The 115343-nt window shown below is 65.8% G+C and carries 101 protein-coding genes, 3 tRNA genes, 5 pseudogenes, 1 riboswitch and 1 other annotated feature (1 of these 111 running past the window's edge); of the genes and pseudogenes, 47 read left to right on the top strand and 62 right to left on the bottom strand.

What is annotated here, in order from left to right; translation table 11 throughout:
* On the top strand, nucleotides 1-1315 hold the 3' portion of the coding sequence (locus P8192_RS00545; RefSeq protein ID WP_278157747.1) for a protein kinase domain-containing protein. The gene continues 437 nt to the left of window position 1, outside the view; the window shows 1315 of its 1752 coding nt (coding positions 438-1752); its start codon lies beyond the left edge, outside the window; it ends in the stop codon at nucleotides 1313-1315.
* A 9-nt stretch (nucleotides 1316-1324) separates the two neighbouring features.
* Nucleotides 1325-3346 carry a Stk1 family PASTA domain-containing Ser/Thr kinase gene (pknB, locus tag P8192_RS00540; RefSeq protein WP_278157746.1) on the top strand — a complete coding sequence of 674 codons (2022 nt, stop codon included), beginning with the start codon at nucleotides 1325-1327 and terminating at the stop codon, nucleotides 3344-3346.
* 23 nt (nucleotides 3347-3369) lie between these two features.
* Here pknB and P8192_RS00535 read toward each other — a convergent pair whose 3' ends face one another.
* From P8192_RS00535 to P8192_RS00525, 3 genes are all read right to left on the bottom strand, one after another.
* On the bottom strand, nucleotides 3370-4077 hold the full coding sequence (locus P8192_RS00535) for an anthranilate synthase component II (protein ID WP_278157745.1): 708 nt from the start codon (nucleotides 4075-4077) through the stop codon (nucleotides 3370-3372).
* A 65-nt stretch (nucleotides 4078-4142) separates the two neighbouring features.
* Nucleotides 4143-4307: a hypothetical protein gene (locus tag P8192_RS00530; RefSeq protein WP_278159857.1), complete on the bottom strand. Its 165-nt coding sequence runs from the start codon at nucleotides 4305-4307 to the stop codon at nucleotides 4143-4145.
* Nucleotides 4304-5032 (bottom strand): class E sortase, encoded by a 729-nt coding sequence (locus P8192_RS00525; RefSeq protein ID WP_278157744.1) that lies wholly within the window; start codon nucleotides 5030-5032, stop codon nucleotides 4304-4306. The genes P8192_RS00530 and P8192_RS00525 overlap by 4 nt, the downstream gene beginning before the upstream one ends.
* Before the next feature lie 125 nt (nucleotides 5033-5157).
* Between P8192_RS00525 and P8192_RS00520 the strand changes: the two genes are divergently transcribed.
* Nucleotides 5158-5439 carry a cell division protein CrgA gene (locus tag P8192_RS00520; protein WP_270106787.1) on the top strand — a complete coding sequence of 94 codons (282 nt, stop codon included), beginning with the start codon at nucleotides 5158-5160 and terminating at the stop codon, nucleotides 5437-5439.
* Nucleotides 5440-5726: 287 nt separating this feature from the next.
* Here P8192_RS00520 and P8192_RS00515 read toward each other — a convergent pair whose 3' ends face one another.
* The gene (locus tag P8192_RS00515) at nucleotides 5727-6635 is read right to left on the bottom strand and encodes a rhomboid family intramembrane serine protease (protein WP_278157743.1); all 909 of its coding nucleotides are present in this window, start codon (nucleotides 6633-6635) and stop codon (nucleotides 5727-5729) included.
* 158 nt (nucleotides 6636-6793) lie between these two features.
* Entirely contained in the window at nucleotides 6794-7342 is a 549-nt protein-coding gene (locus tag P8192_RS00510; protein ID WP_270106789.1) for a peptidylprolyl isomerase, read from the bottom strand.
* 171 nt (nucleotides 7343-7513) lie between these two features.
* Between P8192_RS00510 and P8192_RS00505 the strand changes: the two genes are divergently transcribed.
* The 8 genes from P8192_RS00505 to selD all read left to right on the top strand — a co-directional run bounded on the left by P8192_RS00505 (nucleotide 7514) and on the right by selD (nucleotide 15937).
* Nucleotides 7514-8236: a hypothetical protein gene (locus P8192_RS00505; RefSeq protein WP_270106790.1), complete on the top strand. Its 723-nt coding sequence runs from the start codon at nucleotides 7514-7516 to the stop codon at nucleotides 8234-8236.
* A 147-nt stretch (nucleotides 8237-8383) separates the two neighbouring features.
* Nucleotides 8384-8493, top strand: a riboswitch (SAM riboswitch).
* Between the two features lie 12 nt (nucleotides 8494-8505).
* Nucleotides 8506-9990: an NtaA/DmoA family FMN-dependent monooxygenase gene (locus tag P8192_RS00500; RefSeq protein ID WP_278157742.1), complete on the top strand. Its 1485-nt coding sequence runs from the start codon at nucleotides 8506-8508 to the stop codon at nucleotides 9988-9990.
* A gap of 73 nt (nucleotides 9991-10063) precedes the next feature.
* Nucleotides 10064-10777: an SDR family NAD(P)-dependent oxidoreductase gene (locus P8192_RS00495; protein ID WP_278157741.1), complete on the top strand. Its 714-nt coding sequence runs from the start codon at nucleotides 10064-10066 to the stop codon at nucleotides 10775-10777.
* 390 nt (nucleotides 10778-11167) lie between these two features.
* Nucleotides 11168-11485: a hypothetical protein gene (locus P8192_RS00490; RefSeq protein ID WP_278157740.1), complete on the top strand. Its 318-nt coding sequence runs from the start codon at nucleotides 11168-11170 to the stop codon at nucleotides 11483-11485.
* 158 nt (nucleotides 11486-11643) lie between these two features.
* Nucleotides 11644-11739 (top strand) — tRNA-Sec (locus P8192_RS00485).
* A 30-nt stretch (nucleotides 11740-11769) separates the two neighbouring features.
* Nucleotides 11770-13101, top strand: a complete 1332-nt coding sequence (gene selA / locus P8192_RS00480; protein ID WP_278157739.1) for an L-seryl-tRNA(Sec) selenium transferase — start codon at nucleotides 11770-11772, stop codon at nucleotides 13099-13101.
* A 1-nt stretch (nucleotide 13102) separates the two neighbouring features.
* On the top strand, nucleotides 13103-14914 hold the full coding sequence (gene selB, locus P8192_RS00475; RefSeq protein WP_278157738.1) for a selenocysteine-specific translation elongation factor: 1812 nt from the start codon (nucleotides 13103-13105) through the stop codon (nucleotides 14912-14914).
* Between the two features lie 24 nt (nucleotides 14915-14938).
* Nucleotides 14939-15937 carry a selenide, water dikinase SelD gene (selD, locus tag P8192_RS00470; protein ID WP_278157737.1) on the top strand — a complete coding sequence of 333 codons (999 nt, stop codon included), beginning with the start codon at nucleotides 14939-14941 and terminating at the stop codon, nucleotides 15935-15937.
* On the opposite strand, the gene nrfD is transcribed toward selD, so the two are convergent.
* The 11 genes and pseudogenes from nrfD to P8192_RS00415 form a co-directional block, all read right to left on the bottom strand.
* Nucleotides 15938-17038 carry an NrfD/PsrC family molybdoenzyme membrane anchor subunit gene (gene nrfD / locus P8192_RS00465; RefSeq protein ID WP_278157736.1) on the bottom strand — a complete coding sequence of 367 codons (1101 nt, stop codon included), beginning with the start codon at nucleotides 17036-17038 and terminating at the stop codon, nucleotides 15938-15940.
* Nucleotides 17035-18039, bottom strand: a complete 1005-nt coding sequence (locus tag P8192_RS00460; RefSeq protein WP_278157735.1) for a 4Fe-4S dicluster domain-containing protein — start codon at nucleotides 18037-18039, stop codon at nucleotides 17035-17037. The genes nrfD and P8192_RS00460 overlap by 4 nt, the downstream gene beginning before the upstream one ends.
* A complete protein-coding gene (fdh, locus tag P8192_RS00455) occupies nucleotides 18036-21419 on the bottom strand; it encodes a formate dehydrogenase (RefSeq protein WP_278157734.1) in 3384 nt (1127 codons plus the stop codon). Before fdh ends, P8192_RS00460 begins: the two co-directional genes overlap by 4 nt.
* Nucleotides 21420-21460: 41 nt before the next feature.
* Nucleotides 21461-22366 (bottom strand): NAD(P)-binding domain-containing protein, encoded by a 906-nt coding sequence (locus tag P8192_RS00450; RefSeq protein WP_278157733.1) that lies wholly within the window; start codon nucleotides 22364-22366, stop codon nucleotides 21461-21463.
* Nucleotides 22357-22779: pseudogene (locus tag P8192_RS00445) on the bottom strand (NAD(P)-binding protein); the annotation flags it as partial. The gene P8192_RS00450 and the pseudogene P8192_RS00445, both read right to left, overlap by 10 nt.
* Nucleotides 22780-22955: 176 nt before the next feature.
* Nucleotides 22956-23600, bottom strand: coding sequence for an amino acid ABC transporter permease (locus P8192_RS00440; RefSeq protein WP_278157732.1), 645 nt, complete (start codon nucleotides 23598-23600; stop codon nucleotides 22956-22958).
* Nucleotides 23600-24241 (bottom strand): amino acid ABC transporter permease, encoded by a 642-nt coding sequence (locus P8192_RS00435; protein WP_278157731.1) that lies wholly within the window; start codon nucleotides 24239-24241, stop codon nucleotides 23600-23602. Before P8192_RS00435 ends, P8192_RS00440 begins: the two co-directional genes overlap by 1 nt.
* Nucleotide 24242: 1 nt before the next feature.
* Entirely contained in the window at nucleotides 24243-25028 is a 786-nt protein-coding gene (locus P8192_RS00430; RefSeq protein ID WP_278157730.1) for an amino acid ABC transporter ATP-binding protein, read from the bottom strand.
* 33 nt (nucleotides 25029-25061) lie between these two features.
* The gene (locus P8192_RS00425; RefSeq protein ID WP_278157729.1) at nucleotides 25062-25934 is read right to left on the bottom strand and encodes a substrate-binding periplasmic protein; all 873 of its coding nucleotides are present in this window, start codon (nucleotides 25932-25934) and stop codon (nucleotides 25062-25064) included.
* Nucleotides 25935-25977: 43 nt separating this feature from the next.
* Nucleotides 25978-26712, bottom strand: a complete 735-nt coding sequence (locus P8192_RS00420) for an SDR family NAD(P)-dependent oxidoreductase (RefSeq protein WP_278157728.1) — start codon at nucleotides 26710-26712, stop codon at nucleotides 25978-25980.
* Between the two features lie 39 nt (nucleotides 26713-26751).
* On the bottom strand, nucleotides 26752-27471 hold the full coding sequence (locus P8192_RS00415; protein WP_278157727.1) for an SDR family NAD(P)-dependent oxidoreductase: 720 nt from the start codon (nucleotides 27469-27471) through the stop codon (nucleotides 26752-26754).
* A gap of 264 nt (nucleotides 27472-27735) precedes the next feature.
* Here P8192_RS00415 and P8192_RS00410 point away from each other — a divergent pair, with 264 nt between their 5' ends.
* Nucleotides 27736-28674 (top strand): LysR family transcriptional regulator, encoded by a 939-nt coding sequence (locus P8192_RS00410; RefSeq protein ID WP_278157726.1) that lies wholly within the window; start codon nucleotides 27736-27738, stop codon nucleotides 28672-28674.
* 386 nt (nucleotides 28675-29060) lie between these two features.
* Here P8192_RS00410 and P8192_RS00405 read toward each other — a convergent pair whose 3' ends face one another.
* The 6 genes from P8192_RS00405 to P8192_RS00380 all read right to left on the bottom strand — a co-directional run bounded on the left by P8192_RS00405 (nucleotide 29061) and on the right by P8192_RS00380 (nucleotide 35294).
* Entirely contained in the window at nucleotides 29061-29189 is a 129-nt protein-coding gene (locus P8192_RS00405) for a hypothetical protein (RefSeq protein ID WP_278157725.1), read from the bottom strand.
* Between the two features lie 59 nt (nucleotides 29190-29248).
* A complete protein-coding gene (gene ligM, locus P8192_RS00400) occupies nucleotides 29249-30646 on the bottom strand; it encodes a vanillate/3-O-methylgallate O-demethylase (protein ID WP_278157724.1) in 1398 nt (465 codons plus the stop codon).
* 144 nt (nucleotides 30647-30790) lie between these two features.
* Nucleotides 30791-31471 (bottom strand): response regulator, encoded by a 681-nt coding sequence (locus P8192_RS00395; protein WP_270106796.1) that lies wholly within the window; start codon nucleotides 31469-31471, stop codon nucleotides 30791-30793.
* Nucleotides 31468-32730 (bottom strand): GAF domain-containing sensor histidine kinase, encoded by a 1263-nt coding sequence (locus tag P8192_RS00390; protein WP_270106797.1) that lies wholly within the window; start codon nucleotides 32728-32730, stop codon nucleotides 31468-31470. Before P8192_RS00390 ends, P8192_RS00395 begins: the two co-directional genes overlap by 4 nt.
* A 66-nt stretch (nucleotides 32731-32796) precedes the next feature.
* Nucleotides 32797-34173, bottom strand: coding sequence for an MFS transporter (locus P8192_RS00385; protein WP_270106798.1), 1377 nt, complete (start codon nucleotides 34171-34173; stop codon nucleotides 32797-32799).
* A gap of 128 nt (nucleotides 34174-34301) precedes the next feature.
* Entirely contained in the window at nucleotides 34302-35294 is a 993-nt protein-coding gene (locus P8192_RS00380; protein WP_270106799.1) for a CPBP family intramembrane glutamic endopeptidase, read from the bottom strand.
* A gap of 117 nt (nucleotides 35295-35411) precedes the next feature.
* Here P8192_RS00380 and P8192_RS00375 point away from each other — a divergent pair, with 117 nt between their 5' ends.
* Together P8192_RS00375 and P8192_RS00370 are read left to right on the top strand one after the other, a co-directional pair.
* Nucleotides 35412-36671 (top strand): sensor histidine kinase, encoded by a 1260-nt coding sequence (locus P8192_RS00375; protein ID WP_270106800.1) that lies wholly within the window; start codon nucleotides 35412-35414, stop codon nucleotides 36669-36671.
* A complete protein-coding gene (locus P8192_RS00370; protein ID WP_270106801.1) occupies nucleotides 36662-37357 on the top strand; it encodes a response regulator transcription factor in 696 nt (231 codons plus the stop codon). The genes P8192_RS00375 and P8192_RS00370 overlap by 10 nt, the downstream gene beginning before the upstream one ends.
* A gap of 461 nt (nucleotides 37358-37818) precedes the next feature.
* On the opposite strand, the gene P8192_RS00365 is transcribed toward P8192_RS00370, so the two are convergent.
* From P8192_RS00365 to P8192_RS00355, 3 genes are all read right to left on the bottom strand, one after another.
* Nucleotides 37819-38439: a CueP family metal-binding protein gene (locus P8192_RS00365; protein ID WP_270106802.1), complete on the bottom strand. Its 621-nt coding sequence runs from the start codon at nucleotides 38437-38439 to the stop codon at nucleotides 37819-37821.
* 77 nt (nucleotides 38440-38516) lie between these two features.
* Entirely contained in the window at nucleotides 38517-39104 is a 588-nt protein-coding gene (locus P8192_RS00360) for a DUF305 domain-containing protein (protein WP_270106803.1), read from the bottom strand.
* A 113-nt stretch (nucleotides 39105-39217) separates the two neighbouring features.
* The gene (locus P8192_RS00355) at nucleotides 39218-39694 is read right to left on the bottom strand and encodes a DUF6153 family protein (protein ID WP_270106804.1); all 477 of its coding nucleotides are present in this window, start codon (nucleotides 39692-39694) and stop codon (nucleotides 39218-39220) included.
* A 213-nt stretch (nucleotides 39695-39907) separates the two neighbouring features.
* Between P8192_RS00355 and P8192_RS00350 the strand changes: the two are divergent.
* From P8192_RS00350 to P8192_RS00335, 4 genes and pseudogenes are all read left to right on the top strand, one after another.
* Nucleotides 39908-40285 (top strand): annotated as a pseudogene (locus tag P8192_RS00350) (IS5 family transposase); the annotation flags it as partial.
* A 71-nt stretch (nucleotides 40286-40356) separates the two neighbouring features.
* Nucleotides 40357-41613 (top strand): IS21 family transposase, encoded by a 1257-nt coding sequence (istA, locus tag P8192_RS00345; protein ID WP_270106064.1) that lies wholly within the window; start codon nucleotides 40357-40359, stop codon nucleotides 41611-41613.
* Nucleotides 41610-42395: an IS21-like element helper ATPase IstB gene (gene istB, locus P8192_RS00340; RefSeq protein ID WP_278157723.1), complete on the top strand. Its 786-nt coding sequence runs from the start codon at nucleotides 41610-41612 to the stop codon at nucleotides 42393-42395. The genes istA and istB overlap by 4 nt, the downstream gene beginning before the upstream one ends.
* 66 nt (nucleotides 42396-42461) lie before the next feature.
* A pseudogene (locus P8192_RS00335) lies at nucleotides 42462-43001 on the top strand (IS5 family transposase); the annotation flags it as partial.
* A 111-nt stretch (nucleotides 43002-43112) separates the two neighbouring features.
* Here the strand turns inward: P8192_RS00335 and P8192_RS00330 are convergent.
* A complete protein-coding gene (locus tag P8192_RS00330) occupies nucleotides 43113-44255 on the bottom strand; it encodes a calcium/sodium antiporter (RefSeq protein WP_270106806.1) in 1143 nt (380 codons plus the stop codon).
* Nucleotides 44256-44318: 63 nt separating this feature from the next.
* Between P8192_RS00330 and P8192_RS00325 the strand changes: the two genes are divergently transcribed.
* The 3 genes from P8192_RS00325 to P8192_RS00315 all read left to right on the top strand — a co-directional run bounded on the left by P8192_RS00325 (nucleotide 44319) and on the right by P8192_RS00315 (nucleotide 46497).
* A protein-coding gene (locus P8192_RS00325) for an IS3 family transposase (protein WP_278157722.1) occupies nucleotides 44319-45553 on the top strand; the annotation gives its coding sequence in 2 pieces (ribosomal slippage) (nucleotides 44319-44601 and nucleotides 44601-45553; 1236 coding nt in all).
* Nucleotides 44600-44701, top strand: a sequence feature (AL1L pseudoknot). It overlaps the preceding gene by 102 nt.
* Nucleotides 45554-45608: 55 nt before the next feature.
* Nucleotides 45609-45818, top strand: a complete 210-nt coding sequence (locus tag P8192_RS00320) for a hypothetical protein (RefSeq protein ID WP_278157721.1) — start codon at nucleotides 45609-45611, stop codon at nucleotides 45816-45818.
* Between the two features lie 331 nt (nucleotides 45819-46149).
* Nucleotides 46150-46497: a hypothetical protein gene (locus P8192_RS00315; RefSeq protein WP_246846592.1), complete on the top strand. Its 348-nt coding sequence runs from the start codon at nucleotides 46150-46152 to the stop codon at nucleotides 46495-46497.
* 2 nt (nucleotides 46498-46499) lie between these two features.
* On the opposite strand, the gene P8192_RS00310 is transcribed toward P8192_RS00315, so the two are convergent.
* Entirely contained in the window at nucleotides 46500-46871 is a 372-nt protein-coding gene (locus P8192_RS00310) for a sulfate permease (protein ID WP_278157720.1), read from the bottom strand.
* A 196-nt stretch (nucleotides 46872-47067) separates the two neighbouring features.
* Between P8192_RS00310 and dprA the strand changes: the two genes are divergently transcribed.
* Complete coding sequence (gene dprA, locus P8192_RS00305) at nucleotides 47068-48066, top strand: DNA-processing protein DprA (protein ID WP_146319791.1); 999 nt, start codon at nucleotides 47068-47070, stop codon at nucleotides 48064-48066.
* Nucleotides 48067-48082: 16 nt separating this feature from the next.
* Here dprA and P8192_RS00300 read toward each other — a convergent pair whose 3' ends face one another.
* From P8192_RS00300 to P8192_RS00285, 4 genes and pseudogenes are all read right to left on the bottom strand, one after another.
* Nucleotides 48083-49219, bottom strand: coding sequence for a hypothetical protein (locus tag P8192_RS00300; protein ID WP_278157719.1), 1137 nt, complete (start codon nucleotides 49217-49219; stop codon nucleotides 48083-48085).
* A complete protein-coding gene (locus P8192_RS00295) occupies nucleotides 49219-51465 on the bottom strand; it encodes a sensor histidine kinase (protein WP_146319795.1) in 2247 nt (748 codons plus the stop codon). The genes P8192_RS00300 and P8192_RS00295 overlap by 1 nt, the downstream gene beginning before the upstream one ends.
* Nucleotides 51462-53294: a DNA cytosine methyltransferase gene (locus P8192_RS00290; RefSeq protein ID WP_278157718.1), complete on the bottom strand. Its 1833-nt coding sequence runs from the start codon at nucleotides 53292-53294 to the stop codon at nucleotides 51462-51464. The genes P8192_RS00295 and P8192_RS00290 overlap by 4 nt, the downstream gene beginning before the upstream one ends.
* Nucleotides 53295-53440: 146 nt before the next feature.
* Nucleotides 53441-54451: pseudogene (locus P8192_RS00285) on the bottom strand (C-terminal helicase domain-containing protein); the annotation flags it as partial.
* 47 nt (nucleotides 54452-54498) lie between these two features.
* On the opposite strand from P8192_RS00285, the gene P8192_RS00280 reads away from it, so the two are divergent.
* Nucleotides 54499-56082 (top strand): recombinase family protein, encoded by a 1584-nt coding sequence (locus P8192_RS00280; protein ID WP_278157717.1) that lies wholly within the window; start codon nucleotides 54499-54501, stop codon nucleotides 56080-56082.
* Nucleotides 56083-56130: 48 nt separating this feature from the next.
* Here P8192_RS00280 and P8192_RS00275 read toward each other — a convergent pair whose 3' ends face one another.
* The 8 genes from P8192_RS00275 to P8192_RS00240 form a co-directional block, all read right to left on the bottom strand.
* Nucleotides 56131-56355 carry a hypothetical protein gene (locus tag P8192_RS00275; RefSeq protein WP_278157716.1) on the bottom strand — a complete coding sequence of 75 codons (225 nt, stop codon included), beginning with the start codon at nucleotides 56353-56355 and terminating at the stop codon, nucleotides 56131-56133.
* Nucleotides 56356-56984: 629 nt separating this feature from the next.
* Nucleotides 56985-57740, bottom strand: a complete 756-nt coding sequence (locus tag P8192_RS00270) for a helix-turn-helix transcriptional regulator (RefSeq protein ID WP_278157715.1) — start codon at nucleotides 57738-57740, stop codon at nucleotides 56985-56987.
* A gap of 217 nt (nucleotides 57741-57957) precedes the next feature.
* Nucleotides 57958-58758 carry an ABC transporter permease subunit gene (locus P8192_RS00265; RefSeq protein ID WP_064319233.1) on the bottom strand — a complete coding sequence of 267 codons (801 nt, stop codon included), beginning with the start codon at nucleotides 58756-58758 and terminating at the stop codon, nucleotides 57958-57960.
* On the bottom strand, nucleotides 58755-59678 hold the full coding sequence (locus P8192_RS00260; RefSeq protein WP_278157714.1) for an ABC transporter ATP-binding protein: 924 nt from the start codon (nucleotides 59676-59678) through the stop codon (nucleotides 58755-58757). The genes P8192_RS00265 and P8192_RS00260 overlap by 4 nt, the downstream gene beginning before the upstream one ends.
* Before the next feature lie 2 nt (nucleotides 59679-59680).
* A complete protein-coding gene (locus tag P8192_RS00255; protein WP_278157713.1) occupies nucleotides 59681-60331 on the bottom strand; it encodes a TetR/AcrR family transcriptional regulator in 651 nt (216 codons plus the stop codon).
* A gap of 65 nt (nucleotides 60332-60396) precedes the next feature.
* Complete coding sequence (locus tag P8192_RS00250) at nucleotides 60397-61149, bottom strand: ABC transporter permease (RefSeq protein ID WP_278157712.1); 753 nt, start codon at nucleotides 61147-61149, stop codon at nucleotides 60397-60399.
* The gene (locus tag P8192_RS00245; RefSeq protein ID WP_278157711.1) at nucleotides 61146-61868 is read right to left on the bottom strand and encodes an ABC transporter ATP-binding protein; all 723 of its coding nucleotides are present in this window, start codon (nucleotides 61866-61868) and stop codon (nucleotides 61146-61148) included. The genes P8192_RS00250 and P8192_RS00245 overlap by 4 nt, the downstream gene beginning before the upstream one ends.
* Entirely contained in the window at nucleotides 61861-62433 is a 573-nt protein-coding gene (locus tag P8192_RS00240) for a TetR/AcrR family transcriptional regulator (protein WP_278157710.1), read from the bottom strand. The genes P8192_RS00245 and P8192_RS00240 overlap by 8 nt, the downstream gene beginning before the upstream one ends.
* A 157-nt stretch (nucleotides 62434-62590) precedes the next feature.
* Between P8192_RS00240 and mobF (P8192_RS00235) the strand changes: the two genes are divergently transcribed.
* The 3 genes from mobF (P8192_RS00235) to P8192_RS00225 are packed head-to-tail and all read left to right on the top strand — an operon-like array spanning nucleotide 62591 to nucleotide 67271.
* Nucleotides 62591-66061, top strand: a complete 3471-nt coding sequence (mobF, locus tag P8192_RS00235; protein WP_278157709.1) for a MobF family relaxase — start codon at nucleotides 62591-62593, stop codon at nucleotides 66059-66061.
* Between the two features lie 59 nt (nucleotides 66062-66120).
* Nucleotides 66121-66612, top strand: coding sequence for a hypothetical protein (locus P8192_RS00230; protein ID WP_278157708.1), 492 nt, complete (start codon nucleotides 66121-66123; stop codon nucleotides 66610-66612).
* Nucleotides 66609-67271: a DUF6036 family nucleotidyltransferase gene (locus tag P8192_RS00225; RefSeq protein WP_278157707.1), complete on the top strand. Its 663-nt coding sequence runs from the start codon at nucleotides 66609-66611 to the stop codon at nucleotides 67269-67271. Before P8192_RS00230 ends, P8192_RS00225 begins: the two co-directional genes overlap by 4 nt.
* An 82-nt stretch (nucleotides 67272-67353) precedes the next feature.
* Here P8192_RS00225 and mobF (P8192_RS00220) read toward each other — a convergent pair whose 3' ends face one another.
* Entirely contained in the window at nucleotides 67354-69966 is a 2613-nt protein-coding gene (gene mobF, locus P8192_RS00220) for a MobF family relaxase (RefSeq protein ID WP_278157706.1), read from the bottom strand.
* A 267-nt stretch (nucleotides 69967-70233) separates the two neighbouring features.
* On the opposite strand from mobF (P8192_RS00220), the gene P8192_RS00215 reads away from it, so the two are divergent.
* On the top strand, nucleotides 70234-71325 hold the full coding sequence (locus P8192_RS00215) for a DNA cytosine methyltransferase (RefSeq protein WP_278157705.1): 1092 nt from the start codon (nucleotides 70234-70236) through the stop codon (nucleotides 71323-71325).
* Nucleotides 71326-71332: 7 nt separating this feature from the next.
* On the opposite strand, the gene P8192_RS00210 is transcribed toward P8192_RS00215, so the two are convergent.
* The 9 genes from P8192_RS00210 to P8192_RS00170 all read right to left on the bottom strand — a co-directional run bounded on the left by P8192_RS00210 (nucleotide 71333) and on the right by P8192_RS00170 (nucleotide 81495).
* Entirely contained in the window at nucleotides 71333-73111 is a 1779-nt protein-coding gene (locus tag P8192_RS00210) for a DUF262 domain-containing protein (protein WP_278157704.1), read from the bottom strand.
* A 30-nt stretch (nucleotides 73112-73141) separates the two neighbouring features.
* Entirely contained in the window at nucleotides 73142-75712 is a 2571-nt protein-coding gene (locus P8192_RS00205) for a GIY-YIG nuclease family protein (protein WP_278157703.1), read from the bottom strand.
* Nucleotides 75705-77366, bottom strand: coding sequence for an Eco57I restriction-modification methylase domain-containing protein (locus tag P8192_RS00200; protein WP_278157702.1), 1662 nt, complete (start codon nucleotides 77364-77366; stop codon nucleotides 75705-75707). Before P8192_RS00200 ends, P8192_RS00205 begins: the two co-directional genes overlap by 8 nt.
* Nucleotides 77363-78007, bottom strand: a complete 645-nt coding sequence (locus P8192_RS00195; protein ID WP_278157701.1) for an N-6 DNA methylase — start codon at nucleotides 78005-78007, stop codon at nucleotides 77363-77365. Before P8192_RS00195 ends, P8192_RS00200 begins: the two co-directional genes overlap by 4 nt.
* Nucleotides 77994-78263, bottom strand: coding sequence for a helix-turn-helix domain-containing protein (locus tag P8192_RS00190; RefSeq protein ID WP_198303544.1), 270 nt, complete (start codon nucleotides 78261-78263; stop codon nucleotides 77994-77996). Before P8192_RS00190 ends, P8192_RS00195 begins: the two co-directional genes overlap by 14 nt.
* 135 nt (nucleotides 78264-78398) lie before the next feature.
* On the bottom strand, nucleotides 78399-79535 hold the full coding sequence (locus tag P8192_RS00185) for an alpha/beta hydrolase (RefSeq protein ID WP_278157700.1): 1137 nt from the start codon (nucleotides 79533-79535) through the stop codon (nucleotides 78399-78401).
* Nucleotides 79532-80542 carry an MAB_1171c family putative transporter gene (locus tag P8192_RS00180; RefSeq protein WP_278157699.1) on the bottom strand — a complete coding sequence of 337 codons (1011 nt, stop codon included), beginning with the start codon at nucleotides 80540-80542 and terminating at the stop codon, nucleotides 79532-79534. Before P8192_RS00180 ends, P8192_RS00185 begins: the two co-directional genes overlap by 4 nt.
* Nucleotides 80539-81003 carry a hypothetical protein gene (locus tag P8192_RS00175; RefSeq protein ID WP_278157698.1) on the bottom strand — a complete coding sequence of 155 codons (465 nt, stop codon included), beginning with the start codon at nucleotides 81001-81003 and terminating at the stop codon, nucleotides 80539-80541. The genes P8192_RS00180 and P8192_RS00175 overlap by 4 nt, the downstream gene beginning before the upstream one ends.
* A 60-nt stretch (nucleotides 81004-81063) precedes the next feature.
* Nucleotides 81064-81495 carry a hypothetical protein gene (locus tag P8192_RS00170; RefSeq protein WP_144930915.1) on the bottom strand — a complete coding sequence of 144 codons (432 nt, stop codon included), beginning with the start codon at nucleotides 81493-81495 and terminating at the stop codon, nucleotides 81064-81066.
* A 309-nt stretch (nucleotides 81496-81804) separates the two neighbouring features.
* Between P8192_RS00170 and P8192_RS00165 the strand changes: the two genes are divergently transcribed.
* The 9 genes from P8192_RS00165 to P8192_RS00125 all read left to right on the top strand — a co-directional run bounded on the left by P8192_RS00165 (nucleotide 81805) and on the right by P8192_RS00125 (nucleotide 89518).
* Entirely contained in the window at nucleotides 81805-82884 is a 1080-nt protein-coding gene (locus P8192_RS00165) for an ImmA/IrrE family metallo-endopeptidase (RefSeq protein WP_278157697.1), read from the top strand.
* Nucleotides 82884-83819, top strand: coding sequence for a bifunctional DNA primase/polymerase (locus P8192_RS00160; RefSeq protein ID WP_278157696.1), 936 nt, complete (start codon nucleotides 82884-82886; stop codon nucleotides 83817-83819). Before P8192_RS00165 ends, P8192_RS00160 begins: the two co-directional genes overlap by 1 nt.
* Entirely contained in the window at nucleotides 83819-84499 is a 681-nt protein-coding gene (locus P8192_RS00155; protein WP_278157695.1) for a DUF2637 domain-containing protein, read from the top strand. The genes P8192_RS00160 and P8192_RS00155 overlap by 1 nt, the downstream gene beginning before the upstream one ends.
* Complete coding sequence (locus tag P8192_RS00150; RefSeq protein ID WP_278157694.1) at nucleotides 84496-84900, top strand: hypothetical protein; 405 nt, start codon at nucleotides 84496-84498, stop codon at nucleotides 84898-84900. Before P8192_RS00155 ends, P8192_RS00150 begins: the two co-directional genes overlap by 4 nt.
* Nucleotides 84901-84993: 93 nt before the next feature.
* Nucleotides 84994-85893, top strand: coding sequence for a hypothetical protein (locus P8192_RS00145; protein WP_278157693.1), 900 nt, complete (start codon nucleotides 84994-84996; stop codon nucleotides 85891-85893).
* Nucleotides 85890-86891: a ParB N-terminal domain-containing protein gene (locus P8192_RS00140; RefSeq protein WP_278157692.1), complete on the top strand. Its 1002-nt coding sequence runs from the start codon at nucleotides 85890-85892 to the stop codon at nucleotides 86889-86891. The genes P8192_RS00145 and P8192_RS00140 overlap by 4 nt, the downstream gene beginning before the upstream one ends.
* 36 nt (nucleotides 86892-86927) lie before the next feature.
* The gene (locus P8192_RS00135; RefSeq protein WP_278157691.1) at nucleotides 86928-87620 is read left to right on the top strand and encodes a hypothetical protein; all 693 of its coding nucleotides are present in this window, start codon (nucleotides 86928-86930) and stop codon (nucleotides 87618-87620) included.
* A 14-nt stretch (nucleotides 87621-87634) separates the two neighbouring features.
* Complete coding sequence (locus P8192_RS00130) at nucleotides 87635-89245, top strand: M23 family metallopeptidase (RefSeq protein WP_278157690.1); 1611 nt, start codon at nucleotides 87635-87637, stop codon at nucleotides 89243-89245.
* Between the two features lie 6 nt (nucleotides 89246-89251).
* The gene (locus P8192_RS00125; RefSeq protein ID WP_013601305.1) at nucleotides 89252-89518 is read left to right on the top strand and encodes a DUF6112 family protein; all 267 of its coding nucleotides are present in this window, start codon (nucleotides 89252-89254) and stop codon (nucleotides 89516-89518) included.
* A gap of 110 nt (nucleotides 89519-89628) precedes the next feature.
* On the opposite strand, the gene P8192_RS00120 is transcribed toward P8192_RS00125, so the two are convergent.
* On the bottom strand, nucleotides 89629-90282 hold the full coding sequence (locus P8192_RS00120; RefSeq protein WP_278157689.1) for an alpha/beta fold hydrolase: 654 nt from the start codon (nucleotides 90280-90282) through the stop codon (nucleotides 89629-89631).
* A gap of 119 nt (nucleotides 90283-90401) precedes the next feature.
* Between P8192_RS00120 and P8192_RS00115 the strand changes: the two genes are divergently transcribed.
* The 3 genes from P8192_RS00115 to P8192_RS00105 are packed head-to-tail and all read left to right on the top strand — an operon-like array spanning nucleotide 90402 to nucleotide 93581.
* On the top strand, nucleotides 90402-90698 hold the full coding sequence (locus P8192_RS00115; RefSeq protein WP_431521186.1) for a DUF6112 family protein: 297 nt from the start codon (nucleotides 90402-90404) through the stop codon (nucleotides 90696-90698).
* Nucleotides 90699-90731: 33 nt separating this feature from the next.
* Nucleotides 90732-92108, top strand: a complete 1377-nt coding sequence (locus tag P8192_RS00110; RefSeq protein WP_278159856.1) for a conjugal transfer protein TrbL — start codon at nucleotides 90732-90734, stop codon at nucleotides 92106-92108.
* Between the two features lie 3 nt (nucleotides 92109-92111).
* The gene (locus tag P8192_RS00105; RefSeq protein ID WP_278157687.1) at nucleotides 92112-93581 is read left to right on the top strand and encodes a PrgI family protein; all 1470 of its coding nucleotides are present in this window, start codon (nucleotides 92112-92114) and stop codon (nucleotides 93579-93581) included.
* Nucleotides 93582-94469: 888 nt separating this feature from the next.
* Here the strand turns inward: P8192_RS00105 and P8192_RS00100 are convergent.
* Entirely contained in the window at nucleotides 94470-96173 is a 1704-nt protein-coding gene (locus P8192_RS00100) for a hypothetical protein (RefSeq protein WP_278157686.1), read from the bottom strand.
* 136 nt (nucleotides 96174-96309) lie between these two features.
* Between P8192_RS00100 and P8192_RS00095 the strand changes: the two genes are divergently transcribed.
* The 8 genes and pseudogenes from P8192_RS00095 to P8192_RS00060 form a co-directional block, all read left to right on the top strand.
* Nucleotides 96310-97140: a hypothetical protein gene (locus P8192_RS00095; protein WP_278157685.1), complete on the top strand. Its 831-nt coding sequence runs from the start codon at nucleotides 96310-96312 to the stop codon at nucleotides 97138-97140.
* On the top strand, nucleotides 97137-98621 hold the full coding sequence (locus tag P8192_RS00090; protein ID WP_278157684.1) for an ATP-binding protein: 1485 nt from the start codon (nucleotides 97137-97139) through the stop codon (nucleotides 98619-98621). Before P8192_RS00095 ends, P8192_RS00090 begins: the two co-directional genes overlap by 4 nt.
* Nucleotides 98618-99166, top strand: a complete 549-nt coding sequence (locus P8192_RS00085; protein WP_278157683.1) for a hypothetical protein — start codon at nucleotides 98618-98620, stop codon at nucleotides 99164-99166. The genes P8192_RS00090 and P8192_RS00085 overlap by 4 nt, the downstream gene beginning before the upstream one ends.
* A complete protein-coding gene (locus P8192_RS00080) occupies nucleotides 99163-100941 on the top strand; it encodes a type IV secretory system conjugative DNA transfer family protein (protein WP_278157682.1) in 1779 nt (592 codons plus the stop codon). Before P8192_RS00085 ends, P8192_RS00080 begins: the two co-directional genes overlap by 4 nt.
* Nucleotides 100942-101022: 81 nt before the next feature.
* Complete coding sequence (locus P8192_RS00075) at nucleotides 101023-101466, top strand: single-stranded DNA-binding protein (RefSeq protein ID WP_278157681.1); 444 nt, start codon at nucleotides 101023-101025, stop codon at nucleotides 101464-101466.
* 37 nt (nucleotides 101467-101503) lie between these two features.
* On the top strand, nucleotides 101504-102043 hold the full coding sequence (locus tag P8192_RS00070) for a hypothetical protein (RefSeq protein ID WP_278159855.1): 540 nt from the start codon (nucleotides 101504-101506) through the stop codon (nucleotides 102041-102043).
* The gene (locus tag P8192_RS00065) at nucleotides 102030-102275 is read left to right on the top strand and encodes a hypothetical protein (protein ID WP_242497681.1); all 246 of its coding nucleotides are present in this window, start codon (nucleotides 102030-102032) and stop codon (nucleotides 102273-102275) included. The genes P8192_RS00070 and P8192_RS00065 overlap by 14 nt, the downstream gene beginning before the upstream one ends.
* A gap of 181 nt (nucleotides 102276-102456) precedes the next feature.
* Nucleotides 102457-103497 (top strand): annotated as a pseudogene (locus tag P8192_RS00060) (recombinase family protein); the annotation flags it as partial.
* Nucleotides 103498-103740: 243 nt separating this feature from the next.
* Here the strand turns inward: P8192_RS00060 and P8192_RS00055 are convergent.
* The 11 genes from P8192_RS00055 to dnaA all read right to left on the bottom strand — a co-directional run bounded on the left by P8192_RS00055 (nucleotide 103741) and on the right by dnaA (nucleotide 115243).
* The gene (locus tag P8192_RS00055) at nucleotides 103741-103980 is read right to left on the bottom strand and encodes a hypothetical protein (protein ID WP_232514701.1); all 240 of its coding nucleotides are present in this window, start codon (nucleotides 103978-103980) and stop codon (nucleotides 103741-103743) included.
* A gap of 130 nt (nucleotides 103981-104110) precedes the next feature.
* Nucleotides 104111-104183: transfer RNA gene (locus P8192_RS00050), tRNA-Ala, on the bottom strand.
* 8 nt (nucleotides 104184-104191) lie between these two features.
* On the bottom strand, nucleotides 104192-104347 hold the full coding sequence (locus P8192_RS00045) for a hypothetical protein (RefSeq protein WP_270106810.1): 156 nt from the start codon (nucleotides 104345-104347) through the stop codon (nucleotides 104192-104194).
* Between the two features lie 29 nt (nucleotides 104348-104376).
* Nucleotides 104377-104450, bottom strand: a tRNA-Ile gene (locus P8192_RS00040).
* 75 nt (nucleotides 104451-104525) lie between these two features.
* Nucleotides 104526-105098: a DUF3566 domain-containing protein gene (locus P8192_RS00035; protein ID WP_270106811.1), complete on the bottom strand. Its 573-nt coding sequence runs from the start codon at nucleotides 105096-105098 to the stop codon at nucleotides 104526-104528.
* On the bottom strand, nucleotides 105095-107728 hold the full coding sequence (gene gyrA, locus P8192_RS00030) for a DNA gyrase subunit A (protein ID WP_431521185.1): 2634 nt from the start codon (nucleotides 107726-107728) through the stop codon (nucleotides 105095-105097). The genes P8192_RS00035 and gyrA overlap by 4 nt, the downstream gene beginning before the upstream one ends.
* A 134-nt stretch (nucleotides 107729-107862) precedes the next feature.
* Nucleotides 107863-109917, bottom strand: coding sequence for a DNA topoisomerase (ATP-hydrolyzing) subunit B (gyrB, locus tag P8192_RS00025; protein ID WP_278159854.1), 2055 nt, complete (start codon nucleotides 109915-109917; stop codon nucleotides 107863-107865).
* 289 nt (nucleotides 109918-110206) lie between these two features.
* Entirely contained in the window at nucleotides 110207-110791 is a 585-nt protein-coding gene (locus P8192_RS00020) for a DUF721 domain-containing protein (protein WP_270106813.1), read from the bottom strand.
* The gene (gene recF / locus P8192_RS00015) at nucleotides 110784-111947 is read right to left on the bottom strand and encodes a DNA replication/repair protein RecF (RefSeq protein ID WP_278157679.1); all 1164 of its coding nucleotides are present in this window, start codon (nucleotides 111945-111947) and stop codon (nucleotides 110784-110786) included. The genes P8192_RS00020 and recF overlap by 8 nt, the downstream gene beginning before the upstream one ends.
* Nucleotides 111948-111974: 27 nt before the next feature.
* Nucleotides 111975-113105 carry a DNA polymerase III subunit beta gene (gene dnaN, locus P8192_RS00010; protein ID WP_270106815.1) on the bottom strand — a complete coding sequence of 377 codons (1131 nt, stop codon included), beginning with the start codon at nucleotides 113103-113105 and terminating at the stop codon, nucleotides 111975-111977.
* A gap of 632 nt (nucleotides 113106-113737) precedes the next feature.
* Complete coding sequence (dnaA, locus tag P8192_RS00005; RefSeq protein ID WP_278157678.1) at nucleotides 113738-115243, bottom strand: chromosomal replication initiator protein DnaA; 1506 nt, start codon at nucleotides 115241-115243, stop codon at nucleotides 113738-113740.
* Between the last annotated feature and the right edge of the window lie 100 nt (nucleotides 115244-115343).

The following is a 115343-nucleotide window of genomic DNA, read 5'->3' as shown; positions in this document are numbered from 1 at the left end:
GTCCACCCGGGTCAAGGTCACCGACTTCGGCATCGCCCGTCTTGCCGACCAGGTGCCGCTCACCGCCACCGGTCAGGTCATGGGCACCGCCCAGTACCTCGCCCCCGAACAGGCCACAGGCCAGCAGGCTACGGGTTCCTCCGACATCTACTCGCTCGGTGTCATCGGCTACGAGTGCCTCGTCGGCCGCCGTCCGTTCACCGGGGAATCCCAGATCGCCATCGCCCTGGCTCAGGTCAACGACACCCCGCCACCACTGCCGGACTCCATCCCTGAGCCGGTGCGCGCGCTGATCATGTCCATGCTGGCCAAGGACCCCGCTGACCGGCCCGCCGACGCCAACCAGCTCGCCACCGCCGCGGAATCGTTGCGTCGTCAGGACACGGCCGCCGCGGTCAAGGCAGTGCCCGGGATGGCCGCGTTCCTCGCCGTCGCGCCGTCTGGAGATGCCCCAGACGACGACGCCACTCAGGCGATCGCCACGCAGGCCAACGACTACTCCGGGATGACCGACACCCACGCCACCCAGGTCATCAACGACGGCGCCTCAGGCACCGCTTCCGGCACCGCCGCCATGCCCGTGGCCCCGCTGCCGGGCGCTGGCGGAGCCGATGAGACAGCAGCCGAGCGCACTCGCGTGGCCGGCGCGGCTCCCCTACATCAGGGCGACACCGCCGCCGCAGCCGCCGAGGACGATGACCCGTTCCGGGTGGACCCCGACGATGAGCGCAGCACCAAGAAGCGCAGCCCCTGGACCTGGCCGCTGGTCGGCCTGCTGATTCTGGTGCTGTTCACCGTGTTCGGCATGTGGCTGAGCAACCGCAATTCTGAGCCGGAGCCGGAAACCACGCCGAGCCCCACCGTGTCCGAGACCACCGCCGTCGTCACCGTCAACGCCAACGACTACGTGGGCCGCGACGTCGAGGAAGTCCGAGCAGAACTCGAGGAACTGGGCTTCCAGGTCACCGCCACCGAGCGCGACGACGAGGCCGTGGCCGGCACCGTGCTCTCACTCAACCCCACCGGTCAGCTCGACGAAGGCTCCGCCATCGAGGTCATCTACTCCAACGCCGCCCTGGTGGAAGAGGAGACCCCGACGCCGACGCCCACACCCACGCCCACACCCACGCCCACACCCACGCCGACTCCCACCGCGGAACCCACCCAGGAGCCGACTCCGAGCCCGACTCCCACCCCAACTCCCACGCCGACGCCGACGACTACCCAGACTCCCACCCAGTCGTCGATCCAGGAACCCACCCCGACTCCCACCCTGGAGCCGACCCCGACCGACGTCGGAACGAACGAGGAATAAGGACCTTCCGTGGCTGACCAACGGATTCTCAACGGCCGATACGAACTCGGCGAGCTGATCGGACGCGGCGGCATGGCCGACGTCTACCAGGGGCGCGATCAGCGCCTCGGCCGCCGCGTGGCCGTGAAGATGATGCGACCTGACCTGGCGCGCGACCCGCAGTTCCAGTCCCGGTTCCGCCGGGAGGCCCAGTCCTCCGCCTCGCTCAACCACCCCAACATCGTCGCCGTTTTCGACACCGGCGAGGAGGAGCTGACCGACCAGCACCAGCACGAGGTGGCCTGCCCGTTCCTGGTGATGGAGTACGTCTCCGGTTCCACCCTGCGTGCCCTGCTGCGTGCCGGCGACGTCAGCATCGACCAATCCGTCACCTGGACCTCCGGGGTACTCTCCGCCGTCGCCTATTCGCACGATCACGGCATTGTGCACCGCGACATCAAGCCCGCTAACGTGATGGTCACCGACGCCGGCCAGGTCAAGGTGATGGACTTCGGCATCGCCCGCGCCCTCTCCGACTCCTCGGCCACCATGACCCAAACCCAGGCCGTGGTCGGCACCGCCCAGTACCTCTCCCCGGAGCAGGCCCGCGGCGAACAAGTCGACTCCCGCTCCGACCTCTACTCGGTGGGCTGCCTGCTCTTCGAGCTCCTCACCGGCCGCCCGCCCTTCGTCGGAGACTCCCCCGTCTCGGTGGCCTACCAGCACGTACGTGAAGATCCGCCCGTGGCCTCCGCCATCAACCCCGAGATCACCCCTGCCCTCGATTCGGTGCTCGCCAAGGCCCTCGCGAAGGACGTCGACGCCCGATTCCAGTCCGGTGAAGAATTCCGTACCGCCCTGGCCGCCGCTCACCAGCACGGCACCACGGTGGCCGCAGCGGGCGCAGGGAACACTTCGGAGAACGAAGACCACTCCGGCGAGGCCGCCACCACCGTGCTCGCTGCCGGTGCGGTCGAGTCCGGAGACTCCGACGCCACCCGCACCCAGGCGCTCACCGCGGTCCACAGCTCCTCGGGCTCCCCGCGCGCTGGCCGCGACGACACCCTACACGGCCACCAGCTGGCCGCCCACCGTGAGCCCGGCGCCGACCCAGACCACCACGACGATCACGACGACGCCGTTTCCTCCGTGATGACCTCGCAGAACGCCCGCGATATTGATCAGCGCGAACGCAAGTCCAACAAGCGCATCATCATCGCCATCGTGATGATCCTGCTCGCCCTGGGCGCCGTCGCCGGCGGCTGGTGGGTGATGAACGAGATCAACCAGCGCAACATCGAGGCCAACCAGGTCACCGTTCCGGACGTCGCCGACCTGTCCCAGAACGACGCCCAGAACGAGATCACACGGGCCGGGCTGCGCCCCATCGTGGCAGAAGTACACGACGACGAGATCGCGCGCGGCAACGCCGTCGGCACCGACCCCGAGGCCGGCGAGATCATGCAGCGCGACGAAGAGATCACCCTGAACATCTCGCTCGGCCCCGACCAGGTGGTTCTGCCCGAAGACCTGCAGGGTGCTTCGGAAGCCACCGTGCGCGACACTCTGGAAGAGCTCGGCGTCAGCATCTCCTCCGTGGACTACGTCAGCTCCGCCTCCATCGAGCGCGATCGTCTCGTCAGCACCAACCCGGCCCTGGGTTCCACCGTGGCCTACGGATCATCGGTGTCACTGCAGATGTCCTCCGGTCAGATCGAAGTGCCCTCGCTGATGGGCATGACCGCCTCCGAGGCCGAAGCCGCGCTCAACGAAGTAGGCCTAAGCATCGATATCACCGTAACCGAGGCAGAATCCGCGCCCAGCTCCGGGTTCGACACCGTCACCCACCAGTCACCCGACGCCGGCGCACCCGTCGATCAGGGCACCACCATCGGGGTGACCATCACCACCGAGGCGCCCGAACCGGATCCCACCGAGGAACCAACCCCCACCGAGGAACCAAGCCCCACCGAGTCCTCCGGCTCGCCCAGTCCCAGCGCATCCGAGGACGACGAGGAATCACCGAGCCCGGACGAGTCCGAGGACAACTAACCGCAGCTCGGACCGCCCCGGTTTCACGCCCCGGAGCGGTCCAGCAGCGGGGTTTTCTCCGCGGCGCGGGCACTCGCACCGGTCACACCCACGGTCTCTAGCCAGTTGCCTAGCATCTGGTAGCCACCTTGGGTCAGCACCGACTCGGGGTGGAACTGCACGCCCCACACCGGAGCGCTGCGATGCGCCACCGCCATCACCACACCCCCCGGGGTCTCCGCGGTAATCTCCAGCACCGACTCATCCAGAGTGTCGCGCACCACGGCAAGCGAGTGGTAGCGGGTCGCCGTGAACTCGGCAGGCACCCCATCAAACATCGGGTGACCGGTGTGCAGCAGCTGCGACGTCTTGCCGTGCATCAGCTCCTCGGCATGGGTCACCACCGAACCCTGCGCCTCCGCGATCGCCTGATGTCCCAGGCACACCCCGTACAGCGGCTTGTCCGCCTCGATCGCCCAATCCACCAGACCCATGCTCACCCCGGCCTCTGCCGGCGCTCCGGGCCCGGGAGACAGCAGCACCCCGGCCGACTCCGCAGCCAGTTCACGCACCTGATCCGGGGTCACCTCGTCATTGCGCACCACCACGGTATCCGCGCCCAGTTCGCGCAGGTAGCCCACCAGGGTGAACACGAAGCTGTCGTAGTTATCCACCACGAGAATCCGCACCGGCTCCCCGGTCCGCTCGTCCGCGCTCAGGGTGGTCGGCAGTAGCTGTCCTGGGGTGGTCATGCGGGGGTCCTCACTCATCATCGCTCGTCAGAGTTGTCTCAGTCGGTTGTCTCAGTTTTCGGGCGTCACTCGTCGATGGTCGAATCCGAGAACGGGCTATACGGTGCCAGCGCCGGGAACACGACCTCCATCAACAGCAGCACCACCAGGGCCAGAATCACCAGGGTGAAAATCCATTTCACCCAGGTCGGCCCAGGCAACAGGGAAAACAGGTAGGCGTACATTCTCATGTCCTCCCCGCGGCTTGCGGTTCCAATTCAGGGGTGCCGTTTTTCGCCACGGCATCGGCGATCGCTTCCGGGGGCCCCTGCGACGTCGGAATGAACGAGACGTACTCGGCGTGCGTCACCATCCGCTCCCGCGTGCTGAACAACGGGTGGCATGTGGTCAGGGTCAGCCAGCGCCCCGAAGCCGGACCACCCGGGTCCAGTGGGTTCGGGTCCAACACCTCGGTCTGGGTCGGGGCCACAATATGGTTCTGCACCGTGCGGTACACCCACCAGCCGTTCGCGGTCTGCACGTACATCACATCACCCTCGACCACCTGGTCCAGGTCCCACAGAATCGAACCGTGGGTCTGTCGGTGCCCGGCCAGCGAGAGGTTGCCCTCCTCGCCGGGTAGCGACGCCACGTCGTATCGGCCCATCAAGCCCCGGTCGATGACGTCAGATCCCACGCCGTCGGCCACCGGCACCGACCACTCCGCACCCAGTCGCGGCACGTAGAGGAAACCCCAGGCGCCGGATCCATTCACGACGGCGGGGTCCGCACCCTCACCCTCGTAGTCGGTATCGGGCTCCCATTGCTGGACCACCTCGTTGCGCACCGATTCCTGCTCACGTCCGGCGGCAATATCCGTCCACCACAGCTCCCAGGCCACGAACAGCAGCAAAAACACGCCGACGGTGATCAGCAGCTCGCCGAGCACACTCACCACGGTGGGCCGTTTTGACATCTTCTCTCCCAGAGGCTCCAGTAGACTGGGCGACAAGCCCTGCCTTGGCAGGATAACACCGCGGTGCCACCGGCGCCGTGACTCGTCCTACTTGTCCCTTGCAGTCCCCGTCGAACAGGAACACCGTGCCAGAGTCGAGATCCCGGAAATCCGCCAAGAATCGCTCCGACGCCGCCCGCGGCGAGCGTAGCGCCCAGCTCGGCTACGATGCCGAAGCGGAAGCCGAGCCGCTACCCACCTGGTACAAAGCCATCATGTTCGGGCTGATGATCGTCGGTCTGCTGTGGATCTGCCTGTACTACATCAGCCAGGGTGCGCTACCGGTGCAGCCTCTGGGTGGTTGGAACATCGTGGTCGGCTTCGGCATCGCCATCATCGGCTTCCTGATGACCACTCGCTGGCGCTAAGAAAAAGACCGCCTTCTCCTGATCGGCAGGGACATGAGCGCGCCCAGCGCCGGGAATCCCTAGATGATCGTGCCGACCCACCATCCACAAGCCTTCCGTGCCGGCGCTGACGCAGGGAACTACAAGGGTGTAATTCCTCCACAATGTGGATAATTCCTGTGGATAACACCTGTGGAATTACACGCGTGGCATTCATTCCACATCTGTAGACACACATGTGGATAACGTGGGGGAAACCTGGGGACAGGGCGTGGACGACGAGATTTTGTCGGCCACCTGGCGCCGAATCAGCCGCGAGCAGCCAGTAGTGACTCGGGGGTGATCTGCATGGCGCCGATCGCGGTGATCACCATCAGGATCACGACAACTCCGGCCAGTCCCCACCATTGGCGGCGGCGTATCCGCCGCCGTCGCTGCGCTGCTTCTTCGGCACCGACGAGCGTCTGATCGCTCTTCGGCTGGAACAACAGCACGGCCGCGCAGGCCGCGCCGACCACCAATCCGCCCACGTGAGCCTGCCAAGAGATCCCGGACCAGACCACGGAAATCACCAGGTTCACGGCGATCAGCGCACCGATCGACACCACCGAGCCGCCGATGCGTCGGATCATCAGGAACAGGGCGGCAAAGAGACCATAGACGGCACCGGAGGCTCCCACCACGGGTGCCAACGGGTTGGCCAGCAGCAGCACAGCTACCGAACCGCCGAAGGCGCTGATGAGATAGATCGCGAGAAAGCGCGCCCAACCCAGGGCTGGCTCCAGGGTGCGGCCCATCATCCACAGCACGACCATGTTCAGCAGCAGATGCATGGGAGAGGACATGGAATGCAGGAAGGCCGAGGTGAGCATGCGCCAGGGTTCGAATCCGATGCCGCTAAGGGCGGCGAACTGGGAGTCGAGGCTGGCGGCGGAGGTATAGAAACCGGCGTACCAGAGGGACTCGGTCACTCCGGTGGACAGACCATTGGTGGCCCACTGCGCTACATAGGCCAGCCCGCACAGGGCAATCAAAACATAGGTGACCACAGGAATCGGCTGGCCGTGCTTGTCTGCGAAACGCGGTGGACGATGCTCGGCGGGGAGGTTGCGCTGCGCCGAGGCCACGCAGTCCACACACTGGACGCCGACCTCGGCCGAACGCTGGCACTGCGGGCAGGCGGGCCGGTCGCAGCGCTGACAACGGACATAGGACACCCGGTCAGGGTGTCGGGGGCAGACAGGATGCTGCCCGGACTCACCATTCCCGCCGTGCGGGTCCTGTGGATGAGTCGCTCCGAAATCCTGACCGGGTGTCATCGACGTGCCTGCGCGCTCTCGGGCGCGAGGGCCCGCCTCAGGTGAATCACCGTGGATCAGCCGGCGAGCTCGGTGATCTCGATGGACTCGATGACGACGTCCTCGACCGGCTTGTCGTTAGCGCCGGTGGCCACGCCGTTGAGGGCATCCACGATCTGCTGCGAAGCCTCGTCGTTCACCTCACCGAAGATGGTGTGCTTGCCCTGCAGCCACGTGGTGGGCACGGAGGTGATGAAGAACTGCGACCCGTTGGTGCCGCGGCCGTTGCGGATGCCAGCGTTGGCCATGGCCAGCTTGTAGGGCTCGTTGAAGTTGAGGTCCGGGTGGATCTCGTCGTCGAACTGGTAGCCCGGTCCTCCGAAGCCCTGGCCCAGCGGGTCGCCGCCCTGGATCATGAAGTCGCGGATGATCCGGTGGAAGATGGTGCCGTTGTACAGCGGGGTGCCGGTGCGCTCTTCGCCGGTCTCCGGGTCGACCCAGGCCTGCTCACCCGTGGCCAGGCCGATGAAGTTCTGGACGGTCTTCGGCGCGTGGTTGCCGAACAGGTCCACGACGATGTCGCCCTGGTTGGTATGGACGGTTGCCTGATGCGTTGCGATAGTCATAGACGTATTCTCGCATTAGAGCCGCAATCCTCGCTTCCGTCGATCGGCGGGGCGTGGACAATTCGCGCTGAGCCGAATCTTGATACCCCACACTGGCGCTCAGCCGTGGAATCGCCACGTGACTCTGGCGTACTGTGGGAGAAACGCACGTCGATCCCCGGAGGTAATCAGATGGGAAAGCGCAAGGCTGAGAAAATCGCCAAGAAGCAGGCCAAGGCTGCAGAAAAGAAGCTGAACGCGTCTGTGGAGCAGGCCAAGTCATGGGCTGCCCCCAAGGTGGAGTCCGCGCTGGCGTGGACCGAAGAGCACCTGGGCGATAGCCTCGACCGCGCCGAGAAGGTCGCTTACTCCGCGGTGGACAAGGCCGGACCGAAGGCCAAGAGCGCCCTGGCGAACCTCACCGACGCCCTGGACTCAGCACGCCACAAGGTGCAGGACGAGTACGTCCCCACCGCAGCCGGCCAGCTCGCCGGTGCCGCCTCGAAGACGTCGAAGGCGCTGCACGACGCCGACGTCCCGAAGCCGGTCTCCGAGCTGCTGACCAAGGTCACCGGCGACAAGAAGGCCGCCAAGAAGCTACAGAAGGCTGCCGAGAAGTACGCCAAGTCGGCCGAGAAGTCGCTGAAGAAGCAGGCTCAGTCCGGCGGCGGCAAGAAGTGGCTCGTGGTCGGCGTCGTCGTGGCTGCAGGTGGTGCCGCCTACGCCGTCTACCAGCTGACCAAGCCGGTGGAGGATCCGTGGAAGAACCCCACCCCGCAGCCGCTGAAGACCAACACCCCTGCCACCCCGCAGGCTTCCCAGCCAGCGGCGACGACCGAGGCGATCATTACCGACGACACCGAGGGTGGCGCTGAGGAGCAGGTCGACGCACCGGCACCGAAGCCCGCCAGCTGATCACCACAGCTACACCAGACAGCCCGCCGATCCGCCAGGGTCGGCGGGCTGTGCTGTGTGATGGGCGCGGTGTGCGTGACAGAACGTGACTCGGATTGCTCGTCGTCGTTTGTCCCAGAATGCGTCCCCGGCGTACGGTGAAAGCAGAAACCATCCAGAGCGACCGAGAGATCTGGCTCGTTGACGTCGCAGCAACCGTCCCATCCCGGGTTTCCCCCGCGGTCTGGACACGGTGCTACCGCCAGAACCGATGGAATTGAGGAGTCTCCATGGCCGCACAGCGCCGTCCACTCATCCTGTCCGCCTTCCTGATGAACACCACCAGCCACATCATCGGCGGCGCGTGGCGTCGGGAGGAATCCCAGCAGCACCGGTTCAATGAGCTTGGCCTGTGGGTGGATCTGGTGCGCGATCTGGAGGACGCCGGTTTCGACATCGCGTTCTTCGCCGATGTGGTGGGCCTCTACGGCGACTACGAGGGCGGCTGGGCCTCGCACCTGCGCAAGGGCCTGCAGATTCCCTCGAATGACCCGCTGGTGTTGATTTCCGCGTTGGCGGCGACCACCCGGCGCATCGGCCTGGCCATGACCTCCTCGGTCATCCAGGCCCACCCCTTTACCTTCGCCCGGCAGCTCTCCACCCTGGATCACCTCTCCGGCGGACGCGTGGGCTGGAATGTGGTGACCTCCGCTCTGGAGAACTCGCACCGCAATTTCGGCGGCGCCGAGCTGACCAGCCACGGTGACCGCTACAACCTGGCCGAAGAGTACCTCGACGTCGCCTATAAGCTGTGGGAAGGCTCCTGGGACGACGGCGCGCTGCTGCAGGACAAGACCGTGGAGCATTCCCGCGGGCGTGGGCTGCACGCCGATCCGGCCAAGGTGGCGAAAATCCATCACGCCTCCGAGAACTACCGGATCGAAGGGCCCCACCTCTCGGCTCCCTCGCCGCAGCGCACCCCGTTCCTGTTCCAGGCCGGCTCCTCGCCCCGCGGTCAGGAAGTGGCCGCCCGACACGCCGAGGCCACCTTCTCGATGGCCCCGCGCCGCGACATCGCCGCCGCCCACGCGGCCGAGGTGCGCCGTCGTGCCGTGGAATTCGGACGCGATCCCCAGGACGTGAAGTTCATCCAGGGGCTCTCCTTCGTGGTCGGCTCCACGGAAGCGGAGGCACAACAGAAGGCGCGCGAGCTCGATGACGCTATCGACGTCGAGGCGCTGATCGCCCACACCGGTGGCTCCCTGGGCCTCGACCTGGGCTACCTGCCACTGGACACCCCCATCAACGACATCGAGACCGAGGGCGCGCAGGGGCATCTGTCCGAGATCCGGAAGATGACCAAAGACGGCACGATGACGCTGCGAGATCTGGCGCATTTCCGGGCCCAATCCACCCGCGTGGTGGGCACCCCGGAGCAGATCGCCGACGAACTGGCCGCCTGGCAGGACGCCGGCATCGACGGGGTGAATCTGATCAACTCGTCCATCCCGGGGTCGTACCACGAGTTCATCGCACAGGTTCTGCCGGTGCTGCGTGAGCGTGGACTGGCCCGCAGCCTCGAGGAGATCCAGCAGCTGGGCGAATCCGGTGCCACGTTGCGCGGTGCAGTGACCGGCCAGGATCGACTGCCGGATTCGCACCCAGCCGCCCGGTATCGGGGCGCGTTCGCCGAGTACTCGGCAGCGGCCACCGAGCGCAGCCGGGACGAGGTGCTCGGTGGGGAGGCTCAGCTAAGCAGCACCGCTCCGCGGTAACCGGCGGCGTCATTCATTGTCCCGGGCGGCGAACCCCGGACGGGGCACGGCCGGATCCGTTATCGTCGGGGGCATGAGTGATTCCACCCCCGACTCCGCAGCCAGCACCCCCAGCACCCCTGCTCCCGACCGGCCATGCGCCGTCGTCAGCGGAGCCACCAGCGGCATCGGCCGCGCCGTCGTTGACCAGCTCACCGAGCACGGTTGGCAGGTCATTGCCCTGGGACGCAGCCGCCAGCGTCTGGATGAGCTGGCCGCCCACCCGCAGATCACCTCCATGGCCCTGGATCTCACCGCCGATGATCTCAGCACCGTGATGCCCGAGCGCGTCGATGCCGTGGTGCACGCGGCCGGACTGCTGCCCACCGCCTCCATCGAGGAGATCACCGATGCCGAATGGGATGAGGTCTTCGCCGTCAACGTTACCGCGGCCATGCGCTTGGCCCGCGCTGGCCTGCCTGCGTTGCGCCGTTCCCAGGGCACCATCGTGTTTCTGAACTCCGGGGCCGGTGTGTTCGATCGGCCGAAGAACACCGTCTACGGGGCCACCAAGCACGCCCTGCGCGGTTTCGCCAACGGGCTGCGCGCTGATGTGGAACACGACGGCGTCCGCGTCACCTCGGTGTACCCGGGACCCACGGATACCCCGATGCTCGCCGAGCCGAAGGACCGCTCCGTGATGATCCAGCCCGCCACCGTCGCCCGCGCGGTGGTCGGGGCGATCCTCGCCAGCGACGACACCCAGCTCACCGACATCCACGTCCGCCCCCGCGCCGAGCTCCGCTGAAGAACTCATCATTCTCGGGACGACTCCTATGGCTTCCGCAGGTGTGCCATGCATCGCCGGTCGGACGCCACCGGTGTCCACACGTTCGTGCTACCGCCGCGGAGGCCGAGCGTGAGCTGACACGATTCGACGCCGAGCTCGGCGTAGGACGAAGTCGAAACGCGGGAGAAATCGCCGCGAACACACGCACCATGCGTGTGGCTCTGGAGCTGGCCGAAGATCTCTCCGTCGAGGCCATGCTGCGGCTCCATGCCGTGCTCATGGAGCCGCATCGACGCCACCTTCGTTGCGCCCCACTGTGAGCACGTACCCGATGTGACCCATGATCTGGTTGCCTTCATCAATGACTCCATGATTCCTGCGCTCGTCTCGGCAACAGTAAGTCAAGTCATGCTCAGTTCAAAACGATTCACCCCTTCACTGGCGGACGTCGGGGGCTACCACTCAGCGCTGACTGCGTACCGCACCGGTGATGTGGACTCGATTGTTCGCGCCTTCGCTGATGCCTCCGTCCGCGCCGTTCACAACGCCCGTGCACTGGCGAACGACGTCGAACAGCTACGCGCCGGATGGGATGAGCGGCTCACAGCAAGAAAAGCTCCAATGCGCGGAAACTTCTCGATGCGCTCGCTCGTCGACCAGTCCTCACCAGTGAGCTCGCAGCCTCTGAACTCGATGTACAGCAACCCAATGTCTACCCGCCTTTGAGTTCCCTGGTGAAGGACGGTATTGCCCAATCAAAAAATGACCATGAACCGGGGCCCGTCTGGCGAAGTGACGAGATTCTGTCCGCCATCGATTCGTTCGCTCAACGTGCCGGACGACGTTCGCGGCACTGATCCTGGCTCACAGCTAGAATCAGAGGTGGAGGCGTCTGGGTTCCTGGTGGTCCCCCCGGTCTTCAAAACCGGTGAGGCCGAGCATCTCGGTCTGGCGGGTTCGATTCCCGTCCGCCTCCGCCACACGTTAGCCCGCTGTTCAGGAAGGCTTCCATGCACCACGACGGCGACCGCCGGCGCGCGATCCCCCGCACCGACGACTTGCTCGCCCTCGACGTCGTAGATCAAGCCCGGCAGCGCCTGGCCGAGACGGAGATCCGGGCCGTGCTGCGCGCTGTCCAGGAGCGTGCCCGCACCGGGCAGTTGCCCCCCGAGCAGGTGCGAGCCGCCGTCGCCGAGGAACTGCTCGCCCACCCCGTGGTTTCTCTCGCCCCCGTGCTCAACGCCACCGGGGTGATCGTGCACACCAACCTGGGCCGGGCCCCGCTCTCCGCCGCGGCCCGGGAGGCCGTGCAGGTCGCCGCCGGGTACGTCGACGTCGAGATGGATCTGGGCACCGGCAAGCGCAGTTCCCGAGCGACCGGCACCGCCGAAGCCCTGCTGCGTGCCTGCCCGCAGGCCGAGGACGCGCTGGTGGTGAACAACGGGGCAGCGGCCCTACTGCTAGCAATCACCGCACTGTGCGCCGGGCCCGGATCCTCGAGGGAGGCCGTGGTCAGCCGCGGCGAGCTGGTCGAGATCGGCGCCGGGTTCCGGCTGCCCGATCTGATGGTCTCCACCGGGGCCCGGCTGCGCGAGGTGGGCACCACCAACCGCACCCATCTGGAGGATTACCGCCGCGCCCTCGGCCCCGACACCGGGTGCCTGGTGAAGGTTCACCCCAGCAACTTCCGGGTCGAAGGGTTCACCTCCGATGTCGGAATCCCCGCGCTGCGCACCCTGGCCGATGCCCACGGGCTACCACTGGTGGTGGACCTGGGTTCCGGGCTACTGGCCCCCGACCCGTCACTGCCACAGGAGCCCGATATCGCCACCGCCCTGCGCGCCGGCGCGGATGTGGTGATCGCCAGCGGCGACAAGCTGCTCGGCGGCCCGCAGGCCGGGATCCTGCTGGGCCGAGTCGAGCTCATCCAGCGCCTGCGCACCCACCCGCTGGCCCGAGCGCTGCGCGCGGACAAACTCGCCCTCGCCGCCCTGGAGGCCACGCTGCGCGGGCCCGAGGCTCCGGTTCCGGCCTTTCTGCACGCCGACCCCGAGCACCTGCACGCCCGCACCGCAGCTCTGGCGGACGCGGTGGGCGGCACCGTGGTGGAGCACCACGGGCGCGTCGGCGGAGGCGGGGCTCCAGGCCACCCGCTGCCCGGCTGGGCGGTGGAGCTTCCCGAGTCGGTGGCCACTGCCCTGCGTCAGGGGAGTCCCGCCGTCCTGGCCCGGGCACACAGCGGCCGATGCCTCATCGATCTGCGCTGCATTCCCGAGCACGACGATGCCGCCCTCACCACGGCCGTCCGGGCGGCGTTGACCGTCACCACCATCGGGAGCTGATATGGACGTCGTCGCCACCGCCGGCCACGTCGACCACGGCAAGTCCGCTCTGGTTCGCGCCCTGACCGGGATGGAACCAGACCGGCTCGCCGATGAACAGCGCCGGGGTCTCACCATCGACCTAGGCTTCGCCTGGCGCGCCCTGCCCTCCGGACGCGAGGTCGCCTTCGTCGACGTCCCCGGACATGAACGTTTCCTGTCCAACATGATGGCCGGGGTCGGCCCGGCGCCGGCGGTGTGCCTGGTGGTCGCCGCCGACCAGGGCTGGCAGGAGCAGTCGGATGACCACCTGGCGGCGATCACCGCCTTGGGAATCACCGGCGGCCTCATCGTCCTCACCCGTGCCGACCTGGCCTCGGCCGAACAGCTGACCGCCACCGAGGCCCAGCTCCGGCGCGCAGTGACCGACTCCGCCTTGCACGACGCGCCCGTCGTGACCGTGTCCGCGCGCACCGGCTCCGGGCTCGAGGAGCTGATGCACACCCTGGACACGGTGCTCGCGCAGGCGCCAGTCCCGAACACTACGGACCGGGTGCGGCTGTGGGTGGACCGGTCCTTCAGCGTGAAGGGGTCGGGCACCGTGATCACCGGCACCCTGACCGCCGGCACGCTGCGGGTCGGAGACCGGCTGCAACTGGTGGGGCGCACCGGGACGAAAGCCACCGCGGTGCGCGGGCTGCACCGGCAGAACGCCCAGCTGAGGGAGATCACCCCGACGTCTCGGGTGGCGGTGAATCTGCGCGAACTCACCGTGGCCCAGGTGCACCGCGGTGACGCCCTGGTGTCCCCGGACGCCTGGCCGGCCGTCACCGTCGTCGACGTCCGCAGCGTCACCGGCTCCGACTTTTCAGACGCACCCCAGGAGCTGATGGTCTATCTGGGCACGGCGGTGGTGTCCGCCCGGGTGCGCCCGCTGGGCGACGGGCACGCGCGACTGACCCTGGAACGGGCCCTGCCGCTGCAGCACGGGGACCGGCTGGTGCTCTCCAGCCCTGGCGCCCGCTTCGTGTTCGCCGGGGCCCTGGTGCTCGACGTCAACCCGCCGGCCCTGGCCCGCCGCGGCGATGGCGCCCGCCGAGCCCGAGAGCTGGAGGGACGCCCGATTGCCGGCGATCCGGACGCCGAGGTGCGCCGGCGCGGTGCGATGACCCGCTCCGCCCTGTACCATCTCGGGCTGCGGCTGCCCGAACACTGGGGCACCCCGGCCACGGTACAGCAGCCGGACCCCTGGCAGATCAACCCCGACGCCCTGCACCGCTGGGCCACCGCGCTGCACCGTGCCGTCACCGACCACCTGCGGCAGGATCCGCTGGCTCCAGGGCTCACCACCGGCGCCGCGGCGTCGGTGTTGTCCCGGTGCTCGCCCCCGCTGCCGGAGGCCTCGCTACTGCCGCGCGTCGTGGCGGCAGCACAGTTGGAATCCGCCGACGGGCTGGTGGCCCCGCCCGGTCACCGCCCCCAGCTGGGTCACGCCGAGGCTGGCCTGACCGCTCTGGAGGCGCGGCTGCGCGAACAGCCCTTCGCCGCCCCCGAGGCCGACGATCTGGCCGCCGGGGGCCTGGGCGCCCGAGAACTGGCCGCCGCCGAACGCATGGGGCGGGTGCTGCGCCTGCCCGGAGAGGTGATCCTGCTGCCCACCGCCCCCGCCCTGGCCATGCGCGCCCTGGCCGGACTGGAACAGCCCTTCACCACCAGCGCGGCCCGCCAGGCGCTAGACACCACGCGCCGGGTGGCCATCCCACTGCTGGAACACCTGGACGCCCGCGGGTGGACCCGCCGCGTCGACGGCGCCACCCGAACCATCGTGCGTTAAACCGGAATCCGATAGTCTCGGGGCATGGCTGATCACACTGTGTCCGAGCAGATCCGACTCACCCACTTCGCCCACGGCGGCGGCTGCGCCTGCAAAATCCCGCCCGGTGAGCTCGAGGATGCCGTCTCCGGGTTGGTCGGGAAGACCTCGCCCGAGGTGCTGGTGGGATTGGACGACGGCGACGACGCCTCCGCCGTGCTGGTGCGCGAGGATCTGGCCCTGCTCTCCACCACCGATTTCTTCACTCCGGTGGTCGATGACCCCTACGATTGGGGGCGCATCGCCGCCGCGAACGCGCTCTCGGACATCTACGCCATGGGCGGCACCCCAGTCAGCGCGCTGAACCTGGTGGGCTGGCCGCGCGAGACTCTGCCCTTCGATCTGCTCACCGAGGTGCTGCGCGGCGGGCTCGACGTCGCCACCGAAGCCGGTTGTCCGGTCACGGGCGGGCACTCCATCGACACCCCCGAGCCCCTCTACGGGATGGCGGTCTCGGGCACGGCGCACCCGCAACGGCTGATGCGCAACGATGCCGCCGAGCCCGGCTTGCCGCTGACCCTGACCAAACCGATCGGAGTGGGGGTGCTCAACAACCGGCACAAGTCCACCGGGGAGGTTTTCGACCATGCCGTGGCGCAGATGGCCCAGCTGAACCGGGAGGCTTCGCAACAGGCGGTGGCCGCCGGGGTGCGCGCCGCCACCGACATCACCGGCTTCGGGCTGCTGGGCCACCTGTTCAAGATGTGCCGGGCCTCCGGGATCGGCGCGGTGCTCGACGCGGCGGCCGTCCCGGTGATCGCCGGCGCCCAGTCCTCCCTGGATGACGGATTCGTTCCGGGCGGATCCCGCCGCAATCTGGACTGGGTGCGCCCGCACCTGCACGTCGAGACCGACCTGAGCGAGGAACAGCTGGTGCTGCTGGCCGATGCCCAGACCTCCGGCGGGCTGCTCGTCGTCGGGGAGATCCCCGGCTACCCGGTCATCGGAGAAACCGTGGCCGGGGCCGGCATCACCTTGCGCTGATCATTCCGCGGTGGTGATCGAGTCGTCGGTCACCCCGCGCTGACGGCGCTGTTCCAGGCGCCGCTTCTGCGGTTCGATCACGTACCGGGGATCGTGCACCGACTCCAGGCCGGCGTGCAGCACCCCGAAGCGGGTCAGCGCCGAGGCCGTCATCAGGGCAGCCCCGGAGGCCACCGCCACCGTCCGGCTGCGCGTGACCGAGGCGAGCACCGCCCCGGCACCGCCGACCGCCGACAACCGTTTGGCCCAGCGCAGCATCGTTCCCGGGGCGCCGTGGTGCAGCGGTTCGGCCGCCACCGGGTCCATCCGACGTTCCATCACCTCATCGGCCACCAGCTCCGCGGCCGCCCCGGTGATCGCCAGCACCCGGGCCGGTCCGGCATCGGCCACCGGTGTGGTCACCATGGCCAGCCCGCCGGCCGCCATCGACGCCGAGCTGACGAAGACGAACGAGAGGTCCTCCTTTGCCGCGTTCCAGGTGGGGTTCGCGGTATCCGAGAGCAGCACCCCGGTGTAGGCGGCCAACGGTGCGGCACACACCGCCGCCACCCCGGCGGCGGGTGCCTCCATCAGCCGCAGCAGCCCGCGCAGCGGACCCAGCGGCAACCGCTCGCCCGTCATCCGGTCCACGTCGGCCACCGCAGCCACCCCGGCCCCGGCGCTGAACGCACCCAGAATCCAGGAGCCCACGCTCATCGGGGAGGACACCTTCAGGGTGCGGAACATGTTCAGGAACCGCTCCGGGCGCCCCAAGTCCAGCACCAAGGCCCCGGCGCCCAGGCTGGCCGCGCCCACTGCCGAGATCCGAGAATTCCGCCGCAGCGTGTCATTGCCGGTGAGCTGGGCGCCGAAGCCCAACAGCGCCGAGCCCCCGGCGACCCCGCCCAGGAACAGGTAGATCCCGATCGGGCTCTCCCAGGGCGGCGCCTTGACGATCGGGCGGTTGTAGTAGGAGCTGAACTCGACCTCGGGCACCATCGCCATCTCGCGGGAGCCGTCCAGCGCCCCCGGCCGGGGTCCGCCCCCGGGCCGACCCCGGCGCCCGCGACGCCGTCGGGGCTTCTCGGGCGGACGGTAGCTGTCGAACTCGGAGACCGTCACCGGCGCCCTCCCGCCACAAACGCCAGCGCCGCCGCACCGATCATGCCCAGCGCGGCCATCCCGGCCCGCTTGTACATCCTCGGCAAATCCGCGGTCGCGACCCGAGGGTCTGGGGGCAGCCCGTACACTTCAGGCTCGTCCAGCAGCAGAAAGATCGACCCGGTGCCGCCCACGCCGTCGTTCTCGTTAGCCCCGTAGAGCCGGGCCTCGCTGAGCCCCTGACGGTGCAGCTCCCGCACCCGGGCCCGGGCGATCTTCGCCAGTTCCTCGTGTGAGCCGAATTTGATCGAAGTGGTCGGGCAAGCTTGAGCGCAGGCCGGAGTCTGGTCGTCGGTGAGCCGGTCGTAGCACAGCGTGCATTTCTGGGCCACGCCCACGTTCGGGGTCGGGGCCTGCTCCCCGGCGGTGAAATCCCGGTTCGTCTTGGGCTGGGCGATCCCGTCCTTGCGGCGTTCGATCACCCCGAACGGGCAGCCGGCCACGCAGGTGCCGCAGCCGTTGCAGATGTCCTCTTGGACGACGACGGTGCCGTACTCGGTGCGGAACAGGGCGCCGGTGGGGCACACATCCAGGCAGCCGGCGTTGGTGCAGTGCTTGCACACGTCCGAGGACATCAGCCAGCGGAAGTCCGGGGTGTCCGGCGGGGTGGTGTCGACGCCGGAGAGGTCCTGCGTGTCCGGGTCGCGGCGCACGCTGGGCATCCCCAGGCTCACCAGCCGCCGTCCGGACTCGCGGGCCTGCTCGATCTGCTCCTGATCCTGCTCGATGAACGCCACGTGCCGCCACGTATCCGCTCCCAGCGATCCGGTGTTGTCGTAGGAGGAGTCGGAGAGCTCCCAGGTGGAATCCGCGGGGTTGCGGTTCCATTCCTTGCACGCGACCTCACAGGCCTTGCAGCCGATGCAGATCGAGGTGTCGGTGAAGAACCCCTTGCGGTCGTGGTGCTGGTGCTGCGCCGGGGCGTGCCCGGCCTCGGTAAGACCCACCGTTGTCGATGTCATCGGTCCACCTCTCTGCTCGGTTCGGTTGATCCTGGCATCTGCGTGTCATCGTAGTATTCTCGTGCACTCGCGTCAGGAGCAACACGATTCGGGGACTGGGCGACCTCGTCGGCATGCGGTCCCTCGTCGGCGGGGCTGAGCCCGACCTGCACGGTCAGCCCGGCGCGCTGTTGGTAGTCGCGCACCAGGTCCAGCAACTCCGCTCCCCGCGGGCGGCGTCCAGGGCGCATGGCGCACGCTCCCACCTTGGACTCCTGAATGAGCACGTTGGGGTCCATCACGATGCCCAGCAGGTCGTTGGCGGCGTCGCCTTGAACCACCGCGCCGTCGCCGCCAACACCCCAGTGGTACGGCAGCCCGATCTGGTGGACGGTCCGGCCCCCGACGTCGAAGGGCTTCATTCGCTCGGTCACCAGCACCTTGGCCTCGATGGCGGCGCGCGGCGAGATGATGGTGGCCCATCCGTAGGGCTCCAGGCCGACTTCCTCGGCCAGCTGCGGGGAGACCTCGCAGAACATCTCCGGCTGCAGCTCGGAGAGGTAGGGCAGCCACCGGCTCATCCCGCCCGCCGTGTGATGCTCGGTGAGGCGGTAGGTGGTGAACGAGTACGGGTACACCTCGGCGCCGGCATCAGCACCGCTGGGCGCGCTGAGGTTGTCCCTGCTGTTCATCGTGATCCGGGTGGGCGAGCGCTGCTGCGAGTACAACGGGTTGCGCACCTGGGATTCCTGCGGCTCATAGTGAGTAGGCAGCGGCCCGTCGAGCAGCCCCTTGGGCGCATACAGCCATCCCTTGCCGTCACCCTGCATGATGAACGCGTCCACCCCGCTCAGCCCGGCCACCCCGGTGGCCCCTGATTCCGGTCGGTGATCGGGGGCAAGATTCACCGGGAAGTCCGGCACATCGTTGCCTACCCAGCGCTGCTCGTCCGCATCCCACCAGACGTACTTCTTCCGCTCGCTCCACGGCTTGCCCTCGGGGTCGGCCGAGGCGCGGTTGTAGAGCACGCGGCGGTTCGCCGGCCACACCCAACCCCATTCCGGGCTCACCGGGTTCTGCTCCGCGCGCGCCGGGCGGTCCGCGGAATGGTTCACGCCGTCGGCGAAGACGCCCGTGTAGATCCAGCAGCCTCCCGCGGTGGAGCCGTCGTCCTTCATCTCCGTGGAGGCACCCAGCGGCGTGCCGGCCATCTCTCCACTGACGTGATAGCCGTTGATTTCAGCCAGCACCGCCTCCGGGTCCGGGTTGCCGTGCTCATCCAATGGATACTCCCACGTCAGATCCAGCAGCGGACGGTCTCGAGGGTCGGTGGAGTCTTTCAGCCGCTCCCGGATCCGGATCCCTAGCTCGTAAAAGAAGTCCAGCTCGCTCTGGGCCTGTCCCGGCGGCTGCACCGCCTGGTGGCGCCACTGCAACATGCGCTGGGTCTGGGTGAAGGTCCCGGACTTCTCCACATGGTTCGCCGCGGGCATAAAGAACACCTCGGTGCCGATGTCCTCTGTCTTCATTTCGCCGGACTGGATCTCTGGGCTGTCCTTCCACCAGGTGGCGGATTCGATCAGCGAGAAGTCGCGTACCACCAGCCACTTCAGGTGTGACATGGCCATGCGCTGCATGCGCCCGTGTGCCGAGCCCACCGCCGGATTCTGGCCGAAGATGAAGTAGCCGTCGACCTCGTCGTCCATCATCCGCCCGACCGTCTGATACGTGCCGTGTGGTCCCGTTAATCGCGGCAGGTAGTCGTAGGCGAAGTTGTTCTCCGCCGTCGCATGGTCTCCCCACCAGGCTTTGAGCAAGCTCACCGTGTAGGCCCGGGCTTCGGCCCAGAAGCCAATCTGTTTCGGGGTCGCGATGCCCTCGATGTACTGGTCCAGCGTCGCTGTATCCGCGGTCGGCATCGGCAGATAGCCGGGCAACAGGTTGAACAGGGTCGGAATATCCGTGGAGCCCTGGATGCTGGCATGACCGCGCAGCGCCATGATGCCGCCGCCGGGTCGTCCCATATTGCCCAGCAGCAGCTGCAAGATCGACGCTGTGCGGATGAACTGGGCACCCATGGTGTGCTGGGTCCAGCCCACCGCATAGGCGAAACACGTCGTGCGCTCGCGCGTGGAGTTCTCGGCGATGGAGCGGGCCAGATAGGCGAAGTCCTCCTCGGAGATCCCGCAGGTCTGGCACACCATCTCCGGGGTATACCGGGCATAGTGCCGCTTCAGGATCTGGAACACCGTCCGCGGGTCCTGCAGCGTCTCGTCGCGCAGCCCGGTCGTGCGGACGTTCGGACCTCCGTCACCGTACTGTTCGGGGCTGCCTGGGGTCGTGTCCTGTCCCGTTCCGGAAGCATCGGCATCAGCGTTGTCTGAGCCGGATTGCTTGTACGCCCAGCTCGACGAGTCATATTTTCCTGTCTCGGGGTCGTAACCAGAGAACAGTCCGTCCAGGTCCTCGGTGTCGACGAAGTCATCGCCGACGATCGTGGCCGCATTGGTATAGGCCACCACATAGTCCTTGAACCACAGCTCGTTGCTCAGCACGTGGTTGATCAGGGCACCGAGCAACACGATGTCGGATCCGGCCCGAATCGGGACATGTTGGTCCGCCAGGGCGGAGGTGCGAGTGAACCGGGGGTCGACGTGGATCACCCGGGCGCCGCGAGCCTTCGCCTCGATCACCCACTGGAATCCCACGGGATGGCACTCGGCCATGTTGGATCCCTGAATCACGATGCAGTCCGCATTGGCCATATCGTGCAGCGGTTGCGTGGCCCCGCCTCGGCCGAAGGAGGCTCCCAGACCGGGAACCGTAGCGGAGTGTCAAATACGGGCCTGATTCTCGAGCTGAATCGCACCGGCGGCGGTGAACAGCTTCTTGATCAGGTAGTTCTCTTCGTTGTCGAGGGTCGCACCGCCGAGTGCGGCAATGCCCATGGTGCGCCGTACCGGGCGACCGGCCTCGTCGTGGTCCTGCCAGAACTTCGCGCGGGACTCGATGAACCGGTCGGCGATCATGTCGATCGCCTCGTCCAACTCCAGGGTCCGCCACTCGGTGGCGTACGGTGCCCGGTAGAGGATCTCGGTCTGTCGAGTCGCCGAATTCACCAACTGCTCACTGGCGGAGCCCTTGGGGCAGAGCCGCCCTCGCGAGATCGGCGAATCCGGGTCGCCTTCGACCTGAACGACCTTCTCATCTTTGACGAACACCTTCTGGCCACACCCGACGGCACAGTACGGGCACACGCTCTGCACCACACGATCTGCAGTGGAGGTCCGTGGCTCGATGTCCTTGGTGCGCTGAGACATGACGGCTTCGCCTCGGCCGAAGCGATCGGACGAGCGCAGCTGCCGGATCACCGGCCATTCCAGAGGTGTGAAGCGCGCCATAGCCGTAGTCTAACCCTCAGAGGCCCTGATGCCGAGGCCTGTCAGACCGGTATTCTCTCGGATTCAGTTGCTGCTGGCGCGGACCCGACCACCTGACCCGCACCAAAAGCGGCCAACAGCCGATCCGTATCCGCCAGCTGCTCCTCCCACACCGCACGAACAATGTCGATGACGTCGTTAGTGTCCTGCAACTCCGCGAGATACCGCTGGACTCCGGCGAAACCGTTCGGCGCGGCTTCATGGAGGCGGATCATCGTGATGGCCCGCTTCGACTGCACCCCGTACACCGGAATCTGCGGACCACGCGGAGCAGACAAACCAATGAAATACAGCTTCTCCAGACCCTTCGGCACGATTCCGGCGGCGTAGCGCAGGGGCACTCCGTTACTACGCTCAATCAGAGACTCATCCAAGAACGGCAGACTCGCGTGGAAACCGGTCGCCCACAAAATCGTGTCGTACTCCTTCGCGGAACCATCCACGAAATGCACCGTCTTGCCCTCGAAACGCTCAATCCCAGGCACGATACCGATCCGGCCATGGTGCACCCAATACGGCATCAGCGTATTCACCACCGCCTTACCCTCAGCCAATGAACGCGTCTGAGGCGACGGCATACCCGGATAATTACTGGCCTCACCAATCGAGACCTTCGACAACAACCGAGACAACAGATCCACCTCATCGGGGGCGAAATCTGCCAGCCACGGCACCTCCTGGCGGGGCACCCCGAAATACATCTTCGGCTGGAAATGAGTGCCTTCGCGCATCACCACATCCACCTGGAAGTGGTTCTGAGCGGCGTCGACCGCCAGATCACAGCCGGAGTTGCCGACCCCGACCACGAGGACGCGATCGCCGTCGATGTCTGCGGTGTTCTTGTAGGAACCGGAGTGGATGCCTTTCCGGTGAACTCGCCCTGGAAGTTCGGGACTTTCTGGTCCCACAGGTGGCCGTTGCCGACCAGCACGCCGTCGTAGTCTTTCGATTCACCGGTGCTGAGCGTGACGGTCCAGCCTGCCGAGCCCACGGGCCCCTCGATGGCGATGGGCACCACAGATTCGACAGCGGTGTTGAACTGGATGATGTCGTAGAGGCCCTTCTCTCGGGCGTAGGACTCCAGGTAGGCCACCACTTGTTTGCGGCTCGGGAAGTGCGGGTACTCCGCCGGCATCGGAAAGCCCTCGAAGTGGGTCATATCGCGGGAGGTGATCAAATGCAGCGCGTCGTAGTCGTGCTGCCAGTGGCCGCCGACGCGGTCGGACTTCTCGTAGCAGTCCACCTCGAAACCAGCCTCACGTAGCTGAACCAGGGCAGACATTCCAGCGGCACCGCCGCCAATCACGCAGTAACGGGTCATGATGGTCCTCGTCTCTTTCTCAGTCATGGGTGTTGCTCAGTTGTTGGTTCTGGCTCATCGTGCGCGGCGCGCTCAGATGAAGCGCTCATAGTCGGCGATGGACGAGGGAGGCGTGGACCCGCGTGGTCAGCGAGAGGTATTCCCGCCCTGGTTTTCCGGTCGCGCGACTGATGTCATCATGCGGCTCCTCGTGCCATGCGCTTCTCCAGCCACGCGATCAACCACATCACCGGCAGGGCGAAAGCTACGAAGATCAGACCGGTCAGCGCGTACACCTTGAGGTAATCGAAGGTGATCATGCTGATCTGGTACGCCTGGCTCATCAGCTCGTTTACGGAGATCGAGTAGGCGAGCGAGGTGGCCTGGAAGGACATCACGGCCAGCCCCATCAGGGCGGGGATCGCCGAGCGCAGCCCCTGCGGAAGGATGATCCGCAGGAATGTGTCTCGTTTGGTGATTCCCAGGGCGTTCGCTGCCTCCCGCTGGGCCGGGGCCACCGATTCGATTCCGGAACGCATGATCTCGGAGGAGTACGCCGACACCGTGTAGGTCAGCGCCACCGCCGCGGCCCAGAAGTTCTCGAAGAGCAGGCCCAGGGAGGGTAGCCCGAAGTAGACCATGTACAGCACCACCAGGGCCGGCAGGCCACGACCGAGCTCCACGATGACCAGGCAAGGAATCCGAATCGCCTTCGAGGGGTGCGAGGTGCCCAGCGCCAACAGCAGTCCCAGGACGAAACCGACCACGACGGAAATCGCGGTGAGTCGTAGACTGACCAGCAGGCCTGCGCCCAATCGGGGCAGAAAATCAATGAGATCCATCAGCCGGCTCCTTTCAGCTTGGCGTCCAGTCTTCGAGCGAAGATCGCGATCGGGATGCTGATAATCAGGTACACCGCTGCCGCCACCAGGAACGGGGCGATGCCGGGAATGTCTGGATTCTGCCGGGCGAACTGCGAGGCGCGGAACACCAGGTCCATCACCCCGATGGTCGAGGCGATGGAAGAGTCCTTCACGAGCGCCAGCAGGAAGGTGCTCATCGAGGGCAGCACGGTTCTGATCGCTTGTGGGGTCTGGATGCGCAGGAACGTCGTCGTCGGAGTCAGCCCCAGCGCCAGGGACGCCTCGGTTTGACCCTTCGGCAGCGTGCTGTAACCGCCCCGGTACACTTCCGCAAGGTAAGCGCTGGCGATCAGGCCCAGACCGATCACCGCGGCGGTCAGCGAGTCCAGCCGGATGCTGCCGATCTGCACGCCGAAGTAGATCAGGAACAGCCAGACGATGGGCGGCACAGCCCGAATGATGTCGACCATCAAGCGGATCACCAGACGCACGACGACGAACCGCGAGCGCATTCCCAACATAATCGGGAATCCGAGGATCGCCCCCGTGGTGAAGGCCAGGGCCGTGACCAACAGAGTCATGGGGAGGCCGATGATGACGGCCAGGAATGCCTCGGCCATCTCAGCGCTCCAATACGGCATTGAGGAAACGCCGGGTGCGCTCTTCGCGCGGATCGGACATGATCTCCTCGGGGTTGCCCTCTTCGATGATGCCGCCGTCGGCCATCACCACCAGGTGGTCGCCGACATCGCGGGCGAACTGCATCTCGTGGGTGACCACGATCATCGTCATGCCGGTCTCGGCCAGGTCCCGCATCACGGCGAGAACTTCCAGACCGATCTCCGGATCCAGGGCCGAAGTGGGCTCATCGAAGAGCATCGCCTGCGGGTTCAGCGCTAGCGCCCGCACGATGGCGATGCGCTGCTGCTGGCCTCCCGAGCACTGGGTGGGATGGTGGTTCGCCTTGTCCTTCAAACCGACGCGACCCAGCAGCGTCAATGCCCGCTCTTCGGCTTCTTCTCGGCTGCGGCCCAGAATCTTCTCCTGGGGAAAGGTGATGTTGCGCAGCACGGAGAAGTGCGGGAACAGGTTGAAGGACTGGAAGACCATGCCCACCTGACGCCGCAGCTTCAGCAGGTCTACGTCACGGATCCGCTGATCGGCGTCGATGGTCTGCGATCCCACGGTGATGGAGCCACGATCGGGTGTCTCCAACAGGTTGATGCAGCGCAGCAGCGTGCTCTTTCCGGATCCGGAGGGACCGATGAGTGCTGTCACGCTGCCTGGAGCCACCGTCATTGAGATATCGTCCAGCACCAGGTGGGACCCGAAGCTCTTCGAGAGGTTCCTGACTTCAACGCCAGCACGCGTGATGTTGAGGGAGGTGGTGAGAATTGATTCGCCCACGGCGGGGTACCTTCCGTTCTCTTGGTCGTGGGGTCAGCCGTTGTTCGTCTGCTCTGCGACGTCAGCCGGGACCACAAGGTCCTCGGGCAGGTCCCAGTCGGCGAGGATCCTCGCCAGCGTCCCGTCTTCGCGATACTGATCGATCAGAGAGCTCAGGGCCGCTGTGAGTTCCGGGTTGTCCTTCGAGACCGGGAACCCGATCTGCGGCTGATCGGTGGTGATCGCGATGCGGTCGTCGGGCTCGGCGATCTCCACCGTGTAGTCAGTGTCTCCATAGGCCACCGTAGCTACCGCGTAACCGTCCAGCGCTGCTTCGAGTCGGCCGGAGATGAGATCCTGTCGCGTCTCGATGGTGGAGGGGTAGGTCTTCATCGTGCTGCCGAGCACCCCGCTCATGTCGCCCTCCCAGGAGAAGCCGGCCACGCTGCCCACGGCGCTCATCTCTTCGAGCTCGTCCACTGTGGTGGCGCCCTCTTCCGAGATGATCGCCATGGAGTCGTAGAACGTAGGGGAGGTGAAGTCCACTTGCTGGGCCCGCTCGGGGGTGATGTACCAGCCGCCGCTGATCATGTCGACGCTACGCTGAGCGGTGATCATCGGAATCCCGTTAGCGTAGGTGATGACTTCGAACTGCAGACTCAGACACTCCTCCTCGGCCATGGCCCGGAGCAAGTCGATCTCGAACCCGTCGGCGTCGCTGCCCTCGTCCTTCGTGTAGGGCAGGTTTTCGGGCACGCCCACGGTGAGGGTGCCCGCGTTGATGGTGGTCAGGCCCTCAGTGGCTGGCGTGCAGTCGGAGGCGGCCTCCGTCGAGTCGACACTGGCCGAGCAGCCCACCAGGATCAACGAGGCGATGCCCACGGTGGAGGTGATATAGATGCCGGAAGAAATGTTCTTGGTCAACATGGTTCGTGTCCGTTTCTCTGATTGGGTGAGGTGAATGTGGTGTTCAGGCAGTCAGTCCGCCGTCGATGACGACATTGGACCCTGTGACGAAGGAGGCTTGGTCGCTGAGCAGGTAGTCGATCAGCGGCGAGATCTCCTCGACGCTCGCGCGACGGCCCAGGGGTGCGGAGCTGCTGGAGCCGCCTTCGGGCTCGTCGTTGTTCATCTGGCTGGAGACTCCTCCCGGTGAGATGGCGTTGATCCTCACGGTGGGCGAGAATTCATGGGCTGCGACCTTGGTCAGAGCGACGATGGCCGCCTTGGAGGCGGAATAGGCCGCATATCCCTTCGACCCGATCAGGGCCGCGGTCGAGGCCACGTTGACGATGGAGCCACCCCCACCGTTGCGCATCAGCGGCGCCATGGTCTGCACTCCGAGGAAGGTCCCGTGGACGTTGATGCGCTCGTGCAGTGACCAAGTGGCCAGGTCGGTGGTCTCGATCGATCCGTAGCGCAGAATTCCGGCGTTGTTCACGAGCCCGGTCAATCGGGGCTGGTCACGCCGGATCTCTTCCGCCAGGGCAGACCACTGTTCGGGGACCGAGACGTCAAGGGAGCGATAATGCGCGTCGACCCCGGAGCTGCGCAGCACCTCGGTGGTGCGCTCGCCCTCGTCGTCGAGCACGTCGGTGAGGATGACCCGCACTCCCGGGCGCCCCAGTCGTGCGGCGTGGGCTGCGCCCTGGCCGCGTGCGGCGCCGGTGACGACGACGGTGGATTCGGAGGGAAAGATCCTCATGGTTGTTGCTCCTGACGATGTGAGTGAATGGGGTGCGCGCTATTGGCGGATGACGGCCGCGCCGGAGAGGGTGATGATCTCCCCGCTCATGAAGGCGGTGTGGCTGGGCTGGGCAAGGGTGAACACCCACTGCGCGATCTCCTCGGGCTGGGCCACCCGCCCCAGGGGGATGCTCGCTGCGGCTTCCGCCATGCGCCCGGTGGCGGCATTGCCGGGAGTCTCCACCCAGCCCGGCGCGATCCCGTTGACACGGATTCCCTGAGGGGCCAATTCCAGGGCCAGCGCCTTGGTCAGCATCACCACCGCCGCCTTGGACGCCCCGTAGAACAGTTGACCCGGGGAAACTTCGAAGGCGTCGACGGAGGCGAAGTTGATCACCGAGGACCCCTCGCCCAGGTACGGGCGGGCCGCGGCTATCACGTTCGCCACCCCGAGCACGTTGACATCGAAGATCCGTCGATAGGTCTCCTCGTCGTAGGAGTCGAGTGTGGTGGGCGGATAGATGCCAGCGATATTGGCGACCGCGTCTAACCGCTCATCATCTCCCAGGACCGTTGAGAGCGCCTCTTCCACGGCGGTCCGGGACCGCACATCAACGACGCGACTGATGAAGGTGCCGGACCCCGAGTCCGGCGCCGCCGTGTCAGTGACATCGAGTGCGATCACTCGCCAGCCGTGCTCGAGAAAAGCCACGGTCGCGGCTCGTCCCATGCCCGAGGCGGAGCCAGTGACCACAGCGGTAAGGTTCTTAGAATTCATCTCCGGCGTTCTCCAATGTGCGGTTCGTTACGTTCACGTCATTGCATCAGCCTTCATCGACCCAGGGCAATGCTTACTTTCTGATGACTGTGCTAGGTTTTACCTATAATGACCATGTCGACCGCATGATTTCAGGGTTTTTCATCGGCGCTCACTGACCGGGTGACTCCAGAGTTTTCCCGCACGAAACACGCCTGACACGTGGGGAAGCGATGAGATCATCCGCGGACGTTCGTTGAGTTTCTCAATTAGCAAGGGGTTTCTATGGCGCTACCCACCGTCCGCCAACTCGAGTACTTCATCTCGGCTGCCCGTATCGGCACCTTCGCCGGTGCGGCAGCCGAGAACCACATCGCCCAGCCGAGCCTGTCAGAACAGATTTCCAATCTGGAGCAGAATCTCGGCGTCTCACTCTTCACCCGCGGATCACGCAGCCTGATCGTGACCGACGCTGGATCCCAACTGGTTCCGCTCGCCGAAGAGGCCCTGCGCAATATCCGGGTGTTCTCCGAATGGAGTCGGCGATTGCGTTCCGTCGAGGTAGGAAAGGTATCCTTCGGAACGTTCAGCAGCGCGCATCTCTACCTGCTGACCGATCTCATCCGCGACTTTCGCCAACGCCATCCGAAAGTGCGCGTTCACGTCACCGGCCTGAATTCCTCTGAGGTCGCCGATGGCGTTCGCACAGGCGAACTGGAGGCCGGACTCGTGCAGCTTCCCGTCGATGCCCGTGATCTGGCGGTGACCCCCGCTGTCTTCACAGACCAGGTGGTTTACGTGTCCGCGAATCCGATTCCCGGCCGCGGCACGGTGAATGTCAATGACATCGCCGATCGCCCGATCATCCTCTCCGAGTCCAGCTGGTCGCAGACCGACCCACTGCGCAAGTCACTGTTGGAACGCACCCAGCGCACCGGAGAGAACCTGGAGCCCATCATCGAAGTAGAATTCCAGACGCACGCGCTGAGTCTGGCGGCCGAAGGCCTGGGAGACACCTTCGTCTCTTACCATGTAGGTCGGTCCGTGATTGAATCGCGCCATCTGCACTGGGCGCCACTGGATCCCCCGCTGTTAGAACACTACGCGTTCATCACCAAACGCAACGGAGCCATTTCACCGGCCACAGCGGAGTTCATGCGCATCGCTCACCGGCTGATGCAACGGCTCTCAACCATTTCCAGTCTGCCCTCCAGCGCTATGTGATCCACCAAGCCAACACGGCGATCACCGCGCTGGACGCCAACAGGTCGGTGACCCCGCGGAGGGACAGCTGGACAGCTGCTCTGACAGGTGAAAACGGTAGGCGCCCCAGCCGTCGCAGTCCTCGGTTTTGAGAACACAAGCCGTCTCGGGCGCCACATGCAGATGAGCAACCAGGCGATGACCAGCAGGTCGACGAGCGCGAAGAGCACCATCACCACCAGCGCCATCAGCCCCAACCCGAGAAAACCCGCGCCGGGATGACTTACGCCCCAGGACACGACAGCGCCGAGCATTCCGCCGAACAGGCAGAGGATGAGGACCAGCCCGGCGACCAACCCCGCCATCCGTTGGCGCCGCGTCGGCTTCGGCGCCGTCTCCTGAATCTCTTATGGATAGTCGCTGAGCAGCTCGTAGGGGGCGAAGAACAGGGTGGCGATGAGCACGGCTCCGCTGACCATCGCCACGAGGCCGCCCCAGCTCAGGGCGTGGGCCCACCAGTCGGCGGTGAACAGCATGAGGGCTCCATTCGTTGGCTGACCCCTCAATCACCGACCAGGATAGGTCCGTCCGCGTACTACTTTCGCCAGCCGCCGTCGGTGTAGGTCCGGCGCACCACCTCGGAGAAGGGCACCGGGCTGACGTCGACGCCCACGGGGTACTGCCGATGCGGCTGCGCCGAGGACTTGCGCGTACCGCCGTCGGGCTCGCCCCAGATCACCTTCAGCTGGTCACCGATCTCCACCTCGGGGTTCACGATCGCCAAGGACAGGGGTCGCTTCTCGTTCCAGCTATATCCGGTGAACATGGACAAGCCCACCACCGCTCCGGACTCATCCACCACCGAGTCGAAGTTGGAAGCACCGTAGTTGGCGTTCGGCAGGTCGAAGAACTTATAGGGCAGCTGGTCCTTCTGGTACATCGACGCGTGAATGGTGGCGACGTCGTCCCCGTCCCAGGCCAAGGTCACTTTCTTGCGCTGAGCGGCGGGATCCATCTGTTTCAGCGCATCGGCACCGATGAAGTCGTGGTCGTGCTTGATGAACGAGCCATAGCCCAGCTCCCACGGGGTCGTGTAGTAGCCCTCGATCGAGTCTGGAACGTATGACCCGGCGATCGCCGAGTTCGCCTCATAGCTGTCCGCGCCCAGCCAGCGCCGGTAGTCGGCAAGCTTGTCCCCGGAGTAGATGCCCGGCAGCGGGGAGGGGATCCAGCCGGATTCCAGGGTATTGCACGAGTAGGCGCGTGCTCCGGCCAGCTCCAGCCCGAACTCGGCACCGGCGTCGAGAATCGCCTCACGCACCACGTCGTAGTCCTCATACGGCCCCCACAGCTCCAGACCCGGGGCACCGGCCATGCCGTGGCGTAGCGTGCGCACCTGGCGCCCGGCCACGTTCATGGTCGACATGGTGAAGAACTTGAGCTGTTCCAGCGGGCCGCCGTTGACCTTCTCGATGACCTCCCAGGCGCGGGGCCCCTGGATCTGGAAGCGCCATTCCTGCCGCGACACCGCTTTGCCCATCGGCCGCGACGGCGAGCGCCGGTCCACCGTGACCTCCACGTTGTAGCCGCCGGTCTCCGCGTGGAAGCTCAGCCAGTTCGCCGCCGGGCTGCGTCCGACGTAGACGAACTCCTCCTCGGCGATGCGGAACAGGATGCCGTCGCCGATCACGTGGCCGTACGGGGTCACCGGAACATACTGCTTCGCCTTGTTGACGGGGAAGTTCTCCACCGAGTTGATCGCGGTGTCGGAGATCAGCCGCAGCGCATCGGGGCCGGAGAGATAGAGGTTATCCATGTGGTGGGTCTGGTCAAAGAGCACGGCGGTCTCGCGCCAGGCTTCTACCTCATTGCGCCAGTTCGTGAATTCTGCGGCCACCACCGGATACACGTACGCGCCGACCCGGACATTGCGCAGATGCTCGACGACGTCACCGGAGGCATCTAGCACGTCCTGCAGGGACTTCTCTGACATGGTTCCGTTCCTCTCCTCAGCGGAGGGCCACCGCCGTGGGTAGCGTGACCCGTTTCACACCACTGTAGGAAGGTTCGGGAGACCTCAGGCAGGCCATCGGCACCGATTCGACCGGGACGTTTGTCGCGATTCTCGCCCGAGCGATTAGGCGTCGGGTGAGATCAAGCCAGCGTTGACCGCCAGCAGTGCCGCCTGGGTGCGGGACGACACGTTGAGCTTGCCCAGCATGTTGGAGACGTGGGTGCGCGCGGTGCGTTCGGAAATGTGTAGTTGGCGAGCGATGTCTCGGTTCGAGCATCCTTCACCCACCAGCATCAGCACCGCCCGCTCACGCTGGGTGAGCGAGGCGATCCCACCCGCCGGGGAGCCAAACATCTGGGTGAGCTTGCGCGCCATCGCGGTATCAATGAAGACCTCGTCGCGCACCGCCGCTTGCACGGCCGAGGCCACTTCCAGCGGACCGGCGTCCTTGAGCAGGTAACCCGCCGCCCCGAGCTGCATGGTGGTGTTCAGCCGCTCCGTCTCCCCGAAACTGGTGAGCACCACGACCTTCACCCCGGGGTAACGCTGGCGAATCTCCTTCAGCGCGGCGATCCCGTCCATACGCGGCATCACGAGATCCAGTAGCACGACATCGGGCAACCGTCCGTAGGTGTCGAGCTCGGCCAGCTGCTCTAGGGCATCCTGACCGTCCACCGCCTCGCCGACCGATTCGAGGTCATCGAGCACATCGAAGTACGCCGATATTCCACGCCGGGCCACCGCGTGATCGTCCACGATCAACACCGTGATGGCGGCGTGGCTCGAGTGCTGTTCCGTGGTCACGCGTCCTCCTCGAGAGTCACGATGTGGTGTGGAACCACCGCTAACACGTCGGTTCCTGCACCGTTGTAGCTGGGCGCCACCGTCAATTCACCGTGCCAGCGTTCCACTCGCTCGCGCATGAACTCCAGTCCGTGGCCCTCGCCCGAATCGGTTCCTGCCTCCGGGTGTACTGGATGCGGGTCGGTACCGTGATCCCGAATCAGCAGCTCCAGCGTGCCCGGCTCGCCGCGTTCCAGGCGAATCGTGATGACGTCGGGGGCCGCGTGCTTGATCGCATTGTGCACCGCCTCCGCCGCCACGTAGTAGAGGTCTTCAGCCATGGGGGCATCCAGAGACGCCGCAACGTCATCGAGGTGGACGTCCACGTCGATCCCGGTCTGCCGGTGGGTCGTCGCGGCGAGCTTCGCAACGGCGTCCGCCAATCCGCCCCCCGTCAGCGGACTCGGCCGCAACTGCGCGACCAGGCCGCGCAGGTCCTGCAACACCGAGGCAGTGATCTCCTCCAGGTCGGTGGATATCTCCCGAATCCGGGTCATCCTCTCCGGCCGGTTACCCTCGCTCAGCACCTTCAGCGCCTGGGTCATCATGCCCATCGAGAACACCTGCTGCACCACCGAATCGTGCAGGTCCCGGGCCAGGCGCTGCCGTTCCTCCCGCTGCACCGTATGGCGCTCCTGCTCCAGCAGCGAGGCATAGTCGATGGCCAGCCCCGCTTGCTCCGCCATCGCCGCGAGAAACTCGAAGCCGTCGTCGTCGATATGAGTACCCGGGGTGAAGAACACGTTCAGGATTCCGATGGTGCGCGTTCGCACCGTGATCGGTAGCGAAGCGAAAGCGTCCCACTCCGGACTACGGTGGTACTCGCGCAGCGGCTCCCAGGCCGGATCCTCCATCACCGTGGCGTAGCGGTGCGGCATGATCACCGGCTCCCCGGTCTCCATCACCTCCAGCATCCGCAGCCGTGCACCCCGTCGCTGACACTCCAGCAATCGCGAGAAGAACGCACGCTGGCCCGAGGCCGGAAAGCCCGCCACTCCGAGCATGTGCAGCTGGTCGCCGGAGTGTTCATTCGTGAGCACCTGTACCCCGGCCAACCCATCCGCCTGCAGGATCTCCTCGGCCAGCGCCCGCAGCGTGGCCGGCAACGACCTCTCCGAAGCCACCCGGGCGGCGGTGCGTGCCACGGCGGCAGCGTGCCGTTCACGACGTCGCACGGCCTCCAGTTCCGCCATGGTCGTCGTGTCGGGGTGGATGGTCATCGCGGCTCAGCCCTCCTTCACGGCACGTCTGTGCACAGAATACTCCGTCTCGTCCCGGTCAGGGGGTCACCGCTGTACCGCATCGGCCGACGCCTGGTAGCGGCCCACCGTCAGCACCGCCATGGCACCGAAGCTGATCAGTCCCATCAGCATCAGATACAGCGCAATCGGTGTCGAGGTGCCGAAGGCCGCATACAAGCCCGTACCGATCAGCGGCATGAACCCGCCACCCAGGATCGACCCAATTTGGTAGGCCACCGACGCCCCGGAGTACCGCACCTCGGCGGGGAACAGCTCCGCAATCAGCGCAGCCTGCGGGCCAGCCATCAGTGACTGCGCCAACAGCACGACGGCAAACGCAATCGCGATGTTGTACCACTGGCCGGTATCCGCGAGCCAGAAGAACGGGAACGCCCACAGGGTCAGCATCGCCGCACCCCACAGGAACACCTTTTTCTGGGTGAACCGATCGGCCAACAGCGCGCCCAGGGCCACCGTCACCAGGTGGCAGACCGCCCCGAAGATGATCAGCGCCAGCATCGTGTTCTGCGAGACCCCATCCTCCCCTAGGTTGCCCCGGTGCGAGAGCATCCACACCGAATACAGGTAACCGATGGCGGGCGGGGCGATCGAGACCACGCCCGCCAGCAGCACGGTGCCGGTGTGCCGCCGGAACAGATCCAGCATCGGCGCCTTGGCTACCGTCTTCTCCTTCTTCATCGTCTTGAAGGCCGGGGAGTCTTCCACCTGCAGCCGGATCCACAGCGCGATGAGCACCAGCACCGCACTGAACAGGAAGGGAACTCGCCAGCCCCACGCCTGAAACGCCTCGGGTGCCAGAATATTCGAGACGACGACGAAGACCAGGTTGGCGCCGATGATCCCCAACGGCAGCCCCATCTGCGGGAACGCCCCATAGAGGGCGCGCCGGTTCCGCGGTGAGTACTCCACCGCCATCAGCACCGCCCCGCCCCATTCGCCGCCGACGCCGACCCCCTGGAGAATCCGGAAGGTCACCAACAGAATCGGCGCCCACACCCCGATCGTCGCGTAAGTTGGTAGCAGCCCGATGGCCACCGTGGCCACACCCATGAGCAGCATCGACACCATCAGCATCGCCTTGCGTCCGATCCGGTCCCCGTAGTGCCCCATGAGCAGCCCGCCCAGGGGACGAGCCAGGAATCCCACCGCGAAGGTCGCGAACGCCGCCAGGGTGCCCACCACCGGGTTGTCATCCGCGGGGAAGAACTGCGGTCCAAAAATCAGCGCGGCCGCGGAACCGTAGATGAAGAAGTCGTACCACTCGATGGCGGTCCCCACCAGTGACGCGCTCAGAACCTTGCTGCGCTCCCGGGCGGAGGGCAATCCGCGCCCCGGTCCGGATTCGTCCGGGGATGCGGAGGTATCGATACTCGATGTGTGGGGTGAATGGAGCTCGTTCATCGTGACGGGTCCTCTCTCAATGCTCACGTCTCGCGAACCTCGCTGCGGCAGCGCCACTGTGAGCTGTCTCACTGCTGAAGTCTAGAGTTGCCCCGATCCCAGAACACGAGCGCCTCGACCTAGTCCGACTACGTCGTTTGTCGCACTTCCCCGCTCGCACATTCAGCCCCGTGGCCGTTCGTCAGCGGCTCGAGAACCCGCAGGCCGTGTCGACGGGAGACCCACACCCACAGCAGAGCGGTCACACCGATCGTCATCGGCAGACTCACCAGCAGTGACATCGGATCAACAGCACCCTGCTCGAGGGAAGTGGCGCTGAACGGGGCCAGCAGGAAGAGCACGAGGTTGTTGGCGGTGTGCATGACGATGGCGAGTTCGAGACCACCGCTCTTCCACACCAGTGCACCCATGCAGAGGGCGAACACGGCGATATCAATCTGTCCGACCCAGTCATAGCCGTGTCCGAGCATGAACAGCGGCACCGGGATGAGGATGCCCCAGAGCGGTGAGCGCAGCCAGGTTCCCAGCACCTGCATCGCCAGGCCGCGAAAAACGTACTCCTCCGCCGCGCACTGCAGTGGGGTGAGCAGGACGATGATGACGTAGAGCCACAGCGTGCGGCTCGTGGCCTCGGGCCAGGCGACATCGTTCGGCGGGAAGAGAACGTACAGCCCCACCAGGACGACGGCATAGAGGGGCAGCGTGATCGCGGCGGCTCGCAGGATCATTCCCCAGCGCACCCGTCCCCGCACGGAGTGCAGGATCCCCGGCGCGCGTCCGCCCCACCGCATCCCGAGGAGCACCGCGGGCAGCATCATCACGATGAGTCCAAGCAACAGCAACAGGTCCATCGGGTTCGACGGGTCGGTGAGTTCAGCCGTAGGGCGCCAGGACTCCCCGAACGCCCCCTCCTCCGCGATGAACCAGAAGACGAACAGCGGAAGAACGAACGCCACATACAGACCCGCGGTGGTCAGTGTCGCCAGGAGCGGGCGCCACCATTTTCTGCTCCGCGGGGAGTGCCGCATGAGCCGGTGGTACGGCAAGTCGGCCTGCCGGGCAGTCGAGGGGCCAGCGGAGGTGGTGAGAGGGGCGGTGAGGGTGGTGTCGGTGATCGTCATGCCTCCAGCGTCGCGGGAATGTGCCGGCGGCGGATCCTCCCTTCGGTCGGACTTCGAACTCAGTCTCGTTCTTTCGGAGGATCCAGACACCGCATCGCCGAACCTATGATGAAGACCATGGCAGCCCAGCGCACCGAGACGACTCCACGTCGACACCGAGATCCCCGTGTCTCCGTCGGCGGTCTTCTCCGCCCCACGCTCACCTCGTTGCTGTGCCTGGGCCTCGGGGCGCCCATCTATCTCGTGGGATTCGGATTAACGCTCGACGACGTGGGCGAGGCGGGTCTCAACGCGCTGACCGGTTTCTTGCTCGCGGACCTCGTTCTCGGAGTCGCCGCCTGTATCGCGGTCGGCCCCCTGCGTCGCTCCCTCTGGGGCAACGTGCTGATCATCTGCTGCGGTATGGTCAGCAGCTTCGCGCTGCCCGCCTGGCTGGTGGCCACGAAACGACTCGGCGAACGCCGGATGCTCGCCCTGGATCTGGCCGTGGTCGCTGCGATGATGCTCGGGGTCTGGGGCATGTACGCCTGGCAGGATTCGGTGAGTGCGCCCTACCAGTCCGAGGTGCCGCTCCCTTCGATCGTCACCGCGGCCGTGGCCGGGTTGATTACCGGCTGCGGGCTGCTGTGGGGACGGGTTCGGGGCACCCGAGCCGCGCTCATCGCCTCGTTGCGCGAGCAAGCCCGAACCGCTGAACTGGCCCGGGCGGAGCAGGCGCGTACCCGAGAGGCGGAAAAGCGCCAGGCGCGATTCGACGAACGTCGTTCGGTCGCCCGTGACATGCACGACGGCGTCTCCCATCAGCTCTCTATTATTGCCATGCACGCCGGGGCCCTGGCCTCCCGCGACGATCTCGCTCCCGCGCAGATCCGGGAGGCATCACACGTCATCCATCAAGCAGCTCGAGACGCCGGCAGCATGCTGGCCGACATTCTCACCGCGCTGCGTGAACCCGTGGATGCTGAGAATGCGGGGCAGCAGCACCTGCAGACACTGCGCACACTGCGCTCGGTTCTGGACTCTGCGGCGTCGCGAGGCACGAACATCGTGGTGGTACGACAGGAGCTCTCGACCGCGGAGTGGGAGCGGAATCCCGCTCGAACAGCCTCGCTGCTGAGAATGCTGGACGAGGCGCTCGTGAACGCCGGCAAGCACGCCCCCAGAGAACCGGTTCACCTCGACCTGCAGCGCCTCGACGCGGCCGTTCTGCTGCGGGTGCGCAATCGTCTCCCCGACGACGTTGACGAGACGGTGCTGGGCACCGGGAACGGGCTTCTCGGAATCGAGGAGCAGGCAATGTTGCTGGGCGGGAAGGCCCGCTCTGGGCCCACCGCCGATGATCATTTCAGCGTGGAGGTGGAACTGCCGTGGACCTGACATCAACCGCTCGCATCCGGGTTCTTGTTGTCGACGACGAGACGCTCATGCGGGCCGGCATCCGGCTGATGATCGACGGCGTTCAGGGTATCGAGGTGGTCGGGGAAGCCGCCGACGGAATCGACGCCGTCGCCGCGGTCCGGGATCTCGACCCCGACGTCGTGTTGATGGATATCCGCATGCCGCGGATGAACGGCATCGAAGCCACCCGAGAACTCACCCGCAAGGGGGCACGCGCCCGCGTGGTCGTACTCACCGCATTCGACACCGATGACTTTCTCCTCGACGCGCTGCGCGGCGGTGCCGTGTCCTTCCTGCTGAAAGACTCCGCTCCACAGCGGGTTGTCCAGGCTGTCACGGAGGCCGCTGCCGGCCACCCTCAGGTCTCGGCGACCGCTCTCGCCACCTTGGTCGAGCTTGCCGAACGTGGCCGCGACTCCGTGGCATCTCGAACCGAGACCTTCTCGAGCCGACCCGTCTCACCGCCAGCCATGGTTACCGTGCGCGAATGGGAGGTGGGCCAGTTCGTCGCCCAGGGCCTCACCAATGCCGACATCGCTGCAACCCTGCACCTCAGCGCAACCACCGTGAAGACCCACCTGGCCAGCCTGTTTGCGAAACTGCACGTCACCAATCGCGTGCAGCTGGCGATCTACGTCCTGGAGCACCAGCAACGGCAGGGCTGACAGGAGCATAGTGGGAACGAAAAAATCCCGGAGCATCGTTTCCGATGACCCGGGAATGATCGCGCTGAGCCATTAGGTCATCGACCTCGCCCGGCACGGGCCGCATCGCTCACCCGCCAGGCAGAACGAATCCGAGACACTATGGAGCCTGATCGAGACCATCTTCGCCGCTGGGACGGTTACGCCCACGCCATCGCCCGATGGGAACATGTCACCGACGAAAGGCCCCGGCACCGTCGATCCTGAACGAGGACCTCGGGCCGAGACCATCGCCGGCGTGCGTGGAATGGCTTATGGGCTTGTCTGCCAGCGGGGTCACCGATCCAGCGCACGAGCTGACGGCAAACCAGCAGAACACAGCCCTCTCTGCGCTGGTGATCGGCCAGACGCCAACGCTCTCGGAGTTGTATCCATCTCCAATCGAACGATGTCCCCGAGCGCGGCGAGCTAATGTCCTCAGGTCAGGTCAGTTGCAATGTGGTGATGCACGTCGGGTCGTCGTCGTTCATCGTGGAGATGATCGCGGATCCCGTCTGACCTTCGTGCTCGATCGTGAGCGTTGCCTCGATGCCGTGGGGCACCCAGACGCCGACAAACCCGTTGTCGTAGGTCTGTTGCACCTCGTTGACGAGCACATCGCCGTCCTCGCCGGTGAGCGTGACCTGGACTTCGCTGTTAGTGAGTTCTCCGAGGCAGGTGGTCAGGCTGTGGAAGTAGCAATCGTGCGTTTGCTCACGATATGGGGCGACCGAGATGTACACCTCGTCTTCGGGCATCGGCAGTCGTGTCTCGCGGTCTTGATCGTCGGTGAGAATGAGCGCGTCGGGTTGCACAGATGCAATCAGATCGGTGGGGCGGTCGGCGACGGGCATCGTGTCGAGCCGCTCGATGACCTGCGTGGCGTCGAGTCCGTCCAGGTTGTGGTCTGCCAGGAAGTCAGTGTCGACGGCTTGACTGCCGATGGAGGTGGATTCGGGCTCGGGCGACGTGGTGGTGCATCCGGTGAGAACGAGGGCGGCGGCAAAGGTAGCGGTGGCAGCGACGTTCAGATTTCGGCGCCGCGGCACGGTGGGGTGGTTCATGGCGTGGTCCTTCAAGAGAGTTGGGCGGGTCGGTGCCGGGCACTCTCGCCACGGCACCGACCGACCCTGGTGGTCAATCAGAGGGTGGCCAGGAGGTCTTGCATCTCCTGGATCTCAGCGGTCTGCGCGTCGATGATCGTCTGCGCGAGCTCGACGGCATCGGGGTTGCTGCCGTCATCGACCTGCGTCTGGGCCATCTCGACGGCTCCCTGGTGATGGACGATCATCTGCTCCAAGAACAGTCGCGATGCCTCGGCGCCGTCGGCGGATTCGAGGGCGGCCAGGTCGTCCTCGGTCATCATGCCGTCGCCGTGGTCCATGCCGTCCATCTGGCCTTCGTCGGGGTCGACGCCCCAGTCGTCCAGCCAGCCCTGAAGCTGTTCGATCTCCGGCCCCTGGGCGGTCTTGATCGCCTCGGCCAGCTCGACCACCTCGGGGTGGACGTCGTCCTTGGCGAGGACGATGTCGCTCATCTCGATGGCCTGCTCATGGTGGACGATCATCATCGAAGCGAACATCACGTCCGCGTCGTTGGCACCGGCTGCCTGCTCGGACGAGCCGTGGTCCATGCCCGGCATTATGTCTTCGTCCTCGCTTCCGGCCGAGCATCCAGCCAGGGTCAGTGTGAGGGCGAGTGCGGCGGTCGCCGCGGTACGAAACTTCATGAGCGTTCTCCAATATCAACAGTCGCTTGAGTGACGCGGAACCCCACATGGGCGCCGCGTGAGTGAGAGAAGGGGAACCGTCGGCGCGGGTGTGCGCCGGGTTCGTTGCTCCCTCAGGTGCGACTGATGCAGAGAACCTGAAGTGACGGCGCCCGAGACAGCAGCCTGTCGATGAAGCGCTTCACGAGGAACGGCCGGGGTGCGGTGTGCATCCATTCGGGTAGAAGCCGCGGCGGCACCAGGACGAGGAGGGCGAGTAGCAGTGCGAGCACGCATGCCATTGCCATGCCCAGATGATCGCCACCCCCGCAGTCCGCGCAGGAACCGCCGCGATCGTGAGCCGTGCCGCTGGTCAACCCGGGTGAGCCCGTCGAGCCGTGATGCGCCACACCCTGGTGTGGCTCGCTGGAGTCGGCGACGGTGACGGACATGGCGGCAGGCGCGTGCGCGGAGGGGGTGCCATGCAGGTTCAGTGTGTGCATGGCGAGCAGCCCGGGGATGATCGCCACCACCAGCAGCCCGCCGAACAGCACGAATCGCAGGAAGTCGGGAAGACCTCTCCGAGAACGCGTTGCGGCGACGGATGCCATAGGCCCCAGTATACGGGTTCGGCCGGTGGCTGCTTGAGCGCGAGACGCTGAATTACCAGCTCCCACCCACCCTGTCAGGGCCATCGCGTTCCGATTGCACCCTCCTTCTGAAACTACCCCAGGGGGTATCGGATTTCAGGGGTTACCTGCTCTTGGGAGGGCTCTAGGGCGTGTCTCCCTTATCGGTGATGAGGCTCGCGGCAGGCTGGTCGGGTGAGATCAACGGGATCGCGATATCGGGTGTTCACGGACGAGCAGTGGGCGCGGATCGAGCCGTTGTTGCCCTCGAATCAGGGCCGGCGCGGGCACCCGTTCGGTGACCACCGGCGGGTGGTCGAGGGCATCGCCTACCGGTACCGGACCGGGATCCCGTGGCGGGACCTGCCACGGGAGCAGTTCGGGCCGTGGCAGACGGTGTGGAAACGCCACCGCCGCTACGCCGCGGACGGCACCTGGGACCGGGTCCTGACCCAGGTGCTGGCCGAGGCCGATGCGGCCGGGATGATCGACTGGGCCGTCTCGGTCGATGCCACCATCGCCCGAGCCCATCAGCACGCAACGAACACGACCCGCCCGGACCAGGACACAGGTGTCGACGACGGGTGAATAGTGGGCACGTAGCGACGGATGAAAACTGGACAGTTTCATCCATGCTAGGAGGCATGATCACTATGGAAGATTGGGCTGAAATCCGTCGGCTGCATCGTGCGGAGAAGATGCCGAAGAAGCAGATCGCTGAGCGATTGGGAGTCTCTCGGACCACGGTGTATCGAGCTCTTGAGTCAACAGAGCCACCGAAGTATCAACGAGCGTCGAAGGGCTCGATTGTAGATGCGGTGGTCCCAGAGATCCATAAGCTTCTTAAAGACGCTCCGAGGATGCCAGCGACCGTTATCGCGGAACGCTTGCAGTGGCAGCATTCGATGACGATCCTCAAAGATCGCGTGCGTCAGATCCGTCCTTTGTATACCGGGGTAGATCCAGCGGACCGGTTAGAGCATGCTCCTGGTGAGGCTGCCCAGTTCGATTTGTGGTTTCCCGAGCCGAAGATCCCGGTGGGGTTCAGCCAAGTACGCGTCTTACCGGTGCTAGTGATGACTCTGACTTTCAGTAGATTCCTTCGTGCTCGGATGATTCCCTCGAGACAGTCGGGGGATCTGCTGGCAGGTATGTGGCATCTGATCACTGGCGTTGGCGCTGTGAGCAAGTCATTGATCTGGGACCGTGAAGCAGCAATCGCACCGAAGGGAAAGCCTCTGCCTGCAGTCCAAGGCTTCGCCGGCACGATCGCGGCCAAGATGATTATCGCTCCGGCCAGAGACCCAGAGTTTAAGGGCATGACGGAACGAAATAACCAGTTCTTCGAGACGAGTTTCCTGCCGGGGCGAACCTTCGGCTCACCCCAAGATTTCAACGCCCAGATGGAAGCGTGGTTAGAGACACGCGCTAATCAACGACTCGTGCGCAGCCTGGGAGATCGTCCAGTGAATGTACTTGATCAGGATCGAGCAGCTATGACTGCGCTTCCTCCGTCACCACCGGCTGTCGGGTTGAATTTCCAGATCAGACTAGGCCGGGACTACTACGTTCGTGTCGATACCAATGACTACAGTGTGGATCCCCGATACATCGGGCGACTGGTACAAGTCACCACGACCCTAGAACGGATTCTCGTGGTCTGTGATGGGGAGACTGTTGCTGATCACCCCCGTTGTTGGGCCACCGCGCAAACGATCACTGATCCCGGTCATGTTGCTACCGCGAAGATGCTCCGAGCCCATTACAACCAGATCCGACGTCGTCCTGTCGGGCGCGATACTGAGGTCGCGTATCGACCTCTGAGCGTCTACGACGAGCTCTTCGGATTGAGATCTGCACCGGCTGCACCGGCGCCGGTGACGGAACAGGAGGCAGTATGAGGACCAATCCAGAGAAGATCGGGGCCACGCTGTCACATCTAGCTCGAGCGATGAAGACTCCCACGATCGCGAAGGTCTGGGAACAACTGGCCAACACCGCTCGTGAGCAGGGATGGACACACGAGGAGTATTTAGCTGCCGTGCTTGAACGTCAGGTTGCTGATCGCGAAGCCAATGGCACCAGCTTGAGGATTTCCACCGCCCGGTTTCCAGCGATGAAGACTCTCGAGGACTTCAACCCTGATTTTCAGCCAACCCTACGCCGTGATCTGATCGCGCATCTAGGGACCACGAGTTTCATTCCGAAAGCTGACAACGTGATTTTGCTTGGCCCGCCCGGAGTAGGCAAGACGCACTTAGCGATCGGACTCGGCATTCGGGCCTGTCAGTCTGGGTATCCCGTGTTGTTTGATACCGCTGCTGGGTGGATCAACAGGCTTAGCGTTGCTCATCAGCGTCATGGAGGATTAGCAGCTGAAATCAAACGCCTGCGACGATACCGCTTACTCATTATTGATGAGCTCGGGTACCTGCCCTTAGACGCTGACTCTGCGAATCTGTTTTTCCAGCTAGTCGCCTCAAGGTATGAGCAGGGTTCGTTGCTCATTACTTCTAACCTGCCCTTCAGCCGGTGGGGTGAGATCTTTGCTGATGACACGATTGCAGCAGCGATGATTGACCGGTTGATCCATCATTCAGAGGTCCTCACCCTCGATGGAGAGTCTTATCGGACACGAACCCGACGGGAACTCCTTGAGAAGAACACCAACATCACGACCTGAACCTGTCAGAGTGTCCAGTTTTCAGACGTCGATTAATGTCCACTTTTCAGCCGCCGTTGACAACAGGGGGTCGGGGCGAATCACAAGAAACTGCCGGTGACCGAGGTTGAACCGCCTGGTCACGGCATCGGACGCTCCCGCGGTGGACTGACCACCAAGATCCACCACGCCGTCGATGGCCGGGGCCGGCCGCTGGCCACGATCGTCACCGGTGGTCAGCGCAACGACGGGGCCGTGCTGGCACAAGTACTGGCCGAGATCCACGTTCCCCGGCCCGGCCCCGGGGCGGCGCGGACCCGACCGGAGGCGGTGATCGCGGACCGGGCCTACGCCACCGGGGTGATCCGCACCGAACTGCGTCGGCGCCGGATCCGGGCGGTCATCCCGGACAAGAAGGACCAGATCGCCGCCCGCCAACGGCGGGGTAGTCGCGGCGGGCGACCCCCGGCCGTCGACGGGCAGGCCTACCGCAGGCGCAACGTCGTGGAACGGTACTTCGCCCTGGCCAAGCAATGGCGCGGCTTGGCTACTCGCTACGACAAGCTCGCCATCACCTACCGCGCCGCCGTCACCGTTTGCGCCATTCTCACCTGGCTACGCGCATAAGGGAGACACGCCCTAGACACTGGGTCTGGCGCTGATCGGGGGGCGACTATCTGGTGCCTGGGTGGCGCGCGGTATTGACAGGCCCGGGTTGATCTAGTCAGCGGCTCGTGGTCAGGACGGACGGGGGGTTGTGCCGCTGCCTTGTCGGCCCTTACGCAGCCCGATTTCGTATGCGGTGAAGGCGATCAGCGTCACTGTGATCAAGGGGAGGACAAACCATGCCATCACGGCGGTAAATCCTTCCAGTGCGTCGTGTGCGGTGGCAGCCAGGATGAGATACCCAAGGTAAACCAGATACAGGGCTACGAACAGGGCGCCTTCCCATCGCGCCACCGTGAAGCCGGTGAAGGCTACGGGCAGCAAGGCGATCGCGGCCGCCAACATTACCGGGATATCGAAGGCCAGGGCGGCGCTGGATACGGGAATGCCCTCGAGGGAGATCATGGCTGGCAACCCGAGCACGACTCCGATGTTGACGATGTTGCTGCCGACCACGTTGCCAATCGCCAAGTCACGTTCGCCACGGCGCACGGCGATGAGGGAAGTCGCCAGCTCAGGCAGAGATGTGCCGATGGCCACGACGGTTAAACCGACCACTAGGCTGCTCACCCCGAGCGTGGTGGCGGTGTTCACCGCGCCCTCGACGAGGAGCGTGGCCCCGGTTACCAGGAGAGCAACTCCGAACACCACGAGCAGAATCGACTTTCCGCTCGATGCCACAGGCAGTTTCTGGGCCTGGGCGGAGGTGCCGATACCCGGGGAACCCTCAGTCAGCTGCATAACAGGGGCCTTGGACTGTGTCCTTCTGCGGCCGATGGTGACGCTCAGCACGGTGTGAGCGACCACGGCACCGAACAGGATTAGCCCGTCTACCGCGCTGATCACCCCGTCGAGGCAGACCAGCAGCAGCGCCGCGGACAGAGAAAGCATCAGGGGGAGATCAAAGCGCACCAACCGTTGTGTCGCGGCCAGCGGCAGAACTAGAGCGGAGAGGCCGAGAATGAGCAAGACGTTAGCAATGTTGCTGCCGACCACATTGCCCACCGCCAGTCCGGGTTCGTCGCGCAGGACCGCACCGATACTCACCGAAAGCTCGGGCGCCGACGTGGCCGCCGAGACCACGGTGAGCCCGACCACCAGGGAGGAGACCCCCGCTCGACGAGCCAGGGCGGAGGCCGCTCGCACCAGTACCTCCCCGCCCAGCACCAGCAGCACCAACCCGACAATGATCCGCCCCAGGTCTAGAAGGTCCATAAGTAGGAGTCTACGTGAAGCGCCCTGGGTTTCGTTCCGAGTCTCACTAAGGAGAATCGGTACATGCCCAAGAAGTTCACCCCTGAGTTCCGCGACCGAGCGGTGCGAATGGTCCTTGACCGACAAGTCGCGGAAGGTGGGCCCAGAGCCGCCTCGATCCGCGTCGTGGCGCAGTCCCTGGGCTGTGGCCCGGAGACCCTGCGGAACTGGTGCCGCAGGGCGGAGTCGTCCGGCCCTGCAGTGGTGGCCCTGAGCGGCGAGTCGGATCTGGAGGAGGAGAACCGGCAGCTGCGCCGCGAGCTGGCCGAGACCCGCCGTGCCAACGAGATCCTCAAGAAGGCCTCGGCTTTTTTCGCAGCGGAGCTCGACCGCCCCACGACGAGATGATCCGGTTCATCGACGAGCACAAGGATCGTTTCGGGGTCGAGGCCATCTGCCGCACCCTGGGTGCGACGGAGTGTGGGTTCATCACCTCCCGCGGCTACCGCGCGGCGAAGACCCGTCCGGTCTCGGCGCGGAGCCTGCGCGATGTGGTCCTGGGCGAGGAACTGCGGCGGATCCACGCTGAGAACTACGGCGTTTATGGGTATCGCAAGATGTGGCATGCCATGCGCCGCGCCGGCTGGGAGATAGACCGAGACCAAGTCGCACGCCTGATGAAGGCCGCCGGTCTGACCGGCGTACGACGAGGCCGCAAACCGGTCACCACGAGGCCCTCCGTCGAGCCGGATCATCGTCCGGACCTGGTGAAGCGCCAGTTCGTCGCGCAAGGCCCCAACCGGCTCTGGGTCGCGGACATTACCTACGTGCGGATCCTGACCGGGTTCTGCTATGTCGCGTTCATCACCGATGTCTGCACCCGAAAGATCGTCGGCTGGGCCGTGGCAGGCACCCTGCACACGCAATCCCTGCCGCTGCAAGCACTGGAACACGCGCTGCTGAGCACCGAGGCCCGCCTGCGGGCCGGACGGCTGGTCCATCACTCGGACCGAGGCGTTCAGTACGTCAGTCTGTCCTACACTGAGACGCTGGCCGCCTACGGTGTCACCGCGTCAGTCGGGTCCGTCGGGGATTCGTATGACAACGCCCTGGCTGAAGCCGTGAACGGCCTCTACAAGGCGGAAATCATCCACTCACGTCGCGTCTGGCCCTCGGTCACCGCCGTCGAGATGGCCACGATGGACTGGGTGCAGTGGTGGAATACCCGACGTCTGCACGAGAACCTCGGCTACCGGACCCCGGCAGAAGTCGAGGCCACCTACACTCAACACCTGACGGCCGCGTCCGCTGTTGTCTAACCACGGAACGAAACCCAGGGCGCTTCAACACCGTGGGACGAGCCCGGAGTACGCGATGAAGATCCTGGGCTGGTATTTCTACTTCCTCACCGAACACCCGAAAGACCCGTGGGAGCTCGTGAGGAAAGAGCACTACCAACCAGCGGTGAAGCCTGCCGAGGCTACTAGTGAGGATCGTGGGGCGCCGGCTTTGTACGACTTTGCGTTCAGCGCTGAGGACGGCAATGGGATTCAGCAGGGCTGGGCCGGTCGTTCACGACGATGACACGCCGCAAAAAAGCACACGTTTTGGCACATAACCCGCATCTGAGTACTCCGAGGCGTCCCCTTGAAAGCACCCCGCAGTCGCCATTTCTGTATCCCCAGAAAATGCGCGGCACCAAAGAGAAGGTAGCCAGAAAAAACGAATGTCCCGGATCATCGTTGCCGATGATCCGGGACTTCCGGTGGTGGACCTCCGTAGAGAGTTTGAGAACCCCTGCCCACACCTGAAAACCTTGTCTTTGCGCAGGTCACGGGGCTTCTACGACCACGACCAGCGCTCCTCTGGGCCTACTGTTTCCGACTCCAGGGGGCGAGTGGTGCGATCACTTAGGATGGCTCAAACCCTCCTTCGCCCGGAGCAAGTCGACGATCTGGTGGCGCAGTACCGCGAGGGCGCAACGCTCGTGGAGCTGGCATCCGTGTTCGGCGTGAACCGCCGCACGGTCGCCACCCACCTCACCCGGCGGGAGGTAACGATCCGCCGTGGACGGTTCGATCCCTCCCGCATCCACGAAGCAGCCGACCTCTACCTCAGCGGGTTGACGCTGGTAGAGGTCGGCGTGAAGGTTGGGGCGGGGCCTCAGGCTGTCCGGCGAGCGCTCGCTTCGCACGGCGTCGTGATCCGGCCTGGCGGACGCTCTGGTTCTCGCATCACGGCACCCACAGCCGTGGGCGGTTGACCCTAGACACGAAGGGCTGGCTCACGCAGGCTCGCCTCGACGCGCGAGTCGTGGCGCTGGTGACGGCGGACCGCAGCTTCGCGCAGGCGCGCACGGATGAGCAGAGCGACGCTCACGGGTCCCATGATGATGAACTTGAGCGCGTTCCAGCATGCCCATAGCACGATGAGGTGGAGCCAGCCTGGGCCGCCGTCGGCTGCCGAGCCAGAGCAGATGCTGGCGACCAGGAAGTACGGAAGCGCGACCAGCATCGCGGGTATCCCCCACTTGAGTCCGCGGCGGGTGCGGATGGCAGCGAGCAGCCGGTTGCTTGGCATGTAGCGGTGCAGGTAGTCGCGAGTGCGAACGCTGAGCGTCCAGATAACGCGGAACATGACAGGCCTCTCGTCACACGTGTTACTCCGTCGAGGAGGCAGAACGTGTGTGAGTGCCCGAAGGCCGTCCCGGAGGACCCGCAATATGAGGAGAACCTGCCTCACCATCCACTGTACGCCGGGGTCAGCGTTCATGGAACCCTTCGGCTCCCGCGTCGCCGCGCGCACCTCTCTATATGAGTGAGAGGACCCGACGATGACGAACCTGAGCGACGTAGTCCAGGACGAGCGCACGGCGCGGATGGCGCTGTCGATGCTCGTCGAACCGGACGATACCGTGACTGGCCGGCTGCTGGGCGAGCTGGGGGCACTTGAGCTGTTTCGGCTTGCCGGGCGTGACGACGTGGTGCCGGGCCTCAGTACCGTTGACGCTCACGTGTGGCGTTCCCAGTTCCAGCGCTCAGATACTCGGACACTTGAGCAGAACATTGCTGCAGCCGAGCGCGCCGGTATCGGCACGCTGATCCCCGGCGACAAGGAATGGCCATCTGCGCTCGACGATCTTGGCGACCGGCGCCCCTACGTCCTCTGGACTCGCGGCGCGACATCGTTCCTCGCACGACCGCTCACCGATCTCGTCACGGTCACCGGCGCGAGGGCCGCCACTTCCTACGGCGAGCATGTGGCGGCGGAGCTGGCGTCCGACCTCGCCAACGCTGAGCGGATAGTCGTGGCCGGCGGCGCGTACGGCATCGAAGGAGCCGCCCACCGAGCGGCCCTTGCATCCGGCGGCGACACGATCGCGGTCATGGCGAACGGCGTTGATCGTCCCTACCCGATGGGTCACCGTGAACTGCTTGAGCGAGTCGCCGACCTCGGGCTCATGGTCACCGAGGTTCCGCCAGGTGCGGTGCCGACGCGCCATCGCTTCATTGCACGGGCGCGGCTGATGGCCGCACTCTCCGCGACCACCGTCGTGGTTGAAGCCGGTGCTCGATCCGGTTCAATGGCCGTCGCCCGGCGCGCACACGAACTCGGCCGCACCGTCGGAGCTGTCCCTGGTCCGGTAACGTCCGCGACGAGCGCCGGGCCTCACCAACTCCTGCGCGACGGTGCTTCATTGGTCGCGGAGGCCTCGGACCTGGTTCCTCCATGCGGACGTGAGGGGACTGAAGCGAGCCAAACGCCAACGGCATCCCGCACATCGAGGCGTTCTTCAGCGGACACGGAGTCCACGAGAGCACACGCAATGTAGCTCTGCCCGCAAGCCGCTAGCTCGACGCTCTGGTTGTCGCGTCCTCAACGTCGGCGAAGAGCCGCTTCTGGATCAGTTCGCTGTCGAGGTCAGGGACTCCGATACGTCCCCGATAGTGACTATGCTGCACTAGGAGAGACTCGGCAAACGGGCTGCTGAGCGATGCCACGGGACCGTACTCCGTGAGTCGCGCGACCGGCACGGCCCGGACATCTTCGAAGTCGATCACCAAGTCTGGAATCTCCCTGAATCTGGGAAGGTAGTGGAACTGCCCACGGGTCGACGTGAGCACGTCTTGACGCAAGCTGTTCCACTCGCCTTTGCCTCGGTTGTGGGCGGCCTTCCCCTTGTTCTTCTCTGCCAGGTATTCGTCTCTCCAGGCGACGTACTTTGCGTGCGCTTCAAGTGGGGACGCTTGCGCGAGGAGTACAAGACCGACTTTGTGTTGAGCGAAGTCACATGCCGGGGTCAGAACAACCCACCAGGTCTCATCGGATGCTCGCAGGATGTCACCCGGCGCTCTGCGATCAGAGGCCGGCGGATAGACGTACCTGAAGCTCGGGCGTCCGGTGAGCGACCGTTCGCGATCGTCGTCGATGACTCGCGCAAGCCTGCTGAGCAAGACCGGAGCGATGCTGGCCCCGTCCGCGTCCTGGGTGTACTCGGTCCAGTTCGGAGCCAACTCGCTCCACATGTGATCTGTAAGCACTGATGCAACGTGTTGCTCGATGCTGCCTATGGTCGCCATCGCGCCGCTATCTACCGCTGCCTGGATCGCAGCAGGGAGCTTTTCAGTGTCTTCCTTGGTAACGACGGTGACGAGTGGCGGCATCTCCTCATGCGACACCTTCTCTGGCAGGGCTGTCCAGAAGATGATCGGCGCGAACCTCGCCTTCTTGATTTCAAGGTACCCAGCGTGCCCGGCTGTGTCGTCTTCTGGCGTGTTAGCCGTGGCGTCGCGTCGCACGTCGAGCACTACCACGTCGCTCTCGCCCTTGCGCACCCGCTTGAACCCTTCATCGAAGTCGGTGGCAACCTGGACCTGAACCTCAATGTCTTCGCTGTCTTCGAACGCGTCGGCAATCTCTCGCTGAGCATCCGCCGCAAGCACCGCCTGGTCCTCGATGATGAGCACCCGCACCGTCTGTCTCACTACACCCGCCTCCTGAAGGTGGCCTCGAATGTCGCGCCGTCAAGCGCACCCTCATCGACCAGCGTGAGTTCTCCCGCATAGATGTCTTCTACAAGGTTGCCAACGATGCTCAGCCCGAGCCCCACGCCATCAGGCTTGCTGGAGAAATATGGATCGAAGATGTAATCGCGGCTCTCAGAGGGGACGCCTGGCCCGGAATCGCTGACGACCAGGGTTAGCGACTCATCCTCGTTTGTCCGGGCACCGACGAGCACCTTCCGCTCAATCCCCTGGGGTTGGGTAGCGGTCCAGTAGATCGCGTTCTGGATCAAGTTCACGAGGACTGTCAGGAGTTCTGCCTCGTCAATCTTGACCGCAATGTCTGTGCCGCCGCCAACGAGCTGCACGTTACGATCGTCGGCTTCCTGCTGAAGTATCGAGATAGCGCGGTCGATTACCTCGCTGACGCTGATCTGCTTGGGACGGCCTCGCTTCCGCCCACCGAAGGGCTCGATCTGCTTGAACAGCGAGGAGAGGAGTTCGGCCTGCTCGGCGGTGTCAGTCATTGATCCGAGCGCGATGCTGACCTTGTCGCTGTTGTTCACGCTTGGCTTGTTGAGGTCGCGGGTTCCGAAGCGCGCGATGTTCTTGAGTCGGGTGACGACGGTGCGCCCATCGTGGAGCACTCGGTCGATGAGCGCGCCGAGGGTGGCGAGGCGTGAGTACCGGGACAGTACGTTCTGGACCTGTGTTACGCCTTCCTGGATGTCGCGATTTTTCTCGTCGATGAGGCCGTGCAGCCGCTTGTCGCCCGGGTAGCTCTGCTTCAGTGCAGTGCTGATCTCACCGAGGTCGAACCGTTCGAACAGACCACCCTTACGTTCTGGCTGCTCCTTCTTCGGGTGTCGAGCGCCGTAGCGGCGTTGTTCGAGTTGGTTGAGTGCCGCCCGCACCAGGTACTGAAGATCGGCGTAGGCGGCCCCGGCGAGGATGCCCTCGCGGTTGGACTGGTCTTTGAGGCTCTCGTTTGTGTCAGCACCGATGAAGACGTGACCGATGATCTGGTTATTCGACAGCCTCAGCGTCGGGCTCTGCACGCGTCGCAGGTCGAGTCCGAGCCAATCGTCTCCAGTCTCACCGAACGGGAGTACGCGGAACCCGTCGCGGTAGATGCTGACGCCCGCAACCTCGTCCATCGTGTCTCGGAAGCCCTTGAGGTCGCTGGCGCTCGGTGCAGTGTTCTCGGGGTTGGCTGCTTGTAGTGATCTCTGGAGTGCCGTCTTGTCGCGATCCCAGACGCTGATCTCGAACTCGAAGGGGCCGGCCTGAGGTGGGCGGTCTTCGAGGTTCCAGAGTTGCATCACTCCGATGTCTTGGGTCTCCGGCGGGTCCTGCTGCTCGTAGTGCAGCGTGGCCGATCCATTGACATCGATCGAACCGCTCAGTCGGTAGTGGGGGGTTCGTAGGTCTGCCGACGGCTCGATCGGACCAGCGAGATCCTCCAGCGTGTCGTCCACATCCGTGAGCTCAAGCACAATCTGGAAGTCCGGCTCGGTGGATGCGTCCTTGGCCGATCCAGCGCCTGAACCCTGCGGACGCGGGCGGATAAGGCGGGTGAGGGCCGTGCGAAGCTCAAGAAGGTCGTCGCGAGTCCACTCTCGGGAGAGCCTGTCGACTTGGAGAACAGTGCCTCGTTCTTGATGCCACCCGTCAGCGTCGAGCTCGCTGAAGGCCGCCGCAGCGGCACCGTTTGCCGCGAAGACATCCGGGGCCCCGACCTCCCAGGCGACCTCGATCTCGTCCAGGTAGGCATCCTCCCGGTCGAAGTCTGTCCAGTCGATGAGGAGCTTGACCTCGTCAGCATCCTGCTTCCTCGTGGTAAGGAGCATCTCCTCGCCAAGGCGCGCGGTAGCAAGGCGCCCGATACCCTTCTCGCCGAGAACACGCCTCCCGCCGTCGCTGCGTGGGTTCCTTCGTTTGGTGTCGGTGGCAATGTCGAGCCAAGAACTTTGGAGCGTGGCAGCGTCCATGCCATGTCCATCATCCCAAACTTCGATGCCTCCCTCGCCCGCCTTCAGAGGGCCACGAAACCGGATCAGGACGACACCTGCGTCGGCGTCGTAGGAGTTCTTCACCAGTTCGATGAGCGCAACCTTGTCGCTGCTGATGAGGTCGCTGCCGAGTGTCCTGAGAAGCCGCGCTTTGGGGCGTAGCGCGCCGCGTCCTGCTAGCTCCGCCCCGGGGTCTTGGTTCGCACCGCGTGTCATGAGGCACTCTCCTCGGGAGCCGCATCCCGCACCGAAACGACGTTGGACGCAATGCGCGCCCGCGCTTCAGCAACAGTGATGCCGCGGATGGCACACATTCTCAGTGACGCCTCCTCCCCACTTGAGACTAGCTGAGCCAACGCGACCTTGATGTCGGTGCGCAGGCCAGTGTGATCGTCAGGAAGGTCCATGAGGAGCGCGACGACCTTGCTCACGTGGCCGTTGACTACGAGTTCGTCAGAGCCCTGGAGCAGGGAGTAGAGACGACCCTGGGCTTCGCCTAGCGCCGACTCGACATGCTCGGGCCAGTCCTTGTTGTCCTCGTCGCGGAGGCACTCGCGGAGTGCTCGCATGGTCCGCTTGCGGGTAGCGCTGAGCGTATGGACATCGATGTGCTGGAGCAGGTCGAGTGATAGTTCCTCCGCGCCCCGCAGTGGCGTCATGAGAGTCTCAGCAGCGGCGGTGGGCATGCGGTGAACGTCGAGCAGCGATGCGACGGCAGCAGCAGCCTGAGTCATATCGGGGCCGGGATAGCACCACCACTTCACGGCGCGTTGCTCTTTCGCCCACTGAACCAGTAGCTCGCGCATCGCTGGGAGTCGGGGGGCTTCAGTGCGCGGCAAGTCCAACGGGAGGATCGCCTCGGCGACGTACTTGCCCAGGCTTGGTGGAACGGCGTTGCCGATCTGCCGGAACGCATCACTGCGGGTTCCGGCGAAGCGGAAGTCGTCTGCGAACGTCTGGATGCGTGCGGCTTCGCGGACGGTGAGCGTGCGATGCTCGGCGGGATGGATGTACCAGTAACCGTCCTTGGCAATGTGGGCCGTGATTGTTCTACTCAAGTCGTCCCAGTCAAGGCGCTTGTACTTGTCGTTGAACGTGTCTGAACGGTAGCGGCGGAGCCGTTCAGGAAGGTCCGAATACAGCGTTGATGAGGTCATGAGCTCAAAGGCTTCGCGATCGTCGTCGCGAACGGGGCGAGTCATGTGGTCGTGGATGACGTCGCTCTGCCCGTCCCCTCGCAGTGCCTTGGCCAGCGCGCTGGAGGGCTCTCCCGTGTAGCGCAGCTCACGTGCTCCCGTAGTGTCGTTCAGCGTTGGCAGGTCGGCGATGGCGTCGCGAACAGTGGGACGGGTCGTCGCTGGTTCTGGCCAGACCGGGAGCGCTCCGTCGTTGCGTGCCTGGAGGATGAAGCGCTTGCGGTGTTGGGGCACCCCGTAGCGCCACGCATCGAGGAGTCGATAGTCGACGATATAGCCGGCCTCTTCGAGGAGCATGGCGATCTCGCGAATGACGGTCAGGTCGTCGCCGATTGCCATATCCGGGACGTTCTCCATGAGCACCGCCCGAGGCGCGACCGCGAGAACAACGTCGATGAAGGATCGCCAGAGCTCCTTTCTGGCGTCCTCCTCCTCACGGACTCCCTCGTTGATGAGGCTTCGTATCTTCGCGCGGCCCGCCCGGCTGAATGGCTGGCAGGGTGGCCCTCCCGCGACAAGATCAATCCCAAGCGGCTGGAGCCTCTCGATGAGAGCCGCCACTTGGTCTTGGTCGGACATGTCCACATCGAGGGCAAGCCCGCGGAAGTTGGATTGGTGCGTCTCAAGGGCCGCGCGGTCATGATCCACGGCAGCGACAACGGTCCAGCCTGCGGCTTCTACACCGGCACCGAGCCCTCCTGCGCCGGAGAAGAGGTCGACGGCGAGCGGACGCCCTGTGGCCTTCTCCCGCGCGCACCACTCTTCGAAGGACTCTTCTTCGGGTGCTTCCGGGTGTCTCGGGAGTGTAAGCGGCGCCGAGCGCTCAAGTTTCACTGCGTACGTTGCCAAGCCTCAGCGCTCCTTCCCGTCTAGACGCTCACCTCCAGGAGAACACAGTTGACGTTCTCGCAGCGTGCAGGCTCGCCGAACCGACACGTCACCTCACTCCATCCTAGCGATGCGGTCGGTTCCGCGTCGGAACATCCCGCAGAGGTTCACAGCGAGACGCCGGGCACCTGTTTGCCAGGCGTTCGCCCTGTCGGCCGCGGCTCCCCTGTTGGCTCCAAGGCTCGTACCTGTTCAAGCGCCGCTCGTGCCCGCGCAGCGTCGATCTTCTGTGCGGCCGACTCGGGCGAGGCGCTGAGGGCCGTCTCGTCGGTGATGCGGTAGCGGTCTCGGTAGGCGGCGACTACGCGGGCGGCCTTGCGCCAGGTCGTGGCTCGTCGTCGGTCGGTGGGCGGCGTTCCAAGTGTCTTCGTCCACGGTGCACCCTCGGCAAGTGCGGCTTCGAGTGCGGCGTCGGCGCGTGCCTCGACCAGTGCTTCTCGCTCGTCGAGGGCCGCTCGCATCTCGGCGTCGATGACTCCATGAGCCTGTGGGATGAGGCCGGCAATGAGTCGCGGTGGTTTGCGGGTCCGGCCTGATCCTGCGGGTCGCGCGGTCGCCCGTTCGACGCGGTAGTGGAGGACGGCGGCGATGTCGTCCGCGTCGCCGAACCCGCGCGCAGCGACGAGGCGCGGCAGCAACTCATCGACATCGTGATGGTTCGCTTCAGCCCTGCGGAGTTCAGCCGCGAGCGGGCCGAACGCTTCGGACTCGACGGCACTCTCGGCCTGCTCTTCGGAGAGTCCGGAGCCTCGAACGAGGGTGGCCCAGCGGTCATGCTGAGCAGCGGCAGCGATCGTCTCGTACTCGGCGGCGAGCTGGGCGATCGAGCCCCACTGCTCCTGTTCGGCCACGATGGTCTCGTGCGCCGAGAGTTCGGCCCCGCTGTGCTGCAGAACGCCGTAGAGCACGCTCCGCGCGGTGGCATGCGGATCGTCGCCAGGGTGTGGCTGCGCATGATCGTCGGTGCGGTCAAGCGTCACGTAGGCGTGGTTCGACTGCCGTCCTCGGGTCATCGCGACGTAGAAGGTCTCCCTCGTCGAGGTCGGTTCAACCAGCACATGCGCGGTGTCGGTCGTGACGCCTTGGGCACGGTAGGCGGTGACCGCGTAGCCGAGGTTCTGTAAACGCACCTACCTCTCACTGCGAGCAGGAAGGTGGGCCGGAGATGGGCCACGACAAGCAGGAACAGCAGGAACAGGCCACGATGCCGGGGTCGTCGTTGCGGGCGGCGGTGTACGTCCGCATCAGTGATGACCCGGAGGGAACCGAACGCGGGGTGGATCGGCAGGAGGCCGACTGCCGCGCCTATGCGGCCGCGCACGGCTGGGAGGTCGTTGCGGTGTTTCGGGAGAATGACACGTCGGCGTTCAAGCAGCGCACGATCACGTTGCCCAGCGGTGAGCGGGTGCGGCGGGTGATCCGCCCGGAGTTCCGCACCATGCTTCGACACCTGGCCGACGGGCAGGCGCAGGTGATGGTCGCCTACGACCTGGATCGCGCTGTACGCGACCCGAGGGACTTGGAGGACTTGATCGACGCGAAGGTGCTCGCCGGGTTCGGGGTCCGCTCGGTGACCGGCTCCCTCCGACTGGACACCGATTCGGATGTGGCGATGGCCAGGGTGCTGGTCGCGATGGCGAACAAGTCCAGCGCGGACACCGCGCGGCGGGTGGCGCGGGCGGCGAAGCAGCAGGCCATTGAGGGCGCTTGGCATGGGGGCCGGGTGCCGTTCGGGTACCGGGCCGAGTCGGGCACCCTCGTCATCGACCCGGTCACGGGGCCGATGGTGGCCGAGGCAGCGCAGCGGGTGCTGTCGGGTGAGTCGTTATACCGGATCGAGAAGGACTGGAATCAGCGCGGGGTGCTGACCACGCATGGGTGCGCGTGGTCGGACAGGACGCTCAAACTGATGCTGCGCAACCCCTCGATCAAGGGGGTGCGGGAGTACCGGCCGATGCTGCCGGACGGCACGCGCGCGAAGACCTCACAAATGCAGGTGAAGGCGGTCTGGCCCGCGATCCTGGACGAGGACACCTGGCAGCAGGTCTGCGATGTGCTCGACGCGCGGAAGCAGGCGCGGAACTTCCATCAGCCCGGCACCGGGGCGGCGAAGCGCATGTATCCGTTCTCGGGGCTGATCCGCTGCTCGGACTGCGGGCGGGCGATGATGCACCGGGGCGACGTGTACCAGTGCGTGCAGTCCACACGGGGCGGCTGCCACCGCTCGATCCGCTCCGCCGAAATCACCCGGCTCGTGGAGGAGGCGGTGCTGGCGACGTTCGAGCAGATCACCCTCAACCCCACCACCCGGAGAACCCCGAGCGCGGACGCGGGGGCGCGGGTCGGGCTCGCAGCGAGGCTCGACGCCGACCGGGAACGCCTCGCCAGGCTGGACGACGACCACTACGACGGCCTGATTGACAAGGCGATGTGGGTTCGGCAGCGGACACGGATCGCGGAACGGATCGAGGCCAGGCGCCGCGAGTACGCCGCCGCGATACCCGAGCATGCCGGGCCAGGCATCGACATGACCACCGTCGCCAAGGAATGGGTCGGGCGAACCCCGATGTGGCAGTACCAGGCGACCAGCCTGATCCTTCAAGCCGTGCTCGTTCACGCCCACCCCGCCGACATGATGACCGCCGTACCCAAGCGCCGCAACGAGACCGTCGAGGCGTTCCACGCCCGCCGTGACGCGCACCGCGCTGAGGTGCTGGCCCGCCGGGTCGAGTTCGTCTGGCGCGCCTGACCCTCCGGCGAGGCTCTATCGGCCCCGCATCCTGGCTGGACGCGACGGTCAGGAGGCGGGGCCTTCCCCTGCCGTGACAGCGGTTCCCCGCGTGGGTCGAGGTGCGGCGCACAGTTCCCGCAGCTCGGCCAGCACGGTCGGGTCGCTCACCCCCGGCCCGAGGCCCTGGGCCTCGCGGCTGCGCCGGGCCAGGCGCGCCCCGAACGACTCGGGGGCATCGCTGGGCGGTTGGGGTTCGGTGGTGGTCGTGGTGGTCGGTGCTGTGGTCGTCATGGAGGACAGGTACGACCGCCCGACCACAACATCTAGTATTCGTTGCACGATTGAGGTACTATATGCAGACTTATCCACAGGGTGAGCGGTCGGCGCGGGCCGCGCAGCGGGGCAGGTCACGGTGGTGCCGAATCGGCACCCCCGTGACCCCCCACTCAGGGCGAGGAACCGCGAGTTCTCCGGTGGTGGTGATTCACGACCACCGCGAACGATGCGAAACCCCAGGTCGCACGGTGGGGTCAACTTGGCACCACCGTGACGGGGCCGAAAAATTTCCCGGGGCCGTGGACGGTGCGAGAAAATTTCGCACACCGTCACCCCGGTAACGACGGTGACGGCAAGTTGCAGGCACCGTACACCCCGTATCCGCACGCCGCTGGTGCCGCCGATTCGACGGCACCACGCCCGCCCCGTCGCGATGAGGCACGGTCTGGGCGCCACATGCCGGTGACGACACGGGAGTTGAACTGATCCGTTTCCCCTCGCACACGAAATCACGAATCGGCGTTCTGCCGCATGATTCCGCGGTTTCTGCGAGGCTTGCCTGTGGATAACTCCACCGCGATACGCACCCCTACGCGGTCGGTAGCACATGAGTCAGCACATGAAAGGTACCGCTCCCCGTCACATCACACCACACGGTGCGCGTCGCAGGCAGCCCGAGCGACGGCAACGCCTGGCCCCTCGCGGCTTTCGGTCGGTGGCCCGTAGCGGCGATAGTGAATCGGGGTGACTCCCATGTATCGGCGGAACGCTCGCGAGGCGACGCCGCTGTGGTAGCACCAGCCGACTCGCTCGGCAATGACGGTTACGAGCAGGTCGGTTTCGCGGATCAGGCGCGCCATTTCCTGCACCCGGAGCATCGAGAGGTACGCCAACGGCGTGATTCCGAAAGCCTCTTTGAATACTCGGCTGAGCTGGCTTGGCGAGAGACAAGCATGCGCAGCCAAGGCGTCCAGTGGCCAGTGTCGCGCTATGTCGCTGTGCATGAGTGCCGCTACTCGTGCGGCTTCACGACGAACCGGACGAAACGCCCGCCAGCGCGGTGGTGCGCTGCGCACGGCACGTTGTCTAGCTGTGAGAGGCGGTACTTCTACTGCTGCGTGTCGGATATGCGGCGTGATCGCTTCCAACACCATCATCAGGAGCGCATGGGCGCGGAAGTACCCTGCTGCGTCCTGCGCGGCTTTAGTTCGGGTGGCGAGTTCATCGAGGATCGGCCCCAGTCGTTCGACCTCGCGTTCTCCAAGGCGAAGCACCTGAACCGGTTCGGGGTAGAGTCTGGCGGCGAGTTCACGGGCTGCGTCGCGGTCGGGGATCAGATCGAGGTGCTGCCAGAACAAGTGGTCGATGAGATAGTCGGTATCGATCAGAAGCGTGGTCATGCATACTTGGACCTAGGTTCGTATCCGAGCACCGCCCCCGGCGCAACGAGCACGGCATCCCCACAAGCGGCAGTGCGCAGCTTCGAGTCGTCGGCAAGGAGAACAGAGCCGTCTCGCACTACGACCACGCGCACGCAGTCGTACCCGGTGGCCCTCGTTATGCGTCGAGAGGATTGCGAGCTGCATCGCACAGCCGCCATGCTCTGAACGCTTGAGGTCATGCTGTTCTGATGGTGCGTCGTCGTATCGCGATCAGCCCGATGACGGCGAGCACGATGCTGCCGCCGATGAGCAGGGCGATTCCTGTTCCGTCGAACCCGTTCTCAAGGGGTTTCTCGCCGAGCGCCCAATGCCAGGGGGATGCGGCAGCGAGCCCGTCGAGTGATTCGATCATCGGGAGCAGCGCGTAGACCAGGTAGCCCAGTACGAGCACCCCGAACGATCCTGCGAGTACGATCCCGGCGCGCAGTCCGAGCCCCGCGAGCGCCAGCGCGAGCGCAGCGTGCAGCAGCGCGAGGAGGAAGATGCTCAGGGTCGCTGCGACGACGCCCTCCGTGTCGAGTTCCATGTCCAGGGCAGGTGCTCCGAAGCCGACTGTGACTCCGACCAGGAGGGCGATGCCAGCCAGCACAAGGACGACGGAGACGAAGCGGTTGAGATAGACGCTGACCCTGCTGACGGGAAGCGCGAGGAGAAGTTCCAGCCGCCCGGCATCCTCGTCGCCTGCGGTCAAGGCGTTCATGTGCATGATCCCGAGCACCGCGAACAGCAGTGGCAGGAGGAGCGCGTAGAGGTTGCCGTTCAGGAATCCGGCCGGGGATGCCAGTGCTTCGAGGCCGAGTGCGGCGATGAGTTCGGGCGACATGCCGCTGACGAGCGATTCGAGCGACCCCGATTCGTTCATGGACGGCCAGACCGCCAGCACAGATGCCGTGAGGATGAGCAGCGCGATGCCCCAGACGAGTGCGCTGCGTCGCTGTGCGCCGAGGCCCCGGTTCAGAAGTTCCGCGTTCATCATGCGCTCCTTTCCACAAGTGCTGGGGTGGTGTCTTGGCTGCGGTAGTAGGACATGAATGCCGTCTCAAGGTCGGGCTCAGGTGCAGTAAGCGATTCAAGTTCGTACTCGGCGAGCTTTTGCAGAAGCGGGCGCGGCGGGCCAGCCCATTGAATCCTCAACTCGCCCGGCTGCGGAGACTCGATAGCTCCCACCCCTGCGAGTGACGCAAGCGCGGACAGATCGGGTACAGCATCGGCGAACACCGCACGGAACTCTTGCGCGGCACCCTTGCGGAGTTTCGCAGTCGGGCCGTCGACCACAACAGCCCCGGCCCTGATGACGATGATCCGCTCTGCGATCCGCTCGACTTCGCTGAGGATGTGCGACGACAGCAGCACACTCGTGCCAGTCGCGGTGACCTCTTCGAGGATTGACATGAACTCGTTCTGCACCAGCGGGTCGAGACCATTGGTGGGCTCATCGAGAATCAAGAGCTCGGGGCGCGACATCAAAGCGCCGACAAGCGCGAGCTTGCGCCTGTTTCCGGTCGAGAGGCCGCGCACATGCCGACCCATTTGCACCCCGAGCCGGTCAATGAGGCTGTCGCGGAACGCCTCATCGACTCCGCCGCGAAGTCGCGCCCAGCTTTTCAGGGTCGCGGCCACGGTCAGCCTGTCGTCGAGGCGGAGTTCTCCTGGCGAGTACCCGACCCGCGTGCGTGCGGCCCGGTTGCGCAGCGGATCTTCGCCGAAGAGTCGTACCGTGCCCGAGCTTGGCATTGAGAGTCCGAGCATCATACGAATCGTGGTGCTCTTGCCCGCTCCGTTCGGCCCGAGGAACCCGAGCACGGTTCCCGGTTCGAGCTCGAGGTCGAGGTCTTGAACGGCGGTGAAGTTGCCGAACCGCTTGGTCAGCTTCTCGCCTTGAATGATCGGAGGCATGGTCACTTCTTCTCCTGGTTCTCCATCGCGGACTTGGTTGCGTTAAGGATCGAGTCGTCCTTGTAGAAGCCGTGGGTGAACAGTTCCAGCAGGGGGATGGTGAGGCGGGCGAGAGCCGTAGGTGTGAGTTCGTCGGCCCCGAGGGAACGAGCGAAGTGACGGCTCAAAACAAGGGGTGCGAGGCCGAGGCCCGTGAGGAGCAGAGCGGTAACATTCGGATCGCTTTGCGGATGGATCACCCCGGCTCGCTCCTGATCCTGAACGACTTGGAGTGTGCCTTGCAGGAGGCTGTCGAACAGCTCGTCCACTGAGCGAGAGTCATCGTCCGAGAGCATCCGCGCGAGATAGTTCAACGCTGGGCCGTTTGCCTCCCAATCGTTCAATGCGGCTCGGATGGAGTCCAAGGAAGGAGCCCCGTTCGCGCCCACGCGCTCGACGGTGAACATGGCCGAGACATGCGCGTTGCAGGCTGCTCTGAGCCCGTCCTTATCGCCGAAGTGGTGAACGACCAGCGCAGGGCTCACCCCGGCAGCCTGGGCAATCATCCGCATACTCGCCCGCTCGAACCCGTGGGTACCGATCAGCTCGATCGCCGCATTGCGGATGCGAGCACGAGTCGTCAGGTCATTCGAATCTACTGAACGCATGTTCATGAGTCTAAACGTACCTTCAGATTCTCGTCAAGGCCACAGGCCTCCGCTCGCTGTGCACGCAGCGGTTATCGGTTGAGTTGGAGTCGTGCCCAGGCAGCGCAGGTGAGTGCCGCGAAGACGATGCCGACCGCGATTGCGAGGGCGAGCTGGACAGGAGTCACGGCAGTGCCGCTGCTCATCGCCCAGAGCGCGGGAGCTGCGAGAGGCATCCATCCTCCGGCTCCGGCGAGGGCTCCGACCTGGGCGATGATGACGAGGGCAATCGCACCGCCGACCGAGGCGAGCATCGAGCGTGTCACGGAGGCGATCCACGCCACGGGAACGGCGATTGCGGCCGTGAACATGGTGAGCGCGCCGTGCCTGGCGAGACCTCCCCAGTCGTCGGCGGTCGGGGTGCCATAGCCGAGCAGAAGTCCGAGGGCGAGGATGCCGAGCGTGAGCACAACGCTGACCGCGATCGACCACGCGGTATAGACCGTCAGTTTGGCAAGCGCGATCCGGCTGCGGCTGACGGGGAGCGCGAACAGGCCGGTGATCGTGCCGTCCGTGAACTCGCGGCCGAACATCCAGGACAGCACGACGCCGAAGCCGAGGAGTCCTCCGGCGGCGGTGATCTGCGCGGCGCTGGCGAGCAGGCCGTTCCAGTCCAGCGTCGCCGCAGCACCGGCCTTGGCCGTCAGCTCCGGGTTGCCGTCCGCCAGAGCCACAGTGATCCCGCCCAGCAGCGCGAGCGTACCTGCGACGAGGGCGAGGGTGCCGATCATGCCGACCGGGGAGCGCACAAGTTTGAGAGCTTCGACACGGATCGCCGCGTTCATCGTGCAACCTCCCCGGCTCTCAGATGGTGTTCGTCGTCTTCTCGGATGCGCTCGAAGAAGGCGCGTTCGAGGTCGGGGCCGGTGGTGTCGAGTTCCCCGATCAAGCGACCCGCGTTCATCAGCAGCACGCGATCCGCGATCCGTGCCACTTCGTCCAGGTGGTGGCTGCTGACCAGGACCGCCGACCCCTCTCCGGCGCGGCGGGTGAGCTGGTCGCGCAGCAGGATCACCGACGCGGGATCGAGCGCGTTGCTCGGCTCGTCCAGCACGATCAGCCTCGGGTCGTGTTGGAGCGCCGCGGCGAGGCCGACGCGCTGCCGGTTCCCGAGGGAGAGACGGCGGAACCGGCGATCAGCGACCGGCGTCAGCCGCCAGGCGTCCAGCGAGTGCTCGACCCGGTCGGGGTCGGTGCCGTGCAAGAGGCAGGCGATACGCAAGTTCTCCCGCACGGTCAGCTCGGGGTAGGCCAGCGGCATCTCGATCAATGCCCCGACCCCCGCCCAAGTCGATGTAGGGGCAGATTCCAGCGACTCGCCGAACAGTCGTACCGTGCCGCGCTGAGGACGGAGCATCCCGAGCGCGAGCCGCATCAGCGTCGTCTTACCCGCACCATTCAGACCGATCAGGGCGACGATCTCGCCCGGCAGGGCGCGGAACGTGAGATGCTCCACACCCGCGCCGCCTCGGAAGCGCAGGCCGACGTTCTCGAACTCAAGCACTAGCCGCACCTCCCAGGACGTCGAGAGCGCGGGCCAGCGCGTCGCCCGGAGCGGCATGCTCAGACTGCGCCCAATCCAGCAGCGCGACGCTCAACCCGGAAATCACCGCAGTCGCCGCAACCCGAGCCGCGACCGGAGCGACGCCCCGATCCGAAAGCGCACCGCTCAGGGCGGTGATCGTAGCCTCGCTGTTGCGCTCCACCGCTCCCCGGAGACTGGTCGCGGCCACCACCATCCGCAGACGGACACGCAGGGCGGCAATACTCTCGGCATCGACCTCGGCCCATGTCTGCCGGATGCCCTCCGCCACAGCCCGCATCGGCGGCTCGTCCTTGGGTCGTGCGCGAACCGCCTCCGCGATCAGCGGATCGAACGGGTCGGCGAGCAACAACGCTTCCTTGGACGAGAAGTGCCGGAACAGCGTCATCTCGCTCACCTCGGCACGCGCCGCGATCTGAGCCGTGCCCGTCGCGTCATACCCGTGCTCCGTGAACAGCTCCAACGCGGCCTGCCTCAGCGCCTCATGCGTCCGATCCCAACGATCCATAGTCCAAATGTTAGTCACTCACATACAGTTCTTCAACCAAGGCTCTCGCGGTCAACCGCCAAGCCCACTGGCCCACGCTTCCCGCTCTCTACCAACCCGAACACCACCCCTGTTCTTCAAAATGCACGTATTTTACGGCGGGGCCGTAGTGCGCACCTCTCTCACGAGACGACTCGTGAGGGAGGCCAGGGTGAAGGGCGGGGTGCGCTTGTTCCGCGGCAGCGGTGCTGCCGCGCGCGCCTATGTTGAGGCGGATCGCTCCCGCGCGGACGAGTACTACCTGGGCGCAGACCAGGCCGTGGCCGAGTACGCGGTGATCGACCGCACGCGAGAGGTCACCGCCTCACGGTCACTCTCAGCGGATGAATACGAGGCGTGGGTCGATTGGATCAACCCGGACACCGGCGAGTCGATGGGCACCCCGCGCAAGGCGGGCAAGGCGCGTCGGGGGTCGCCGTTGTTCGCGGAGATGACGGTCAACGCTCCCAAGTCGTTGTCGGTGGCCGCCGCGCTCCACCCCGACGTGTCCGATGCCCTCGACCGAGCGCAGCAGGACGCGGCGCGGGAGATTCAACGGTTCCTCGGCCAGCACTCGGTCACGCTGGTGGGGCCACGCGACAAGCAGGAAGTCCTGCCTATCGAGCACATGCAGACCGTCGCCATCAGCCACAAGACCTCGCGTGCGGGTGACCCGCACCGGCATATCCACTTCCAGATCGGCACGAGGGTGTGGGCGGGCGGGAAGTGGCGGGCACTGACCACGGCAGCGTTGTTCCAGCAGCAGGGCGCGATCCGCGCCCTCGGCACGGCGGTGATCGCCGCGCACCCGCAGCTCGCGGACACGCTCGCCGCGCACGGCCTGACCCTCGACCCCGTGAGCGGCGAAGTGACGGAGTTGGAGCCGTTCAACGCCGCTATGTCGAAGCGGTCGGCGCAGATCAGACGAAACCTGCAACGTATGGAGGTCGAGTGGAATCAGGCGCATCCCAGTGAGACGCCCGGCCCGGCGTTGACGGCGAGGATGCAGGACGCGGCGTGGGCGTTCCAGCGGCCCGGCAAGAAGCCCGCCGACCTGAAGAACGAGCAGTGGTGGCAGCAGGAACTCCGAGACGCCGGCTATGACCCCGACACCTTGCAGCACCGCGACGCTGTTGCGTCGGCGTCGCTGGACGACCTCAGCGTGCAGCAGGTCGCGAGTCGTGCGCTGGATCGCTGCGCGGCGGCGGCATCGACCTGGACACCGCACACCGTGCGAGAGCACGTCACCCGCATTACCACTGAGGCGGGCGTGCAAGCGACGCCTGCGGAGTTGCGGGAGTTCATCGAGCTGGCGACGGGGCTTGCCGTCTCGGATTGTTTCTCGGTGCTGCCGCCGGGCATGGTGCAACCCGAGCACGTCGCGCATCTCACGAGCGTGCAAGTCCTCGCCGCCGAGACTGCGCTGCGCGACCAGCTCACCGCCGCCGTGCCGGAGCACGAGCCGAAGCATCCGAGCGTTGCTGAGGCCGCACGCAAGGCGGGCCTGGATGCCGGGCAGACCGTCGCCGCTGGCGCGGTCGCCTCACGCGATCCGCTGGTGATCGTGGAGGGCGCGGCGGGCGCGGGCAAGACCACCATGCTCGGCGTCGCCATCGAGGTTGCAGCCGAACACGGCAGAGCGTCGCGTGTCGTTGCACCGACCCTCCGAGCGGCGCAGGTCGCACACGACGAACTCGGAGTACCGGCGACCAGCGTCGCCGCGCTCGTCTACGCGCACGGGTGGCGGTGGAACGAGGACGGCGTATGGACACGCCTGAAGCCCGGCGACCTCGACCCCGACACCGGACGCGCCTACACGGCCCCGCCGCGTGATGCCGTGCTTGCTCGGGGTGAGCGGGTGATCGTGGATGAAGCCGGGATGCTCGACCAGGACACCGCACACGCACTCCTGAACGTGACTGCCGAGGCCGGAGCGTCGGTGGCGCTCGTGGGCGACCGGGCGCAGTTGCCCGCTGTCGGTCGTGGCGGGGTGCTCGACATGGCCGCCCAGATTCGCGGCCGCACCTACGACATGGCGGAGCTGCACCGCTTCACCGACCCCGACTATGCGGCGCTCACGCTAACGATGCGTGACCGGGAGCACCCCGGCGACGTGTTCGACCGCCTTGCCGCGATGGGCCTCGTGACCCTGCATGCCGACGAGGAGCAGGCCCGCGAGCACATCACCGGCCACTCCCACGACGGGGAGGCGATCACGGTCGCCACGAACGACGAAGCCGCCGAGCTGAACGAGCGCATCCGTACCGGGCGTGTCGAGCGAGGCGAGGTCGACGACGCGGTGACGGCGACCGGCAGCGACGGGCTGAGCATCGGGGCTGGTGACCTGATCCAGACGCGGAAGAACAGTAGCGACCTGGGCGTGGCGAACCGGCAGCAATGGATCGTCCAGCACGTCGAGGATGACGGCACCGTCTACGCCCGCGAGGTCGGCATCGGAGGGAAGCATCTGCGCACCGTCGCCCTGCCAAGCGAGTACGTGGCCGAGCACGCGCACCTGTCGTATGCGGCGACTGCCTACGGCGTCCAGGGCGCAACCGTCGATGCCGCGCACACGATCCTGTCGGAGGCGACGAGCGCGGCAGGCGTCTACGTCGGCATGACGAGAGGCCGCGACACCAACCGCCTCCACGTCGCTGCCGCAGACGTGGCCGACGCGCGGGCGCAGTTCATCGAGGCGATGGAACGCGACCCGGCAGACCGGGGCCTCGACCACGCCACCCAGCAAGCGACCGAAGCCGTGCGCGGACTCGTCGCAGACGGCCCCGTGCGACTCGTCACCGAAGAACTCGCACGGCTCGACCATGAAGCCGAGCGCGCCCAGCGGCAGGCGGAGCGGTGGGAGCAGATCGCCGCACGCCTCGACGCACAACGCGCCACCCACCGAGCCGAGGACGACGAGAGCGCCGCTGTGCTCCACGCGGCCGAAGAAGCCGCCCGGCAAGTGCGTGCCGAAGTCGCCGGGCCGCTCATCGTCCGGGCCGAGACCGACGGCGCCGCCTACCTCGCCGCCGTCGAGGACGAAGCCGCCGCCCGCGTCCGACTTGCCACCGTGGGGCGGTTCGGCAGGCGCAAGGCCCGTGCCGCACACCGCGCCGCGACCGGACGCACACAAGAGCTGCGCGGACAGGTCAGCACCGAATGGGGCACCACCCCGACTGGCCCCGACCGTCTCCCCGAGTGGGCGAGCAGGGTTGCCACAAGACGCGCCGAGGTCGACCCGCGCGTGGCCGACGCCGCGCAGACCGTGGCGACAGCACGAACGAGCAGGGAGACGGTACAGGAGCGTCACGAGCAGGAACACCTGGCGCTGCTGGTCAGCGAGTACGGGGCCGAACGAGCCCGCCGCGACCACCTTGGCATGCGCATGACCAACCCCCACCGCAACGCCCAAGATGCCCGCACCCGAGCCGCCCTGATCCGAGCCGAAGCCGACGAGCTGCGCAGCCTCCCCGTCACCGAGGCGGCAGAACGCATCGAGGCCAAGCGCGCCGAGCAGGAGCACGCCCGGCAACGAGCAGCAGAACGGGCACGGCAACTCCACGACCCGTTCGAGCACGACCCCCACCGCGCCGACCCGCACCGTGACGGGCCAGCACGCAGGCTGTAGCCCCGAGACTTCCGCGTGCGGGTCTGAGAGAATAAGAGTGGAGAAGGGAGGCGACGGTCGTGGTGTTCCAAGGCGAAGTGCTGTCGGTAGGCGCGCTGCTCGATGTTGCCCGCACGACACCCGAGACCGCGCTCAACCCGAGCGTGGGGGTGCGGCACACCGCCGCGACCAACGCTGCCGTCTGTCGCACCCTCGTCAACGACGGCGAAGCCCTCGATGTGTGCTGGCGGCTCGGCGTCCTCCAAACCCTGGATGACTACACCTCCGCGCTCCGGCGTGGTGGCCCCGACCTCGCGGCCGGGGTGTTTGCTGACGAGCCGCCCCGTACTGGCTCTGTCGAGGTCGATGCCGCGTTCGCCGCGCTCGCCGAGCATCTTGCTGAGCGTGACGGCTGGCCCACCCCGGCCTGGGCGCAAGACCCATCGCGGCGCACCGCTGGTTGGTACCCGGCAGTTCCGGCGATCTTCCGCGCCGAGGCCGACCGGGAGAGCCCCGGGGCGTTCCGGCGGCGCGGGATTCTCATCACCTCCCGTTCCCTGGCGAGGGCATGACCCAGGCCGGGCAGCTCGACGCGGACGGGGTACGCGCCCTGTTCGGTGAGCTGTCCGACCGGCTCGCAGCAGCCGGAGTGTCTGCGCAGTTGTTCGTGGTCGGCGGGGCGGCGATGGCCCTCGCCTACGACGCCGACCGGCTGACCCGTGACGTGGACGCCCTGTTCGTTCCCGCGCCCGAGGTCAGGCGGATCGCGGAGGAGATGAGCGGCCCGCACGGGCTGGAACCGGACTGGCTCAACGACGCCGCCAAGGGATTCCTGCCCGGCTCGGACGAGCACCCGCACACGGTGTTCGAGTCGGAGTCGCTGCTGGTGCAGGTGCCCTCGCCGGAGTATCTGCTGGCGATGAAGCTGCACGCCTCCCGCGACGACCGCGACCTCGACGACGCCGCGCTGCTGTTCAACCGGCTCGGCTACATCAACGCCCAGGAGTGCATCGACCTGCTCACCGCCACCTACCCGACAGGGCAACTCCTGCCACGCCACCGCTACATCGCCGACGAAGTCGCCACCCGCGCACACGCCCGGCGCGACGCTCCCGCGACCGATGCTGTGAAGCGCCGCGAACAAGCCATCAATGACGGTTTCGACCCGTTCCCGAACCCCTGGCAAGACCGCTCCGGCCCAGGCCCACACGATCCAGGGCGCAGCCTGTAACCAGCCCGCCCCGCTCCACAGCGGTAGACTGGGGTTGCGCATACGCGCACGATCACAGGTGAGTGCGTTTGGGGCACCTCGGCTAGCCGAGATCGACATGCTCGGCCACATACCCCGCTGGAAGGAGGATGCTGCCGCCGAACCTGCGGCCACGCCTGCGAGCCCTTATGGTGCCGTCGTCGCGAATGGTGGTGCCAGTCCCGTAGTCGCGTGCGATGGTGATGGTCCCGTCGTCGCCGACGGCGGTGACGGTCCAGATGTCGCCGTTGCGCACCCAGTCCCGACCGGCCAGGGTGCGGAGGTTCCGGTTGTTGAGTCGCGTGATGATGGTGTCGCCGACGCCTGCGGCGGTCCCGTCTCGCAGCTCGACTTCGCGGTCGGGGTTCAGCGTCCTGTTGAGGATCAGGTCGGCGCGGGCGCGACCGTTCAGCGCGGTCACGTCTTCATGGGTCTCGGCGATCAGCACCGACACCAGCCCCGCGTCGCGGTCGGCGCGCCAGGCATTGTAGGCGGCATCGGTCATGGCCTCGCCGTCGCCGTCCTGGATGCGCTCGTGTGTGAGGTAGGTGTCGATGGCCGGGGTGCGCCCGTGGCGTAGCTCGAGTGAGGCGGTCTTCTCCCAGGCGTGGGTGAAGCGGTGAACATCGACCAGTTCGGGGGTGTCGGACCGGTCTCTGGCGATCATCGCGAACGCTCCGCCGGCGTCCACGGATTGCAGTTGGGCATAGTCGCCGACCAGCAACACCTTCGCACCCGCGTCTTGAGCGAGGTGGGTGATTCGGTCCAGTGACAGGGTGCCGGCGAGGGATGCTTCGTCGATGATGACGAGCTGGCCCGCCTCGAACCTGGTGGCGTGGATGAGGTGGTTCTGCCACCACTTCGCGGTGTTCTCCGTCGCGATCCCGAGATCGTCGGCGAGGACCTGGGCAGCGACCGCTGACGGCGCGAGCCCGACGACGGACCCGGTGCCGTGTTCGGCTTCCCACGCTCGGCGGAGCGCGTTCATGGCGGTGGTCTTGCCCGCCCCGGCGGGGCCGATCAGCACGTCGAGCATCCGTCCTGACACCGCGATGCGGATCACCGCCTCTGCTTGGTCGTCGCCGAGCATCCGGCCATCCGCGTCGGGTCTGCGCGTGATCTTTTCAACGGTTGCCAGCGGCACCGTCGGCCCGCCGAGGTTGGCGGCTCGTTCGAGGAGTCTGTCTTCGGCAGCGAGCTGGGACTCGGAGGTGAACACGGTCGAGCTTTTCGGACGGAACACCGAGGTGCCGTCGGGCCGGCGGAACACGATCGGGGAGGCGGCGAGCTCGGGTGGGGTCAGGCGCAGCGAGACGAGCTCGGCGGCGTCAGCGATCATCGGGACGATCGCTTCCCGGTCCTGCATGGTGGCGAACCGCCACCCCATCGTCTGCCGGGATGCCTCGGCCATGAGATTCCATCGCCGCCAGGTCGACCGCTTCTCACCGACCACCTCGACGACCGTGCGCCCCAGCTCGCCGATCACGTCGAGCGGCACGTCGTCGGCACGCAGGAGCATCGGCTTGTAGTTGTCGGTGACCTCGCGCACCCACGACGTCGCGTCCTGGCCCAGGGTCTTGCTCGCTCGCGTTCGCCACTCGGCGGTCAGGTCGGCAAGGGATCGGACCTGCTTCTCGGGGCGGGTCGTGAGTGTGGCTTGGGCTCGCAGTTTGAGGATCGTCGCGTTCGATGGTTGGCGTCCGTGCTGGGCAACGTACTCGTCGATGAGCCGGTTCTTCTCCGCGTCGATGTGGCGGGCGCGGGTGGAGAACTCCGCGACCAGCTCCTCCGGCACGCCGGTGATCGCCCATGCTGGGTTCCGGTCGCGGCCCATCTCGCGCGCTTCCCAGGAGACGCCGAATGTTCGGGTCATGTGGTCGGCGAACACGGCTTCGTGTAGTTCGGAGAGCGCGACGACGGCGGCGTGCATCGGTCTGCCGTCGAGCGAGCGCCACTTGCCATCGAGGACGGTCTTGGCCTTGTTGCTGATGACGACGTGCGTGTGGAGGTGGGGGTCGCCGGCGCGGGAGTCGAAGTGATCGAATGCGGTCGCGATGAGCCCGGTGACATCGACCTGCGCAACCGCGCCGTCCCCGGCTGTTGCGCCCGTGCGGGTGGCTGCAACCTCACGTTCCATGAACGCAACCACCTCCGCAACCGCTCGATGATGTGCCTCGGCGATCAGTGCCTGCACTCCGGCATCGGCGACGGCCCACAGCACTGATGCTGACTTCGGGATGGAGAAGGTGAAGTCGAAGCCCGCCACCGCGCGTCGCGTGCTCCGGGCAGTCTCCTCGGCAACGATCTGCGCGACTGCCTCACCCTTGGCCCCAGGCGTCATCGTCGGGTCGAGGTCGGCGATCCGCGCCTCGATCCGCTCGTCCTGGCTCTTGTAGGTCGGGAAGGCACGACCGAGCGGCTCATCGGTGATCGGATCATGGCCAGTCCCCATCAGGAGCTGGAGCTGGTGCTCCGATACTCGGTCACCCACCTGAATCTCGCCCTTACCGAGGGCCGCTACGCCCGCGCCGAGCCAACGACCAGGCGGGGTGCCTTCCTCCATGTAGTAGCGAGTGAGCGGCGTGGAGAGTGGCCTGTTCCCGTCGGCTGCCGCAACCGTCTTGAGCAGGTACTTGTAGCCGTCACCCGCCGACATCACACGCATCGAAACCGTCATGCTCGCCTCCGCTCCTGCCGAGCAGGTGAGCACCCGCACCCGGTGATCTCGGCCGCGGGAATGCCCGCTCAACCTCGATCTGCAAGACGCGTGTGACCTCGAACGGGGCCGAGCAGAGACCGGAAGCCGTGGCGTCTGGCGGAGTCGCTCGGTGCTCGGTCGAGCAGCGAGCGCGTGGCGGAGCCGTGCACCTGACAGGTGACCAGCTCGGCATCAGTTCTCGACGAGGCACGGATGCCGGGGACGACCGTCACCGGAGCAGACCTTATGCACGACCTTGACGCCAGCGGCGAATCACGACTCAGGATCGGCTCGCTGTTCAGCGGCTACGGCGGCCTCGACCTCGCCGTCGAGCACGTATTCAACGCCACGACCGTGTGGTTCTCCGAACTCAACGCGCCCGTCGCTCGCGTCTTCTCCCACCACTGGCCCGACGCACCGAACCTCGGTGACATCACGGCCATCGACTGGCGTCATGTCGAGCCTGTGGACATCCTCATCGGAGGGTTCCCATGCCAAGACGTGTCCACCGTCGGCAAGCGCGCCGGCCTCGCTCCTGGCACGCGCTCGGGTCTGTGGGCGCACATGGCCATAGCCATCGACGCGCTCCAGCCCGAATGGGTCGTCATCGAGAACGTCCGCGGGCTGCTGTCCTCACCCGCAACGCGGCCACCCGCAGAAGGAGACGACAATGAACGACGCAACCCCGGCGACGCAACCCCCGATGACGCAACCCTTCGCATCCTGGAACCCGACCCGTGGCGTCTGGGAGACAACGCAGCTCGACCTCTACGGGCTCTCGGCGCCGTTCTCGGCGATCTGGCCGACCTGCGGCTGGATGCACGATGGATCGGCCTACCGGCTTCCCTTGTCGGCGCTCCCCACCAACGCTTCCGCATCTTCGCCCTCGCCCGGCGCACTGTTCCGCACTCCGCTGGCGACGGACTCATCGCGCGGTGGAGAAACGCTCGACCAGGTGCGAGCGAGGCGCGGGACGATCGCCCTGTCGCACCAGATCATCGACTTCGCGCTCCACGGACCGGCTGGCTCACCGAACAGGCGAGGCGAATCGGAGACGCTGTGGTCCCTGATCGACGGACTGTTCAGCGCTGGGGACGCTATGCCGACGCCATCACCCGCTGGGAACACATCACCGGACGCCCCGCGCCAGCGCCAGCCCTCCTGAACTACGCGGAGGGCCCCCGCCCGGCACCAGCATTCGTCGAATGGCTCATGGGCCTCCCGATTGGGTGGGTTGCGGACAGCGACGACCTGACGCAGAACCAGCAGCTCACCGCGCTCGGCAACGGCGTGCTACCTCTCCAGGCCGTGTCCGCACTGTCGCTGCTCGCCGCGTGAGCCTGGGCTAGGAGAGAGCCGCTTCCTCCGGTGCGCCCGGTGTTGTTCCCAGAGCGGCGAGTAGGCGGGTCCGGATTCGCTGCTTGCGCTCCTCGAAGAACGATGTGAAGTCGGCCAGATCGAGCGGAAGGCCGTCGAGGTCGTTCTCGGTGAGGTAGGTGGCTCGCTTGTCCTCGCTCGGGAAGGCGGTGTCAATCCACTGCGCAGGTAGGCCGTCTTGCTTCTCGATGTTGGCGGTCCCGGCGAGCAGCTGGAGGTTCGGCAGGAGGTTCACGGCCGCGAGGTAGTCATCGATGCTGTCGAGCGGAATCCCGGCGTCGAGGAGCTTCTTCTTGGTGAACCGTGACTTGGGGAAGATGTGGTCTTCGTGGAACTTCTTGCTCAAGTCCAGCCCGGGGTACAGGACCGAGAGGACGGAGAACGTTCGCTGGCCGGCGTACTTGAGGTTGAGCAGTTCGTCGATCTCGGCGTTGTCGAACGCGAGGCTCTTGCCGACGGCCGCCATCGCCTCCTCGACCGCCGCAACCGGGAAGCCGTTCGTCGAGTTGGTGCGGAGGACATCGCGGATGCGGGTGAGGAGCGTGTCGAGCCCCGACCCCCAGATGCCGCGCTTGACCAGCGAGCGGGTCACCCACCGTTGAAGGGCGAGCCTGTCGGCGGCGTCAGCAGTGGAATCGAGGTACGAGTCGCCCGCACCCCGCAAGTGCAGGTAGTGCGCGACCGGGACGATCACACTGTTCGCGGTGAGGTTGCGCTCGTTGTACCCGAACTGCTGAAGCAGCGTCGCAGCACGCAGCAAGGCCCCCTTGATCTGCGGCCAGGCTGCCTCCACCTTGGCCATGTTCCCTTGGGTGAAGTTGGTGACCTTGAACCGCACATCCACGTCCGCGATCGTCAGCGCGGTCTTCAGCACCACATCCTTGGAGAACGAGAACTGGCGGCCGGCGTTGCTGTTGATCTCGGAGACCAGCGAGCGGACTTCCTCACGAGCATCCAGCTCTTGCCACTGGTTCGTCGCCATCGACAGCAGCAGATCGGAGTAGGAGAGCGTGGTGCCGCCGCTGTTGACGCGGACGAAGATTTCGAGCACCTTGTCGGCGTCCTGATCGGTGACCAGGAAGTAGTTCATCGGCTTGAGAACCCGCACCGCCTCGTACAGGTCGTAGAGCCGCTGGAACGCGTCAGCCGATCCGGCGATGCCCCGTTGCTCCAGCTCGCGCATGATCGCAGGGCCGGCGCTGGCGAGATCGAGGACTGCTCCGACCCGGAACCACTTGTCTGCCTCGCCGTCCGCCGGGGAGGCCTCCCGGTCGGTGAGGAACCGCAGGTCGTACTTCGTGCCGAGTTCCTCATCGTCGGGCTCGTCGACGAGGTTGAGGTAGAGGCGTTTGACGGGAAACGCGTCCGCACTGTTCCACCACGCGTACTTCTTCTTCTCCGCGAAACTGCCGTACAGCGCGATGTTCAGGGAGGTGAGCCGCTGCTGTCCATCGAGCACCGCCGTCGTACCGCTCCCGGCGGGAACAGTCGCCTTGTCCGCGTAGGGGTTATCGCGCTCGTGGTAGTTCGTCAGGAACTCGTAGAACGTGTACGACTGCGCGGTTTCAGGCTTGACGTCCCAGAGCAGGAAGGACCCGACGGGGTACCCGCGCATGAGGCTATCGACGAGCTTGGTGATCTGATCGGCACCCCAGACGAACTCTCGCTGGATCGCAGGCATCAGGTACTCGCGCTTGTGGATAGCGGTCAGCATCTCCTCGATGCTGCGCGGGGTCTGGAACGACATGTGGATTCTCTCGGTAAGGCTGGTAGGTGGTCAGGCGATGGCGTCGTCATCTACGGCCACCACGGTGTCGTAGAGGCCGTAGCGCCGCAGCCCCTTGTGGGACTCGATCCCGGTGTAGGACAGGGACGAGTCTTCGTAGCGGCGGAAGGCGAAGACAGCCTGGTTCATGTGGGTGGCATTGAAGACGCCGAGGTTCACGAGAAGGTGGAAGTCCTCGACGGTCAGGCCGGTGACGGTGCGGAACAGTCCGGGTTCGAGTTTGGTAATGACATCCTGGAGCGTGTTCTCGCGGAAGTCGGTCAGGTACATGAACGCTGGGATGCGGGTGGCGAACTTGACCAGCTTCTCCTGAATCTGCTTTCGCTTGGACTTGTACTCCTTCTCCTCCGCTGTGAGCTCCTTTTTCTCCGCCGGAGTGATGTCGTCGCCCTTCTCCTTCTTAGCCTTCTTCACGGCGTCGCTCTTGTTCACGACGGTCTCGAAGATGTCGTTGCCGAGTGCGCGGAAGCCTTCGATGTTCATGACGGCGCTGAGGGCGTCGGGGTTGTTCATGATCTTGCGCAGGGTGTCGTTGTCGACGTTGACGAGGATCGCGGACTCCCACTTGCGGGCCAGGAGGGTTGCGGAGGTGCCCGACATGGCGATGTCGAGGATGCCGCCGGCATCGACCTGGGTCATGTTCGACCCGTCGTAGGCCAAGACGGGCAGGAACTTCACGAGTTCCTCGACGGCCTGCTCCGGGTTCGGCGTCTCTGGTGACAGACCGGCACCGTAGTCGGCGATCTGACGTAGCGCCCGGGTCGGCGCGAAGTCGAACACGAAGCACACCGGCTTGAGTACGGCCTCGGCGCTCGGGTTGTCTCCGTCGGGATTCTTGATCGACCAAGGTGACTGCACGCGGAACGCTGCCTGGAAATAGGTCTCGGGCGAGTTGAGGTTGCGCAGCATCAGGATCGAGGACCACTGTTTGACGGTGACGCCTGTGGTGAGCTTGCCGCAGGACAGGGTGATCGTCTTCGTGTCGTGGCCGTCGCCGATCGCCGCCCGTACCGGTGGAAGGGCATCCAGCCCGATGCCCGCGCCGGCACCCGCGACGACAAGGACCTGGTAGTCGTGCCAGAACACGTTCTGCTTCTCCGCGAGCAGGTTCGACATTGCCTCGCAGGCAGCAACGTTGGGTAGGAACCAGAACGAGTGCTGGAGGTAAGGCAGGAGCCGGACGTCGGAGTACGGAAAGGGCGGGCGGGTGCCCATTCGCATCGCGTCGACCTGCGTGGGTAGGTGAGCGCCGCGGATGAGGTCGAGCCACTTCTGCACGTCGGTCTTGTGCGTGAACTCGGCGTCCTTGCCGATGCCCTTTGCCTCGAAGAACTCGTTGAGGTCGAACTCGTCGAACTCGCCCTGATTCGCGACGGCGATGAGCTCGTCGGGCATCTGGTAGGTGAACAGGCGCATCTCCGGGAGTGCCCCGTACGGGTTCCACGCGTCCGGATGCGCGACAGCGTACTCGGCCTTGGCGCGCTGCTCGTCGGTGTAGGTCCAGTTGAAGATTTGCTCCTCGATGAACTCACCGGTTGCCAGCGCCTTGAACGGCGTGCCCGACAGGTACAGGTAGGCGCGGGTGGTGATCGGCAGGAAGTCGTCCTCGTCGCTGCCGAGCTCGTCAAGCTCCTCGTCGAAGGCCACGAGGCCGTCGTTGTACTCGGCGGCCAGTTCCTTCTGCTTGACCTTCTCGTCCTCGCCCTCGAACAGCTCCTTGGCGGACTCTCGCCAGGCACCGAAGTGGTACTCGTCGAAGATTACGAGGTCCCAGTTGGTGGTGTGGACCCACTCGTTCTTCGCTTTGATGAGCCCGGTCTTCCGGTCGCGCCCGAGCAGGTCCTGGAACGAGCCGAAGTAGACCAGCGGTCTCGTCTTGTCGGCATCGTCCGGGCTACCCCCGGTAGCCGAGGAGAGGTACTGCCAGCCGTCGAAGTCAGCGTGAGACTCCAGGTCGCTCTGCCAGGCGTCCTCCACCGCAGGCTTGAAGGTCACCACGAGGATGCGCCTCGCGCCGAGCCGCTTTGCGAGCTGATAGGAGGCGAAGGTCTTTCCGAAGCGCATCTTGGCGTTCCACAGGAACCGCGGCACCGCCTGGGAATCCTCGGCCCAGATCGACTCGTAGTAGCCCTCAGCCTTGTCCACGGCGCTGGCCTGTTCCGGACGCATCGGGAACGTCTCGTGGTGGGTGCCGCTAAGTTTCACGCCGGCGCGAAGCTCTGTGATCGCCGTGCGCACATCGTCTGGGGTACAGCGCATCCACTCTCGCGCTGAGCCGAAGATCGGGTTCTCGAAGCCCTTGTCGATCAGCCGTTGGCGCACATCAGAGTCACGGAACACCGATCCGTCGTCACGTTCGGCGAGTTCATCAACGTGCAGCGTGTAGGTCTGCTGCATCTGCCCCTGAGACTCGCGGATGCGCGTGTTCACATCCGCCTTCGTCGTCTGTCCCACCTTGAGGAGTCCCGCGTATCCAGCTGGCGGATCGTTCGGCGACCACGCGTAGATGCGCAGCCGAGCCTCCGGCTTCTCAGGAAGCAGTTCGTCGATGTCCCTACTCATCGCTGTCGTCGGCCCCGTCCTCGTCCAAGAGGGTGTCGTCGTGGGCAGCGACCTGCGACTCGATGAAGGCAATCTCGTCGCCAGTTAGTCCGTAGCGCTCGTAGAGGAGAGCATCAGTCCAGTCCTGGTCGAGCGGGACGTCAGGCACGAATGAGTAAACGTCCTTGGTGGCGTGCTGAGTGGACTTCCGCAACGACACAAGGAACCGGACAAAGCGCGTCCGCAGGTACCCGGCGTAGCGCCGAGCCTCCTCCTCGATCTCGAACCGGCCAGCGACAAGATACGTCTCGCTGCACGCGGTGCCTGGACCCGCGAGAATCGGGCGCGAGAGGAACTTGGTTTCAATCGCAGCGCTCGTGCCTTGCACTGCGGTCATGAGCACCTTCCACTCATCAACCCAGGAGTCGTTGAGCGGAATCTCTGCACGATCCACCCAGCTCACCCTCCGCGAGCCGAAAAGTTCCACCGGAGCCTTGAGGGCAGTGGGGCTTGGCTTACCGTGAAAGTTGGTAGGCAGTCCGAAAGGCTTGCGGCTCGACACCCGCGAGTCGAGCGTTGGCTCAGCGAGCGCCCGAACCTTGTCGAGGATCGGAACCGCTTCATTCCGACGGACCAGCACATCGTAGGCGTCGAGGTATCGCGTGGCCTTTTCACCCACCGGCTGCCCGTCCCACATTGTCTGGATCGTGCAAGGTCCGTCATGCTCGCGGTCCCAAAGAAAGTACGAGACGCCACCTCTGATCTTCACGCCCGGGAAGGCCTCGTAGAGCTTTGGGTAGTCGACGATGTCGTGCATGCGGTGATCGGAGAGCATCTTCTTGCGGTACTCATCGAGACCCTTGCCGCCTGCAAACCACCGAGACGGTGTGACGAAGACGGCGAAGCGTGGATCGAGCCCAAGTGCCTTCTCTACGAACATCTGGTAGATCGGCGCGGCAGACGTGCCGTAGCCACCATCGCTGAGCTGATAGGGCGGATTGCCGATGATGACGTCGAACTGCATGTTGTCTCCAAACAGCTCCGCGATGCGAGCTTTGATGTCGTCGGTATGGATGAAGGCGTAGGCGTGAGTCTCAAGTTCGTCGCCCCGTGCGTAGTCGTCCTCGCCCGCCCCGCAGTAGACACACTTGCGGTTGGTGTAGACAGCGATCTCTTCACTCGTGAGCGGATCGACGCGGAACTCGCGTTTACCACCGCCCCAGGTGTGCTCGGTGCGCTCGAACCAGATGTTGCCGTCCTCGGTCGTGAATGACGTGGCGATCGAGTGCGGGCCGTTGGCGAACTTCGAGCAGTAGACGCTCCGACGCGCGAGCAGCGCCGTGAGCTGGGTTATCCCGATGCCGAAGACCTGATGGGTGAGGATGTGATCGACGCGCTGGGCGAGGTCGGGGATCGTCAGGATCAGTCCGTCGGTGAGCCGACGCACGATCTCGCGGAGGAACACCCCGGACTTGGTGAACGGGTCGAGGAAGGTGACATCGGGGTTGGCCCAGATGTCCGCGCCGTTGTTCGCGTCTGCCCACGCGGTGGCAAGCGTGTCGAGCATCTGGTTCGCGAACTCGGGCGGGGTGAAGACCTCATCGTTGGAGAGATTCGCGATGCAGGTCAAGACATCCGGGTTGTGCCCTCGGAGAGTGAAAGGTGCAAGGGTCACGCGGCGGCCTCGGCGATCTGGCTGAAGGTCATCGTCGGATAGGTCTGCGCGGGCACGAACAGGTCGTCGTCGTCGAGTTCGCCGAACAGAGTCCCCTCGTACGAGGCGCGCTGGGTGAGGTCGTCGTAGCGGAAGTCGCGCCTCTGGAACTTCCCCTTGCCGAGGTAGCCCCACTCAGGAAAGGTAATCGGTTGACCGCTTGGCACGGTCATGGTCAAGGCATCGCCCTGCACGATGTTCACGGCTAGGACCGCGCGTGCCGCTTGCGCCCACTGGTCGTCGTCGCTGATACCTAGGAAGGTGTTGAATACCTCGGCGAGATTGTCGCGGCACTCCTCGGCGTTGTCTGCGAGGAGCTCGATGCCGTACGTGCACATCAGCGCAAATAGAGCGTAGTGACGCCTCTCAAACTCGCTTTTGCCGTGGCGAAGTTGGACGGTGACGAGCTTGCGAGCTAGGACTGGGACAAGGAAGTTGCCGGAGCCGCAGGCGGGTTCGAGCACGCGAGAGTCGATCCGCTCGGACTCATGCTTAACGAGATCGAGCATGTCCTCGACCATCCACCCCGGCGTAAACACCTCGCCGTGATCGGCAACGCGCTGCTTAGACTTCACCAAGCGCTGGGCTTCACTCAGCGTCATCGTCTCCCCTTCCCGTGCTCGTCGTCACGATCGTAGGAGTGACCGCTGACATTTGCGTGGGCTGCTGAGCGGTCTCGTCGTCGCTGGCCGCCGCGCCCGCACGCACCCAGTCGTCGATCTCGCTGGCTTGGAACTTCCAGAGGCGTCCGACCTTGTGGGCGGGCATGGCCTTCTCGGCGATCCAGGTGTAGACGGTGTCTTTGGTGACCCCGAGGTGGGCGGCGATGTCGTCTGCGGACAGCCACGGCTCAGCCACGTTGGTCCTCCCTCGCTCAATGGCCCAGGCAGGCCAACACTCACGATGATACCGTCGGAAGTACGGCTTGAGTTGGGTTTCTCCGGGCGTGGCCGAACGACATGGGTGCGGAGGGTGGCCGCTCCGCTCGGCCGATCAGCGTGGGACACGCGACCGGAGCCAGGTGGTCACAGTCTCGTGCCACCGGTCGGGGTCGGCGTTCCAGGAGAGCGTGTGGTCGGCGTCGAAGGTCTCCAGCTCGACGAGGCCCGGGCGGGCGTCTCGGAGTGCTTGTGAGAGCCGGATCGGCACGGAGTCGTCTCGGTTGCCGTGGAGGATCAGGGTCGGCGTGGTGATGTCTGCGGCTCGTGCGGTCCGGTCGAAGGAGCGGAGTGGGATGCGGCCCGGCAGGCCGACTGCCCGAGCCAGTGGGGCGAGGGTGAGCCACGGGGTCGCGAGGTGCCCGGCTGCTGCGGGCAGTCCGCTGTGGGCGCAGTTGGTCTTGATGACTTCGGTCCAGTTGAGGACGGGTGAGTCGAGCACGAGCGCGGCGATCAGCCCCTTGTGTCGAGGCCGGTCGGCGAGTTGGAGGGCGATTGCGGCACCCATCGACCAGCCGAAGAGCACGACCTGTTCGGCTCCTCGTCGGACGGCGTATCCGATGGCCTCGTCAACTTCGGCGGTCTCGGTGTGGCCGAGGGTTGTTCGACTGGTGCCGACTCGCGGCCCTTCTGCCGTGTTGCGATAGCTGACCACGAGGGAGGTGTAACCGAGCTCGGTTGCGGCGCGGACGCCGCGCAGGGTGCCGGCGCGGGTGCTGCCGAGGCCGTGGACATGGATCGCCCAGGTCGAAGGGTCGCCGTCGATGCGCCAGGCCGGGCATGGTCCTGCGGGAGTCGAGATGGTGATGTCGCGGGCGTGGAGCCCGGCATCGGCCGGGGTGGCGTAGTAGATCCCGCTCCACGAGGCACGATCCCCGGTCTTCGGGGTGAAGCCGGGTGCAGAGCCGGTGATCCTGCGAGCGATGCCAGCAGGTCCGCGATCGACGGCATCTGTGGAGAGCTGCGCCCAGCCGCCGTTCTCGAACCAGAGGTTGTAGATTCCGTCGGCGGTGGTCTGGTCGGTGCGGTCGAGCACGATCAGGTCGCCGTTGTCGTCGTGCTCGAATCCTCGGGCGGGGAGGTCGAACCTGCGCGGCCCGGCGGGCGCGGTGAGCCGCCGCGCGATTACCCACCCGAGCCCGCCGGCTGCTGCTGCCGCGATCCCGCCGCCGAGGGCGATGCGCCCGATCACGATTCACGCTCCTCGACATTGGGAACGGCCAAGGTCGTCGCGACGGCGGTGTCGTTTCCGACGAGGTGACTCTCGGCTCGTTCGAGCAGGGCGCGGTCTTCGGCGCTGATGTCGAAGGTGATGCGGGGGTCGATCATCGCATCGCGGATTTCGACGATCACCCGGTGCAGTCGCCCTTCGGGGTCTTCCGTGCTGGCGGCGAGCGGGTCTGCTTGGCTCAGGCCGGGCCGCACCTGTGTCGCTCGGTTCCAGAGTGACTCCAACTGTGCCGCGAGGGCGGCTGTGCGCTTGTCGCGCAGGTAGTGCTGGGCGCGCCGGACGGCGGGTTGCGCGGCGAACCCGGCGCAGAGGAATAGGAACGTCAGGAGCGAGAGCGGCCCGTAGGCGGGCTGAACGGCATGCAGGAGGCCGAGTCGGCCGGTGACGTGGGAGATGTCCATGACGATCACAGCGAGGCAGAGGGCGACGCCGAAAGCTGACCCGAGCGTCAGCAGCGCTGCGGGCAGGCGCTGGACACCGGCGCTGTGCCGGTATCGCCGGGCGGCGAGGGTGAGCATCGCGGCGATGACGATGCCGCCATAGACGAAGGTGATGATCGAGTAGGCAGCCGTCGCGGGTTGAGCGCCGAGGTCGCTCATGAACTGCGTGGTCGTCGGGCCGCGGTCGATGAACAGGAACGTTACGGCGATCGCGGAGAGCGAGATCACGAGCATGGGTGCGCTCACGGCGGCGCGGACGAGCGCGGGCCGGTACTCGCCGGACTTCATGACGCCCCGTCCGAGGAAGAACAGTCCGGTCATCAGCAGCGCGTCCGCGAGCAGTGTTGCGAGGTTCGTTCCGCCGAGGAGCGGATCGACGGCCGTGTAGATTCCATCGACGTTCAGCGTCATCGCGATGGCGATGGTGAGCGCGGCGTAGGTGATGCTTCGGTCGGTGCGTTTGCGGCGGAAGATGAGCAGGCTCGCCACGAGCGCCCACATGAGCATCGCGACGAGCGTCTGGATCATCCGAATATCTCCGAGAAGGCCGATTCGGCGAACACCGATCCTCGGATGCCGGCGGCGAGCTGGTCGGCAAGGGACTCGGCGGCGATTTCGGTTTCGCTGTCGAGGTCTTGCCGCCGGAGCAGGCGTCCGCGTGTGCGGGGCGGGATGTTGGGCAGCAGCATGTCCACGGCTGTGCAGTCCTCTCCGTCGCAGTGGCCGAGGATCATGTGCGCGAACTCGTGCAAGACGAACTGTTGGCGGTGGAGTGTCGAGTCGGTGCGGGCGTGGAGCACGAGGTCGTCGGTATCAGTGGCCAGCCAGAGCGCGCAGAGGCCGTCGTGCGTGTCGAGGTCGGCGAGCTCGATGACGCGGAGCCTGCGGTGCCGCTGGTCCTGGACAGAGCGGAGGAGGTCGTCGAAGGTGAAGGTATTGCCGAGCTGAAGGCCCGCGACGGCCGCCGATACGGCCTGTTCTATGTTCACGGTTCGCCCCTCTCAGTGGGGAGCAGCGACCGGTATCGGCTTCGCCCTGCGCGACACCTGTCAGTGCTCAGGCGTTGGTGTCATTTCCTCATCCAGGAACTTGGTGATGGCGTGGAGTGCTTTCGGCGAGATGTCGCCGAGGGTGCGGGCAGCATAGGACTTCACCTTCGCGGCACGCATGGACCGAACCAGGTCGAGCTGTGCTGAGACCTTCTCGGGCGTAGCGGCACCGTCCTCGCCGAGCAGGAACGCCGCGTCCACGTCGAAGAACGCGGCGAGCCCCTCGAAGACGGCGGGGTCTTGGACGTAACGGTGGCCGTTGACCATGTACGTCCAGCGCGACCGCGACAGGTTGGTGCCTCGCTCTTGGAGGTAGCCTGCGATCTGCGAGTAGGTCGGTTCCGTGCCGGACTCGGCGACGGCGACATCCATCAGGAGCCGCAGACGTTTGGCGAGGTCTTCGGCCGCAGCCTGACTCTCGTCTTCGGTCATGACGGTGACCCCCTTCCCTTCGCGACGGGCAAGGCATCGATGTAGTCCACCCGGAGGGTGGTTGTGCATGCTCAACCGTACTCGTTGAGCATGCACAAATCAAGCTTGCGCATGCTCAACGGTCGATGTTAGAACAGGACTCCGGGACACTTTGAGCATGCTCAATGCTCGGTTTCGGTCTCGGCTCGGGCTGCCTCGAGGGGGTGAACGATGTCCAGCTCACGGTTCGGGCGCGGGTGTTCGCGCCTACCTGTCAGGTGTACCGCCGCGCGCAACCTTGGCGCGGCCCGCCGAAGAGGAGACCGGAGCATGGCATCGAACGAGGACGCCCGCGCGGCGCGAGAGGCGAAGCTCGACGAGCTGCACGAGAAGCTGACTGGCGCGGTCGAGTCGCTGGTCTCGGGTGATGACTGGCGGCAAGCGCTCGCCTTCGCGGCACGGTTCCGGTCGCGGTCGTTCAACAACACGATGCTGATCTGGGTGCAGCACGAGGCCGCGTTCGAGGCAGGCCGGGTGCCTGAACCCTTCCCGACTCTGGTTGCCGGGTACCGGCAGTGGCAAGGGCTTGGGCGGCAGGTGATGAAGGGTCAGCCGGGCTACATGATCTTCGCGCCGGTGACGGGCCGGTTCGCGTCCTCCCATCCTGCCGATCCGAACTCCTGGCGCCGCTTGGGGCCGCGCGAGAAGCAGAAGGTCAACGAGGTGGTGCGCTCGCGGATGGTCGGAGTGCGGCCGGCCTACGTGTGGGATGCCTCACAGACCGACGGCGAGCCACTGCCGATGCCGCCCACGCCGACGCTGCTCGAAGGCGAAGCACCTTCGGGGCTGTGGGAGGGGCTGGCCGGGCAGATTCGCGGCGCGGGGTTCGAGGTGCTGCGGGTGCCGCACGAGGGGATGATCTCCGGCGCGAACGGCATGACCGATTACGAGGCGCGCACGGTCGCGGTGCGGGAGAACATGGACCCTGCCGCGCAGGTCAAGACCCTCGCGCACGAGCTGGCGCACGTTGTGATGCACGATCCCGACGACGATGAGGCGCGGCAGCATCGCGGCATCCGCGAGGTCGAAGCCGAGTCCGTCGCGCTGATGATCGGTGCCGCGCACGGCATGGACACCGCCGGCTACACGATCCCGTACGTCTCGACCTGGGCCGCCCGCGTGGACGGCCAAGAGCCCGTCCAGGTGGTGCAGGCCACCGGCGAACGGGTGCGGAAGACCGCGCTGGCGATCCTCGACCAGCTCGACACGCTCCAGGTCGGCGACGGCACCCCGCCCGGCCTCGACCGCGACACCCCCCGTCCGCGCACCTCCCGCACGGCAGCGCCTGCGGTGGAGGTGGATCGCTCGCGTGTTGCCCCGGTGCCCGAGCTAGCAGGGCGGGGGCTGTGATGCCCGAGCCCTTCGATGTCCTGGCGGCGCTCATCCGCGTGGATGGTTCGCCGAGCCTGGCGTTCGCGGCGCGGAGCCTCGCGGCGGCTGGCGTGCCCGTGTTCCCATGCCTGGTCGAGGGGAAGCGTCCGCTGACTCGCCGCGGGTTCCTCGACGCGAGCACCGCCCCGGAGCAAGTGGCGGGGTGGTGGTCGCGCACACCGAATGCGAATATCGGCATCCCGACGGGCGCGGCATCGGGCGTGGTCGTCGTCGATGTCGATGTCCACGGCGGCCAGGACGGTCGCGCGGCGTACCAGCGTGCCACCGACGCGGGGCTCGTCGATGGAGCGGGTCTGCTGGTGCGCACCCCCACCGGTGGCACGCACGTGTACTTCCCGGCGACACCAGGCGGCGAGCAGCGGTCGTGGCAGGCAGCCACCGCTGGTGTCGATTTCCGGGGCGACGGCGGCTACATCATCGCTCCGCCCTCCCGACGCATCATCGACGGCCACGTCCGCCGCTACGAGGTCGCCGACATCGCCACGCACTCGGTCGGCACCATCGACGCGGCCCGTCTGCGGAATTTCCTCGACCCCCGCCCCATCGCTCCACCACGTCCCAGCAACGGCACCTCGATGGTCGTGGATTCTGAGCGGCTGGCGGCGTGGGTCGCCGGGCGAGGTGAGGGCGAGCGGAACCGAAGCCTGTTCTGGGCCGCCTGCCGCCTCGCCGAGAACGGCGTCTCGCCCGCCGACGCACTCGACGCTCTGGGCGCTGCGGCACACTCGGCGGGTCTGGGCGATCGCGAGATCACCACGACCGTCCGCTCCGCCTACCGAGCCACCCAACACCCACCCGAGGCCACGCCAGACGGCCGAGCCCAGAGTGCGGGTCGGTGGTTCGGTCGCACGACAAGCCCACCGTCCGCAGCTTTCGGGAGGGCAGGGCTGTGATGCGCGAACAGCAGGGGCGGCGCTGGGCCGCTATGACGGCGGTCGCGGGGACGGTGTTCATCGCCGCCGGGGCGTTCTGGCTGTCCTTCACGTCGCTGGCCGATCTGGCCGCTCGCTCCGGGATCGGGGCGGGGCAGGCGTGGGCGTGGCCGCTGATCGTGGACGGCATCATCGTCGTCGCCACGGTCGCCGTCGTCGCCCTCGCCGGGCAGCGCTCGGCCTGGTATCCGTGGGCGCTGCTGGTCGGCGGCGCGCTCGTGTCGGTGACGGCGAACGCCATTCACGCCGTCGTAGCCGCAGACGCCGACGTTCCCAGGATGCTTGCGGCCTCGGTCGCAGCGGTGCCGCCCGTCGTGCTGCTGGCCATCACGCACCTGACCGTGATCCTCACCCGCACCACAGACCCCGACAACGAACCTGCCGACGCCGTGTCGTTCTCGACGACCACTGCGGAGTCGATGCCCGCGCTGCCGTCCGGCGAGACGGAGGCTGGCCGTCGCGACGACGGTGTGGCGGATCGGCGGGCGCTGGGGTGGGAGCTGCGAGAGGCGGGCTGGTCGAACAAGCGTATCGCCCGTGAACTCGGGGTGCATCCCTCGACCGTGGGCCGCTGGTTCGCCGTCGCGCACCTCACTGACACAACCGATACCGCCGACGAGCGGGAGGAGACGACCCCATGAACACCACCGACAACCCGCAGCACAACGACCCGGCCAGGCCCGATCCGGCGAGACTGATGCCCGAGGTGCCGAGGGAGCGCGCGGAGGCCGTCGAGGCGGCGAGTACGCCGGAGGCGGTTCGGGCCGCGCAGGTCGCCCGCGACGACAAGCAGAACGCGCTCGTTCGTGGGCGCGGCGTGGAGTGGGTGCGCCCCACCGACCTGATCGCCCGCCATTCGGCGCACGCGGCAGGTCGTGGCCTCGACTTCCAGGCCGAACTGGCACGCCGCACCCGCACCCCGCTCGGGGCCGGAGTCCGTCGTCTCGGGGACCGTGCCCGACGGTTGCCTTCGATCGCGGCGTTCGGGCGCAGCAGCACACCGGCGTCGCAGACATCCCGCTCCGGGGTCTCGATGAGTTGACGGCGGTGAGAGGTCATGGCTGCGACGGCATCGGCATGCGAGACGCGCTCGTGGGAGCGAGTGCGCACCTGCCTGCCAGGAGGTGCCGACACCATGACCACACCAACCCGCACCAACACGAACACCAGGACCGAGCCGACGGACTACGGGGCTGAGGACTTCACCACCGGCGAGGGCCTGCGCGCCCTGCTCAATCGCCTCGCCGAAGGCGGCGAGGACGCCTGGGTTCACGACCCGGTGGCCCGCGACCTGATGGAGTTCGCCGCCGACAAGTACCGCGCTCTCGCGAGGAAGCACAAGCTCGACACCTGGGAAGCGGTCACGGCGGCGTTCGACGCGATGCAGTACCGGTCGACCCGCGAGGCAAACGATCCGTGGGCGATCATCACCCACGCCGTGCGGATCACCTGCGTCTACGAGGAACGCGCCCAAGGCCTGCTCTGCTCGGTGCATCAGGCCCGCCGCGCGCACGTCTCGGCGTTCCACGACCCCGAACGGTTCTCCGAACGCGACACTGCGCTGGCCGACTATCATCCCGCGTTCCACACCACCGACCTACGTCCCAGCGACTTCGAACCGGAGCCGCGCGACGGACTCGGGTCGGCGCAGGCGTGCATGTCCGCTGGATCGGCGGCCGAGGATGCCATCGCGATGCTGTGCCTGCTCGACTGGCCCGCCGACACCGCGCGGGCCGCTGTCGAGCACGTCTGCGGGGCGTTGATGAAGGCCGGCACCCGCCAGTCCGCGTACGAGACGCTGCACCGCGACCGGCACGCGCGGGCATTGCTCGACCTGCCGCGCCGCTCCTGGGCCGCGCTGCTGAAAGCGCTGCTCGGGAACCCGCACCCGGCCTACGTAGCCACCAGCAGCGGTCGAGGCGTCCTGCTCCGGCTCCTGCTCGGCGAGACCCTCGACCTGCTGCTCCGCGACGATGACCTGATCCTTGCGCTCGCACTCGCCGCGCCGAACGGTGGAGGCGGTGAGTCGTCGTGACCGACCCGCAGATCGGCAGCATCCAGCTCGACCGCACCGTCGATTCGATCATCGTCGGTACCCGGCACCGCGCCGACCTCGGCGACATCGACGCCCTCGCGGCCTCCATCGACCGCGACGGGCTGCTGCAACCGCTCACGATCACCATCGACGGGGTGCTGGTGTGCGGGGCGCGACGCCTGGCCGCGATCAAGAAGCTCGGCTGGCGCACCGTCAACGTGTGGGTGCGCAGCGGCCTGTCCGACCGGCTCGGGCAGCTCCTCGCCGAGCAGGACGACAACATGCTCCACAAGCCCTACACCCAGCTCGAAGCCGCCGGCCTCTACCGCGAGCTCAAGCAGGTCATGGCCGAAGACGCCGCCCGCCGGAAGTCCGCCACCCAGTTCAGCAGCGAGAACCAGCCCGGAAACGACGGTGGTGCAAACTTTGCACCACCGTCAAACGGGCCGCTCGGAAAGGCCCGTGAACAGGCGGCGGCGATGATTCCCGGCGGCGCGTCACACACGACGCTGGAGAAGATCGGCTACCTCGAAGACATCGCCCACAACCCCACCCAGCCAGAGACCATGCGCGCCGAGGCTGCCGCCGGGCTGGAACGGATCGAGGCCGGCGACCCGGTGCATCCGATCTACCAGGCGATCCGCGACGCCGACACCACCGCGCGGGAGCGGCGCGAGGCAGAGATGCACGCCCGTGCCGAAGCAGCCGTTGCCCAGGCGAAGTCGATCAAGAAGGGCAAGCGCACCCCGCCCCGCCCCCTGCCGCTCGTCACCGGCGACGGGCAACCCGTCCGCTACCCGCTGCGCGCGTTCGTGCAGACCTGGGGCGAGCTGACGAACTGGTGGACCCACTACGACGCCGACACCCTCGCAGCCGAACTGACCGACGAGCAGTTCGAGAACTTCCTCACCACCGCCGACGGCACCGTCCGGTTCGCCGACGCCCTCCGAGCCGCCCGCGACGGCGCCGCCGAGCGCCCACGACTCCGCGCGCTCTGACCACGGGCACAGGTGCCGGGTGCGCACCTGCTCGGCATGAGCCCTGCACCCACCGACGCCCGGAACCGTCGCCGACTCGTCGCCCTCATCGCCGCCGGCATCGTCCTGCTGCTGCTGGCAGGGGTCGGTGTCTACGGACTCCTCACCGGCCCCAGCCGCAGCACCAGCCCCGACCCTGCCTCGGAGCCCGGCCCGACCACGACCGCTCCGCCGACCGTGGCACCGAGCACACCGCGACCGCCGCGGGTTCCAGCGGTTCCGCGTTCGGCCGATCCCGAGACGTTCGCGCAGGGCGTCGCGTCCACGCTGTTCGCGTGGGACACGGCTTCGGGCCTGTGGCCGCTGGACTACACCTCGGCGATCCTCGCGGTCGGTGACCCCAGCGGAGACGAGCAAGCCGGGCTCGCCTCCGATGTGGCCGCGTACCTGCCGACCCGTGACGCCTGGATCGAGCTGCGGCAATACGCCACCCGGCAGCACCTCACCATCGACACCGCGTACGTCCCCGACGCCTGGGCCGACGCCGTCGCGCAGGCCCAGCCAGGGCAGCTCGCGGCAGGAACTACGGCCGTCACGATCGAGGGAACCCGCCATCGTGCCGGGGTCTGGAACGGGCAACCGGTCACCAGCGAGCATCCGGTCGCGTTCACCGTGTTCGTCGTCTGCGCCCCGACCTATCCGACCTGCCATCTGCTGCGGCTGTCGCAGCTCGACAACCCGCTGCGCTGAAGGGGTTGGCATCCGTGTTCCGCAAAGCCGCCATCGCAGCCCTGGCGCTGCTGTTCTTCGCCCCCGCCGCCGCGCTCCTCGGCGTCGGGGTGCTGATGAACCCCGCTGCCGCCTACTGCGCCACCCCCGCCGGGACCGTGAACCTTGGCCCGATCCCGGACTCGCTCACCGTGACCACCGCGAACGGCGAGACCTTCACCCTGAACCGTCACCAGCTCACGCACGCGGCAACGATCATCGCCGTCGGCAACGGCATCACCGACGTGGGCAGGCCGGGAATCAAGATCGCGCTGATGGCCGCGCTCACCGAGTCCACGCTGCGGATGCTCACCAACACCAGCGCCTACCCCGAGTCGGCGAACTATCCGAACGACGGCAACGGCGGCGACCACGACTCCCTCGGCCTGTTCCAGATGCGCCCCCAATCCGGGTGGGGCACTGCCGCAGAGTTGATGGACTCGAACTATCAGGCGCGGGCGTTCTTCGGCGGGCCGACCGGGCCGAACTACCCCTCGCCGCGTGGCCTGCTCGACATCCCCGGCTGGCAGCAGATGGACCCCGGCGAAGCCGCCCAAGCCGTCGAGGTGTCCGCCTACCCTGACCGCTACCGCAACTACGCGCCTGTTGCCGAGAGCATCCTCGCCGCCCTCACCAACGTCGGCAGCGCTCCGGTTGGCGTTGGTGGCCCGGCGGTCTCGTCGTCGCGGGTGGTGTTCCCGCTGCCCGAGGGCACCTGGGTGCTGACCTCGCCGTTCGGGATGCGGGTGCACCCGATCACGGGCGAACGGAAGCTGCACACCGGCACCGACTTCGCTGCCCCCGATGGCACGCCGATCCTCGCCGCCGCGTACGGCACTGTCACCGTCGCGGAGTTCTCAGGCGGGTACGGCGGTCTCATCGTCATCGAGCACACTATCGACGGCAATACTGCCGCGACCGCCTACGCGCACATGTGGCAGGGCGGCATCCACGTCCGCCGCGGAGACCGTGTGAGCGCCGGGCAGCACATCGGTGATGTCGGCTCCTCGGGCATGAGCACCGGCGCACATCTGCACTTCGAGGTCCGGCCCGGCGGCACGACTGGTGAGGCCATCGACGCCGCCGCCTGGCTCAACGATCACGGGGCCGCGAACCTGCCGACGGCAACCAGCGGATCACCCGCCTCCTGCAACACCACCGCTGTGGGCACGCCGACCGGCGTCGATGGAGACCCCGACCGGCTCGTCGACGATCCCACCAGCTCGGGCAAGATCACCGCCCGAATGCTCCACCTCTACCAGCAGACCCTTGCGGCGTTCCCCGACACTGGCTGGGGCTGCTACTCACCGCGCCCCGGCACCAAGTCCGAGCACCCGCTCGGGCGGGCGTGCGACATCACCTTCGGCAACCGGATCGGCCAGCGACCCACCCCGGCGCAGCTCGACGCCGGCTGGAAGGTCACCAACTGGATGAAGGACAACGCCGACGTGCTCGGCGTCGAGTACCTGATCTGGCAAGGCCAAATCTGGTCCCTCGCCCGCGACGCCGAGGGCTGGCGACCCTACAACGGCGGCGGGATGCACGACCCCGCCTCCATCACCGGAGGCCACTACGACCACCTCCACGTCACCGTGAAAGCAGGGTGATCGGCGATGGGTGTGTTCCCCGACTTCGACGGGCTCGGCGGCATCGGCGACCTCCGCGCCGTGGTCGGCGCGCTCCTGACGTTCGTCCTCATCGTCGCCGTCCTCATGCTGATCGTCTCCGCAATCGTCTGGGCCATCGCGACCGCCCACGGTAACTACGCCACTGCCAGCAAGGGCCGAATCGGTGTGCTCGTCGCCGTCGGTGCCGCCGTCCTCGCCGGAGGCGGCGTGGCCTGGATGAACTGGCTACTCAACCTCGGCCAACAACTCTGAGCCCCGTTCATCGTGACCCAGGTACTCCTGGAGATGGATGCGATGTTCCGTCGCCCGCGTGGTCATGCCCGGTGCTCCGAGCGCTCGGATGGGCCGCGCCAGACCGAAGGTCAGCGCTTCTTGCTCATGTAGAAGGCACGGAGCCGTCTGTTGAACTCTTCAGGCTGGTGCAGATTCCACTCGTGGCCGGCACCCGGCACGAGTTGCAGTTCGGATGCGGCAATGCCGCCCGCGAGCTCTCTCGCGGCAGGGAGGTTCGGGCGATCTCTCAGCCCGCACAGCACAAGGGTTGGCGCGGCGATCCGTGATAGCTCTGCGCGGAAATCCGTTTCGCCGACAGCACGAAGCACAGCGAGCATCTGCTGCTTACTCAGTCCGGGTTGGGCGACGAGTCTGGCGGGAAGGACCCGCATGACCGCATTCTGCACCTTCATTAGTGTCGGGTTCGGGTGGACCTGACTGCCAGAAAGCACCAGCGACGCGATCCGTTCTGGATAGTCGATAGCGAACCGAGTGGCGACCATCCCGCCCAGCGACAGCCCGCAGAGGTGCGCCCGCCCGACACTTCGCCGATCAAGCTCATTGCGAACAGCGGCAGCCGCAGCGGTGAGCGAGAATCCCTCGCCATCGGCGTCGGCGAGCCCGGCGATTCGCGGGGCGAACCCGGTGAATCCGTCCGGGAGTGCGGCGATCTGGGTGTTCCAGGAGCCGGGGCCAGCACCAATGCCGTGGAGGAACACGACGGTCTGCGCTTCGGATGCCATCACCCAAGTGTATCGGCGGGGTCACGGGTGCACCTGTCGCGTGTACCCCGTCTGCGAGTCGGCGGGCGGGTCGCCCGTCGCCAAGGAGACCTACCGTGTTCGATCTGCTCGCCAACGTCATGTCCGCGCCGCTGCTGGTGCCGATGGACATCAACATCGACCCCAACACCAACGGCCTGCCGGGGATCAACCAGCTGCGCACCATCGTCGGCGCGGTGATGACCATCGGCCTGATCCTCAGCGTGCTCGCGCTGATCGTGTCCGCGACCGTGTGGGGCTTCGGCGCGAACTCGTCGAACCCGCACCTCGCCTCGCGCGGGAAGATCGGCGTCCTCGTCTCCTGCGGTGCGGCGGTGATCTGCGGCGCGAGCGTGACGCTCATCAACTTCTTCTGGAACGTCGGCCAGTCCGTCTGACCCGCACCGTCGTCGAGAGGGCTGGTGTTCGTGATGGGCGTGTGCGACGTTCCCGTGATCTCCTCGGTCTGCGATGCCGTCGGCGAAGGCGCCGCGTCGTTGGTCGCGGCGCCGTTCGACTGGCTCGCGCAGGCGATGGGTGCCGCCGCCGGGTGGCTGTTCGAGGCGGTCTGGTCGGTCTTCGACACCACGACGCTGGTGGATGTCACCAAGCCCGGCTACATCGCTGTCTACAACCTGCTGTTCGGCATCGCGGTATTCGTGATGCTGATCTTCTTCTGCCTCCAACTCATCACCGGGCTGGTTCGCCGCGACCCCACCGCCCTTACCCGCGCCGCGTTAGGGCTTGCCAAGTCGGTACTGGGATCATTCGTGGTCATCACGTTGACGGCACTGCTGCTCGAAGTCGTCGACCAGCTGTGCATCGGGATCGTGCAAGCCGCCGGAGAGACCACCGAGTCGATGGGCGACAAGATCGCCCTCCTCGCCGCAGGACTGGTCGGCATCAACATCGCCTCCCCCGGTGTCGGCGCCATCATCACGATCTTCATGGCCGGCCTCGCGATCACCGCCGCCGCGATCGTGTGGCTGTCTCTCCTCGTCAGAAAGGCACTCCTCCTCGTCGCGGTCGTGTTCGCGCCACTCGCCTTCTCTGGTGCCTCCTGGGACGCCTCGCGGGGGTGGATCGGGAAGTGGGCGATGTTCGTCGTCGCGCTGATCTGCTCAAAGCTCGTGCTCGTCGTGATGTTCCTCGTCGCGATCACCCAGGTCTCCGCACCGATCGACGCCGACCTCGCCTCGGTCAGCGATCCCATCGCGGGGATCGTGCTGATGGCGATGGCCGCATTCGCGCCCTATCTCACGTACAAGTTCATCGCGTTCGTCGGATTCGACATGTACCACGCGATCGGCTCCGAGCAGGACGCCAAGAGCGCCCTCAACCGGCCGATCCCCGTCCCGACCAAGCCGCAAGGCGGCGGCGATCCGAAGAAAGTGCTCGACGGAACCAGCAGCGGCGGTAGCGCGGGCGGAGGCTCCGGTGGAGGAAGTAGCGCACCGCCACCGCCGAAGACCCCGACACCGGCACCCGTCGCGAGCGGCGGAGGCGCCGCCGCTGGTGGAGGGGCCGCAGCAGGCGGGGGTGGCGCAGCGGCGGCCGGTCCCGTCGCGGCGGGCGTCGTGGTCGGGGCGAGTGTCGCCAAGGGTGCCGCGACCGCTGGGCCGAAGGCCGGAACCGCGCTGGGAGCCCAGGGCGAGCACGCCGCCGACGCAGCCGCGCAGACACCGCCACCGCCCGCAGCCGCACCTGCGGCACCGTCGTCGAGCCCGGCACCACGACCGCCGAGCACTGATCCGTCACCGCCGCCGAAACAGCCCCCGCCGCCCGCGCCACGCCCACCGAAGGAGTAGACGATGAGCAGCACGAACCACGACCGGCCCACCGCGGGCGAACTCGTGCCGGTGAAGTTCTCCCGCCTCACCCGCCGCGGTGTCCTCCTCGGCCTGTCGCTGACCCAGCTCATCACGCTCGCCATCGGCGGAGCCACGCTCATCGGCACGTTCTACGCAGGCGGCGGGATACTGCTCGCCTACACCGCCCCCATCTGGGTACTCGCCGCCGCGCTGACCTGGATACCCATCGCAGGACGGCCCATCGTGGAGTGGCTGCCCATCGCCTGCTGGTGGCTATGGCGCACCACCGGCGGACAACTGCTCTACCGGCGCAGAATCGTCGCCCCGCGTCCCGTCGGCACCCTCGCACTGCCCGGCGACATGGCCCGCCTGCGCGAATACACCGACCCCGACACCACCGCCGGGATGATCCACGACCCCCACGCCGCAACTTTGACCGTCGTGTGTGAGGTCACCCATCCCGCGTTCGTGCTCCTCGATCCCGGCGAACAGGAACGCCGCGTCAGCTCCTGGGGCCGCGTCCTGGCCACCGTGTGCCGCTCCGGGCGGATCGCGACGCTGCAAGTCCTCGAACGCACCCTCCCCGACTCCGGCACCGGACTCGCCGAATGGTGGGCCACCCACGGCACCCCGGACGGATCATGGGCGGCCGACACCTACGCCGAACTCATCGACCGCGCCGGACCCGCCGGCGAACGCCACGCCACCACGCTCTCGCTGTCACTGGACATGAAGACCAGTGCCCGTCAGATCAGGACCGCCGGAGGCGGGATACGCGGTGCCGCCGCCGTGCTGCGACAGGAAATGAACACCCTCGTCGCCGCGCTCCGCTCCGCCGACCTCTCGCCCTCGGGATGGATGACGCCCGGGCAGATCGCCGTGATGCTGCGCTCCGCCTACGACCCCGCCATCGCCGCCACCCTCGAACGCCACGGCAGGCTCGGCCAGTCCCTCGCGACCGCAGGGCCTGTCGCGGTCACCGAGACCTGGGGCAGGCTGCGAACCGACTCCGCTCACCACGCTGTGCTCTGGGTCAGCGAGTGGCCGCGGTCGCTGGTGTATCCGGGGTTCCTGTCTCCGGTTCTGCTGTCCACCGGCATCCAACGGTCGTTCTCGCTGATCTGCACCCCGATGCGCTCCGACCAGGCCGCACGCGACATCCGCAAGAAGAAGGTCGAGCACATCTCCGACCAAGCCCAGCGCGCGAAGATCGGCCAGATCGAAGACGCCTCCCAGACCGCCGAGTACCACGACGTGCTCCAGCAAGAAGCCGACCTCACCGCCGGACACGGCATCCTCCGCTACACCGGCCTCATCGCCGTCTCCGCACCCACCATCGAGGAACTCGACGCCGCCGTCGCCGCCATCGAGCAGGCAGCGATTCAGGCCTCCTGCGAGACACGGCTCCTCGTCGGCCAGCAAGCTGCCGCGTTCAGCGCCGCCGCACTTCCGCTCTGCCGACGGGTGTAAGCCCCTCCCGACACCGTGTGACCCAACTTCGTTCCGGCAGAGAGAGAGGATCAGGCTCGCGCCTCGATGAACCGAAGCATCGAAACAGGAACCGGCGCGTCTGGAGTTCGTGGCAGATCAACAACGGGAAGCGCCAAGGACACGTCTGCGAGGTCATCGACCCCGAGTTCTAGCCAGTCAGTGCAGTCGGCGTGTGGCAAAGCGCTCACCAGCTGGCGATCCGCAAGCAGCAAGCTGAACGGAGGGAAGTGAATCACGGCAGAGATTGTCGGTGTGGTCGTTGTCGTCCACTCATCGTCCCTTCCGCCATCCCGCGACAGCTTTACGGCCAAGCCCTCGTGTGCTCCCTCAAGAACCGCCGCCGCTCCGTCAGGCGCGATCCCCGCCAAGAATCGGATGCCCTCGGGCGCTGGGGCTGCGACTCCATGCCGCACGGCCCAGACCAGGTCAGGGTGTGAATCGATGAGTTTCGGAGTCAACGCTGTCATGCCTGCGAGCGCGGAGCGGATGAATCGGCCCGGGCGAACCTCGCTGAGCTTTCCTTCAATATGAGTCCGCTCGCCCTTCCACTGGGAGTGGAGCAGGTTGCCCGCGAAGGTGTAGGCCCACCGAATGTACTCGTCATCCCAAGGGGATGTGGCTGCCCGGCAGGGTTCGCAATGCGCGTACAGGCTGGCGCCACCGAGTCGTGGACGCCCGTGGGCAAGTCGGCTGCCTGCTGTCGTGCCGCCCCAAGAGAAGCTCCCATTGTTGAACGCAGCTCTCGGTGGCACGTGTGCCTTGGTGAGCCTTGCCCGGGCCCCGCACAGCGCGCACTTGCCGCTCTTTGCCCGCCCACCCGTCGGCCGGAAGCCTTCCTGCTCACTCATGCCTACACTCGCGCAATCTCTAGGCGTCGATGGCGGAGTCTGCTGTGGCAAGTCCTTCAATCCCTGTCGGGGCCGAAACTGCGCGGGGCGTTCTTTCGGAGAGAGCCACCGCCAGGCTGTCGATGTCCTCGTGCTCCGCGGCGTCGGGGAACATCCAATGCAGATCGCGCTCCTCTGTGGCCACGTCGATAGTGGGTCGGACGCCCGCTCCCCGGTGCGAGCGACCGCGTACATTCCGCACGTCATCCAGGGAGTAGATCGGGCCGAGTTCGCCTCGCTTTAGGAAGTTCCCTGGGTTGGCGGTGACGATCCGTCGGTCAGTCACCGCTACGAACGTGCTCGACGCGAACTTCTCAACGATGGCACTGGCTCTTCCTGGCGCGAGCGCGTCCCAGGTCGCATCAACCCTTCTGGCGAGAATGGCCGGCACGACTCCAGCGAAGTTGTGAGTTCCCATTTCGTATGGGAAGGCCACGCTGCGAAGCGTCTCGCCGTCCTCAAGGAACCACCGAAGGATATGCAGATACGGATCGAGTTCAAGCCCCTCAGGTGCGCATACCGCCGCTGGTACTGCTGGCATCTCGACTGCTGGCTGGAGCATGTTGGCCAAGGGGTCGATCGCTTCGAGGAGCTGCCTACAAGTGAGTTGAGAAGCCTTTGCGTCCTTTCGCTTCTTCGTGAGAGGCACGGTAGCGCGGCCGGGGAGTTCGGCGATGATCCGCAACTCACGCACGAGCGACTCGGTCAGCGACCGGATTTCGGAGAGCGACTCGTCGATCTCGACGGGAGTGTTCCGGGCGATCCGGTCGAAGAGCTGCGCTTCGCTCTCGTCGTTGGTGCTTCGTGTTCTGGCGAGGGCAGCCCGGACAGCCTGGTACTCCGCGTGAGTCTTGAGCGAGCTGAGAAGCGCGTAGGTATCGAAGACGATTGCTTCGGCATTGGATTCGAGGTACTGGCGGCGAGCACGACCGTCCAACTTCCCGAGTTCCTGGACATGGCCCGCCACGTTCTTGCGGTATAGCTTCAACTGCTTGCGGATGTTGGGACCACTGGGAGCAATGGGCTCCCAGACAGAGTCTGTGATGGCGTCGAGTTCGCGGGTCTCCTTGACTGCCTCATCGACGGACTCCGCCAGCCCTTCAAGCTCTGCCCATTGCTCGTTTCGGATGGCCTTGAGCGTCTGCGTCGTAAGCTGGATGTTGGAGCGGACGAGGCCCGAAATCTCACCGAGCTGCATCTGGAGCGCGATCATGGCGACGGCCGGGCCGATGGCTGCGATCGCCGTGGCGGCCGTCATCGACGCGGGGATGAATCGCGCCTGCGCGACCAGTTCACCGTTCTTGAAGATCGCCCCGAGCTTGGCGCCGTCCTTCGCGGCCATCTGACCGCCGCTCTTCAGCAGAGACAGCGTCGCATCGTTGACGCGGAAGAGGCCTTGCGCGCTCGATACAGCCTCTGCGACGTTCCCGACGATCGTGCCTGCGTTGCCAAAGGAACCGAGAGCGGTGGAGAGCTGAGCGCGGTCGAAGGAAGGCACCATGTCAAGGCTGATGAGTTCAAGACCGTCGGGGACTTCGCCGAATACGACTGCGACGCCTGGCGTCACCTCGACGAGGGTCGTGGACGCTGCGAGTTCAAGTGCATCGGACCTGACCTGACCATCTTCCGAGGTCTGCCTGCCAACGGCGTCGTCGCTACCGGACTCGTCGCGCGGGTCGTCCATGTCGGCTCTCCTTCTCGCCGGTGACTGCCTCGTGCCTCCCTCCGACGCCTCCATCAAGTATGTCAGCCACCTCCGACAGCGCCCGGGGGTCATCGCAGCACACCTCCTCGTCACAAGACTTGCGAGGAGGCCGACCATGCCCACGTTCTTCGATTCCACTGCTGACGCCGCCGAGGCATCCGAGGCCTTGCGTGGCCTGGCCCACGCGAGCCGGGGCTTCGATCAGCCCGCCGAGATGTATGGGGTGATCGGTAATCTGTCCTCGGGGATGCGCTCGCTGCGACAGGCACTCGACCAGATCGCCGATGCTCACGAGCGCAAGGCCGCGCACGCCTTCAACGACGCCGGAAGCCACGAGGCAGGGGTGCGAGACGCGCTCGCTGCTGCGGAGGAGCTTCGTCAGGCCGCGAGCCTCGTCGACCGCGCCTACGACAGGCTCGCGGAAGGGTTCATCGCGGCAGGGCGGATCGCTTGGCACCCCGAGCCCGCCACGGAGGAGGCTGCGCCGTCGCGGTGGGTCAGCGTGGTGTTCCTCCAGGGCGAGGAGGCCGACCGGCCGTTGCGCATCCTCGGCGAGCTGGGGCATGTCGATGCGGTGGATTTCCTCGCGCAGTGGGACTACGGCGACGAGACCACACAGGCCGCGCTGGAGAACGGGTACGTCTACGACGAGCCCGGCGAGGGCACGAACGACCGCGTGGCGATCTCGGGCGACTACGCGCTGGTCGTGAACCCGCACGTCGGCTACGTCTCGCTGCTGCGCCGCTACGCCGACCCGGAGGCCGCGCCCCAGGACGCCGAACAGATCGAGCCCCCTCCGGCGCAGGCCGGGCCGGAGCTGCTGGTGTCGTACTCGTCGCCGGGTGCACCGGAGCGGGGCGACCTCCCGACGGCGAAGCGGGATGGGTCGTGGTTCGAGCCGGCGAAGATCACGGCGGTCAAGCAGTCGCGGGGGCTGGTGCGGTGACCGACGATCGCGCGCGGCTGCACACCGCCGTTCTGGTGGCACCGTCGAAGGAGCGGCGGAAGCTCCGCAAGCAGCGCCGCAAGGCAGAGGCCAGGCTCCACGCCGAGCAGCGAAAGACCGCGCTCGTCGCAGCGAAGGCGAAGGCCGAGGATGAGCGTGCCGAGCGGCGCTCCACGGTCTACTTGCCGAAGGCGGGTGAGCCTGGTGCTGCGCGACTACGCACTCCGGGCCGGTTCCATCTGACGCGGCATCAGGACACATCGGCGACGCTGGCGGGTGCGTATCCGTTCGTTGCTGAGGGTGGGCTCGGCGCGGATGGTGTGTTCGTCGGTCAGGACCTGTACTCGGGCGGGAGTTTCGTCTACGACCCGTGGGTGCTTTACGCGCGCGGCATCATCACCGCACCCAACGTGGTGCTGGCCGGGATCGTCGGTTCCGGCAAGTCCTCGCTGGCCAAGTCGCTCTACACCCGGTCGTTGCCGTTCGGGCGGCGCGTGTACGTGCCCGGCGATCCAAAGGGCGAACACACCGCCGTCGCCAACGCCGTCGGCGGCAGAGCCATCGTCCTCGGGCACGGCCTCAACACCCGCCTGAACCCGCTCGACGAAGGCCACCGGCCCAGCGGACTCTCGGATGAGCAGTGGGCCTCCACGGTCGCGGCCCGGCGGCGTGACCTGATCGGCGCGCTCGCGGAGACCGTGCTCGCGCGGGGTTTGTCGCCGTTGGAGCACACCGCGATCGACATCGCCCTGACCCAGACGGTGCGGGAGAACGACGTACCGATCCTGCCGATGGTCGTCGATCGCATCCTCGCCCCAAGCACGGATGCCGACGGCAGGCTGGCCGAGGACGGCCGGCTCGTCGGTCACGCGCTGCGTCGCCTCGTGGCAGGTGACCTGGCCGGGCTGTTCGACGGCCCTTCGACGGTCGCGTTCGATCCGTCGTTGCCGATGATCTCGCTCGACCTCTCGCGGGTCACCGAGAACTCGACCCTCATCTCGGTGTTGATGACGTGCTCGTCGGCGTGGATGGAATCCGCGCTGCTCGACCCGAACGGAGGGCAGCGGTGGGTGATCTACGACGAGGCATGGCGGCTCATGTCCCACCCGGCGCTGTTGCGGCGGATGGATGCTCACTGGCGACTCGCCAGGCACTACGGGATCGCGAACATGCTGATCTTCCACAAGCTCACCGACCTCGACAACGTGGGCGATCAAGGCTCCGCCATGCGCTCCCTCGCCAACTCACTACTCGCGAATGCGGAGACGCGGATCGTGTACCGGCAGGAGTCCGACCAGCTCGGGCCGACCGCGACCGCGCTCGGTCTGACCGGCACGGAGCAGCAGCTCTTGCCGAACCTCGGCGTCGGCCAAGGCCTGTGGCGGATCAAGGCCAGGAGCTTCGTCTGCCAGCACCAGCTCCACCCCGACGAACTCGCGCTGTTCGACACCAGCAGCCGCGCAGCGGGAGGCCACCGATGAACCTCATCGGCACGCGCCGATCCGGCCCGAACGACGACGATGCGACCGCGCCCGTCGAGCTGCCGCACGTCCTCGTGACCGTTGCCGAAGACGGCACGCTGGCCGCGACAGTCGATGGAACACCGTTCCCACCACCGGACGCGGGTGCGTGGACGCGGGCGACGTTCGGGCCGCTCATGGATGCCATCACCAAGGACCGCACGATCGCGGTCCGAGTCGAGGTGCGCGAGAGCGACGGGAGTGTGTTCACCGACATCCTCCGCACTCGCAAGCCTCGACGCGCAGTGGCCCCGTCCGAGAACCCTGTGCCGGAGACTCGTCGGAGTCGTCACGCCCGCCGGGTGCCGCGCTTGGCGGAGGTCACCGCCGATGGGTTCGTGCCCGGCGAGGACGTCGCCGTCGCGACCATCGTCTCCCACACCGACGCCACCGGAACAGGAGAGGCCCGCGCGCTCATCGACCTCGACGACCTTCCCGACGGCACACACGAGGTCATCCTGTTCGGGCGCATCTCGGGCACGCTCGCGGTGCGGCGGCTGACATGAACCAGCGGCAAGCCGCGGGCATGGGCGACGAACTCACCAACGCCGCCCTCATTGGCCTGATCGGCATGTTCGGGATCGCTCTCGTCCTCCGCGCCGCCGGCAGCGTCGCCGCGTTCCTCACCGGCACACCCCAGCCCGACGCCGGCGCAGCGGCAGGGATCGGCGTGCTGTTCAACCCCGGCGACCCGGCGACCGCGCTCGGTGCCGACGGGCTCAATCCTGTCGTCTATTGGCTCGTCAGCACGGCGCTGCTCGGCGGACTCGCCGCCGGGATCGTCTGGGTGTGGATGGTCCTGCGCCGACACACACGGAAGACAGAGACCGACCCGCACCGACTGGCCGGGATCGCGACCAGCCATGAAGTCAAGACCGCAGCATCCGCCAAGGCGCTGCTTCACCGCGCCGCCACGCTCCGGCCCTCCTTGGAGTCACCAGCACCGCAGGATGTCGGCTACCTGCTCGGCGCCAGTCGTGGCACGAAGGTCTGGGCATCGGTCGAAGACTCGATCCTGCTGATCGGCCCACCCCGCTCCGGAAAGGGCCTGCACGTCGTCATCAACGCGATCCTCGACGCGCCCGGCGCAGTCGTCACCACCAGCACGAGACCCGACAACCTGACCGCGACGCTTCGCGCCCGACGCCGCAAGGGCGGGCCAGTCGCCGTGTTCGACCCGCAACACCTCGCCGAAGGCATCCCCGCCGGGCTGCGCTGGTCACCCATTCGCGGCTGCGACGATCCGCTGACCGCGATGATCCGCGCCAACGGACTCGCCGCCGCCACAGGACTGTCCGCCGGAGGGGTCGAGTCAGGCGGGTTCTGGGAAGGCAAGACCCGCACCGCACTCCAGTCGTTGCTGCACGCCGCCGCGCTCGACGGCCGCCCACCCGCCGAGCTCTTCCGGTGGACCCTCGACCCCAGCGCCGCATCCGAGGCCGTCGCCATCCTCAACTCCCACCCGAACGCGGCGATGGGCTGGGACGACTCACTGGCCGCGATGATCGACGCCGACCCCAAGACCCGCGACAGCATCTGGCAAGGCGTCTCCCTCGCCCTCGCAGCCCTCGCCGACCCCCGCGTGCTCGATGCCGTCACCCCAGGCCCACACGAACGCTTCGACCCCGAAACCTTCCTCACCGAGCAAGGAACCCTCTACCTACTCGCCACCGGAGCCGGAGCAGGAGCCTCCGCATCGCTGGTCGCGGCATTCGTCGAAGACCTCATCGAAACCGCCCGCCGACTCGCCGCACGCTCACCCGGAGCACGGCTCGACCCGCCGCTACTGCTCGCGCTTGATGAGATCGGAAACCTCGCACCACTGCCGTCACTGCCGACGCTCATGGCCGAAGGCGGCGGCACCGGCATCACGACCATGCCGGTCCTGCAATCCCTCGCCCAAGCGCGCGACAAGTGGAGCGAACACCAGGCCGGCGCGATCTGGGATGCCAGCATCGTCAAGATCATCCTCGGCGGCGCATCCAACAGCCGCGACCTCCAAGACCTCTCCACCCTCATCGGCGAACGTGACGAGTACACCGACAGCGTGACCCTCGGCGACCACGGCACCCGCTCCAACCAACGCTCGATCCGCCGCGTGCCGATCCTGCCGCCAGACCGCATCCGCACCCTGCCGTTCGGCACCGGCATCACGATGTTGCGCTCCGCGCCGCCCATCGTCACCGATCTGCGCGCCTGGCCAACTCGGCCCGACGCCGCGCAACTCCGCAGCGATCGCGACGAACTCGAAGCACTGCTGCGTCGCCGTCCCGCCTCCTGACGACGCCTGGGAGACCCGGGCGCACCTGCCTGACAGAGCGACCACACGCAGTTGGTCGCCCGAGTTCAGGAGGAGGCCATCATGGCCATTCATACCCAGGAATCGCTGTCAGGCTTCATCGCCTCGGAGCCGTTGCTCACCGAGACGGCAAAGGGAGACGCCAGGTTCTTCGCCCGTATCGGCAAGGAACACTTCCGCCGCGAGGACGACGGCTCGTTCACTCAGACCGAGACGACCTACCACCACCTGGTGATGTTCGGACGTTCCGCCGAGCACGCGCACGCGAACTTCACCCAGGGCGACAACTTCGTCGCCGAGGGCTACACGCGACCGGTCAACTACGAGCGCAACGGTCAGGCGATCGAGGGCGAAGAGTTCGTCGCCAAGAAGATCGGACACGACGCCGCGCGAACCCGCTACGAGGTGGACCGCACGCCGCGCAGCGGAGTCGGCCGGGAAGCAGCGGCGTACGACCCGACGCAGCGGGCAGCGACCGCGGCGCAGGCCTCCCCGGTCAGTATGTGAGCTCGGGAGCCGAGACGCCATGAACGATCAGCATGAGATGGATGAGCCGGACGTCTTCGACGGACCGCCCCGCGTCACCAACGCGGACATACCCGAACCGCCTCACCCCGTGAACTGGAACCTGCTGACGGCGCACGAGCTGGAACAGGAATGGCTCGCACTGAACCGGTGGGTTGACTGGCTGCGACGCACCTACGGCCTCACCGTCGCGGTGGTGCCGCCGTTCTGGCATCACCACCCGGAGATGGTCTGGGAGCTGTCGGCGCTGCACCTGCACTGGCTCGCCGCCTACGACCCCGAGCAGAACGCATCCGCGCCACTCGGCTGGCACCGCGACTTCGCCGACGCGCGAGAACGTCTTCGCTACTGGGTCACCGCCTGCGGCACCCGTGGCGACCGCGACCGCCCGACCCGACAAGCTGCATGGCCCGGTGAAGACTCAGCGCCCACCATCCAGGACTTCACCTTCACCAACCGCGACACCGAGTTCGTCGAGTTCGTCATCGCCCAAGTCCGCAAGCGCCAGGAGGCCGAAGACGAGTTCTACGCCAACCTGGCCGACGATGAAGCTCCGTAGAGCGATGAGCCGCTACGCCAAGAAGACCGACCGTCGCCCCTACGAGGAGCGGTCGTTTTCCGTCCGGGCCGTCCACCGCGAGCGCGCCGACCTCCACAAACTCGCCGAGGTTCTCATCCGGCTGACGTTGCAGGAGACCGGCGAGAGCCGCGCGGCCCGTGAAGCCGTGCGGGTGCCCGACACCTACCAGGCGGCTCCCGATGGCCTGGCCGCCTCTGAAGCCGCCCGGTAGAATGAAACCTGCAAGCCTCGCGATGCGGGGTGTTGTGGCCTAAACCCCGCCGTTCGGCGGGCAACACGCACCGAGACCATCGGGTCTCGCCCTACAGCCTTCACCGGCTGCTCTCACGATCAACACCCCTCCCACCAACAGTGGGAGCGCGAGGGTCGAACCGCGTGAGAGTGAGCCCCCGATGACCACCATTGCCGACGATCCGGCAGCCAGCCTCATCGACCCGCCCAAGACTGCGGCTGCCGCCGTGTCCTACCTGCGAGTCTCGACCCGCGAGCAGGCAGAGAAGGGCGGCACCGACGAAGGCTTCTCGATCCCGGCCCAGCGCGAAGCGACCAGGCGCAAGGCCGAACAGCTCGGCGCCGGCATCGTCGAGGAGTTCGTGGACGCGGGAGCCTCAGCCAAGTCGTCCGACCGGCCCGAGCTGATGCGGATGATCCAGTACGTCAAGGCCAATAGGGTCGCGTACTGCATCGTTCACAAGGTCGACCGGCTCGCCCGCAACCGCGCCGACGACGTGAGCATCCACCTCGCACTCCAACAGTGCGGGGTGATGCTCGTGTCCGCGTCGGAGAACATCGACGAGACTCCTTCGGGGATGCTGCTGCACGGAATCATGTCCACCATCGCCGAGTTCTACTCCCGCAACCTCGCCACCGAGGTCGCCAAGGGCATGACGCAGAAGGCCATCGGTGGCGGCACGAACGGGCGCGCACCCATCGGGTATCTGAACGTCCGCAAGCGCGACGAGCTCGGGCGCGAAGTCCGCACCATCGAGCTCGATCCTGAGCGCGCACCGATGATCGAATGGGCGTTCAAGGCCTACGCCTCGGGCAACTGGAGCGTCAGCCAACTCCACGACGAACTCACCTCGCGGGGGCTGCGCAGTCTGCCCACGCCGAAGAGGCCGGCGAAGCCGCTCGCCGTGTCCACCATCCACCGCCTCCTGACCAACCCGTACTACAAGGGCGATGTCGTCTACCGAGGCACCCGCTACAAGGGCAACCACCCGGCGCTCGTGCCCGCCGAGGTCTGGTACCAGGTCCAGTCCGTGCTCACCGCGCACCAGTGCGCCGTCGAGGCAACCCAAGTCCACGGCCACTACCTCAAAGGCACCATCCACTGCGGCCAGTGCGGCTCCCGACTCATCGTCTCCAACGCGAAGAACCGCCACGGCAACGTCTACTGCTACTTCGTGTGCTCCGGCCGGCACTCCAAGCGCACCGACTGCACACGCCAGGCGATGCTCATCGAAGACGTCGAGAAACTCGTCGAGGACTACTACACCCGCGTCCAGATCACGCCCGCCCAGCAGGACGCGCTCGCGGGGATGCTCCACCACGAGTTCGACCGGCTCATGGCCGCCGAAACCGAGGAACTGGAACGCCTCACCACCAACCGCGACCGGCTCGAAAGCGAGCAGGACCGCCTCATGCAGGCGCACTACGCCGACGCGATTCCGCTCTCAGTGCTCAAGCGCGAACAGGACCGCATCGTCGCCGAACTCGACCAAGTGACCCGCCGCATCGACGCCCACTACGGCGACTACGCCGACGCCCGCTCCCACCTCGACGACGCGCTCGGTCTGCTCGCCAACTGCGCCGACATCTACACCCGGTGCGACGACACCAACCGGCGGCTGTGCAATCAGGCGTTCTTCACCAAGGTCTTCATCGACGAAGACAACGAGCTGCGCGTCGAGCACAACCGACCCTTCGAGATGCTCCTCGATCCACAGGTCAACGCCAACGCGCTGACCTGGGCCACAGACGCACACAAGGCCCGAACCTCAACCAACGTTTCCGTTGGCAAGGGTTCGAGCCTTGTGCGTGCGGTGGAGGCAAGGGGACTCGAACCCCTAACCCTCTGCTTGCAAAGCAGATGCGCTACCAATTGCGCCATGCCCCCGTGGGTATTCAGTTGTGTGTCAACTCCGACGTGTTGCCGGTGTCGAGGGAATCCGTGGCGTCTGACCAGACTCCCTTGGTCCGCTCGTTGTCCTTCCAGAGGAAGAACCCGATGCCGACCCCCACTCCCGCACTCACCGCGGCGGCGATCAGTGATTTCTTCACCGCTACCTCCTGGTGTCGTGTGGAGTGAGTGGGCGTACCAAGACTTGAACTTGGGACCTCATCGTTATCAGCGATGCGCTCTAACCGCCTGAGCTATACGCCCTCCACCTTGAACTTCTCAGCTCAAGACGAGAACCAACATTACCGTAGAAATTCCGTTGGTCAAAATCGAGTCGGATCAGTCATCCGTGAGGGTGACTCCGACGCCGCCCACGAGCGATGCCGAGATGTTGTATAGCACCGCTGCCAGCATGGACAGCAGGGTCAGCACCACGACGTTGATCACCGCGATGATCGTGGACATCGAGGCCACCTGACCCAGAGTCACGAGCTCCTGGATGGTCTGCCCGCCGCCCTCGGTACCCAGGATCTGGCCCAGCAGAGCGTTGACATCGTCAAAGATTCCGGTGAGATCCAGCACCATCCACAGCACGACACCGGCCACCACGGTGACGATACCGAGTGCCACGGAGAGCAGGAACGACATCTTCAGTACTGACCACGGGTCAACGCGGGCGACGAGCAGGCGTGCCTTACGAACCTTGGCCTTCGGGGCCGGACGCACCAGTCCCTTTTGACCTGGCTTGGAGCCCGGCTTCTGCCCGTTGGGACGGTTCTGACCACCCTGAGGTCGGTTCCCCTGGGCGCCCGCTGGTCGCTTCTGGCCCTGCTGCGTGCCCGGGCGCGCAGCGCTGGGACGCTTGGGGGCCTGTCCTTGCGACGGCTTGGAATTGCCGGATGTATTGCTCACTGCTGTCCTCCGTCAGAGTCCGTGTCAGCTTCCAAGGGTACTGCACCGGAACCATCTGTCACATCTGCACCAGCCTGGTCCCCAGATGCGGGCGTCGGGGTGACCGGAGCGTCCTCGGGGTTCTCCTGGGTGGCCGCCGTTTCGACGTTCTCTTCCTCGGGGTGCTCAAGCTCGGTCTCGTTGTTGAGAGTGACGGCGACGATGCGGTCCTTCTTGCCCGGCTTGGCGAAGATGACACCCATCGTGTCGCGACCGCGCACCGGAACCTGTTCGACGGCCGAACGCACCACGTTGCCGGACTGCATCACCACGAGGACCTCCTGATCCTCTTGGGCAACGAGTCCGCCGGCCAGCTCGCCGCGGTCTTCGACAAACTTGCCCACCTTGATGCCGAGGCCGCCGCGGTTCTGCACCCGGTACTCATCGGCCTGGGTCCGCTTGGCGTAGCCGCCGTCGGTCACGGTGAAGATGTAGGAATCGTCCTGGATGACGCCCATGGTGAGCAGATCATCCCCGTCACGGAACTTCATACCCGTCACACCGGAGGTCGCACGGCCCATCGGACGCAGCGCTTCATCGGTGGCGGTGAAGCGCAACGACTGGCCCTTACGGGAGATGAGGATGACGTCATCCTCTTCGGAGACCAGCTGAGCGGAGACCACTTCGTCGTCGTCGCGCAGGTTGATCGCGATGACCCCGGCGGTACGCGGGGTGTCGTAATCTTCTAGGCGCGTCTTCTTGACCAGACCCTTGCGCGTGGCCAGCACCAGGTACGGCGCATCCTGGTAGGTGCGCAGCGTCAACACTTGGGCGATGTGCTCGTCTGGCTGGAACGCCATGACATTGGCCACGTGCTGGCCCTTCGCATCCCGGCCGGCTTCCTGCAGCTCATACGTCTTGATCCGGTATACCCGACCAAAGTTCGTGAAGAACAGGATCCAGTTGTGGGTGGAGGTCGTGAAGAAGTGCTCGACGACGTCCTCGCCGCGCAGGGTTGCCCCGCGCACACCCTTGCCACCGCGGTTCTGGGCGCGGTAATTGTCAATGCGGGTGCGCTTCACATAGCCACCGCGGGTGATGTTGACGACCATGTCCTCTTCGGGGATCAGATCCTCAATGGACATATCACCGTCGTAGCCCCACATGATCTCGGTGCGACGATCATCGCCGTGCTTGTCGACGATTTCACGCAGCTCCTCGGAGATCAGCTCGCGCTGACGCTCGGGGGATTCCAGGATCGCGATGTACTCGGCAATACGAGCCTGCAGCTCGTCGTACTCGTCTTGAATCGACTGGCGCTCCAGGGCGGCGAGCTGACGCAGTTGCATAAGCAGAATCGCTTTAGCCTGGTCGTCGTCGATCTCCAGCAGGGTCTTCAGCGACTCACGGGCCACATCGGCCGAGGCCGAACGGCGGATGGTCGCGATGACCTCGTCGAGCATGTCGAGGGCCTTGAGCAGACCCAGCAGGATGTGGGCACGAGCCTCTGCCTTGCGCTTGCGGTAAGCGGTACGGCGGACGATGACCTCGATCTGGTGCTTCACCCAGTAGTGGATGAACCCATCCAGCGACAGGGTACGCGGCACGCCGTCCACCAGCGCCAGCATGTTTGCAGAGAAGTTCTCCTGCAACTGGGTGTGCTTGTAGAGGTTGTTCAGCACTACCTTTGGCACGGCGTCGCGCTTGAGCACGATGACCAGGCGCTGACCGGTACGGCCCGAGGATTCATCACGCAGATCCGCAATGCCGGTGAGCTTGCCGTCGCGCACCATCTCGGCGATGCGGCTGGCGAGGTTGTCCGGGTTGGCCATGTAAGGCAGCTCGGAGACCACCAGGCAGGTGCGGTTCTGCAGCTCTTCCACATTCACGACGGCGCGCATCGTGATGGAACCACGCCCCGTACGATAGGCCTCTTCGATCCCCTTGTGTCCGAGGATCTGGGCGCCCGTAGGGAAATCGGGACCCTTGACCCGCTGCAAGAGGGCTTCCAGCAGCTCTTCGCGGCTCGCTTCGGGGTTCTCCAGGTACCACTGCACACCGGAGGCGACTTCGCGCAGGTTGTGCGGCGGAATATTGGTGGCCATACCGACGGCGATGCCGGAGGAACCGTTGACCAGCAGGTTCGGGAACCGGGCGGGCAGCACGGTGGGCTCCTGCTGCTTGCCGTCGTAGTTGTCCTGGAAGTCGACAGTGTCTTCGTCGATGTCGCGGACCATCTCCATGGCCAGCTGGGCCATCTTGGTCTCGGTGTAACGCTGAGCGGCCGCGCCGTCGTTACCGGGGGAACCGAAGTTACCCTGACCCAGCGCCAGCGGGTAGCGCATCACCCAATCCTGAACCAGGCGCACGAGCGCATCGTAAATAGCCGAGTCACCGTGCGGGTGGTAGTTGCCCATCACCTCGCCGACCACGCGGGCCGACTTGTTGAAGGACCGGTCGGGGCGGTAGCCGCCGTCGAACATGCCGTAGAGCACGCGGCGGTGCACGGGCTTGAGGCCATCGCGCACGTCCGGCAGGGCACGGCCGACAATCACCGCCATGGCGTAGTCCAGGTAGGACCGCTTCATTTCGGTGTTCAGGTCGACCTGTTCGACCTTGTCTCCGGCGTCGATCGGGGAACCGACCACGATCTCGCTGCGGCCCTCGTCATCGGGCTGCTGGGGGTTCTGGTTCGGTTCCTCGGGGGTGTCCGGGGTCTGTTCGTCGCTCACGCGTGAAAGTCCTTGATGCTCGTCGTGGGGGAGGTGGGGCTTCGGTTGCTCGATCAGATGTCGAGGAAGCGCACGTCCTTGGCGTTCTGCTGGATGAAGTTGCGTCGCGATTCGACGTCTTCGCCCATCAACATGGAGAAGATCTCATCGGCGGCGGCAGCGTCATCCATGGTGACCTGCAGCAGGGTGCGGTGCTCCGGATCCATGGTGGTGTCCCACAGTTCCTTGTAGTCCATCTCACCCAGGCCCTTGTAGCGCTGGATGCCGTTCTCCTTGGGGTAGCGCCAGCCGCGGGCAGAACCGGCCTCGACGGCGGCATCGCGTTCAGCGTCGGTGAACACGTAGTCGTGCGGGGCGTTGGACCACTTGATGCGGTACAGCGGCGGCTGCGCCAGGAACACGTAGCCCTGCTCGATCAGCGGGCGCATGTACCGGAACAGCACGGTGAGCAGCAGGGTGGTGATGTGCTGACCATCGACGTCGGCATCGGCCATCAGCACGATCTTGTGATACCGCAGCTTGGTGATATCGAATTCTTCGCCAATGCCCGTTCCGAAAGCGGTGATCATCGACTGCACCTCAGCGTTGCCGAGTGCGCGGTCCAATCGGGCCCGCTCTACGTTGAGGATCTTGCCGCGCAGGGGCAGAATCGCCTGGGTGGCGGGATTGCGCCCGCGCTTGGCAGAACCACCCGCGGAGTCACCCTCCACGATGTAGACCTCACACTCGTTCGGATTCTTCGAGGAGCAGTCCGCCAGCTTGCCGGGCATGCCGAAAGATTCCAGCGGAGACTTACGACGGGCGTTGTCGCGCGCCTTGCGGGCGGCCAGTCGTGCCTGCGAGGCCAGCTGGGCCTTGCGCACGATGTCACGCGCCAGATTCGGATTGCGTTCCAGCCAGTCGCCGAGTTCCTCGGTAACCACTTTCTGCACGAATCCGCGCGCTTCGGAGTTACCGAGCTTCGTCTTGGTCTGGCCCTCGAACTGCGGCTCCGAGAGCTTCACGGAGATCACCGCGGTCAGGCCCTCGCGGATGTCCTCACCGGAGAGGTTCTCATCCTTGGCCTTGAGCAGTTCCTTGTTGCGAGCGTAGCGGTTGATCAGCGAGGTCATCGCCGCCCGGAAGCCCTCTTCGTGGGTGCCACCCTCGTGGGTGTTAATCGTATTGGCGTAGGTGTGCACCGACTCCGAATAGGCGGTGGTCCACTGCATCGCCACCTCGACGGCGATCTTCTGGTCGGTGTCCTCCGATTCGAAGGCGATGACGTCGTCGTGGACGAGTTCGGCGCGCTTGGAGGAGTTCAAGTGCTTGACGTAGTCGAGCAGACCGTCCTCGTAGAGGTAGTCGACCCGGCGCAGGGTACGCTCAGCGGTTCCTTCCGCAGCGCTGCCCTCGGCAATCCCGGCCTCATCGGGCTGATCGGCGCTGCTGGCTCCGGCGATCTCATCGGATGCGACGTCGTTGGATTCCAGCTCGCGCTCATCGGTGAGGGTGATGCGCAGTCCCTTGTTGAGGAACGCCATCTGCTGGAACCGGGCGCGCAGCGTCTCGAAGTCGAACTCGACGGTTTCGAAGATGCTGGCATCCGGGTAGAAAGTTTGGGTGGTGCCGGTGCGATCGGTGTCCTCACCCTTCACGAGTTCACCCTGAGGGACGCCACCGTTGGCAAAGCTCATCCGCCACACGCTGCCCTGACGGTGAATCTCGGTGTCCACGCGCGACGACAGCGCGTTCACCACGGAGATACCGACGCCGTGCAGACCGCCGGAGACCGCGTAGCCGCCGCCACCGAACTTACCGCCGGCGTGCAGGATGGTCATGACGACTTCCACGGTCGGCTTGCCCTCGGTCGGGTGCATATCCACCGGGATACCGCGCCCGTTATCGGACACTCGCAGCCCGCCGTCGGCAAGAATCGTGACGTCGATGGTGTCGCAGTAGCCGGCCAGCGCCTCATCCACCGAGTTATCGACCACTTCGTACACCAGGTGGTGCAGGCCGCGGGCGGAGGTGGAGCCGATGTACATACCGGGACGCTTGCGCACGGCCTCAAGACCCTCAAGCACGGTGATATCGCCGGCATCGTAGGCATGCTCGACTTTGCTCAGCGCCGATTCCTGCTGGGTCGGAACCGCATCCTGGTCAACGGGTACTTCGGACGGCGATGCCTGATCAGACTGTTCTTCGGACACGTCGGTTCAACGACTCCTCATTCGTGGCACTGGGACTCGTCTATTCTACGCGATCGAGTCTGGTTTGGCCCGAATTTCTGGGGTCCTCAGTGAATAAACATGCCTCACTGGGCCCGTAGCGGCCATTTTCCCGCGCTGAGATGCGGTCAGATGGATCCCTGTGCAGGAGTCAGCCTCGCACAGCGCCACAGGGCCACTGAGCCGGTCACCCGTAGGTGTCGCGCGGACCGCGGCCTCGCACCGAACGCGGACCTTTTTTCCAACTCGGTGCCGAGGGTCCCTTCACCACGATTTCGCGGACCACCCCCGGACCAAGCTTGTCTTCGAGCTGGCCGAGTAGCGTCGGCGTCATCAGCCGCAATTGGGTCGCCCAGGCCGTGGAATCACACCGGATCACCACCTGCGCATGGTCGAACTCCTCCACCTGCGCATGCGCGGCAATATCCGGTCCCACCAGTTCGGGCCACCGAGACAGCACCGATCCCACCGCCACCGGCTCATCCCAGCCGCGTTCGGCCACGAGTCGGTCAAAAACGGCGCCAATCAACCGAGAATCCTTGCCCTGTTGTGATGCATCGAGGGTGGAACGACGACGACGTCGCGAGGCCGGTTTCTCTTCCCGGCCGTCACCGGTGAACTTCCGGGTGCGGCGGCTTGCCGACGCCGCCGTGAATCCGGCAGCCTGTGCCGCCTGGCGGGCCCGGTTGAGGGCCACCGCCGGGGCATCCACATCGGTGGGCGCCGGGGCTTCATCCGCCGGCAGATCCCAGGTTGATTCGGGGTCAGCCACCGGACTCACCGATACTGCTCACACCCTCGTCCATCTGCACGAAAAACCGCGGGCCCTCCAGCTCGTCCGGCAAATCCTCGGCGACGGCCGCCGTCACCAGAACTTGTTCGGCGCGGTCCGCCAAGGCCGCCAAGCGTAACCGGCGCGTGGCGTCCAATTCGGCAAACACGTCGTCGAGAATCAACAGTGGCCGTGCATGCTCATCCGCATCATCCGCCACCAACACGTCATAGCTGGCCAGTCGCAGTGCCAGCGATAACGACCACGTCTCTCCGTGCGAGGCGTAACCCTTCGCGGGGGCCGCACCCAAATTCAAGATGACGTCGTCGCGGTGGGGCCCCACCAGGGTGACCCCGCGATCGCGCTCAAGCCGATGCTGCCCCTGCAATGCCTCGCGCATCGCCTCGGCCAGCTCCGCCTCCGATGGAATGTCTTGGTGCTGTCCGGCCGCCAGAGCAACCGCGGAGTCGTACCGATAACTAGCGGTTTTGTTGGCATCCGCGAGATGGGCATAGGCCGTAGCGAGCGGTTCGGCGAGCAATTGCAACACATGCAGCCGCCCATTCAACAACCGGGCACCAGTCACAGCCAAGTGCTCATCCCACACCGCCAGGGTGGCATCGTGTTCGTCGGTCCATTTTCCGGAAGTGCGCGCTGACTTCAGCAGGGCATTGCGCTGGCGCAGCACCCGATCATATTCCGAGCGCGCCCCACCCAGGGCCGGACGCATCTGCACAATGAGATCGTCCAGAAACCGGCGCCGCACTCCGGGATCCCCGTTCACCAACTGTAGATCCTCCGGGGCAAAAAGCACCGACCGCAGCAGTCCGAGACCTTCACGAGCCCGCTGCGGTGCACCCCGGTTGATGGCTACCCGGTTCGATTTCCCCGGGTTGATCTCCAAGTCGACGGCGACGGCGCGCTCACCCCGGTGAACCCGCGTCCGAATCCGAGCCTGATCAGCCCCGAAATGCACCAGCGGAGCATCATTACTCACCCGGTGCGATTGATGCGTGCTGACATAGCCGATGGCCTCAGCAACATTGGTTTTGCCGACGCCATTGCGGCCCACCAGCACGTTGGTGCCGGGCTGCAGTTCGAGATCGAGCTGCGTGTATGACCGGTAGTTCGTCAGTGAGAGATGGGATATCCGCACGTGATCCAGTGAGGTGAGCCCGCCGGCTCAGCTGGTGATCCTGATCGGCATGACCAGGTAGCGGTAGTCATCCACTTCACCGTTGTCCTGTTCGCTCTGTCCGGTCAGCAGAGCGGGTTTGGGAGCGGAGGTGAATGCGAACCGCACGTACTCGGAGCCGATAACGTTGAGGCCCTCGCTCAAGTACCCGGGGTTGAACGCTACAGTGATTTCTTCGCCATCGAGCTGGCATGGCATCGACTCATTGGCCGAGGCGTCATCTCCAGCTCCGGCATCCAGAGAAACCTGTCCATCGGTAAATGCCATGCGCAGCGGAGTGTTGCGCTCAGCCACCAGGGCCACACGACGGACCGCTTCCACCAACTGCGACGTCTCGACGACGGCGTGGATCGGGCTGGACTCCGGGAACAGTGCCCGGATCTTCGGGTATTCGCCATCCACCAACAGGCTGGTGGTGCGGCGTCCACCGGAGGAGAAACCAATCAGTTCTTGTCCGGTGCCGTCGTTGCTCAAGCGCAGCTGCAGTTCACCGCCACCTGCCAAGGATCGGGCAACTTCCGTCAGAGTGCGGGACTTGACCAACACCGAGGTGGAAATCGACGGATCGCTCGGAGTCCAGGTGATTTCCTTCATCGAGAGTCGGTAGCGGTCCGTGGCAAGGAAGGTGATGGTGTCACCTTCGATCTCGACCTTGATGGCGGTGAGGATCGGAAGAGTGTCGTCCTTCGATGCAGCAACCGTGACCTGGCTGACGGCATGAGCGAATGCTGCGCCGTCAATGGTGCCGGAGACCTCCGGCAGTGAGGGCAGCGTTGGGTATTCGTCTACGGGCATGGTGGCCAGCGCGAAACGGGAGCTGCGGCAGGTGAGAACTACCTTGGAACCCTCGGTTTCCACGGTGACCGGTGCAGCAGGAAGTGACTTGACGATGTCGTTCAGCAAACGACCGGACACCAAGATGGTGCCTTCGGTCTCAATATCGGCTTCGACTTCAAGCCGCGCAGAGGTTTCGTAGTCAAAGCTCGCGATGGACACGAGCCCGTCCTTTGCAGTGATCAACAGACCAGAGAGCACAGGCACAGGAGGACGAGGCGAGAGCGAGCGGGCAGCCCAGGAGACAGCGTCCGTCAGGATGTCGCGTTCAACAGTGAACTTCACGGGTGTATCTGCCTCTCGCTACGGGTACACAGTCTTTCGAGACTTCCGACGTTTTCACGAGATCACGCGGGAAGCACAAAAATCCATGGACAGCTTATCGCGAATGCAGAGTTCTTGTGATTTCGGGATGTGGAAAGGGCATGCATCGTCGATGTGAAGGTTCGGAAGTGAACTTCGAGTGCGTTGGGCATTGAACCGAGATTGTTCTTCAGAAGAGGTTTAACAGGTTCAGTAGTGTTAATAACTCTTGTGGATTCTGTGGATAACCGCCTTGGTGCGGCCATTTGTCCCGATCTGCATGTGGAGCAAGACGTGGAGTTCTCTCGTGGTGGCTGTGTAGAGATCCGGGATAACGCATTCTTGTGATTCGCCCGGATTCACAACGAACCCCAGGGTTATCCCGAAGCTAACCGGCGTGGTCCACTTAATGATCCACAACGTTTTCCACAGCTGTGAGTTCTACTTGAAGGATGCGGCCAGAAAAGCTTGTGGAAACCTGTGGATAGTTGTGGAGAGTGTGGAAATCGAATGACAAGAATCGTTGTGATCCTGGGAATCTGGCCTGTGGACCGACCCTCAAGCTTAACTTGAGATGAAGTCGACGGCGCCGGTGAGGTTCCTCCGGCTATCCGTCAGTTCGTCCGCTGCTGTTGTTTGATCCGGTTGGTCAGTTCGGTGACCTGGTTGTAGATCATCCGGCGTTCTGCCATCAAGTCGCGGATCTTACGGTCTGCGTGCATCACCGTGGTGTGATCGCGTCCTCCGAGTTCATTTCCGATCTTCGGCAAGGACATTTCGGTGAGCTCGCGCAGCAGGTACATGGCGATCTGTCGCGCCGTGACGAGAGTTCGCGTCCGAGACTTGCTCATCAGTTCTTCGATGGTGAAGTCAAAGTACTTCGCCGTTTCGTTCAGAATCGAGGCAGCAGTGATCTCTTGCGCGTCATCGTCGGTGATGAGGTCTTTCAACACGTGCTCCGCCAGTGGAATATCGACGGATTGCTTGTTCAATGATGCGTAAGCGGTGACACGGATCAAGGCACCTTCGAGCTCGCGAATGTTTGTGGTGATACGCGAAGCGATGTATTCGAGCGCTTCCGGAGGGGCCGTGAGACCTTCGGCTTCCGCCTTCTTGCGCAGAATGGCGATACGCGTCTCGAGGTCTGGCGGCTGAATATCGGTGGTGAGGCCCCACTCGAAGCGGGAGCGCAGCCGTTCTTCGAAACCGGAAAGCTGCTTCGGGGGCAAGTCCGAGGTGATGACGACCTGCTTGTTGTTGTTGTACAGGGCGTTGAAGGTGTGGAAGAACTCTTCCACGGTGGCTTCTTTGTTCGCCATGAACTGGATGTCATCGATCAGCAGGATGTCTACATTGCGGTAGATCTGTTTGAAACTGGCACCTTCGTCGTGACGAATCGAGTTAATGAAGTCATTGGTGAACTCTTCGGAGTTCACATAGCGAACCCGAAGTCCGGGGTAGAGCTCCCGCGCGTAATGACCGATTGCGTGCAATAGGTGTGTTTTGCCCAGGCCGGACTCACCGTAGATAAACAAAGGGTTGTACGCCTTGGCCGGTGCTTCAGCCACGGCGTTCGCCGCGGCGTGGGCAAACCTGTTGGAAGAACCGGTCACGAAAGTCTCAAAGTGGTACCGAGGATTCAGCCGAGATTGTTCCTCCGCGGCGTTGGCAATCGAAGAGGCCTGCTGTGGATCGGCTAACGTCGGCGCAGGATTCGACTGTGAACTCAGCTGCCCATCAACAGGCCGTTCCCGTTGCGAGTACACGGCAGCGGGAATTGACTCAGAGTTATCCACAGGTTGTGGCTCGTCCTGTGGAATCTGTGGATCAGTTCGCTGTGGGGGTGCTGCCGGCTGCAGCGAAGAATCGATCGAGAACGCGCACCGGATGTCTTGTTGGAAGACCGTCTGCAAGGCCTGTGCGAGAACCTCGTCGAGTTGATTCTCCAGAACCTGGCGTGTGAACTCATTCGGGACGGCGAGAAGCAGCGTGTTTCCGATCAGCCCTTGGGGCTGAACCAAATCAATAAACCCACTCTGACGTGGGCTGATCTGTTGTGAGTCCTTCATCGTCTGGACGACGTGACGCCAGGAGCTGCTGATTGATTCATCGGTGCTCATCGGCCGAGCTGTCCTTTCAGACGATTCGAGTGCAAGTAATTCGGAGAACCCTCAATGTCCGTGGCGTCTCGACCCCTGTGGATGACGGCGAATGAGAAGT

It is taken from the genome of Citricoccus muralis (assembly GCF_029637705.1).
Lineage (GTDB): Bacteria > Actinomycetota > Actinomycetes > Actinomycetales > Micrococcaceae > CmP2.
Note: the sequence above shows the minus strand (reverse complement) of the source record. Positions and strands in the feature narration are given on the sequence as shown.

What these genes read in the sequence shown, in the direction of transcription:
- P8192_RS00120 (WP_278157689.1), bottom strand. Translation starts at nt 90,282, where the DNA reads ATGGCATCCGAAGCGCAGACCGTCGTGTTCCTCCACGGCATTGGTGCT.
- P8192_RS00135 (WP_278157691.1), top strand. Translation starts at nt 86,928, where the DNA reads ATGAGCCCTGCACCCACCGACGCCCGGAACCGTCGCCGACTCGTCGCC.
- P8192_RS00165 (WP_278157697.1), top strand. Translation starts at nt 81,805, where the DNA reads ATGGCATCGAACGAGGACGCCCGCGCGGCGCGAGAGGCGAAGCTCGAC.
- P8192_RS00180 (WP_278157699.1), bottom strand. Translation starts at nt 80,542, where the DNA reads ATGATCCAGACGCTCGTCGCGATGCTCATGTGGGCGCTCGTGGCGAGC.
- P8192_RS00320 (WP_278157721.1), top strand. Translation starts at nt 45,609, where the DNA reads ATGAAGATCCTGGGCTGGTATTTCTACTTCCTCACCGAACACCCGAAA.
- P8192_RS00260 (WP_278157714.1), bottom strand. Translation starts at nt 59,678, where the DNA reads ATGCCTCCGATCATTCAAGGCGAGAAGCTGACCAAGCGGTTCGGCAAC.
- selA (WP_278157739.1), top strand. Translation starts at nt 11,770, where the DNA reads ATGCACCACGACGGCGACCGCCGGCGCGCGATCCCCCGCACCGACGAC.
- P8192_RS00355 (WP_270106804.1), bottom strand. Translation starts at nt 39,694, where the DNA reads ATGGCATCCGTCGCCGCAACGCGTTCTCGGAGAGGTCTTCCCGACTTC.
- P8192_RS00295 (WP_146319795.1), bottom strand. Translation starts at nt 51,465, where the DNA reads ATGACACGCGGTGCGAACCAAGACCCCGGGGCGGAGCTAGCAGGACGC.
- P8192_RS00310 (WP_278157720.1), bottom strand. Translation starts at nt 46,871, where the DNA reads ATGTTCCGCGTTATCTGGACGCTCAGCGTTCGCACTCGCGACTACCTG.
- P8192_RS00275 (WP_278157716.1), bottom strand. Translation starts at nt 56,355, where the DNA reads ATGACGACCACAGCACCGACCACCACGACCACCACCGAACCCCAACCG.
- P8192_RS00210 (WP_278157704.1), bottom strand. Translation starts at nt 73,111, where the DNA reads ATGTCGTTCCAGACCCCGCGCAGCATCGAGGAGATGCTGACCGCTATC.
- P8192_RS00100 (WP_278157686.1), bottom strand. Translation starts at nt 96,173, where the DNA reads ATGGACGACCCGCGCGACGAGTCCGGTAGCGACGACGCCGTTGGCAGG.
- P8192_RS00250 (WP_278157712.1), bottom strand. Translation starts at nt 61,149, where the DNA reads ATGAACGCGGCGATCCGTGTCGAAGCTCTCAAACTTGTGCGCTCCCCG.
- P8192_RS00380 (WP_270106799.1), bottom strand. Translation starts at nt 35,294, where the DNA reads ATGACGATCACCGACACCACCCTCACCGCCCCTCTCACCACCTCCGCT.
- P8192_RS00495 (WP_278157741.1), top strand. Translation starts at nt 10,064, where the DNA reads ATGAGTGATTCCACCCCCGACTCCGCAGCCAGCACCCCCAGCACCCCT.
- ligM (WP_278157724.1), bottom strand. Translation starts at nt 30,646, where the DNA reads ATGTCAGAGAAGTCCCTGCAGGACGTGCTAGATGCCTCCGGTGACGTC.
- P8192_RS00435 (WP_278157731.1), bottom strand. Translation starts at nt 24,241, where the DNA reads ATGGCCGAGGCATTCCTGGCCGTCATCATCGGCCTCCCCATGACTCTG.
- P8192_RS00105 (WP_278157687.1), top strand. Translation starts at nt 92,112, where the DNA reads ATGAGCAGCACGAACCACGACCGGCCCACCGCGGGCGAACTCGTGCCG.
- P8192_RS00385 (WP_270106798.1), bottom strand. Translation starts at nt 34,173, where the DNA reads ATGAACGAGCTCCATTCACCCCACACATCGAGTATCGATACCTCCGCA.
- P8192_RS00525 (WP_278157744.1), bottom strand. Translation starts at nt 5,032, where the DNA reads ATGTCAAAACGGCCCACCGTGGTGAGTGTGCTCGGCGAGCTGCTGATC.
- P8192_RS00145 (WP_278157693.1), top strand. Translation starts at nt 84,994, where the DNA reads ATGACCACACCAACCCGCACCAACACGAACACCAGGACCGAGCCGACG.
- istA (WP_270106064.1), top strand. Translation starts at nt 40,357, where the DNA reads ATGATCACTATGGAAGATTGGGCTGAAATCCGTCGGCTGCATCGTGCG.
- P8192_RS00075 (WP_278157681.1), top strand. Translation starts at nt 101,023, where the DNA reads ATGGCCATTCATACCCAGGAATCGCTGTCAGGCTTCATCGCCTCGGAG.
- P8192_RS00065 (WP_242497681.1), top strand. Translation starts at nt 102,030, where the DNA reads ATGAAGCTCCGTAGAGCGATGAGCCGCTACGCCAAGAAGACCGACCGT.
- mobF (WP_278157706.1), bottom strand. Translation starts at nt 69,966, where the DNA reads ATGACGGTTTCGATGCGTGTGATGTCGGCGGGTGACGGCTACAAGTAC.
- P8192_RS00440 (WP_278157732.1), bottom strand. Translation starts at nt 23,600, where the DNA reads ATGGATCTCATTGATTTTCTGCCCCGATTGGGCGCAGGCCTGCTGGTC.
- P8192_RS00195 (WP_278157701.1), bottom strand. Translation starts at nt 78,007, where the DNA reads ATGACGCTGAGTGAAGCCCAGCGCTTGGTGAAGTCTAAGCAGCGCGTT.
- P8192_RS00505 (WP_270106790.1), top strand. Translation starts at nt 7,514, where the DNA reads ATGGGAAAGCGCAAGGCTGAGAAAATCGCCAAGAAGCAGGCCAAGGCT.
- dnaA (WP_278157678.1), bottom strand. Translation starts at nt 115,243, where the DNA reads ATGAGCACCGATGAATCAATCAGCAGCTCCTGGCGTCACGTCGTCCAG.
- P8192_RS00315 (WP_246846592.1), top strand. Translation starts at nt 46,150, where the DNA reads ATGGCTCAAACCCTCCTTCGCCCGGAGCAAGTCGACGATCTGGTGGCG.
- P8192_RS00535 (WP_278157745.1), bottom strand. Translation starts at nt 4,077, where the DNA reads ATGACCACCCCAGGACAGCTACTGCCGACCACCCTGAGCGCGGACGAG.
- P8192_RS00425 (WP_278157729.1), bottom strand. Translation starts at nt 25,934, where the DNA reads ATGTTGACCAAGAACATTTCTTCCGGCATCTATATCACCTCCACCGTG.
- istB (WP_278157723.1), top strand. Translation starts at nt 41,610, where the DNA reads ATGAGGACCAATCCAGAGAAGATCGGGGCCACGCTGTCACATCTAGCT.
- P8192_RS00255 (WP_278157713.1), bottom strand. Translation starts at nt 60,331, where the DNA reads ATGAACATGCGTTCAGTAGATTCGAATGACCTGACGACTCGTGCTCGC.
- P8192_RS00170 (WP_144930915.1), bottom strand. Translation starts at nt 81,495, where the DNA reads ATGACCGAAGACGAGAGTCAGGCTGCGGCCGAAGACCTCGCCAAACGT.
- P8192_RS00125 (WP_013601305.1), top strand. Translation starts at nt 89,252, where the DNA reads ATGGGTGTGTTCCCCGACTTCGACGGGCTCGGCGGCATCGGCGACCTC.
- P8192_RS00405 (WP_278157725.1), bottom strand. Translation starts at nt 29,189, where the DNA reads ATGCTGTTCACCGCCGACTGGTGGGCCCACGCCCTGAGCTGGGGCGGC.
- P8192_RS00115 (WP_431521186.1), top strand. Translation starts at nt 90,402, where the DNA reads ATGTCCGCGCCGCTGCTGGTGCCGATGGACATCAACATCGACCCCAAC.
- P8192_RS00280 (WP_278157717.1), top strand. Translation starts at nt 54,499, where the DNA reads ATGGGCCACGACAAGCAGGAACAGCAGGAACAGGCCACGATGCCGGGG.
- P8192_RS00150 (WP_278157694.1), top strand. Translation starts at nt 84,496, where the DNA reads ATGAACACCACCGACAACCCGCAGCACAACGACCCGGCCAGGCCCGAT.
- selB (WP_278157738.1), top strand. Translation starts at nt 13,103, where the DNA reads ATGGACGTCGTCGCCACCGCCGGCCACGTCGACCACGGCAAGTCCGCT.
- P8192_RS00265 (WP_064319233.1), bottom strand. Translation starts at nt 58,758, where the DNA reads ATGATGAACGCGGAACTTCTGAACCGGGGCCTCGGCGCACAGCGACGC.
- P8192_RS00415 (WP_278157727.1), bottom strand. Translation starts at nt 27,471, where the DNA reads ATGAATTCTAAGAACCTTACCGCTGTGGTCACTGGCTCCGCCTCGGGC.
- dprA (WP_146319791.1), top strand. Translation starts at nt 47,068, where the DNA reads ATGACGAACCTGAGCGACGTAGTCCAGGACGAGCGCACGGCGCGGATG.
- selD (WP_278157737.1), top strand. Translation starts at nt 14,939, where the DNA reads ATGGCTGATCACACTGTGTCCGAGCAGATCCGACTCACCCACTTCGCC.
- P8192_RS00095 (WP_278157685.1), top strand. Translation starts at nt 96,310, where the DNA reads ATGCCCACGTTCTTCGATTCCACTGCTGACGCCGCCGAGGCATCCGAG.
- P8192_RS00500 (WP_278157742.1), top strand. Translation starts at nt 8,506, where the DNA reads ATGGCCGCACAGCGCCGTCCACTCATCCTGTCCGCCTTCCTGATGAAC.
- P8192_RS00375 (WP_270106800.1), top strand. Translation starts at nt 35,412, where the DNA reads ATGGCAGCCCAGCGCACCGAGACGACTCCACGTCGACACCGAGATCCC.
- P8192_RS00530 (WP_278159857.1), bottom strand. Translation starts at nt 4,307, where the DNA reads ATGAGAATGTACGCCTACCTGTTTTCCCTGTTGCCTGGGCCGACCTGG.
- P8192_RS00225 (WP_278157707.1), top strand. Translation starts at nt 66,609, where the DNA reads ATGACCCAGGCCGGGCAGCTCGACGCGGACGGGGTACGCGCCCTGTTC.
- P8192_RS00360 (WP_270106803.1), bottom strand. Translation starts at nt 39,104, where the DNA reads ATGAAGTTTCGTACCGCGGCGACCGCCGCACTCGCCCTCACACTGACC.
- P8192_RS00365 (WP_270106802.1), bottom strand. Translation starts at nt 38,439, where the DNA reads ATGAACCACCCCACCGTGCCGCGGCGCCGAAATCTGAACGTCGCTGCC.
- P8192_RS00160 (WP_278157696.1), top strand. Translation starts at nt 82,884, where the DNA reads ATGCCCGAGCCCTTCGATGTCCTGGCGGCGCTCATCCGCGTGGATGGT.
- P8192_RS00330 (WP_270106806.1), bottom strand. Translation starts at nt 44,255, where the DNA reads ATGGACCTTCTAGACCTGGGGCGGATCATTGTCGGGTTGGTGCTGCTG.
- P8192_RS00085 (WP_278157683.1), top strand. Translation starts at nt 98,618, where the DNA reads ATGAACCTCATCGGCACGCGCCGATCCGGCCCGAACGACGACGATGCG.
- P8192_RS00155 (WP_278157695.1), top strand. Translation starts at nt 83,819, where the DNA reads ATGCGCGAACAGCAGGGGCGGCGCTGGGCCGCTATGACGGCGGTCGCG.
- P8192_RS00270 (WP_278157715.1), bottom strand. Translation starts at nt 57,740, where the DNA reads ATGACCACGCTTCTGATCGATACCGACTATCTCATCGACCACTTGTTC.
- P8192_RS00110 (WP_278159856.1), top strand. Translation starts at nt 90,732, where the DNA reads ATGGGCGTGTGCGACGTTCCCGTGATCTCCTCGGTCTGCGATGCCGTC.
- P8192_RS00490 (WP_278157740.1), top strand. Translation starts at nt 11,168, where the DNA reads ATGCTCAGTTCAAAACGATTCACCCCTTCACTGGCGGACGTCGGGGGC.
- P8192_RS00080 (WP_278157682.1), top strand. Translation starts at nt 99,163, where the DNA reads ATGAACCAGCGGCAAGCCGCGGGCATGGGCGACGAACTCACCAACGCC.
- P8192_RS00215 (WP_278157705.1), top strand. Translation starts at nt 70,234, where the DNA reads ATGCACGACCTTGACGCCAGCGGCGAATCACGACTCAGGATCGGCTCG.
- P8192_RS00420 (WP_278157728.1), bottom strand. Translation starts at nt 26,712, where the DNA reads ATGAGGATCTTTCCCTCCGAATCCACCGTCGTCGTCACCGGCGCCGCA.
- P8192_RS00205 (WP_278157703.1), bottom strand. Translation starts at nt 75,712, where the DNA reads ATGAGTAGGGACATCGACGAACTGCTTCCTGAGAAGCCGGAGGCTCGG.
- P8192_RS00460 (WP_278157735.1), bottom strand. Translation starts at nt 18,039, where the DNA reads ATGACATCGACAACGGTGGGTCTTACCGAGGCCGGGCACGCCCCGGCG.
- P8192_RS00390 (WP_270106797.1), bottom strand. Translation starts at nt 32,730, where the DNA reads ATGACCATCCACCCCGACACGACGACCATGGCGGAACTGGAGGCCGTG.
- P8192_RS00070 (WP_278159855.1), top strand. Translation starts at nt 101,504, where the DNA reads ATGGATGAGCCGGACGTCTTCGACGGACCGCCCCGCGTCACCAACGCG.
- P8192_RS00410 (WP_278157726.1), top strand. Translation starts at nt 27,736, where the DNA reads ATGGCGCTACCCACCGTCCGCCAACTCGAGTACTTCATCTCGGCTGCC.
- P8192_RS00510 (WP_270106789.1), bottom strand. Translation starts at nt 7,342, where the DNA reads ATGACTATCGCAACGCATCAGGCAACCGTCCATACCAACCAGGGCGAC.